Genomic DNA, 113,243 nt, shown 5'->3' with positions numbered 1-113,243 from the left:
ACGTACTGTGTCCAAAAGCTGGAATCATCTTTTCTCTTAAAAAATTATTGTAATCCATAAAAATTTCCTTCCTCTTTTATTTTTTTACAATTATATTATATCAAAATTTTTTTAATTTTATTATCTTATATAGACTTAAATTACAATAATAAATTAATCACTTTTAAATAAAAAATTAAATTATGTTATATAATTTTCCATATATCTAGAAAAATTTTTTCTATTAATTTCAAAATATAATAGCTCATTCTTAATTATAAGATGAATTAATGCATATTTTATTGTTTTGACAATGTTTTCACATGATGTTATATTTTAGTTGGGAGGTTTTTTATATGGCGAATTTTAAGAAAAAATTTAAAAATTTCAAATCACCTGACGCATTATTACTAATATGTATTTTAATGGTAATTGTATCAATTTTAACTTATTTAATCCCAGCAGGAGAATATACTAGGCTATTAGATCCTAAAACTGGTAGAGAAATGGTTGATCCTAATTCATTCCATTTTATCGAAAATACACCAGTTGGTCCATGGAAAGTATTATCTTCTGTACATCAGGGACTTGTTGAATCTTCAGAAATCACTTCATTTTTATTTATTATTGGAGGTGCTTTTGGCGTTTTAAATTCAACAGGTGCTTTAGAAGCATTGATTTCAAGAACAGCTACTAGATTAAAAGGTAAAGAAAAACTAGTAGTAATATTCTTTGTAACTTTATGGGCACTAGGAGGTGCTTTCTTAGGCAACTTTGAGGAATGTTTAGCATTCTTACCAATGCAAATAACTTTGTGCCTAGCTTTAGGATTTGATTCTATAACAGGTGTGGTTATAGGTATATGTGGTGTTGCTGTTGGTTATATTGGTGGAGTTATGAACCCTTTCACCTTAGGAATTTCACAACAAATTGCACAATTACCGCCCTATTCAGGAATTGGATTTAGACTAATTTTATGGCTAGTAACACTTATTGTAACAATCGCATACATATATAGATATGCCGATAAAATTCACAAAAATCCTCAACTATCTCTATCTTATGAAGAAGATAAAACAAGTAAATATAGAGAAGAAATTTCTACAAATATTGAATTTTCAATAAGACATAAATTAATATTGTTATCTTTTATATTAGCTGTTATAGGTATCGTTTATGGGGTAATTGTATATCAGTTTTACTTAGGAGAAATGGCAGCTGTATTTATATTACTAACTATAATTGTAGCTATTATTTCAGATAAACAAGCAAATGATACAGTTAATGCTTTTGCAAATGGAGCTGCTGATTTACTTTATCCTTGTTTATGTGTAGGATTGGCAAGAGGATTAACTATAGTAATGATGGACGGTCATATCCTTGATGTTATAGTTCATTCTTTGACAAGGGTTTTAGGAAATCTTCCATCAATAGTATCTGCTCCACTATCTTTTATAGTAATATCTATAATTAATCTATTTGTCCCATCTGGTTCAGGAAAAGCAGTAATCATTATGCCTATCTTAGTTCCATTGGCAGATATATTAGGAATAACAAGACAAACAGTTGCTCTTGCTTTTCACATGGGCGATGGTATAACCAACTTACTTTCACCAGCCGAAGCTACAATAATGGTTTCTCTAGGTCTAATGAAAATTTCATATGGGAAATGGATTAAATGGTTTTGGAAATTAGTTTTACTTTGGTACTTAATTGGTATAACAGCTTGTATTGTCGCTGTAAATATTGGTCTTGGACCATTCTAGGAGGTAATAATGGATAAATTTAATTCAATTGACGACTTAAGAAAAGTTCAAGTTTTTAATAATTTTTTAAAACTTACAGAAATTCCTAGGCCATCTTTTAAAGAAAAAAGAGTATCTGATTTTTTAAAAAATTGGGCTGAAAAACTTAATCTTATTGTTAAACAAGACAATAATTTTAATTTATTAATATTAAAAGAAGGTCAAAATGGAGGAGAAAATAAGGAACCTCTAATTTTGCAAGCTCATTTAGATATGGTTTGTCAGAAAAAAGACGGATTTTCATTTGATTTTGATAAAGATCCTATACCTGTTCAAATTAATGAAAATGAACTTAACACAGGTGGAAAGACCACTCTTGGTGCTGATAATGGCATTGGAGTAGCTATAATAATGTCAATTCTAGAAGATAAAGAAATTTCACATCCTCCAATTACTGCTATATTTACTACTGTTGAAGAAGATGATTTTAGCGGTGTTAATAATTTATCAAAAGATTGGATAATAGGAAATAGAGCTATCAATATTGATAACAGTAAAGATAATGAAATTATATCAGGAAGTAATGGTGGAGCTGGTGTAACCTTGTCTATTAAAGTTAATAGACAAAATAGAAAATTTGCAAATACTTTTAAAATAAAAGTTGGTGGCTTTTTAGGAGGACATTCTGGAGAAGATATATCAAAAGGTAGAGGAAATGCTATTATAGTTTTATCTAGATTGTTAGAAAAACTAAAAAATAATATAGAAGTTTTAGATATTAATGGTGGTACCTTTAGACTTGCTATTCCTAGAGAATCTTTTGCAATTATAAGCACAAATTTAGATAAAAATGAATTAAATAATATTCTCAGTGAATTTGAAAAAGAAATTCATTATGAATATAATTCTTTTTCTGATACTATTTATATTAGTTCTGAAGATTCAAATTCAGACCAAAAAGCAATAAAATCAGAAGATTTCTATAAGATAATCAATATTATAAAATTATATCCTAATGGAGTTTTTGAAGTAGATCCTAAAAATCATGTAGTTATCTCATCAAATAATTTAGGTGAGATTAAAATCGAAGATAACTGTGTTAAATTTATAAATGAGATAAGAGCTATGGAAAAATCCCAAGTTGAATATACTTATAATAAAATTTCTACAATAGCCGATATATATAATGGAAGTCTAGAAATATATGCAAAATACCCAGGTTGGAGATTTAACCCAGATAGCAAATTGAGAAAAGATTATAAAGAATTATTTGAAAAAGAACTCAATAAAAAAATAGAAATAAAAGTTTCACCTGCTGGTCTAGAATCAGGTTATCTTTTAGAAAAGAAACCTAATCTAGATATCATTAGTGTTGGGCCTAATCACACAGGGCTCCACAGTCCTTCTGAATCAGCCAACATTCCATCTATAATAAATTTTTACGAAGCTTTTAAAGTATTTCTTTCACAAATAAATTAAATATAATTTACAAAAAATAAAGGTCTTAGAAACATTTCTAAGGCCTATACTTTTATTAAACTTTTATATTATTTATTTTGTCCAATTCATAGAATATTTTACAGCTTCGTGCCATCTTTCCATTTTTTCTTTTCTTTCTTTTTCATCCATATCTGGCTCAAAATATTTTTCTATTTCATTATTTTCTCTTATTTCGTCAATATTTTCCCAAAATCCAACTGCAAGTCCAGCCATATAACAAGCACCAAGAGCTGTTAACTCAATTACTTTTGGTCTTGCGACTTCAACATTTACTATACTAGATAAAAAACTCATAAGAAAATTATTTTTGCTCACTCCACCATCAACTTTTAGAGATTTTATTTTTGTATTTGCATCTTCTTGCATTGCATTTATAACGTCACAACTTAAATAAGCAATAGACTCAAGTGCTGCACGCACAACATGATATTTGTTTACAGATCCACTTAATCCAACTATACTTCCCCTTGCGTATTGATCCCAATAAGGTGCTCCAAGTCCTGTAAATGCCGGTATAAAATAACAATCATTTGTATCTTCTACTTTTCCTGCCATATATTCAGAATCATCTGCCTGATCAATTATTCTAAGATTGTCACGCAAAAAATCTATGCAAGATCCTGCTTCAAAAATTGAACCTTCTAGTGCATACTTAATTTCTCCATCTATTGCCCATGCAATTGTAGAAACAAGTCCATTTTGAGAACGAATAAGCTCATCGCCTGTGTTCATTAAAACAAAAGCTCCTGTTCCAAAAGTAGATTTTGCCATTCCTTTTTCAAAGGAAGCTGTTCCAAAAAGTGATGACTGCTGATCACCTATTGCCGATGCAATAGGAATTTCACAACCTAAATATTTTGATTTTGATTTACCATAAACTTCGCTAGAATCTTTTATCTCTGGCAGCATTGACCTTGGTATATCAAAAAGTTCTAATAATTCATTATCCCACTTTTTTTCTTTTATATTAAATAGAAGTGTTCTCGATGCATTTGTATAATCTGTTATATGTACTTCTCCATCTGTCAATTTATAAATCAAATAGGTTTCCACTGTTCCAAAGAGAAGTTCATCTCGATTAGCCATCTCTCTTGCACCTTCAACATTATCAAGTATCCATTTTATTTTTGTCGCAGAAAAATAAGGGTCAATTACAAGACCAGTCTTTTCTCTTATTTTTTCTTCCAAACCTTTTTCTTTTAATTCTTCACAATATTTTGAAGTTCTCTTACATTGCCAAACTATGGCATTATAAATAGGCTCCATTGTTTTTTTATTCCACACAATTGTAGTTTCTCTTTGATTTGTAATTCCAATTGCACAAATATCTTTTGGATCTATTTCCTTTTTTGACATTGCTTCAACTGCAGTACCTATTTGTTTTGACCAAATATCTTCTGGTTCTTCTTCCACATATCCAGGTTTTGGAAAATGTTTAATTAAATCTTTTTGTGCAACAGATATGGGATTTCCCTTTTTATCAAAAATTATTGTCCTAGCAGATGTAGTTCCTGCATCAAATGCCATTATATATTTCAAATTATCACCTTATTTATTTTTAAATTTTAATTTCTTTTCATTAGTGTTATATTAGTGTTATAATTGTTTTAAATTATTTGCTGATATGGCTCAGTTGGTAGAGCAATTGATTCGTAATCAATAGGTCGGCGGTTCGATCCCGCCTATCAGCTCCAAAAAAAGTGTTGGTTTTTTTTCCAACACTTTTTTATTTATTTTTATTATTTTATTAATTTTTATCAATTTTTTCAATTGAAACTGTTTCTATGACTCCACCAGATGACATACTCATTATTTGATAAATACACTTTCCATCATCGACTATAACTCCAATTTCAGGTTCCTCTGCATTTTTTACAAGAAGAGCATATACATATCCTCCAATTGTTTTGGAATCTTTTGGATCAATTTCAAATCCATATTTTGAATTTAATCTCTTAATAGTTGTAGTTGCAGAAAATTCATTGTATTTATTTTTTTCATTTTCAATTCTTGCTCCAGTAAGTAAATATTTTCTAACTGCAAATAAAATCGCAATTGCGGTAGTAGCAAATAAAAGATCGAGCATAGTGTCAGAATAAACTAGCATTTTCCTTGAGATAACAAGTAAAATCAAGTGAAGAATATTAGTATCAGTATGTGCTATCATCAAAACCACAAATTCTATTGCTATCACAAGTAAAAGCACATGAGAAAGAAAATTTTGAAATATTTCATAAGATAGTGTTGCATCACTTGTAAGTATTTTAAAGTAATATTTTAAAATATCTGGAATTGAAATTATAACTCCTGCTATTAATAAAATTGAAACTATAATTTCAAAAATATTTACTAGTTTTAAAAGAATAACTAAGTACCTATTTCTATTCATTATACCTCCATAGTTTTAGTAAGTTCTTTTTTCATCTTTTCTAAAACTTTTTTCTCCATTCTTGAAACTGTCATCTGAGAAATATTTAATTCCTCTGCAATGACAACTTGAGTCTTTTTGTTGAAATATCTATCAATTAGAATTGTTTTTTCAACTTCATCTAAATTTTCCATAGCTCTTTTGAAAAAATCATTTGATTCTATTTTATCAAAATATTTTTCATCTGCTCCTACTAAATCAGATAGACTTACTTCATTTTCATCTCCTGCCTCATAAGTAACATCAAGTGATTGTGGAGTGTAAACTTTTGATGCTTCCATGGATTCCATTATCTCTTCAGGAGTTGAATTTAAAAATTCTGCAATTTCATCTATGGTAGGAGTCTTTTGATATTTTTGAGAGAGAGTTACAGTTGCATTTGCAATTTTTTTAGATAATTCTTGAATTCTTCTTGGAACTCTAATTGTCCAACCATTATCCCTAAAATATTTTTTTATTTCTCCAATAATAGTTGGAGTGGCAAAGGAAGAAAATTCGAATCCTTTATCCGGATCATATCTCTCTATAGCATAAATAAGTCCAATAGATGCAACTTGGTATATATCATCATAATCTATTCCTCTACCTGTATACTTTTTAGATAGTATTTCTGCAATATAAAGATGCTCTTCAATTAAAATATCTCTTATATCTTGATCTCCAGTTTTGTGATATTCTTTAAAAAGTTCTTTTCTTTCTTCTTTAGTGAGTCTTCTATCTAAGTTATTATATTCTTTTAAGTTCATAACAGATCCTTACAATTTTTTTGATAAAATAAATTTATTCCCTTCAAAATAACTTTCGTCTACTAGACAATCAATAATAGTTTTTGCAAGAGATAATTTTTCAGATGATTCTAATTTTTCCTCTTCAATTTTACTTACATAAATCTTTATATTTTTTTCGTTTTCTATTTCAAAAATCAAGTCTATATAATCAAGTTCAGTTAAATTATGTGCAATATTCAAACTCTCTGTAACTGCCATTTTTAAATCTTCTATTTCTTCTATATTTCTATTTAAAATATTTAGAATTCCTGAAAGCATTAATCTTACAGTAGAAAAATATTTAGGATCATTTGGTATTTGATATTTTAATACATCCATATTATCCCCTTATTTCAAACATATCATCAAGCTTTGTAATTTTAAAAAGCTTCATTATTGAATTATTTAAATTTTCAATTACTATTTTGTTTCCATCTTTTTCAACTTCTTTTAATATAAAAATAAGTGAACCAAGACCTGTTGAATCTAAATATTCTAGTTCTTTACAGTCAAATAAAATGTCTTTCTTTTCTTTTTGATATATTTTAATTGACTTTTCTTTGAACTTTTTTGTATTGTAGACATCAAGTTCTCCTATTGGGTACAAAATTAAGAATTCATCAGTTATTTTTGATTCTAATCTAAATTCCATAAATCCTCCTAATCTCCAATATAATTGGCAACAGCTACAACTTTTGCATCTGTTAAATTCATAAGTTTAACTCCAGAAGTATTTCTTCCTTGAATTGAAATATCTCCTGTAAGAATTCTAATGATAATTCCAGAATCTGCAATTATCATTACATCATCTTCTTTTTCGACTACTGCAGCCGCAGCTACATCTCCAGTCTTTTTCGTTATTTTATAAGTTAAAAGACCTTTTCCACCTCTGTTTTGAGGTCTATATTTAGAAATTTCTGTGAGTTTTCCATATCCATTTTCAGAAATAACAAGAACATATTTATTTTCACAAATAAGATCAGAAGAAACTACAATATCATCGTCTGAAAGATCTATTGATTTAACTCCAATAGAATTTCTTCCTGATTTTCTAACTTGTTCTTCATTAAATCTAATTGAAAGTCCCTTCTTAGTTACAAGTATTACATCTTCGTCATTTTTAGTCAAATGGACATCTATAAGTTTATCATCTTCATTTAATTTAATGGCTATTATACCTGATTTTCTTATATTTTTGTAATCTTTAAAAGGAGTTCTCTTTATAAGTCCTTTTTCAGTTATCATTAAAAAGTTCATGTCTGGGTCATAACCTTCAACTGGTATGATTGATGTTATATTTTCACCTTCTTCAAGATCAAGCAAATTAATTATAGCTGTTCCTCTAGATGTCCTAGAATCTTGTGGAATTTCATATGCTTTTAATTTAAATACATTTCCAAGAGATGTGAAAAATAAAATTGTGTCATGTGTAGATGTTACAAATAATTCTTTTACAAAATCCTCATCTCTCATATTTCCAGAAGAAACTCCTCTCCCACCTCTTTTTTGTGGCTTATAAGTTCCTTCACTCATTCTCTTTATATATCCAAATTGTGTGAGTGTAATAACTACATCTTCTTTTTTTATAATATCTTCAATTTCAATATCAGTATTGCCGTTAGAAATAACTGTCCTTCTCAAATCTCCATATTTTGATTTTATTTCTAAAAGTTCATCTTTTATAAGATTCATAAGAACATCATTATTTTCTAAAATTTCTTTATACCATTTTATGTCTGCTTTTAATTTTTCATATTCAGCTTCAAGTTTTTCTCTTTCAAGTCCAGTAAGTCTTCTAATTCTCATATCTAAAATAGCTTGAGATTGTGCTTCAGTTAATTTAAATTCTTTGTAGAATTTTTCTTTTGCTTCATTATCATCTTTAGAAGATCTTACAATTTTTATAATTCTATCAATATTATCTAGAGCAATAAAAAGCCCTTCAACAATATGTGCTCTCTTTTCAGCTTTATCTAAATCAAATTTAGTTCTTCTAGTTACTACTTCAACTTGATGGTCAACATAATATCTTATAATTTCTTTTAAATTTAAAATTTCTGGTTTTCCATTTACAAGAGCAAGGTTTATAATTCCAAAAGTTGTTTGCATTTGTGTATTTTTATAAAGTTTATTTAAAACAACTTCTGCATTTGCATCTCTTTTTAATTCTATTATTATATTTATGCCCTTTCTATTTGAGGCGTCTGTTATATTAGAAATTCCTTCTATAACTTTATTTTTTGCAAGATCTGCAATTTTCATTATTAGTGAAGATTTATTGACTTGATAAGGGAGTTCTGTAATTACAATTTTTTCTCTATTATTTTTGAAACTTTTTATTTCTGTAACTGCTCTTACAGTTATCTTTCCTCTTCCAGTTTCATAAGCTGATTTTATACCTTCAGTTCCCATAATTTTAGCTCCAGTAGGAAAATCAGGTCCCTTTATAATTTCATTTAATTCACTTATAGATATTTCATCATTGTCAATATATGCAATTATACCGTCAATAGCTTCATTCATATTGTGTGGAGGCATATTAGTTGCCATGCCAACAGCTATACCACTAGATCCATTTACTAAAAGATTGGGAAATCTTGCTGGAAGTATTGTAGGTTCCTTTTCATTTTCATCAAAATTAGGTACAAAATCGACAGTATTTTTGTTAATGTCTTTTAACATTTCTTCTGCTAACTTTGTCATCCTAACTTCTGTATAACGCATTGCCGCAGCGCCATCTCCATCAATATTTCCAAAGTTTCCTTGTCCATCTACAAGTGGATATCTAGTATTAAAATCTTGTGCAAGTCTTACTGTTGCTTCATAAATTGATGAATCACCATGAGGGTGATATTTACCCATTACATCCCCAACAAGTCTTGCTGATTTTCTGTAAGGTCCATTAGATGCAAGATTAAGTTCTTGCATTCCATATAAAATTCTTCTGTGTACTGGTTTTAGTCCATCTCGCACATCAGGAAGTGCTCTTGCGACAATTACAGACATAGAATAATCGAGATAAGAAGACCTCATCTTTTTATTAATATCTACATCAAGTATTCCTGATTCTATAAAATTATTTTCAGTCATCTTTTACTCCTATGCATCTATATAATCTGCATAAACTGCATTTTCTGTTATAAATTCTCTTCTTGGTTCAACTTCTGTTCCCATCAATACTGTAAAAGTATCATCAGCTTCTGTTATATCATCTATATTTACTTTAAGTAGAAGTCTATTATCTGGATTCATTGTTGTTTCCCAAAGTTGTTCAGGATCCATTTCACCAAGACCTTTGTATCTTTTAATATTTATCTTTGTGTCTTTATACTCTTTAACTGCGAGTCTAAGTTCTTTTTCATTGTGACAATATCTAAGAATTTTTGTACCTTTTTCAATTCCAAAAAGTGGAGCTTGTGCCACATATACATGACCTTCTTCTATCAAAGGTTTCATATATCTAAAGAAAAATGTCAATAGAAGAGTCATAATGTGAGCACCATCGACATCGGCATCGGTCATAATAATAATTTTGTCATATCTAAGTTTTTTTATATCAAATTCTTCTCCTATTCCAGTTCCAAAAGCTGTTATCATAGCTCTTATTTCAGAAGAATTTAGCATTTTATCTAGCCTTGCCTTTTCAACATTCATAATTTTTCCCCTTAGAGGCAGGATTGCTTGATATGCTGAATCCCTTCCATCTTTTGCAGAACCTCCGGCAGAATTACCTTCGACTAAAAATATTTCATTTCTAGAAGGGTCATCATTTTGACAATCTGAAAGTTTTCCAGGAAGAGTCATTGACTCAATATTATTTTTCTTTCTAGTTAAATCTCTCGCACGTCTTGCTGCTTCTCTTGCACGCCTTGCGGAAAGTGCTTTATCTAAAATTTGTTTTCCAACTTTAGGATTTTCTTCTAAAAAAGCTGAAAGCTCTTCTGATAGAACTGAATCAATAATACCTCTAGTTTCAGAATTCCCAAGTTTTGCCTTAGTTTGTCCTTCAAATTGTGGATCTGGGAGCTTTACACTTATAACAGCAGAAATACCTTCTCTTACATCTTCTCCAGATAAATTTTCTTCTTTTTCTTTTATAATATTATTTTTTCTCCCATAATCGTTTAAAGTCCTAGTAAGAGCTGATCTAAATCCTGATAGATGACTTCCACCTTCTTCTGTATTTATATTATTTGCAAAAGCAAGCACAACTTCTGAATAAGAATCTGTATATTGGATTGCTATTTCCACAGCTGTTTCTTCTCTTATTTCATCTATATAAATAATTTCATCGTGAATTGGTTTCTTTTTTTCATTTATAAATTCAACAAAAGATTTTATTCCACCTTCATAGTGATAAATTTCTTTTATATTTTTTCTTTCATCTATAAATTCAATTTTTATTCCTTTATTTAAAAAAGCCATTTCTCTAAATCTTTTTGAAAGTACGTCAAAGGAAAATTCTACAGTTTCAAATATAGTATCATCAGGTTCAAAATAAATTGTAGTACCTGTATCTTCTTTTTTAGTTTTCCCAATTACATTTAGTTCACTTTTTCTTTTTCCTCTTGCAAATTCTTGTCTATAAATTTTTCCATCTCTTTTTATAGTTGCAACTAATTTGTTGGAAAGTGCATTTACTACAGATACACCTACACCATGAAGTCCACCTGAAACTTTATAAGCTGAATTGTCAAATTTACCTCCAGCGTGAAGGATTGTAAGTACAGTTTCTACTGTTGATTTTCCTGTCTGCGGATGTGTTGCAACTGGAATTCCCGATCCATTATCTGAAATTTCAACGCTTCCATCTTTATTTATTTTTACAATAATATGATCACATATTCCTGCAAGAGCCTCATCAATTGAGTTGTCTACAACTTCATAAACTAAATGATGAAGACCTCTTGCTCCTGTTGAACCTATATACATACCTGGTCTTTTTCTAACAGGATCTAGTCCTTCTAGGACTTGTATATCAGATGCGTCATAATGTCTTTTATCCTTGGCCATTTTTTCTCCTATTCTAATACAAAATTTTACCTGCATTTATCCTATAAAAATTAGCATCAATTGACTTTAGAAAATTACTAGTTTCAGTTGTAGTAATAAATGTCTGTAAATTTTTTAGTGAGTAAAGTAAATATCTACTTCTATTTGAATCTATTTCAGAAAAAACATCATCTAAAAGAAGTATTGGATTTGTTTTATATAATTCTTTTATTAAATCTGCTTCAGACAATTTTAAACTAAGAACAATACTTCTCTGTTCTCCTTGAGAACCATAAGATTTAGATGAATACTTATTTATTTTAAAATCTAAGTCATCTCTATGAGGTCCAATAGTAGTGTATTTTTTTTCTATGTCCTTTGAAAGAGAAGATTTTAAAAGTTTTAGATAATTTTCTGTAAGTTCCCTTTCTTCTGTTAAAATTGGAACAGTTGACAAATAAGTAATGTTTAAATCATCTCCAGAGATGTTTTTATAATGCTTCTTTGCAATTTCATTTAATTTTTTTATTGTTTTAAGACGCATTATTATTATTTTAGTTCCATTTTTTACAATTTCTCTATCATATACATCTAAAAGATTTTTATCCATACAAGATTTTAAAAGTTTATTTCTTTCGAATAAAAGTTTTCTATATCTATACATATAAAAATCATAATTTAGATCTATATTTGAGAGTAAATCGTCTAAAAACTTTCTTCTATCCTTTGGTGAATATTTTATCATATTGAGATCTTCTGGGCTAAATAGAACTACAAATCTAGATTTTCTATATTCTTTAGTATTTACTTTTTCATCATTTATAAATAATTTTTTATTTTCAAAATTTGAAATTTCAACCCTATAATCATCTTTAAAATTTTCTATATTGTACCTAGTTATAATACTAGAAGAATTCTCACCAATATTAATAAGATCTCTATCTTTTTGGTTTCTAAAAGAATTTGCCCTTATGGACATATAAATTGACTCCAGTAAATTAGTCTTTCCAGAAGCATTTAATCCATAAAGAACATTTATATTTTCACCTGGAATAAAATCTAAACTCTTATAATTTCTAAAATTAAAAAGTCTTAGATATTTTAGTTTCATTTCTCACCAATTATAAAATCATTTCCATTAAAGGAAATTCTATCTTTATTATATAATTTTTTACCTCTTCTTTTTTCGACTTCTCCATTTACATATACAAGGCCTTCTGAAATTACAGTTTTTGCTATTCCACCTGTTTCACAAAGACCTGTAAGTTTTAAAAAAGAATCTAATTTTATATACTCTGTGTCTATTTTAATAGTTTTCATATTTACCCCGCAAGTCTAACTGGTAAAACAAGGTATATATAGGAGTTATCATCAGATTCAGTTATTATAAGAGGATTTACAGAATCTGTAAAATTTAATGTAATTTCTTCTGATTCTAAAATTTTTACTCCATCTAAAATATATCTTGAGTTAAAAGCAATATCTAGCTCTTCTTCATTTTCAGATGTCTTTACTTTTTCAAAAACATCTCCTATTTCGGAATTACTTTTTATATCAATGTATTTATCTCGAATATTTAATTTTATTAAATTTGCTCTATCTTCTCTTGCAAGTAGAGATGCTCTTTCTACTGCAAGTTGAAATTCTTTCTTTGAAACATTAGTAGAAATTTTGTGTTCATCTCTTAATAGCGCTTTATAACTGAAAAATTCTCCGCTTAATAATGTACTGTAAAAAACAGTATCGTCAAATTTAAATACAATATTGTTTCTTGAAATATTTAAAGTTATTTCGTTTTCATCATCAATAATTTTTACAAGTTCATTTAGTGATCTTGAAGGAATTATTACAGAATTTTCTATTCCTGTTTCTTTTTCTAATTTTTGAATTGCCATTCTAAAGCCATCTAGAGCTACAAAATTGATATAATTTTTTCTTATATCCATAAAAACTCCAGTGAATACAATTCTTGATTCATCATTTGAAACAGCAAAAGTTGTCTTTTTTACAATGTTTTTTAAATCCTTTGATGAAATATTTATCTTAGTTTCTTCTTCTACATTTGGAAGATCAGGATATTCATCAGCTTTTTGTGTAGATAAATTAAAGATAGAATCTCCACATTTTAAATTCATAATATAATTTTCTACATTTATATTTATAATGTCATTTTCAAGTTTTCTTACAATATCACCAAAAAGTCTTGAATTTATTACAATTTCCCCTTCTCTTTCAACTATTGCATTTAATTTTGTTTTAATACTTATTTCTGTATCAGTAGCTGTAAGTATTAAAGTATTATCTTTAGCTGACATTTTTATACCTTCAAGTATTTGCATAGTGGTTCTTTGAGAAATTGCTTTTTGAACTATTGAAATATGTTTTGTAAGTTCTTTTCTATTAACCTTTATTAGCATTTTTTCCTCCTAGAAAATAGAATATTAATTAGTAATAGTAGTAGGACTTGTGGATTTGTGAATAAGTCCCTTTAATACATGAATTAAAATAGAATTTTATATTGATAATATGTGGATAAGTTTTAAATTTATTAAAAATTATTAACATCTATGATTTTATTTCCTTTATTAAATTAGTAACTTCTATTTTAAATATTGGATCATCTTCTAAGTCTTTAGTAATTTTATCATAAGCATGTATAACAGTAGAGTGATCTCGTCCACCAAATACTTCACCTATTTTTGGAAGAGATAAATCTGTTAATTCTCTAGTAATATACATTGCAATTTGTCTTGGATAGGCAATAGCTTTAGTTCTTTTTCTTGAATTTAAATCTTCAACATTTAATCCATATTTTTTTGCAACTTCAGACTTAATATACTCTGCAGTTATTTGTTTTTTTGCTTTTGTTTCATAAATATCTCTAAGGACAATAGCTGCAGAATCTACAGTAATTTCAGAATCTGTAAGTTTAGAGTATGCCATTACTCTAGAAAGAGCTCCTTCAAGTTCTCTGATGTTACTTCTCACATTTTCAGCGATAAAATTCATTACCTCTACACTTACTTCAAAACCTTCAGAATCAGCTTTTTTTCTCAAAATAGCAATTCTAGTTTCAAGATCAGGTGGTCCAATGTCAACTACAAGTCCCCATGCAAATCTTGAGATAAGTCTTTCTTCAAGACTTTTTATTTCTTTAGGAGGTTTATCAGAAGTTAAAACAATTTGTTTATTTTGTTCATGTAGTTCATTAAAGGTGTGAAAGAATTCTTCTTGAGTTCTATCTTTATCGGCTATAAACTGAATATCATCTATTAATAATAAATCTACTTTTCTATATTTATTTCTAAATTCTTCATTTTTATTTGTTTGAATTGAATTAATGAGCTCATTTGTAAATTGCTCACTTGTAACATACAAGATTTTTTTAGTGGGATCTTGTTCTAGTACAAAATGTCCAATAGCATGCATCAAATGTGTTTTTCCAAGTCCAACTCCACCATATATAAATAGGGGATTTGAAAAAGCATTTTGAGGATTTTCGTAGTTTTCAGAAACAGCTAAAGCTGCTGCATGGGCAAATTCATTACTCTTACCTACTACAAAAGTTTCAAAAGTATATTTTGGGTTTAACCTTGAAACATTTAAAAAGTTGTTATTTATTAAACCTGCTGGGTGAGAATTTTCAGCTTCATCTTCTGAAATAATACTTATATTAAAATCAATACCAGTTATTTCTTTTAAAGCATCTCCCACAAGATCGAAATGCCTTTTGTTGTTTGCAAGATAATCTCTTATAAAGGGGGATGGAACTGTAATGACAATTTTTTTATTGTCATAATCTATTGATTTAGGAAGCATTCTGGAAAACCAAGTGGAATATGTAACTTGAGACATAGATCTTTTTTCAAGTTCTTTTAAGAAAGATTCCCACATAGTGGAAAGTTCTTTGTCCATAGTTCCTCCTTATTAACAATTTATATAGTGTGCATAAATTTAAGTAAATAAATAAATCTACAATTGTGAATAAATTTGTGGATAAATATTTATGAACAGGATAACTTTAGTAAATTTGTTGATAATTTCTTGTAAAAAAATGATTATTTACGTATTTATAAAAATATAAATGAAATTATCAACACTTTATCAACAGAATGTTAATAATTTTATTTATAAACAATTTTATTTCTATAAACATACACACAGCATTTATCCACATATATTTTAACAAATAACATTGTACTTATCAACAATATGCTTTTTATGAGATTTTATATTTTTATAAACAAATTAAAAATTTTTAAATATTTCTTAATCACAAAGTCTAGTTATAAATTTTATTTAATTGCCTATATTACTTGACAACTAAGCTATTTATAAATAAAATTATAAAGATAGAAAGAGGTGAGAATTTTGAAAAGAACTTATCAACCAAAAAATAAACAAAGAAAAAGAGAACATGGTTTTCGTTCAAGAATGAGAACTAGATCAGGTAGAGCCGTTATCAAAGCAAGAAGAAGAAAGGGAAGAAAAAGACTTTCAGCTTAGGTTTTATAATGAAGGATTGTTATTTAAAAAAGAATAGTGAATTTCAAAGGGTTTACGCTAATAAAAAAATTTCTGGTTCAAAATATATTACTCTTTTCACTGCAAAGAATAATAGAGATTATCCTAGATTCGGAATAACTACAACGAAAAAAATTGGAAACGCAGTAGAGAGAAATTTTGCAAGAAGAAGATTAAAACACCTACTAAGAGAGAATTCTCATAAAATAAAGTCAGGTTATGATTATGTTTTTGTTGTCAAAAAAGATGCTTGTGATGCTGATTTTAAAGACTTTAGGAATTCTTTTTTTTCTGTTCTAAAAAGACAAAAGAAGGTTATTAAATGAGAAAATTTTGTATGCTTTTAATAAGATTTTATCAAAAATTTATTTCAAAATATATTTTACCAGGAAGACACTGTAGGTTTACCCCAACTTGTTCACAGTACAGCTATGAGGCCTATGAAAAGTATGGTTTTTTTAAAGGAACTTATCTTACTGTTAGAAGACTTTTAAAATGCCATCCATTTCACGAAGGCGGTTACGATCCTCTCATTTAATATTGGAGGAAATTATTAATGCGTGCAATTAGTTCTATACTTGGTGTATTTGTAAAGTTTATTTACGATGGACTTGCATCAATTATGCCACATGAACCAGCTCAAGTTTCATTTTTTGCACTTTCTATAATTATAGCTACTATAATTATTAAATTTCTTATTTTGCCACTAAATATTTCTCAGATGAAAAATCAAAAGAAAATGGCAAAGTTACAACCAGAACTAAAAAAAATACAACAAAAGTACAAAAATGATCCTCAAACTTTGGCTGCTAAACAACAAAAACTTTATAAAGATGCAGATTACAATCTTGCTGGAGGATGTCTTCCTATGATTATTACAATGGTTGTTTTAATTGCTTTTTATAGAGTATTTTTAAATCCACAAACCTTTGCTTTTAAAGATCCTGGATTTTATGAATCCATGAATAAAAATTTCTTTTATATTGAAAATATTGATCATATAGATCCTACACTTATAATGCCTATTGTTTCTGCGCTAACAACTTTTTTAGTAAATTTTATTACTACTAAAAATCCTGCAACGCAAAGTGCGGAGAATGATCAAGCAAAGTCAATGATGATGACTATGATGGTTGCAATGCCAATTTTAATTTTTTCAATGGCTAGAAAATATGCAGCTGGTCTTGTTATTTATTGGACTGTTTCTAATATTTTTTCAATAGTCCAACAGCTTATCACTAATAAGCTTGTGGAAGATGAAGTTGATGATGTTGAAGAAGTTAAGGGTAAGGGTAAAAAATGAATTATGTAATTAAGACGGGAAAATCCGTAGATGAAGCAGTAAGAGAGGCTCTAACCGAATTAAATATAAATAAAGAAGATGCAAACATTCAAATTTTGGATGAAGGTCAAAAAGGATTTTTAGGACTTATTGGTTCTAAAGATGCTACAGTAAAGGTTTGGCCTAAAGAAGATGAAAATAAAAATATTTTAAACGATATATTTAATGAGGATTTAGAAAAAGAGAAGAGCCAAGATGAAGTTCTAGATACTTATAATGAACTTAAATTTGAAAATAATGATAATTCTAATGAAATTTCTTATGAAAAAACTGAGGATATTATAAGTGAAGAAGAAAAAAAGACAAGTATTGAAGAAGAAAATGAAGAAATTTTAAGTACTGCAAGAGAATTTATGACTAAAATACTTGAAACTTTGGAACTTGAAAATATTATAGAAATGGAATTAGAAGAAAATACTTTACACATAAATGTAAATGGAGACGAAAATAGACTTGGAATTTTAATTGGAAAAAGGGGCGTAACTCTTGATTCAATCCAATATATTTTAAATTTAATAGTAAATAAAAAGTCTTCAAGATATATTAGAGTAAGTTTGGATTCTAGTGGATATAGAGAAAAGAGAAAAGAAACTCTTACAAATCTTGCTGAGAAAATGGCAAAGAAAGTTATTAAAACTGGAAGAAGTGTAAGGCTTGAGCCTATGAATTCTTATGAAAGAAAAATTATTCATACAGCTTTGCAAGATTTTGAAGGGGTTTTAACACATTCAGAAGGAAAAGATCCTTTTAGAAAAGTAGTAATTCAAAAAGAAAGAAAATATTGAAAAATATTTAAGGAGGCTTATTTTAAAAGCCTTCTTTTTTATTTTATATAGTTGTAGTAATATATTTTAAAAGGACTGATTTAATGGGAAATTTAAATGATACAATCGCAGCAATTTCTACTGCAATTGGAGAAGCTGGAATTGCAATTGTGAGAATTAGTGGCGATAAATCAATTGATATAATAGATGATATTTTTGTTTCTGCAAATGGAATTAAGATAAGGGATGCGGAAAATAGAAAATTTTTGTACGGACATATATGTGATGAAAAAAAGCAAATTGATGAGGTTTTAGTAGTTAAAATGAAGGGACCTCATTCTTATACAGCTGAAGATATTGTAGAAATTCACTGTCATGGCGGAATTGTTTCAGTTAAAAGAATTTTAAATTTAGTTTTATCAAAAGGTGCAAGACTTGCTGAAAGAGGAGAATTTACTAAAAGAGGATTTTTAAATGGAAGAATTGATCTTACTCAAGCTGAAGCTGTAATAGATATGATAAAGGCAAAGACAGATGTTTCTTTTGACATGGGATTAAATCAACTTGGTGGAGCTTTAAGTGATGTTTTAAACGAGTTAAAAGATGAGCTTATTTCTATGCAGGCTCTTATTGTTGCTAACATTGATTTTCCAGATGAGGATATTGAAAATGCAGCATATAATGATTTAATTGTAAGAAGTGAAAAAATCATAGGCAAGATGGATGAACTACTTGAAAATTCTAAAAATTCTAGACTTTTAAGAGATGGAATTAATACAGTTATTTTAGGAAAACCAAATGTTGGTAAAAGTTCTCTTTTAAATGGACTTCTAAAGTATGATAGAGCAATAGTAACAGATATTGCGGGAACTACAAGAGATGTAATAGAAGACTATATAAATTTAGATGGAGTTTTATTAAAGATTGCAGATACTGCAGGAATAAGAGAAACTGAGGATGAAGTTGAGAAAATAGGTGTAAATATTGCAAGAGAGAAGTTATCAGAGGCAGATCTTGTAATTGCAATTTTTGATATATCTCGTGAATTCGATTCTAATGATAAAGAAATTTTAAATTTAATAAAAGATAAGAAACATATTATTATTTTAAATAAAGACGATTTAGAACAAAAAATTACAGACGCGGAGATAGAAAAATATTTTAAAGATGATTATCTAAGACTTTCTGTAATGGAAAATAAATCTGTAAAAAAAGTAGAGGAATTAATTTTAGATTTGTTTTTCGACGGAGAGCTTCAAATTTCATCTGATATGGTACTTTCAAATTTAAGACATATAAATGCATTAAGGGAAGCAAAAAAAGACCTTTTAGAGGTAAATGAGAGTTTAAATAAAAAAGTGTTTTTAGATTTAATTGAAGTTGACTTAGAAAATGTCATTGCACATATTTCAGAAATAACAGGGGCAATTACGACAGAAGATATTTTAGACAGAGTATTTTCTGATTTTTGTATAGGAAAGTAGGTAAAAATGTCAGAAATAAATTACTTTGAAGCTGGAGAATTTGACACAATAGTTATTGGAGCAGGTCATGCTGGAAGTGAAGCTGCCCTTGCATCTGCAAGACTTGGTGTTAAAACTTTATTATTGTGTATAAATTTAGATTCTATTGCACAAATGAGTTGTAATCCAAATATAGGAGGAACTGGTAAGGGTCATCTAGTTCGTGAAATTGACGCATTAGGTGGCGAAATGGCAAAAAATATTGACAAAACTTTTATCCAGTCGAGAATGTTAAATACTTCAAAGGGTCCAGCTGTCCATTCTTTAAGAGTGCAAGCTGACAAGAGAAAATATCATGAAGAAATGAAAAGAGTTCTCGAAATTGAAAATAATTTGTATCTCGTGCAGGATGAAGCAATAAAAATTTTAAGAGAAGGAAATAAGATTACCGGAGTTTTGACAAGAAATGGTGCAAAGTATAACGGAAAATGTGTAATCATTTGTAGTGGAACTTATTTAAGAGCAAGAGTTTTTATGGGAGAAGTAAATTATTCATCTGGTCCAAGTGGTTTTGGGCCTTCAAATTATCTTTCTGAAAGTTTAGAAAAAGATTTTGGAATGGAACTTCAAAGATTAAAGACGGGTACGCCAGCAAGAGTACTTAGAAAATCAATAGATTATTCTGTAATGAAGGAACAAGTAGGAGATGAAGAAATTGTTCCATTTTCTTTTGTAAATATTGACAAAAAATTTGATAAGAATCAAGAACTTTGCTACTTAACTTATACGACAGAAAAGTGTCACGAAATAATAAGAAATAATATAGATAGATCTGCTCTTGCACTTGGTGATATTGAAGGAAAAGGACCAAGATATTGTCCTTCAATTGAAGATAAAGTTATGAGATTTTCTGATAGGGATTCACATCAAGTTTTTATTGAGCCAGAAGGTCTTACCACTGATGAGATGTATATTCAAGGAGTTTCATCATCGCTACCAGTAGAAGTGCAACATCAATTTTATAAAGAAATAATCGGAATGGAAAATTGCAAGATTTTAAGACCTGCTTATGCTATAGAATATGATGCAATTGACGCAACTCTTCTGAAGAGAAGTTTAGAGCATATGGATTATGAAGGACTATTTTTTGCAGGTCAAATAAATGGATCTAGCGGTTATGAGGAAGCTGGAGCACAGGGAATAGTTGCTGGGATAAATGCAGCTCTAAAAGTTAAAGGAGAAGACCCTTTTATACTTGACAGATCTGAAGCTTATATTGGGGTTTTAATTGATGATTTAGTTACAAAAGGAACTCGTGAACCTTATAGAATGATGACTTCGAGAGCAGAGTATAGGTTAACTCTTAGACAAGATAATGCAGACCTTAGATTGACAGAAAGAGGAAGAGAAATAGGACTTGTCGATGATAATAGGTACGAAGGTTACCTATACAGAAAAAATGAAATAGAAAAAGAAATAAAACGAATTAAAAAAATTCAAATAAATCCAACATCAAAAAACAATGAAATTTTAAAAAAACTAGGGTCTACTGAAACACAAAATTCTTTTTCTTTATACGAACTTATAAAAAGGCCAGAACTTGATTATAAAAAACTTATAGTTTTTGATCCAGATAGGCCTTTAGTAAGAGATGATATTATAAGAAATGTAGAAATAGAAATAAAATACGAAGGATATATTAAAAAACAAGAGATACAAATAAATCAGTTTAAAAAACTTGAAAATAAAAAACTTTCAAAAGATATAGATTATAAAAACATTGAAGGACTTAGAATTGAAGCAAGAGAAAAATTATCAGACATAAGACCAGAATCAATAGGGCAAGCATCAAGAATAACAGGAGTATCACCTGCTGATATAAATGTACTTTTAATATATCTTGAACAAAAGAGGAGAAAAAATGAATTTAGCTGATTATTTTGAGGAATATAAACTTAACGCTGAAAATATATATAAGTTTGAAAAATATAAAGACCTTATATTAGTTTATAATAAACACACTAATCTTACTAGAATAACTGAAGATGACGATTTTAATGTGAAACATTTTTTGGATTCCCTCTATTTGTTTAAAACGGGATTATTTGATGAAAAGAAGAAAGTGATTGATATAGGAACTGGAGCAGGATTTCCAGGAGTACCTTTAAAATTATACAATGAGGACTTAGACATAACTCTTCTTGATTCATTGAGGAAAAGAATAGATTTTTTGGAGGGTGTTATAGAAGAACTAGGATTAAAAAATATAAAAGCTATTCATGCAAGGGCAGAAGAAATTGCAAGAGATGAAAAATGTAGAGAAAAGTATGACATTGCAGTTTCTAGAGCTGTTGCAAATTTATCTACATTAACGGAGTATTCGATGGGATTTGTAAAAGTTGGAGGATACTTTATATCTCAAAAAGGACCAGAATATAAAGAGGAACTAAAAAAAGCAGATAGAGCAATCAAATTGATGGGCGGAGAAGTAGAAAAAGTTATTCATACACCACTGCCATCAGATATTGATCATTATATAATTGTAATAAAGAAAATAAAGTCGACAGATAAAAAATATCCGAGAGGTGGAGGAAAACCAAGAAAATCTCCATTATAATTAATGCTCCACGTGGAGCATTACAAAAACAAAAAATGCTCTACGTAGAGCATTCCCCAAAAATTTTTGGGGTTATTTTTTTGTAAATCTTTAAAAAAATTTTTAAACATGGTATTATTGATGATATAGAAATGAGGTAAGAAATGTCTGTTGTAATTACAGTTTTTAATCAAAAAGGTGGTGTTGGTAAGAGCACCACCGTTATAAATTTAAGTTCTGCATTAGCTCTTCGAGGGAAAAGAACGCTTATAATTGACATGGATCCACAGGGAAATTCAACTTCGGGACTTGGAGTTTATGAATTTAAAAATATGATTTATGATTTTTTAATAGATGAAAAAGTAGATTCTATTTATAAAACAGGATTTAGTAAGCTTGATATAATCCCATCTAATGGAGAGTTTGCTGGAGTTGAAATTGAACTTGCTAGATGCGAAGATTGGCAATTTAAGTTAAAAAAAATGCTAGATAAAGTAAAAGATAATTACGATTATGTAATAATAGATTCGCCACCTTCATTGGGAATTTTATCTATGATGTCTTTAGTTGCAAGCGACAAAATACTTATTCCAGTTCAATGCGAATATTATGCACTTGAAGGGGTTTCACAACTTATGGATACTATAACTCTTGTAAAAGATAATTTCAATCCAAATTTAAATATTTTAGGAATAGTGATGAGTATGTATGATGGAAGGACAAATCTTTCTAATCAAGTTGTTGAAGAGGTAGAAAAATTTTTCAAAGATAAAGTCTTTAAAACGTACATACCGAGAAATGTAAGACTTGCTGAAGCTCCAAGCTTTGGGATGAACATTTTCGATTATGACAGTAAGTCTAAAGGTGCAAAAGCATATATAGATCTTGCAAAGGAAGTTATAGGTGAAGTAAATGGCGAAGAAAAATAGTCTTGGGAGAGGAATTGGAAATTTTTTAAATTCAAGTGAAAAAATTAGAGAAGTTATTGAAGAAGATAACACTAAACTTTTAGAAGTTGATATTAGTGATATTGTTCCAAATGAAGATCAACCTCGTAAAAACTTTGATGAAGATGAACTTTATGATTTATCTAAATCAATTAAAAAGTATGGAATAATTCAGCCACTCTTATTGAAGAAAAAGGGAGAAAAATATGAAATAATTGCTGGAGAAAGAAGATTTAGGGCTGCCGCAAATGTTGGGGTTGTAAAAGTTCCTGCAATAGTCAAAAATGTTTCTGATGAAATTTCTGATAGAATTTCTATAATAGAAAATATTCAGAGAAAAGATTTAAATCCAGTTGAAGAAGCTATGAGTTATAAACATCTTTTAGATTCTCAAAATTTAACTCAAAAGGAACTTGCAGATGAGATTGGGAAAAGTAGACAGTATGTGGGCAATACTATTAGACTTCTTAATTTAGATCCACGAGTGTTAAAATTATTAGAGGAAGGCAAATTAAGTACATCTCATGGAAAAAATTTATTATCTATAAAAAATGGAGATAAACAATATAAAGAAGCTCAAAAGATTGTAAAAAATTCTGTACCAGTGAATAAAAAAATTTCTACAAAAAAATCTGTTGAGAAAGAAGAAAAAGAAGATATTTTTTGGGAAGATGTCAGAAATGAAGTTGAAAGATCTCTTGGTACAAAGGTCAATTTTAGCAAAAAGGGAAAAGTTGGAAAAATTGAGATTGAGTATTATGGAGAAGAAGATCTCTCTAGGATAGTTGAACTTATTTTAGAAAGAGAGTGATAAAATGAAAAGATTTTATACGACTTATTTGGTTTCAGCTTTTTCAGATAGATCATTTATGGGGAATTCCACTGGAGTAGTAATAGATGATGGAAGACTCACTGATTCTGATATGATAAATATTGCAAAAGATATAAATCAATCTGTACTTGTAGTTGTAAGAGAACTTGATAGAGATAGGTTTTTGACTAGATTTTTCACACCAAAGGGAGAGATAAATTTATGTGGTCATGCTACAGTTGCAACGTTTTATGCTCTTGCAGAAAATGAATATATTAAAAGCCAAGAGTCTGGAATAAAAAAGATAATTCAACACACGAAAATTGGGAAAATACCTGTTGAGTTGGAATATAGCAACTCTAAAATAAAAAATGTTTATATGAATTTAGACATTAAATTGAAGGAAGAATTTAAAAATGTAGAAAGAGTTTTAAGAATTTTAGATTTAGAAGAGGAAAATATAGGACTTTCTATATCAGAAACTTCAAAAATAGAGAAAATCTCTACTGGGACTTGTGATATATTAGTTCCAGTAAAAGATGAAAAAACTCTATCTTCTATAAAGCTTGACAAAAAAGAAGCACTGGAACTTTCTGATATGGAAGATATAATTTCTATTCACGTTTTTACAACAGAAGATGGAATAGAAATTAAACAGAGAACTTTTTCTCCAATTATTGGAGAGGACGAAGAATTTGGAAGTGGAACCTCTACTGCTGCGACTATGCACTACTTAAATGCAAATAAAATTACAGAAAGTAAATTTATTTCTGCAATTCAAGGTGATTATATTGGTAGAATTTCAAAAGTTTCTGCAAGTTTAACTGAGAAGGAAAATAAAATTAGAGTTGGTGGCAGAGCATATGTATTTATGAATGGAGTTTTAAGTATATAATGAGCAGAAGAGCAAAAAAATCAAATAAATCTAAAATTGTTTTAGTTATATTTTTTGTTGTCATATTATTTTTTGGAATTAGTTTAGTTTCATCTAGAAATAAAATTGTAGATATTAATCCAAAAGATGTTGATTATATTGAAATTATTGGATTTAAAACAGATAATATGAAAACAATAAAAGATGAGAAAACAATAAATAAAATAGTAAAAGATCTCAATAGTTTGAGGGGAAAACAAGCAAATAAGGATACTAATTCTGAAATTAGTAATTATATAAATGTTTATTTTACAAGTGGAAATAAAATTTCTTTTGTAAAATCAGGATTTACTTTAAGAGTAAATAACATTTATTATAATATTAACTCCAAAGATTCAAAAGTCATTGACAATATTATAGAAAGATACGGAAGATAGTTTGAAAATTGAACTATCTTCTTTTCTATTTGTGGACAAAAATTTATATTTATAAAAATGTGAATAAGTTATATAAAATATAATAATAAAGATGTGAATAAGATATAAATTATAAAAAGTAACCGTAATAAAGCAAAATTAAATGCACAAATGTATATAAGTAATTAAAAATGTGGATAAAATTTAAAGTATAATAAAAAATATATCTTTTATAGGGTATAGAAATTATATTTATCCATAAAAAAATAGCTCAATTATGCGAGCTATTAAAACTTTTATAAAAATATTTAAATTACATAGTTTTTTTATCTTCAGGTAAAAATGAATCAACAATACCAAGAATTAAAGCACCAATAACAGCACCTAATCCAGAAACGGTAAATCCGTCGACAATTTTTCCTGTTATAAATAAAATAATTGCAGCTACTATAAATCCAGTTGCACCTCTACCAAAAGGTGATGCGTCAACACCTGTAAATTTATTTATAGCCCAATCTAAGATGCCAATTACGATACCTGCCATTATGGCTGTAGAGTAACCATCAGTTTGAATACCTATTGATAGTGCAGAAGTTATAAGAATAGCTAATCCACTAACTAAGATTTTTACAATTAGTTTTAACATTATCTTCCCTCCCAATCTATATATAACCGATAAACTTAAAAATAAACAATTTTTATCTAATGGGTATAAAAATATTGGAGGGATAAAATGAAATTTGTGAAAATAGAGGTTTTTGTACCAAGAGAAGATGCAAAAAAATTAATGAAAGGTATAAATGAAGGAGGATTTTTAGAAGAAGAAAATTATGATTTTTGTTATTCAGAAACAAAGGTTATTGGTCATTTTAGACCGATAACTGGAGCAAATCCATATATTGGAACTGTTGGAAGTATTGAAGATGTAGAAGAAAATAAAATTGAGTTTAGGATAAAAAAAGATGATTTGGATGAGGTTTTAAAGATTATAAAAAGAATTCATCCATATGAAGTTCCAGTTATAAATGTGATTGAATTATTGTGAAAGTTTTTTTAAAATACAAAAATTTATTAAAAAAACTCACTTGTATTGCAAGTGAGTAGTGGCGTCCACGAGAGGAGTCGAACCTCCGGCCCCACGCTTAGGAGGCGTGTGCTCTATCCAACTGAGCTACGTGGACTCATAAAATATATTTTATAAAAATTATTGAGAAGTGTCAATTTATTTTAGACACTTCTTTTTATAATATGGTTTAAATATAAAAGTTAAGCAGCTTTTTCAATATTTACAAATATTTCTTCAAAGACTCTCTTAAATTTATTTATCATTCCCTGCTCATAAACTTTTTCTTTTACGATTAAGTCAGTTTTATATATTAATTCATTATTTTTATAAAAACTAATCTTTCCAACAGGACTTCCTGCTTCTATTGGAGCTTCCAAATTTTCATCAATATTTATTATTTCTTTTAATTTTTCATTTGATTTTGACAAAACATAGCCAACTTCTTTTTGATATATAGGAATATTTTTGTCTTGAGAATTTGGAATTTCTATAGTTCTCACTTCTTTTTCTGTGTCGCCTATTGCATTGTAACAATATTCTTCAAAACCTCTTGTTATAAGTCTTTTACATGCGACAAATCGTTCAAAATCAGAATTTGAGCCAGTTGTTATTCCAATAAGGCGCATATCTTTTGATTTATGTTTTTCGCCCTTTTTAAGACCAGTCAAGATGACACATCTTCCAGCAGCGTTAGTATAACCTGTTTTTAATCCATCTACTTCAGGAACAATTCCAAGGACAGGGTTTGTGTTATATTCAATAAAATTTCTCGAAGGTTCTTCTAACTTCGTTATTGTAGTGTATTTTAAAATTTCTGGATGAAATTTTAAAAGTTCTGAGGCAAGTTTAAACATTTCACGAGTTGTCATCTTATTGTAGTCTAAAATTTCATAATCAGTAAGTCCAGTTGGATTTACCATATGTGCATTTTTAAGTCCAAGTTCACCGCACTTATAGTTCATCATTTTTACAAAATTATCAGTAGAACCAGCGATGTGTTTTGCTAAAGCTGTAATGGCATCATTGCCTGATACCACAAGAGAAGCTTTAAGGAGTTTTTCTACACTAACTTTATCGCCTGCTTTTAATTTAAAAGAAGATCCATTTAGCATTGCCACCTCGTGATCAATTTCAACCTCGTCATTTAGAGAAATTGATCCATCTTCAATTTTATCTAACACTACAAAAATTGATACAAGTTTTGATGTAGATGCCATGGCACGAACCTCATCTAAATTGTAACCCTCAATGATTTCTCCAGACTTAAAATCTCCCAAGAGGTATGATTTAGTCAAGCTTTCCATGGGAAGTTGCTCCAGATTTTTAATTTTATCTGCCTCGTATTGATTTGCTTTTTGAACTCCTTTATCTGTTGGAACTAAAAAATCTTTATTTCTTACTGCGTTTGGATCTATTTCAGAGTTTTGTTCTGGAATATTTATATTAGAATCTATTATTTTATTTGTATTATTTTCTTTTTTTATGTTTTCCTCTGCAAATATATTTAGAGGAAAAGAAAAAATAAAAATAATTGCATATAAGTACAGAAGTATTTTCTTCATCTTACACCTCGAAAAATATTGTATCAAATTATAAATAAATTGTAAATTAATCAAAAGCTTACAAAATTTGTATTAGTTATTATAAATTTTAATTTATGGGTATTTGTTATAAATATAAGTACTATTGTGTTATAATAAATTTTATAAAATTTGATGGGATAAAATCTATAAGGAGATTATAATGGATAAACAAAAAATTGAAGAAGCTGTAGAAATGATAATTGAAGCAATTGGAGAAGACAAAAATAGAGAAGGGCTAATTGAAACTCCAGCAAGAGTTGCTAGAATGTATGAAGAAGTTTTTGCAGGAATTGGAAAAACTGCAGAGGAACATCTTTCAAAAACTTTTGAAATAACTGAGGACAATATAGTTGTAGTAAAAGATATTGAGTTTTATTCAATGTGTGAACATCACTTCTTACCTTTCTATGGAAAAGCACATATTGCATATATACCTGATCAAAAAGTTGCAGGTCTTTCTAAACTTGCAAGAACTGTAGAAACTTATGCAAAAAAACCACAACTTCAAGAAAGGCTTAGCATTGAAGTTGCGGATGCAATGATGGAATATTTAGAACCAAAGGGAGTTTTAGTTGTAATAGAAGCAGAGCATATGTGTATGAATATGAGAGGAGTAAAAAAACCTGGCTCAAAAACAGTTACATCAGTTGCAAGAGGTGTTCTAGAAACTGATGAAAAACAAAAACAAGAAGCTTTTAGGTTGATTGAATTTTAGTGAAAGAGACAAATAAAATTATAAAAAGTAAAATTTATAATGACTATTTAAATGAATTGGAAGATTTAGAAAAAGACAGATTCTTTTGCAGGCATAATTATGAACATTTTATATCAGTGGCAAGAATTTGCTATATATTAAAATTAGAAGGAAATGTTAATATAAGTAAAGATATGATTTATACAACGGCACTCCTCCACGATCTTGGAAGGGTGCTTGAAATAAAAGAAGGAATAAATCATGCAGAGGGCTCTCTTATTATTGCAAGAGAAATTTTAAAAATTACTGATTTTTCTGAAAATGAGAAAAAAAGAATTTTAAATTGCATAAGTTATCATAGGACAAAGGAAAAGCAAGAAGATGAATTTTTTAATATATTTTATAGGGCAGATAAACTTTCAAGGCCTTGTTTTAGATGTCCTGCATATAATTCTTGCAATTGGAGCTATGAGAAGAAAAATCACGAAATAATTTATTGATGGGAGAATTATGGATTTTATCAAAATAAAAGATCTTGAAGTTTATGCAAACCATGGACTTTTTGAAGAGGAAAAAAAACTTGGACAAAAATTTTTAATAAGTGTAGAAATTGGGATGAGTTTTAGGGACTGTGCCATTGAAAAAAATTTGAATAGATCTATTGATTATGGAAAATTATCTCATGAACTTTACAATTTTTTCAGGGATGAAACTGAAGACTTAGTAGAAACTCTTGGATACAAATTAACAAAGTTTATTTTTGACAATTATGAAATAGCTAAGAGTGTGGATTTAGAAATAAAAAAGCCTTGGGCACCAATAAATTTGCCACTTGATTCTGCGTCCATAAGATGCACTAAAAAAAGAAGAAATTATTATATTGGTATAGGTACAAATCTTGGCGACAGAGAAAATTATATAAAATCTGCACTGAAAATGATGGAAGAATCTGGATTAAAAATATTAAAAAAAGCAAGCATTATAGAAACAAAAGCTTGGGGAAAGACTGATCAAGGAGATTTTTTGAATACAGTAGTAGTGGTAAGTTCTTACGAAGATCCACTAGATTTGCTTCATATTTTACAGAAAATAGAAATAGACTTAGGTAGAGTTAGACATGAAAAATGGGGGAAAAGAACAATTGATCTAGATATTTTATTTATAGATAGGGAAATATATTACACAGATGAATTGATAGTTCCACATCCTTATATTGCTGAGCGTGAATTTGTCTTGGAGTCTTTAAACGAAATTATGCCAAACTATTTTCATCCAATATTAAATAAAAAAATAAGTGAACTTTATAAAGAATCCAAAGATGAAAATTAAAAAAACTGGCTGTGGTTTTTTTGTAATTTTGGTATTTTTTGTAGTAATTGTTGGAATAATGAATTTATTAATAAGTAATTCTTCAAATAGAAAAGCTTATGATGAAGAAAATTATAGGCAAAAATATATAGAAGATACAGCATCTATGGCAGTAAAAATATCAAAGAAATATAAACTTTTTCCTTCTGTAATGCTTGCACAGTCAATATTAGAGAGCGACTGGGGAAGGTCGGAGCTTTCAAAAGAATATAATAATTACTTTGGTATAAAAGAAGTAAAAAAGGGAGAAGGCATAGTCTTTGAAACAGAAGAATATGTAGAGGGAGAAAGTGGAAGATACATGGAAAACTTTAAAAAGTATCCATCTAAGAAAGACTCCTTCCTACACTATGCGAAACTTTTAACAGAAGCGAAGAGATATGAAAAGGTAAAAACTGCCAAAAATTATGAAGAGGCTATACAGTATATAATAGAAGGTGGCTATGCCACAGATCCAGATTATAAAAATAAAGTGATTTCAGTAATTGAAAAATATAACTTAAATAAATATGACGATGTAAAGTAATAAAAAGGAGAAAAACTTGACAAAGAAAAAATCAAATATAATTCTTGCAATTTCAATACTAATACCATTTAGTCTTAGTGTTTCAGGAATGAAAAATTATATGGGGAAGAGTGCGTTTTTGTACTCATTTATGTGGGCAGTTGTAAATTATTTATTTATAATGACAGCAGTGGACTTTATAGCAAATTATAAAAAAATAAAAAAACTTGAAAATTTAAATATAAATAAAAAAACTTACAATTTGAATATATTTGTCTACCTTGGATTTTTAATTTTAGTAAATATTTATTTCTTGCAACAAATGTATGTAAAAGATGTAAAAATAGTAGATGCTTTATCCAATCCAATTCTCGTAATACTAGTATTTGTGGTATTTCTTATAAATCTCCAAAATGGAAAATTTCCGCAAAAAGAAGAAAAAGAAACAGATATATACGAAATACCGAGAAAATCATCTTTTAGAGATGGAAATGATAAATTGGGAACAGTGGTTGGATCATATGAAAATGGAATGATTTTAGGAAATTATCATTTTTCCTATGACAGTATGAAATCAATTTCTGAGTCAAAAGACAAAGAGTTAGTTATAAAAGGAAGAGAGAATTCAAAAAATTATAGAATTAATATTGGCTCAGAAAACTCTCTAAAAAAAGCAAAAGAAGTAATAAATGTTGCTCTAAAAAATGAAAAAATTGAGAAAAGCAAAGTTAATTTTTAAAGTAAAGAGTTTTGGGGAAAACATTTGACAAAGTGAAATGAAAGCTTTATAATATAGTTAAGCTAGCTTGAGAAAACAAAATTGGTTACTAAGAAAAGGTGATTCCAATGACAAGTTTTATTTTATCCCGAAAGGGAAGAGTAGCAAGATATCTCATTTAATAGTAGCTAAGTGCTAAAAGTTTGAATGCTTAATTCGGGAGATGTTTAAGCTATAGATATATAACAATTTAAAATAATTTATTGAGGGACTCTCGTTGAGTCCTTTTTTTTGTTTTAAACGCAATAAATCTAAATATAATTCTATATATTTCAAAATGAACTTCTATTAATATTTTACTAAATTGTAATTTTATTTTAACTTGTAATCAAAAATCCTTTATAGTAGTATATAAATATGTTATGAGGAGGTTTTTATGAAAAAGAAAATTTTAGTTATTTTATTAGCACTAATGGCTGCAATAACTTTTGGAGCTTGTAGTGCAAATACCGTGTCATATTTAGATGCCGCAGGAAAAGTTTCCAATTGGGAGGGTTCAAAAGTTTCAGGAAAACTTGATTACGATTTTGAAATTAAAGATCCTAAATCAAATGAAATGGTAAATGTAAAGTTACCTATAAAACTCACAGGAGAACAATTGGGACAAGACAGGGCTCATGTAATTATGGACATGAATCTTCAAGATGTAAAAAAAGTTTTTGAAAAAGATTTAAAGAATACAGAAGATAAAAAAGAGATTGAAGATATCCCAAACAATATGAAAATTGATGTGTTTGTAAAAGACAATGAAATTATTATGTCCAAAAATATTTTTGCTGTCAATAAAGAAGCCGTAAAAGATATTAAAGAAGATTATATTTCAATATCTAGTGAAGGTAATGGTCTTTCACCTAAATCAGCTAAATATTTTAGTTCTGAAGAATTTAAATCCGATTTATTAAAATTAATGGATGTAGCATTAGGAGATGCTAAACAAGGTATCGACTATGAAGTAAATGGAAATACTTATACATTAAATGCTACAAGTGATCAAATAATTGACGAATTTATTAAAGCATCTGATAATGTTATGAAAAATTGGGACACTGTTTCTAAAGATGTGCTAGCAATTGTAGATAAAGCTGGGCTCCCAATTAATGATGAAGAAAAGAAAGATTTTAAGGAGCTTAATAAAGAATACAAAAAAGAAGATTTAGTAAATTCTGCTTCTGAAATAAAAGAAATGCTAAAAGGTTCAAATATTTCAGAAAAGACAACTTTTGAAGAAAATAAATATATACAAGAAATTGGAATGAAAGTTAGCGTTTCAAATTTTGTAAAAGTTTCTGTTAAAGGAAATACTGTGACAACAAAAGATGAGAATGTTAAAATCAATTTCCCTACATCAGTTAAAAAATTAACTATGGACGAATATATGAAACTAATAATGCCAGGAATGAATTCAAGTCTTGTTACAGTGAGAGTAAATGGAGAAGATATAACTTTTGAAGATCCAGAAGCACTTCCAAAAATTATAAATGACAGAACTATGCTTTCAGCTCGTGCCTTTTATGAAAAAATCGGTGCAAAAGTAGAATGGAATGGGAAAGATAGGACAGTTATTGTAACAAAGGACAATGACAAGATTGTACTAGCTATTGGATCTAATAAAGCAAAAGTTAATGGCAAAGAAGTTGTACTTGATTCACCAGCAACAATTATAGGTGAAAAGACTTATATACCAGTAAGATTTGTATCAGAAGCTTTTGGTTATAAGGTTAAATACGATGCAAACGAAGGAATGCCAATAGTTGATATCTTTAATATTACTGAAAAAGAATTAGAAACAAAACTTCAAGAATTAGAAAAAGAAGAAAATTATAAAATGATAGCTTCTATGAAATCATCTGGTCAAAAAGATGAAGAAATAGAAGAAACTTTAAAAGATCTTTATGAAGGTGAAGAATTAGATAAAATTCTTGCAGCTAAGGCTGATCTTGACAAAGATCCAGAACTTTTAAAAAAATATCAAGATGAAGTTAAAAAGGAAATGGAAGGAGCTTTAGGAGAAGATTCTGAAGAAAAGGAAACTAAAGACGAAAAAATTGTAGAAAAAACAGAAAAGTCTGCAGAGAAAGTAGCAAAAATTTTATTTTCAGTAGTAAAATAAAATTATATAAAGTCACAAAACCTCAAAATTATTGATTTTGGGGTTTTTATTATTTGATAATTTTAATGTCAGTTTTTTCTTATACAGTTTAGGCCGATGTTTTTTTATTTTTAATCTATTTATAAGTTTATAAGTTATTTCTGTTGTGATACTATATAGTAGTATTTGAAATAAAATTAATAAGAATATACTATATGGAGGATTCATGAAGATATTAAAGAGAGATAAGAGGGAGGACACTTTCGATCATTTAAAGATAAAAAATGCAATTGAAAAAGCTTACGATTCGGTTGATAGGGCTTATGATGATTCTGTAATAAATAATTATGCTCTTGATATAAAAGAGGAGTTATTGAAAAATTATGATCCAAAAAACCCACCAACTGTTGAAGAGATTCAAGATTTAGTTGAGTTAAAGTTAATTGATGAAAAGCAAATTGATGTTGTAAAGGCATATATTTTTTATAGAAATAGACATTCTGAAGAAAGACAAATTTTAGACAAGTTTGCAAATTATATTAAAGATGAAAATGTGCTAAAAATTTTAAAATATGTGAGAAAAAATTACGATCCTAAAAAATATGAGCTTGAAAATTTATACAATAAGTTTGAATCTTTTGTCAAAAAAGATCAATCTGAGGATGCTTATCTCTCTGAAATTATAAAAGCGGCAAGTGAATTAACTGACAAGGATTCCCCTAAATGGGAATTTATTGCTGCGTTATTTTTAAATTATGATTTGGAAAAGAAAATTGCAAAAAATTTGGAAAAGTTCGAAATTAATAATTTCTATGAAAAAATAAAATTTTTAACTGAAAGAAATCTTTACGGAAAATATATTTTAGAAAATTATTCTAGAGAAGAAATTTTAGAACTTGAAGAATATATTGATAATTCTAGGAATAGACTTTTAAATTACTCTGGCCTTGATCTTTTAATAAAAAGATATGTTATAAGAAGTCATGATGGTAGATTTGTTGAAAGCATTCAAGAGATGTTTATGGGTATTGCAATGCACCTTGCCATTCCAGAGAAAAATAAAATTTATTGGGCAAAAAAATTTTACGACATCTATTCAACGCTAAAAGTAACTGTTGCAACACCTACTATGTCAAATGCGAGAAAGCCCTACAACCAACTTTCATCTTGTTTTATTGACACAGTGCCAGATACCTTAAAGGGAATTTATCGTTCAATTGATAATTTTGCACAAGTTTCTAAGCATGGTGGAGGAATGGGACTTTATTTTGGAAAAGTTCGTGCAACAGGTTCTGATATAAGAGGGTTTAAGGGTGTTGCTGGTGGCGTAATCAGATGGATTAAACTTGCCAATGACACTGCTGTTGCTGTGGACCAACTTGGTGTTAGACAAGGCTCAGTTGCTTGTTATCTCGACGTGTGGCACAAGGATATTCCAGAATTTTTGCAACTTAGGACAAATAATGGAGATGACAGAATGAAGGCTCATGATATTTTCCCTGCAATTTGTTATCCAAATTTGTTTTTTGAACTGGCTGAAAAAGATATAAATGCTACTTGGTATATGTTTGATCCTCACGAAGTTTTGGAAAAAAAGGGTTATGCTCTTGAAGATTTTTATGGAAAAGAATGGGAAGAAAAATATAGAGAATGTATTGAAGATAAAAATATTTCAAGACGTGAAATGAGCGTAAAGGATTTAGTAAGGCTTATAATTAAATCACTTACAGAAACGGGAACGCCTTTTGCTTTTTATAGGGATAATGTAAATGAAATGAATCCAAATAAGCACAAGGGAATTATTTATTCTTCAAATTTATGCACAGAAATTATGCAAAATATGTCTGCAATTGAAACTTTAGATACTAAAATAGAAACTGTGGATGGCGATGAAGTAATAGTTAATAGAATTAAATCTGGAGATTTTGTTGTATGTAATCTTGCTTCACTTGTCCTCGGAAATATTGATTTAGAAGACGATAAAGAGTTAAGGGATATTGTTTCTACAACTGTAAGGGCTCTTGACAATGTAATTGATTTAAATTACTATCCAGTTCCCTATGCCAAAGTGACAAATAGAAAATATAGGTCAATTGGACTTGGAACAAGTGGTTATCATCATGCACTTGTGAGATCAGGTATCGCTTTTTCAGATATAGAAGAACATTTAAAGTGGGCTGATGATGTTTATGAAAGAATAAATTACCATGCAATTAGTGCTTCAATGGAAATTGCAAAGGAAAAAGGATCTTATAATTTCTTTGAAGGCTCTGATTGGCAAAGTGGAGATTATTTTGATTTAAGAGATTACAATGATGAAAAATGGCAAAAGTTAAGAGAAGATGTAAAAAATAATGGACTTAGAAATGGTTATATAATGGCTGTTGCGCCAACTGGTTCTACTTCTATTATTTCTGCTACAACAGCTGGTGTTGATCCTGTTATGAGTAGGTATTTCTTGGAAGAGAAAAAAGGGTCAATCCTTCCTAGAGTTGCTCCAGATTTAACTCCACAGACTTTTTGGTTATATGAAAATGCTCATGAATTAGACCAAAATTTTTTAATAGAGGCTGCTGCAATTAGGCAAAGGCATATTGACCAATCTCAGTCAATTAATTTTTATATAACTACGGATTTTACAATGAGAAAAATTTTAAATCTTTATATAAAAGCGGCAAAGGAAAAAATAAAATCAGTTTACTATGTCAGAAGTAAGTCATTAGAAGTTGAAGAATGCGATTATTGTGCATCATAATTTAAGGAGGAGTTATGAAACTTTCGAAGAGAGGTCTTTTTAATGAAAATGGAGATATTGAAACCTCAAAAAGAAGAGTAATTAATGGAAATACTACAAATTTAAATGATTTTAACAATTTAAAGTACAGCTGGACTAGCGATTGGTATCGACAAGCTATGAATAATTTTTGGATACCAGAAGAAATTAATTTAAATCAAGATATAAAAGATTATAGAAATTTAGATAAGTATGAAAAAACTGCATATGATAAAATTTTATCCTTTTTAATCTATCTTGATTCTCTTCAAACTGCACAAATACCTAAGTTACAGTCTTATATAACTGCAAATGAAATAAATCTTTGTCTTTCAATTCAAGGCTATCAAGAGTCAATTCACTCTCAATCCTATTCCTATATTTTGGATACAATTTGTTCACCAGAAGAGAGAGAAGATATTTTGTATCAATATAAAGATGATGAATTTCTTTTAAAGAGAAATAAATTTATTGGAGATCAGTACCAAGATTTTTATGAAGATGAAAGTTTGGATAATTTCATGAAAGCACTAATTGCAAATTATATTTTAGAGGGAATTTATTTTTATTCAGGTTTTTCTTTTTTCTATAATCTTGGTAGAATGGGTAAAATGCCTGGCACAGTTTCTGAGATAAGATATATAAATAGAGATGAAAACACACATCTTTGGTTATTTAGAAGCATTATTTTAGAAATGAAAAAGGAAAATCCAGAAATTTTTACTGATGAAAACGTAAAAGAATATAAAGAAATGCTTAAAAAAGGTGTTGAGGAAGAAATTTCTTGGGGTAAATATGTCATAGGCGATGAAATTAGAGGTCTAAATGAGAAAATGATCGAGGATTATATAATGTATCTTGGCAACTTGCGTTCAAGAAATTTGGGTTTTGGAAATTTGTTTTCAAAAAACACAGAAGAGCCTGAATCTATGAAGTGGGTTAGTGAATATTCTGATCCAAATCAAATAAAGACAGACTTCTTCGAGGCAAAGCCATCTGCTTATTCTAAATCTTCTGTAATAGAAGATGACCTTTGATAATTTAATTTAGAGTTTAGCCGGATCTTGTATCCGGTTTTTATAATATAAGAAAGATTTAATTTTATCGTAATAAATTTAGGAGGTTAAAATGAAAGAAGATAAAAATAATAATGGTAAGAAGCCACATTACAATTTACTTAGATATTATTTAATTGCTATTTTAGCAGTTTTTGCACTTAACTGGCTTATTCTTCCAATACTTTCACAAAATCGCATAGAAAATGTATCTTATTCAGATTTCAGAAGAGATTTAAGTGAAAATAAAATTAAAGAAGTGAGTTTTAAGGAATCTGAAATACTTTATAAATTAAAAGATGACGAAAAAGTTTATAAAACTGGAAAAATGGAAGATCCAGACATAGTAAGAGATTTAGATAAAGAGAATGTTGATTATAGTGCAGAAATTACAGAAAAACCAAGTTTATTTATGTCATTTATAATGACATGGGGATTTCCAATTTTATTATTCTTTATGCTTCAAAGAACTTTTAGTAAGAGAATGGAAAACATTGGAGGAGCTGCTGGAGGAATTTTTGGTGGCAAAAAAATTGAAAAGTATGAACCAACTGGAGAAACTGTAAATTTTGATGATGTCGCAGGTCAAGAAGAGGCAGAAGAATCTCTTGTTGAAATTGTAGATTATTTAAAAAATCCTGAAAAATATACAAAAATTGGTGCAAAGTGTCCAAAGGGAGCATTGTTAGTAGGTCCTCCAGGAACTGGTAAGACACTTCTTGCAAGGGCAGTTGCTGGAGAAAGTCATGTGCCTTTCTTTTCAATAGCAGGTTCTGAATTTGTTGAGATGTTTGTTGGGCGAGGTGCTGCAAAGGTAAGAGAGTTATTTGATGAAGCGAAGAAAAATGCACCATGTATTATATTTATTGACGAAATTGACACAATTGGGAAGAAGAGAGACAGTGCAGGAATATCAGGAAATGACGAAAGAGAACAAACATTAAATCAGCTTTTATCGGAGATGGATGGTTTTGATGGAAATATTGGAATAGTAATGCTTGCAGCGACAAATAGACCTGAAATTTTAGATCCTGCACTTTTAAGACCAGGAAGATTTGATAGACAAATAAGAGTTGAACTTCCAACGCTAAAAGATAGAATTGAAATTTTAAAAGTTCATGCAAGAAAATATCAAATGGATGATGATATAGACTATTCACTTATTGCAAGATCAACAGCTGGAGCATCAGGTGCACAACTTGCAAATATTTTAAATGAAGCAGCTCTTCGTGCAGTTAGAATGGGTCATGACAAAGTTAGACAAGAAGACATTCAAGAATCCATAGAAGTTGTAATTGCAGGAGCACAAAGAAAGCAAGATATTTTATCTCCAGAAGAGAAGAAGAGAGTGGCTTATCACGAAATTGGTCACGCTCTTGTATCAGCACTACAAAGTCATTCAGAGCCAGTGGAAAAAATTACGATAATACCAAGAACATCTGGGGCACTTGGATACACAATGCAAGTTCCAAAGGATGAAAAAAATTTGTACACAAGAGATGACTTGTTAAATCACATAAGAACTCTATGTGGAGGTCGTGCAGCAGAAGAAGTTATATTTAACGAAGTATCAACAGGTGCAGCAAATGATATAGAAAAGGCGACAGACACTGCAAGATCTATGATAACGCGATATGGTATGGCTGATGAATTTGGAATGGTTAAATTTCAAGAAAATGAATCAAGATATATGGGTGATGAAGGAAATATAAATTGTTCTGAAGAAACGAGAAAAGAGATTGACGACTTGACAGTTAAAATAATAAAGTCTGCTCAAGAAGATGCAAGAAAGATGATTGCAAATAATAGAGATGCCATGAAAGAACTTTCAGAGTACTTGTTAGAAGAAGAAACAATTACAGGCAAGGAATTTATGGAAATTTTAGCAAAATATGTTGATTTAGATGAAGAATAATTTCGGTATTTTAATGTAAAATTAGGATATTAATTTTATAATCTATTATAAGAAATTAAACAAAAATAAAATCCTAGAGTTTTTAGGCTCTAGGATTTTGTTGCAAAAAGTTTAAATTATTTTGAAAGATTTGAAATTATTTGTGCAACTTCTGCTCTTGTTAGATTTTCCTTTGGTGAGAATTTGTTATTTGAAGTTCCACTTAGAATGCCTTTATTAACTAAGAATTCAATATCTGCAAAGGCCCAGTCAGAAATTTCTTTTTGGTCATCAAATACTACTGCTTTAAGTGTTGCAGTATCATCTCCTTTTAATTTTAGATAAGATGCCAAAGTATAAGCCATTTCTTCACGAGTTATATTTTCTGATGCAAGAGCTTTTGAAGTTTTTGGAAGTAATTTATTTTCTACTGCCCAGTTCATATATTCTGTGTAGAATTTTCCAGCTTCGATATTTTTATCTTTGATTTCAGAATATTTTGCTGTGTCAATTTTTTCAAGTCTTCCCAAGATAGTGATAAATTCACCACGAGTTATTTTTTCATTTGGAGAGAATTTTAAATCGCTTGTGCCGAGCATTAATTTTTTGCCCATTGCTTCAAGAATTGGTTTTCTTGCCCAGTGGTCGATTAAATCTGTTTTTGAAATTTCTGAAAGTTCATTTTGAAGTCCTTTTTCAAGTTCAAAAACTTCTTTTTCCCATTCCATTGTTTTCTTTGTAGAAAATTCTGCAGCCTTTTCTTTGTCCTTTGAATAAAGTTCTTTCCATTCTTTTTCAACTTCTGGAAGTTCTTTCATAACTTTTTCTTCGTATTCAGTTATTTTTTTGCGAGTAGAATCTCCAAGTTCTTCTCTATTTCCTGAAACTAAATCATTTACAGAAGATCCAACCCAGTAGTATGAATTTGCATCATATACTGGAGAGTTATTTTTGCAAGCGTCTGTTGAATCATTGATGTCAGGGAAAATTGGAATCCAAGGAATATTTAATGGGCTTCCAAGAGTCATCCACATAATTCCAGGAGCATCCTTTGGATAGTCTTCTTTTATTTGGAATATATGTGCTTGCATTGTGTTAATACTTCCAATTGGTCTTTTGTGAGTGTCAGGATGTGCTTTTCTTTCAGCTTTATTGTCGGATGGAATATAATCTGTTCCTTCAAATCTATTTCTAAATACATTTAGTGCGTGATTTATATCAATTTTTTCACTGCCATCAGATAAGTCGTTTAATAAATCAAATCTCTTTGCATCGTAAGGAACCCTTGAATTAGGGTCTAAATCGTGAATACCAGACCAAATTCTTGAACGACTTGTGTCTGAAATTTCTTTTGGACCGTAAGATGCAGCCATGTGCATTAGACCATCTTCAGTTTCAACATAAGTGTTTGCATCTTTGGCAACTTTTACAATATCTTTTGATGCGATTACATTTTCTTTGTCATTTAAATCAACTCCGCCAAGCCAAAAATCATTTGGGAAAATACTGAATTTGTCAGCAGGGTATTTTATTGCAACATATTGGTGGCCAGAATAAATTTCCATATACCAAACTTCATCTTGATCTCCAAAAGCAACAATGTCACCCATTGAAGCACCTTGTTTGTCAATTGTATCTGCCAAAAGTTCTATTGCACCCTTTGCAGATTTTGCATGTGCAAGTAAAAATGTAGTCATGCTTGCTTCATTTACACCAGTTTTTACAAAAGGATCAGCTTTTTCAATTTCTTCTGATGGATCTGCAGAAACTGTACAGAAAATCCCAACACCAGCTTCATTGTAGCCTGCCGCATCATAAACACCTTGTTCCATGTCCTTTGGTTTTGCACTTGAGTCAGGAGTTGAGAAGAACTTCATTGAGTCTTCTTTATGTATGTATTCAAATCCATTGTTTACATCAACTAATTTGTCTCCTTTTTTCATTTCTCCACGAGGGTGAGTTACAAGACGCATAGTTCTATTTCTTTGATAATCTTCAGTTCTTCCAAAGATAAAAGATCCATCATCTGTGAGATCCTTTCCTACAATAATGCCTGTGCAGGCGAAAGTACTTTGTGCCATTGATAAAACAAGAGCAGAAACAAGGCCTGCAACTAGAATTTTTTTCTTATTTTTTTTCATAATAACCTCCTAAAAAGTAATTAAATTTCTTTAAAATAAAATTGTTTTCCTAATCTAGAAATACAAATCTATAAAGAAATCTTATAAATATAAAGTACCACTAGTGTGTTTATGTGTCAATGTTTTAATTAAGTACTATAATTTTTATAGATAACAAGTGAAAAGGATTGCAAAAATAAGAATATCAGAGTTTAATTTTATGTTTTAATAAAGAAATACATCCATAGATTTTAAACTTTACAGATGTATTTCTAGTTTAAAATTTTATAAAAATTATTTTTTAGATGTGTTTTTGTATTTAATTTTTGAAATTAAAAGACATAAAAGCATTCCAATTGATGCAATAATTACAATTGCTCCTCCTGGTTTTACATCAAAATAATAAGAAACTGTCACGCCAGAAAGAGTGTAGATTATTCCCAATATAATTGTGTTCATAAAAGTTTTTTTGTAGCTTTTACTTATGAGAAGAGATGATGCCACAGGTAAAACTATAAGAGAAGTTACCATTAAAGCTCCAATTATTTTTGCAGAAAGTGCAATAGTTATTGAAGAAAGAAATGTGAAAATAGAATTAATTTTTTCTACATTTACCCCACTCATCTTTGCAAGTTGTTTATCAACTGCAATGCTTAGAAGTCCAAAGTAATAAATAAATGAAGTTAAGACTACGAGAATAAAAGTTACAAGGACTATTATTACATCTGATTTTGAAACTGAGGCAATACTTCCAAATAAATAGGCATCAAAACTGTTGCCTCCAGGAGAAAAATCAGAAAGAACTGCAGCAAGGCCTAGTCCTATTGATGTAATTATAGCAGTTGCCATATCGCCAAATTGTGGAAATCTTTTTCTAATTTTTTCTATTGAAAAAGCACCAATTATACAAGCTATTATAGCACCGATTAGAGGATTTATTGATAAAATAAGGCCTATTGCTACTCCTGCTAAAGATACATGGGAAAGAGCATCTCCCATCATGGAAGTCCCGCGATTAACAATTACTATTCCTATTAGAGGTATTATTATTGAAATCATAAGAGAAACGGCGAGAGTTCTAATCATAAAATTATATTGAAACATTTATAAGACCTCCTTTTTTAAGTTCATAAATGCAGTCCATTTTTAGATTATTTTTGACCCAATCTAATTCGTGAGTTATCAAAACTATGGAAACATTAAAATTTTTATTTAAGTTTTCAATAGTTTGTGCAAACTGTGTCTTTGAATTTTCATCGACACCTGATGTAGGTTCGTCAAAAATTAAAATATCAGGACTGTTCATAAGAGCTCTTGCTATAATTACTCTCTGCCTAAGTCCTCCGGATAATTCTCTTATGGGATAATTTTGATATTTTTCCAAATTCATTTTTTTTAATAAGCTTATTGTTTTATCATAGTGAGTTTTTCTTGGGATTTTAAATTTTCCGAAACTGTCGTAGAGTTGTAAAGTTACAAGTTCTTTTACGGTTATGGGAAAAGTATACAGATTTTCTTTTTGAGATTGTGGGACATAGCCAATTCTTTTTAGTGAATCTATATTTAGATCTTTATCAAAAATTTTGATATTTCCACTGTCGAGTTTTAGTTCGCCTACAATTATTTTAATTAGGGTTGTTTTTCCAACTCCATTTCCTCCAATTATAGTGATTTTTTCTTTATTATTAACAGTTAAGTTTAAGTCTTTTAGAATAGGATCACTATCGTAGGAAAAATTTGCATTTTGTATTTCTATTGCCTTCATAATCACCTCAATGAATCATATATAGTTTTTAAATTGTATTCCATCATATCTATAAAATCTTCTCCAATATCTCTTTCAATATCTTTATTAAGGTATTCCATGGAGATAAGTCCCTTTAAATCAGCATCAATTTCTTCAGCTATAATATCAGAACCGTTTTTTGGCATTCCATATTCATAAAAAATTGTGTTGATATTTTTGGACCTAGAATCGTCAATTACTTTTGTGAGTTTTTTAATACTTGGAGAATCCATGCTTGTAAGAGATTGCAGAGGGTATTGAATTAGGTCAAAATCCTTTGCCAAATATGCAAAGGCAAAGTGGCTTACTATAAATTCCTTTCTCTTTGTATTTTTAAATAAATCTCTGTACTTATAGTCTAATTCTGTTAGCTCTCTTAAAGTTTTGGAAGCATTTTTTCTGTATATTTTTGCATTTTCTGGATATAGCTTGCTCATTTTATATTCAATGTCATTTACATATCTCTTGGCATTTCTAATGCTCATCCACGAATGGGGATCATAAGTTATTTTGTCCTCATTAGTTGTGGAAGTATCTCTTAGTATTTCTAAATTAAGGTCTTCTCCATGCGAGTTAAGCATTTTATAAGATAATAAATCTGTAGAAACTCTGTCACTAAACATAATCCACTTTCCTTTTTTAGGAAGTTTATAATATATTTCTCCATGTTCGTGACCCATCTCTAATTTATAAACTTTTTTATCCTCTACATTAATTAAATTTTTTTGGGGAATATCTTCTCCAATATCTTCCATTAGTTTGCGACCTATTTTAACGAGTTCTTTTTCAGAATAATCTTTGTCACAATATAAGAAGGCAATTCGCATATTGTCCTCGTGAGTGTGTCCAAAATCAAAGGAATAAGTTTCTCTATCAAAGCTACCTTTTACCATATATTGAAAATCTCCCATAGCTGCAGCACCTTTATAAGATATTAAATTTACACCACTTGCCAGATTTAGAATATCCAAATTAGGTAGAGTTTTGGAAATATTCTCTGCCCAATTTTCCATGTTGGCACCATTTATTATCAAAAGATTAGCATTAGACAGTTCCTTGATTTTTTTGGGAGTAGGCTCCCACAAATGAGGGTCTTGATTTTTTGGCATAAACATTCTAAGATCCACAGTATCTCCAACTACACTTTTAGTTAGACTGTAAACAGGATAAAAAGAAGTGTAAACCACAGGTCTATCATCTATATTTTTTTCATTGTCACAAGCTACTAAAGAAGAGAACATTAAAATTATTAAAAAAATTTTTTTATTTTTGACATATTATCTCCTCTCAATTAAAAAAATTTATCCCCGATAAAAATCGAGGATAGAACAAATAGATATAAAAAAATATTATTCTGCAACTTCTTCGTAAACTTGATCGATAGTGACTGTTGGGCTTACGAAAGTTGGATACCAGTCGTCTTTTGCGAGCATTTCTTCAGCAGTGCCTCCAACTCTTAAATGAAAGTGTGGCATGTGATCTTCGCCATGGACAGGCATTAATAAAATTGTAGGATATTTTCCATCAGAAGAAAATTCATACCAATAAAAAGTTTTCCCACCATGTTCCATAGGGTGTTTGGTCACATATTTGAAATTGGCTTTTTCAATTTCTGCTCCATTAGGTTCAGATAAAAAAGTTATGCTTTCATCGTCAATTTTTACTGCTCCAAAGTCGACAGCCACGTGATTTGCAAAATTAGATTTGGCTTCCTCTTCTGTTATATGATCTCTTTCAGCGACTTCTTCATATGCACCTTTTAAACCTTCATCGTCTTTGTAGTTTGCAATGCTATTCCATTCGCCTTCCCAATCAGAAAGAGAAACTTCTTCTGTTTTTTCTTCACTAGCTTTTGTATTTACATTTTGCTCGACTTTAGTATTACTTTCTTTTGCGTTCGCATTATCTTCTACATTTCCATTATTTTTGTTGCAACCAATGAGTAAAGCAGAAGTCATAGCAAAAATAGCTAATGATGTTTTAAATTTTTTGTTCATAAATCCTCCTTTTTTTTAAGTATTGATATTTTGTCAAAAAAGAAAATTAAAGTAATTTAAAGAAAAATAATTATTTGTCCTAGACAAATTAGGAGTGACAAAATAATCGCAACTTTCTTAAATGATATTTTTTATCATTTTATAAATATAGTGTAACAATTTTAGAAAGTTTTTTTTAAGACCTTTACTAAATTATTTTTAATAGTTAAAAAGGATTTTACGAAAACTTTGTTAAGAGGAAAAAAGATTGAAATCATAAAATAGTTTTTGTATAAATCTTTGGGGTATAGTTTTATAAGGTGATTAAATGAATAATATTAAAATCATATATTTAGCTGGTGGATGTTTTTGGGGAACAGAAGCTTATTTTAAAAAATTAAAGGGAATTTTAAAGACAAATGTTGGTTATGCCAATGGAGATGGTGACAAGACAAATTATGAAATAGTTTCAAGGACTGATCACGCAGAAACTGTAAAGATTTATTATGATTTTTCTAGAATTTCTCTAACAGAAATACTTCTTCATTATTTTAGGATAATAGATCCAAAATCAATTAATAGACAGGGAAATGATTTTGGCAGACAATATCGCACAGGAATTTACTGGGAAGATGGCGATGAAGAATCTGAAAGAATAGTAAAAGAATTTATAAAATATGAAGAAGATAAAATTGGAAAAGTTGCAGTAGAAATTTCTTCAATTAAAAATTTTGTAAAGGCAGAGGATTATCATCAAGATTATTTAGACAAAAATCCTATGGGATATTGTCATGTTAATTTAAATTGGGCAGATGAACCTATAATTGATGACGACAGAAAATTTGCAGAAAAAAATAAAAGAGAATTTTTAGATGACTTAAGTTATGATGTAATGGAAAATGCTGATACTGAAAGACCTTTTACAAGTAATTTAAACGATGAATATAGAAAAGGTATTTATGTAGATAAACTTTCAAAGAAACCTCTTTTTGCATCAAGTGACAAATTTGATTCAGGTTGTGGATGGCCTTCTTTCTCAAGACCAATTATTTCAAATTATTTGGAAGAAGAGAAGGATAATTCTTTTGGAATGATAAGAACAGAGGTAAAATCAAAATCATCGGATTCACATTTAGGCCATGTTTTTAATGATGGGCCAAGAGAAACGGGGGGACTTAGATATTGCATAAATGGCGCAGCACTTGAGTTTATTCCTTATGAAGATATGGACGATGAGGGATATTCTGATTACAAAATTTTTGTAAAATAAAAGTTTTAAAAATCAAAGGGAAAAGGCTCACTACCAAAAGTAATGAGCCTTTTTAGGGTAAATATTTATTAAAATTTAAAAATTTTAAGCTTTTCCTTCAAGACCCTTGTCTACTAAAGCTTGCTTAGCTGGGTCGATTTTTGGAGTATCCATTGTAAATGAATTGTTTACTACTGTAAAGTCAAAGTATCCAAGTCTTGCAACTGGTCTTATTTTACATACGTCTACTTTATCTTCATCTGTTATAAATTCATCTTTAACATGAATTCCAACAACTTCTCCTATAATTATGTCAATTGTATTTAGTTTATCTACACCAGGAAGTCTAAGAGTTTGTACATATTTTATTTCATATTGTACTGGTGATGCCTTTACTCTTGCAACATCTACTATTTTTGATTCTGCTTTTTCAAGACCGCAGTAATCAAATTTGTCTTTAAATCCTTCAGGAAGTTCTGCAATTGAAGATTTATTCATTGCTTCTGCAAGATCTTCTGATACCATGTTGTAAACAAATTCACCAGTTCTTTCAATATTTTTTACAGTATTTTTTCTATCGTCAAATACATTTTGATTTGCAGAAAATAAAACTAGTGGTGGGTCAAAAGTTAAATTTGTAAATTGTGAATATGGAGCAATATTATCTGTTCCATCTTCATTTTTAGTTGATATCCAACCGATTACTCTTGGTACTGTACATGATTTAAATGGATTTTTCTTTAGTCCATGATTATTTTTCTTAGGTTCGTAAAACATAAAATCTCTCCTTTTGTTAAGTAATTATTATTTAATTATTAAAAATGCTATTGGTGTGGTGATTAAGAAACACAATATAGTTCTTTCAAACCATATAAGTACTAAGTCCTTAATTGATACATCTATTTCAGAAGCTACAATTGTAGGAATTGTAGTTGAAAACATTATTACTTGTGCAACGCTCATTACAGAGATTATAAATCTTGTAACAAGAGGTGCCTTAGTTATTACCATGACTGGCAAAAACATTTCTGCTAAGCCAAGCATTGCTGCTTTAGCTGCAAGCAATGGTTCAGGTACTCTAAGTAAAAGTGTAAGAGGATATAATATATATCCAAAGTAATCGAAAACCTTAGTGTAGTTTGCAATTATAAGAGCAATTAAACCAATTGACATAAAATTTGGAAGAACTTCAAATGCCAAATTAAAGGAATCTAATACATTTTTTGCAGTTCTAGGTAAAACAGGACCAGAATTTTTGCAAAGAGTTAGAGCTTCATTTAAAGAAGATTTAAATAAATTTCCTTCAAGTTTTTCTTCAGGATAGCCTTCCTTATTCTCGTAATAAACATTAGGTGCTGTTGATATAGGAGGTATTCTAACTGTAATAGCACTAAGAAAAAAAGTTACAAATAGAGATACAAAAACATATTCTCCCCAATATGCCATTAGATCAGTTGTGTTTGCAATAACAATTAAAAATGAAATTGCTACTGTGGTAAAACCAGTGACAACTGCTATTGCCTCCCTTAGGGTATATTTTCTTTCTTTATATAAATCATCAGTCATCATAACTCCAACAGCAGTTGATCCCATAAAAGCAGCCACTGCAATTACAGCAGTTCTTCCTGGAGTTTTCCAAATTTTTCTCATTACAGGTCTTAAAAAATTTCCAATAAAATCAATAAAACCATAATCCATTAGAAATGTAATAAATATGGCAGATACAGGTATGAGAATTCCAACTTGTATTGCGAGTGAATTAAACAAAAAAGGACCATGATCGGATCTTGATACAGCTTCTGGTGCAAAACCTGAAAACAAATAAATTGTAAAAAATGCACCAATTAATTTAGTAATAGAAAATATAGTTGAAACCTTATCTTCATTCCAATTTTTCTTTACAAAAGGTCTAATTGCTCCAATCATTATTATTATAAAAGCATAAGTTGTGGCAACTTTTGGAAAATTATTTATAAATAATGAAATTACATATTCAAGTGGAATTGTTGAAGACCCATTTACCTTTATAGGTATGAAAAATACAAAAATACCAATTGCACTTAGAATAATAAATTTAAATAGCAGCTTTGGATCTTTATAAAGTTTCTCATCAGTATGTAAAGTTTTCTCATTCACATAAATCCCTCCTTCTTGATTAAATAATAAACTTTTTAAGATAGGTTTCACATGGAATATATTGCTTTATATTTTGAAGTTTTTGCTTTATAATTTAATTACAATAAAGTGATAAGATTTTATAGATAAGAAGAGGATAAACATGGAAGAAAAAGTACTTTTATACGACATGATAACTAAAGAATATATTTACAACTTAATTTATGGTGACCTTGCTCGTGCAAAATTATTTAAAGACACTTTTGAAAGCTATAAATTAAATTTAAAGACAAATTATATTTTAATTGTGATGTACGATGATTTTTGGAAAATTTGCAGAAATAAGGACAATCAATACAGATACTACATTAAGAAAAAACTTTTGTCTTACACTAGAGTGATTTTAAAAAATTATAAAACTATCTCCACCACACTAACTGGAACGGATAAAATAATAATTTTTTTAGATTGTGAAGGAAAAGATGAAAAAGATGCATATAAATTGAGTATGGAAGTTGCAAAAAAGATAATTGATGAACTAAAAAATAATATAATAAATTCTGTAAGTATTGGCATAAGTTCTTATTGTGAAAGCGACAGAGAAATAGCAAAGTGTTACGAAGAAGCTTTTAGCGTTTTGGAAAATATTTTTAACAAGGGCAGAGGGAAAATATTAAGGCCCACAAAAGTTAATTTAAATGTAGAGGGAAATTATAAATCTCAAATTGACAAAAATATTTATGAGTTATTGATAAGAATTGGATTTCAAGATAGAGAGGCTTCTTATGAAATTATAGACGAAATAATAGAAGAAATGATAGGTAGAAATATGACAGAGGAGTATGTAAAGTCAAATGCAATAAGAATTTTAGTTGAAATTACAAATTACTTTAAAAGGGAAAATTCCAAGTCAGATCTTTCTATTTTAATTGTTAAAATCATAGAAAAAATTGTAGATGCAAATAATATTGAAGACATAAATAATTATCTAAAAAAGACAATTGATCTTATAGATAGAGAATTGGATAGAGAAGATAGTAAAGAACTTGCTATGAATAATGCAAAAGCTTATATAGAAAAATATTATATGAATGATATAAGTTTAGATAAAATTTCTTTAGTTGCTGGATATAGCAAGAGCCATTTCTCAAGGACTTTTAAGGAATATGTTGGCAAAAATTTTTCAAAATATTTAATAGAAGTTAGAGTTGCAAATGCAGAAAAACTTTTGAGAAGTTCGGACAAAACAATTTACGATATTTCACTTGATGTTGGTTTTAATGACTACTCTTATTTTTCTAAAGCTTTCAAGGAGATTTATGAACTTAGTCCAAAGGATTATAGAGATAGAAAAATTAAATCATAAGGTTTTTTGTTAAAAAGCTTTAATTGTTCTGCAAAAAATTTTATGTTAGAATTAAAAATATGGAGGTGTTTACATGGATACCAGTCGACCCTGGAAAATTATTTGTGTAAGAAGTCTAAGTGATAAGGAATTATTTTTAGAAGATTTATTTATAAGATAAGTCTATTTAATTATGCCTCTTTACCGCTTAGATAAGCGGTTTTTGTGCCAATTAGGAGGTATGATGTGAAAAAATATGATGTAGAAAAATTAAAAGAGCTTCAAAATGAAATTAATAGAATGGATCCTGTTGATATTGCAGAAAATCTTGAAGAGCTTCCAAAAGAAGAAGTTGCCATTTGGATAAAACTTTTGAACAAGGATCTTTTGGCAGATGCTTTTTCACTTTTGCCAAGAGATAAAAAAATTGAGATAATGGGTTCTCTTTCAGAAGAAAGGATTATGACTCTTATGAAAGACTTGGAAGAAGATGAACTTGTAGATACACTTCAAGAACTTCCGGCCAATATGGTAAGAAAATTAATGGATCATTTTATTGAAGCTGAAAGAAGACCTATAATAAATGAACTATTAGGCTATCCAAAGGAATCTGTTGGTTCTATTATGTCAGTTGGATTTATTTTTGTGAAGAGCAGTGCAAGTCCAGTGGAAGCACTAGAAAAGATAATTCACTCAGATTTAGACGCAGATAGACTTGAACAAGTTTGGGTTACAAATAGTTCACTTGTTTTGATAGGTTATGTAAACTTAGCAGACCTCATTCGTAATAAAAATAAAAGTGACAAAGTAGAAGACTTTATGAATTCAGTGAATTTTAGTGTCTATGCAACAGATGACCAAGAAGTAGTTGCAAAACTTGCGCACAGATATGATTTGTCAGAAATTCCCGTAACAGATTCAGAGGGAAGACTTGTGGGAATTGTTCCAGTTGAGTGGGCAATCGATGTAATGCATGATGAATATGACGAAGACCTTGGAAATATTCATGGTATTAGCGATTCTTCTTCAGAACACTATTGGGATAAGTCAGTTTTTGAACTAGCAAAGAATAGGACTATGTGGCTTATAATTTGTCTTGTCACAGCAACTTTTACGAGTTTTATTATAAAGAGATATGAATCACTTTTAGCGACAAGTGTTGCCCTTGCAGCATACATTCCAATGCTAATGGATTCAGGTGGAAACGCAGGGACACAATCATCAACAACAATTATAAGAGGACTTTATACAGGAGAAATAGAATTCAAAGAATTTTTGAGCGTAATGTTTAAAGAATTTAGAATAGGAATACTTGTTGGACTTGCTCTTGTAATAGTAAATATAGTTAGAATGTCTATACTTGATGATGTAAGTATTGGAGTTACCATGACAGTTTCTTTGACACTTTTAACGACGATAATACTTTCTAAAATGATTGGAGGAATACTACCTTTAATTGCAGAAAAATTAAAAGTAGATCCAACAATTATGGCAGGGCCACTTATCACGACAATAGTAGACACATTGGTGTTATTTGTATATTTTGAAATAGCAACAGTTCTAATTGGAGTTTAAAATTTAATAAATTAAAGGCATTGGAAAGATAATTTATAAAAAAGGGGAAGACTGAATTTTAGTTCTTCCCTTTAATTATTTATAAAATTTCTTAAGCTTTCTTCGTTTTCTGATATTTTGTCAAGACTCATATTTTCTTTTTGGAGTTTTTCTTCTACTTCAAATCGAGTAAATGTAAAAATTTCTTTTTCCTCTTCATCTACATAGTATAAGTTGGCTAAGTTTTTTATTAAGGAAAGTGTTGTGGCTGCATTTTTAAAAAGTTCTTCTTTTTTTATGTCATTATAATTTTTGCAGAAGACTTTTAACCCATAAGGCTCTTTTTCCGATAGTATTTTAATTTCTCCCGGTTCAAAATTTTTGGGATATTTTTGTTTATAAACTATTTGAGATACTTTTGAGTTGTCACCTACATAATCCGTCTTGAAATCGTAAAGTACTTCTTCTTTTTTGCTACATCCAGAAAATATAACAATAGATATCAAAATAAAAGAAATTAATAGTTTCTTCAAAGTTATATTACCTCCTTAGTTTATTTTAACAAAAAATAAAAAGTCAAAAGGACTTTTTAAATTCATTTATTTTACATAAAAGTTTTGAGAAAAGTCTAAAAGATTAGAACACTTAAAAAGTTAGAGTAAATTTGTAATCCAAAAAACTCACGCTAAATAACTACTTAAGTATTTCTTTTAATTCATTTATAAGGGTTAAATTTGTTACATCATATAGAAGTGGGCTTACTGTTGCGTAATTTTGTCCCAAATAATAAACGTCGGAATCTTTGGCGTTGTTTTCTTTTGGGAATCCCTTTAACTTCATGTTGTATCCTTCCCCTTCTTCAGAAATGTCGTAGATACTCATGACATCGGCACCAACTTTGCAAACTTTAATTCCCTTTAATTCTTCGTAGTCAAGGTAAGGAACATTTATATTTAAAACTTGAAGTCTTTTTAAATCATCTAATTTGTTAAAAACATCTATTGCAACTTTTGCAGCTGTTTCAAATTTAGAATGACCCTTTACCCACTGCGATGATATTGCAATTGATGGTATATTAAATAAATTTGCCTCTATGGCGGCAGAAACTGTTCCAGAATAAAGAACGTTCGTTGCAGTATTAAATCCAGAATTAATTCCTGAGAAACAAAAATCAAAGTCTTCTTCTAATAGATGAACTGCAGCCCTCACGCAGTCTGCTGGCGTTCCATAAACACAAAGGCTTCTTACATTATGAAGTCCATCTAGTTTTGCATCTTGAACAATTAGTGGACTTTTAAAAGTAATGGCGTGAGATTTGCCAGAGTTTTCTACATTTGGTGCTGCAATTGTAACCTTATGTCCCTCAGAAATTAGTGCTTTTGCAAGAATTTCTATTCCTTCAGCATTTATTCCGTCGTCATTTGTAACTAGTATATTCAAAAAATTTCCCCCTTTAAATTTCAAAAACTTCTGATGGCAAAAATCTTGGTGCGACATCAATTGTGTAGTCAATATTTTCTTCTTTATGAGATGATAAAAGCATGTTATTAATTGTATTTAGTGCAACTTCTGGCAAGTTGTTGTCAGATGATAGATGTCCCAAGATAATTTTTTCTTTTTTCTTTTTCAAAATCATAGAGAGAACTTCTGCTGCATTTTCATTTGAGAGATGACCCTTAGTTGAAAGTATCCTTTGTTTTGTGGCGAAGGGATAGGTTCCATTTAAAAGCATATCAACATCGTGATTGGATTCAAGATAGAATAAATTTGAATTTTCCATTTTTTCCATTGCGCTGCTATTTACCCAACCTGTATCTGTTAAAATTGAGATTTTTTTATTACCTTTTATTACAAAACCACAGCCGTCTTGACAGTCATGAAAAGTGTGAATTGGCAAGATTTCAAGGTCTTTAAATGTAAAATTTTTTCCGTTTTCGAAAATAAAAGTATTTTTTGGATCCAGTTTTTTTACTGTGGGAAGCATGGCATCTAGTGTCATCATATTTGAAAAAACTTTTAGGTTATGTCTTCTAGATAAAACTCCCACAGATTTTATGTGGTCAATGTGTTCGTGCGTGACAAAAATTGCATCAAGTTCACTTGCATCTACACCAATTTTTTGCAAATTTTCTTCAATTTTTTTGCCTGAAAGTCCTGCATCTATAATAATTTTTGTATCTTTATATTCAATATATTGGCAGTTGCCACTAGAGCCACTTGCCAATGAGCAAAATTTCATAAAAACCTCCAAAGATATTCTAACACAGGCTTTAAATTTTGTTAAGTTTAGTAATTGTATAGTACAGTGTACTCTCCATCAGAAAATTTTACTTTCCACGCAGGGATGGCTCTACCCCTTACGGCACGAGTTATATCCTCTATATATCCTTGATCTTCTGGATTAAAGTAAAAACAGGTAGTTATTTTTTCAATTGTTTTGTTGTAATAATCGTTGTTGTCAATTAGTGAAAGTAAAAGTCTTGGGGCAGGAGGTAGATAAATTTTTTGTTCAGATTCATCTAACACGTTTAGCCAAAGCCTATCCATTGAGAGCACACCTCTATTGTCAATCACAAAATTTGTGTAGGAACTTTCAACAGGTATATTTTCATAAATTTTTGTGTAGTTTAGAATATATTTATCTCCATCTATTGCGTAGTAACTTAGATAAGTATCTCTATTGTCATATTTTTTATCTAATAAAAATTTTTTTGCAATTTCTTGTGCATCTTCAAGATTTGTAATTTTATATTTATTTTCTTTTATTCTATTTTCATAAAAGATTCTTCTGTTATTTACGAGATTAATATATTCATCTCCGCGAGAGATTTCTGCAAGGTCTGTACTAGGTCTTACAATTTTTCCATTGCCATTAAAATATCTTTCGTTTATGTCTTCTTCTGTTGATGTTTCCAAGGAAACTAGAAGAGAAGGTAATTTTTCTACCTTCCTTGGAATATTTGTGTCAATTTTAATATCTTTTTCCTCTAAAAGTCCTTCTACTTCCTTTGAAAAGTCCATTCTACTTGATTCATTGCCAAGTCTTATATTATTGTAATTGATGTAGATAAATAAAACAGCATTGGCAATTAGGAGTGCAATTATTAAAATTTTTTTAATTTTTTTCCAATCCATAATATCTACCTTACCATAATTAATTTTCCGTCTTCGGTGTTGAAATAATAAATGTTATCCATGTAGGACATTTCATATACTAACATTGGCTCTTCTGTTTCAAATTTATTGAAGCTTAAATAGACGAGATTTAAGCTATCTATATTTTTTAAAATATCCATTGCAGATTTGTAAGAAAATAATTTTTTGTTTTTATTTAAAATTCTGTGAATATCTGTTAAATAAATTTTTTCCTTTTTGTAAATTGGATTGTCATCTTTTCTAATATAATATTCTCTATAATTTTTTACAAATTCAGAATACACATCAATTTCAATAAAGCTATGTTCCTTTGAAGGCAAAACTAATGGGATTTGTCCGTCTTTTAAATTAAAGAAGAACCTGTATCCTAAATTTTTATTGTATTCAATTGGTTCAATTTTTTCTAAATATATCCCGCTACTTATACCTGCTTTTTGTGCAATAAATTCAACCGCTTGGTCCAAGGATTTATTTAAATTCCTCATTTTAGAATCAAAAAGAGATTCCAAGGAATATTCTATTATTCCATCGCGAGAAAGAGATAAGTACTCATTTTCATATATATAAGTGTTTTTTCCATCGGCAGAAAGTTCTCTCATAAAATCTGAATCTACATTTAAAAATCTTTCGGCTAAGGCATTTTTTTTATCATCTTCCAAATTGTAAAGGCCAGAAATATAAGAAACTTTTTGCAAAAATATATAATTTTCAGAAGGAATATATATATCTTTTTTTATCCCATAGGCTTCATAGAAATTTACTGCGTGAAGTCCCTTTTCTCTTACTTTATCCAAAATTTCGTCGATTTGAAAATCAACTTTTATGTCAATTAATTTATAAAAATTTTTGCTCCCAGAGATGTAAATTTCACCTTTATCAGAAATGTAAATGGAGTCTACACTTAAATTAATTTCGTTGCTATTTCTATTATCGCCAATTAAATTTACAAAAACAGAACCAGAAAGAGGAGAATTAAATTTAAAAACAATGGATCTTTGACTTTGCAGATTTAAATATTCATCTATGCTTATGACTTTTAAATTTTCTGAAGTAGCATTTTGGAGTTTTTTAGAAATACTTTCTGCAGTTATCTTCCAAAATTCTGATGTGTCAGATGTCATAAAGTGTTCTCTTTCTGAAAAGTTTGCAATAATTCTCTGTGGAGTTAATATTTCTTGTAAAAACTCATTTGCATTGAAATTACTTTTTGGGTTTTCATCTGTGGTACTAAAGGAGAGCCATAAATTTTTGGACTGAATAACTAGAAGAATTATCAAAAAAAATATTAGAAAAGTGGATAAAGATTTTTTATTTTTTTCCATTTTCATCACCAGTCCTAAATAAAAGAGTGACAGTTGTTCCTTCGCCAAATTTTGAATCTAATTTTAAATTTCCACCCAAAAGTTTTATCATTTCATTTGCAATAGAAAGCCCAAGTCCAGTGCCGCCCATGGCTCTACTTCTTCCTTTTTCAACTCTGTAAAATCTTTCTGTTATTCGAGGAAGATCTTCTTCTGGGATTCCTATACCATTATCAGATATTTTTATTTCAACAAAGTCATCTACATTTTTTGCAAGAATAGAGATTTTTCCATTTTCAGGAGTGTACTTACAAGAATTAGAAATAATATTTGTAAGGATTTGATCGGCTCCATTTCTATCTGCATAAATGTCATTTATATCCATGGCAATATTAAATTCTATTTTGTGATTCTTGCTAGAAATTAAAATTGATTGCGACTCAATTGCTTCGTCTATAAATTCATAAGTGTCAAATTTTGAAAAACTCAAATTATTCCTATTGTAATCAATGTTTGAAAGAGATAAAAGATCTGTTACAATCCTAGACATTCTAGAATTTTCTCTGTCTATCACTCTTAAAAATTTCTTTTCAGATTCATCGTCAAGCTCACTTTCCAAGAGAGTTTCTGTGTATGATTTAATAGTTGTTATTGGAGTTTTAAGCTCGTGGCTTACATTTGCAACAAATTCTTTTCTCATAATATCAAGAAGGTGTTCTTTGTTGACATCTTGTAACACAATAATAAGCCCAGAATTTACAAAGGCATCTGATTTATAGGGAGCATATTTAATTTTATAAAAATTATCTCCAATTTTTGTCAATTCTTCGCCCTTTAAACTTTCTTCATTTTTGTAATCTACATTGTATAAATTAATACTTTTTAAATTGATTTCTCTATTAAAATCTTTTTCAGAAATGTTTAAAATTTTCTTTGCAATGGAGTTTGCGTGAATAAGCCTGTTTTTTCTGTCAATTGCAATTACACCTTCTGCCATGTAATTAAAAATTGTGTCAAGTTTAGATTTTTCAAGATCCATTTTTTCAATAGTTTCACGAAGTTCTTTAGTTAAAAAATTAAAAGTTTTTCCAAGTTCGCCAATTTCATCGTCACTTTTAATCTCAACACTTTGATTGAAATTTCCTTTTGCCATAGCCCTTGTTTTTTTAGTGAGGGCTCTAATTGGATCTGTGATAGAATTGGCAATAAAGTATCCAAGAATTGAAGTTACAATAAGAGAAATTAAAGTTGCGTAAGTGATTATGACCTTTGAGTCGTCAATGACAGAATAAATTGAATTTAAATTTCTAGTCACATAGATTATAGCAAGGATCTTTCCGTCACCAGATAAAATTGGTCTTGTAATGTGTTTTTCTACATTTTTTTCATTTTTGTATTCCACAATTTTTTCACGACTTTTTCCATTAATTGTGTCCATGACAAGTTTTGGCTCAATATATTTAAACTCATAGGCACTTTTTAAATCTTTATAAGAAATATTTTTTGTGCTTGCGATAATTTTGGGATTTTTTTCTGCAGATATAATATAGGCAGATTCTTCACTGGAAATACCCCAGTCTTTTAGAGTTTCATCAAGCTGGGGTAGTGTATCATAATTATTATTTTTAAAAAAAGCAGATGTTGTAGTTGCAAGGGTGTCCATAGTTTTAATCATAGAAGTAGTTGCAGTTTCCACTTGTACCCTTTCAAGTCTATCTATTATAAAGGAAGAAGCTATAAACATTGATATTAAAACGAGTACGACATAAATCAAAATAAATCTAGATTTAATACTGTGATTCATGAGGATTCACCATTATCTTGAGCGAATAAATATCCAACTCCTCTTTTTGTCTTAATATATTTGAAACTTTTGTTTTCATCTTCAATTTTTTCACGAAGTCTTCTAACAGTTACATCCACAGTTCTTATATCGCCATAATACTCATATTCCCAAACTTCTTGCAAAAGTTCTTCCCTTGAAAAAACTTTTCCTGGGTGAGATGCCAAAAATTTTAAAAGTTCAAACTCACGAAGAGTTAGTTCAATTATTTCGCCATTTCTCGAAACTTGATATTTGTTTAAATCAATTTCAAGATCCATTGCATTTAAAATTTTTACATCTTCTTCTTTTTTTTCATGAACATCAAATCGACGCAAAACTGCCTTTACTCTTGCAATTAATTCTCTCATGGAGAAAGGTTTTACCACATAGTCATCGGCGCCAAGTTCAAGGCCCAAAACTTTATCGACCTCATCTTCTCTTGCAGTTAGCATAATTACAGGGACGTCAGAAGACTTTCTTATCTCGCGCAAAGTTTCAAAACCATTTAATTTTGGCATCATAATATCAAGTAAAATTAAATCGTAGTTATTTTTTTCTACAAGGGCAATTGCACTTTTGCCATTGTTTGCAGTGTCAATGACATATCCTTCTTTTTCAAAATTAAATTTTATAATATCAGAAATTGCAGTTTCATCGTCTACTACGAGTATTTTCTCTTCCATAAAACCATCCTTTGTTAATTTTCATCAACTCTTGTAAAAATTTCGTCATTCCCCTTTTGTGAATACAAGATTAAAAGAGTTTTTGTATCAAGTATTCCGTCTATTTTTAAAATCATATCATAAAATCTTGTCAAATCTGAAGTATTAATAGTTTTAATTCTAAGCATAATGCAATGTTCACCAGTTACTCTGTAACATTCAAAGATTTTAAATTTCCCATCTTTTATATTCATTATTTCTTCTATGAGGCTTTTAAAATCATTGGTATTGACCTTTGCCAAAACATAAGTGTCCACATTGTATCCAATTTTTTGCCAATCCACAAGAACTTTATAACCTTTGATAAAGCCAGCATCTTCCATTTTGTAAATTCTTCTGTGTATAGCAGGCCTAGTAAGATTTAATTTTTTAGAAATATCTTCGTGACTCATTCTTCCATTTTTTCTCAAGAGTTCTAAAATTTCGATATCAATTTCATCTAAATTTTCATTTTTTCTCATAAAATTCTCCCTGTTACGATTTGTATAAAAATTTTTATTAACCTTACTTTATTTTAACATAAATTAGAAAGAATTGAATAATGTAAAAAATTTATTTATACAACTCTTTAAAAGTAAAATAATTATTTCGAAGTGAAAAAATTAAAAGTTTTTATCTTATAATAAAAATTCAAAAGATTATAAATCTTTATAGACGAGATAAAATAGTATATAATAATCTTTACGGAGGCTTCTTATGGATAATTTATCATATCTTAGTTTTAGAAAGATGGAGCTTGAAGACGTATTTACTTTTAAAAATTGGGCAAGACATGATTCAATTTTATTTTTAGATTACAATTTTATTGAAGAGAGCGAAAAAGAAGTAGTAGATTGGTTTAATTGGAAAACTAAAAAACCTATGTCAGAATACTATGTTGCTCTTTTTAAAGATAAAATAATTGGATATATGTCTTTTAAAAATATAAATAAAATTTTAAAGACGGCAGAACTGGGGATAGTATTAGATCCTAATTACATAAATAAAGGACTTGGAAAAGATATTTTAAAAAAATTTTTGGACTATGCAAAAGATAGAGGATTTAAAAAGATAATTCTTTTTGTAGCGGATTACAATAAAAGGGCGATAAGAGTTTACGAAAGCCTTGGATTTAAAGAAAAATATAAATTTTTAATGTTATTCCAAAATGGAGAGTACGATAAAGATAATGAAGATTTTATAGAAAATAAATCTTCTTTTAAAATAATTTTAAACAAGACTTTTAATTATGCAACTAAAATGGAACTGAACCTTGAAAGAGATTGGTGAAAAATGTTTTTACTTGAGAAAAATAAATATGATTTGGGAGAAACTTCCTTTGAAAATATTTTTATAAATGACTTTATGCCAGGAGCCAATGGAGAATTTGTAAAAGTTTATATTTTAGGATATAAATTTGCAAAGGAGAATAGGGAAGATATTACAAATGAAAATATAGCCGATTACCTTGGGATTTTAGAGTCAGATGTAAAAAGAGCTTGGCAATATTGGAAAAAAATGGGCATAATTGAGATTGAAGATGAGAAAATAAAGTTTGTAAATTTAAGAGAACTTTATATAAATAATGTCTACAATTTAAAAGAAGAGAAAAAAGAGGATAGAGGATATTCGAAAATTGTAGAAAATCCGACTTATGCAAATCTCTTGACAAGAGTTGAATTTCTTATGAGAGAGCCAATTGCTCCAATGAAAAAGATTGATATTATAAATTGGATCACATCTTACAATATGCCTGCAGATTTAATTGAAGAGGCTTTTTTTTATACTACGGAGATAAAGGGAATCTACAACATTTCCTATGTTGAAAAAGTTGTTAGAAATTGGTCAAAAGAAAATATTAGGACTATGGAAGATGTGGAGAAATCCTATATTGAACATGATGTAAAATATTATAGATACAAAAAAGTTATGAGATATATTGGAGTGGACAAAAAATTTAGTCAAGCGGATTTTAATATTATTAATTCGTGGTTTGACGAATTTAAATTCTCAAAGGATTTAATTTTTGCAGCCTGCAACAGAACTTCTAAAATTTCAAAACCAAATGTGGCGTATGTTGATGCGATTTTAATGAGGTGGAAGGATTTAAATATTAATTCTGTGGAAGAAATTGAAGAAAAAGATCAAAAGAAAAAAAGAAAAAGCCCACAGCATTTCACAATTTTAAACAAATAACTGACAAATATTCTGAAGAAGAGTTAAATGATGTCGCCATGAGAAAGCAAAAAGAAGGCTTTAAAAAGTTAGGTGTTGATTATGGAACTTACCACAAAGATAAGTAATTATTATGAAAATCTCAGGAGAAAGAATGCAGAAACTCATGAAAAAAGAGTAGGAGAAATTTACAAAAAGATTCCAGAGATAAGGGAAATGGATGCACTAATAAGAGATATTGCACTAAAAGCATCAATTGAACAGATAAAAAATCCTGATTCAGATAAATCCATAGAAGAATCGGAAAAAATTTATAAATTAAAGTTAAAAAAGATGGATTTTTTAGAAAAAAGGGGGTATCCTAGAGATTACCTTGATGATATTTACACTTGCAAGGATTGTCATGACACTGGAATAATAGAAGATGAAGTTCATCTAGAAACTACAGAAAAGTGTCACTGTCTCAAAAAATTAATTGTATCAGAGCTTTATGATATGAGTTCCATTTCCTATATGTTGGAAAGAGAAAATTTTGACAACTTTGATTTAAATGTATTTTCTGAAAAAGTTTATGATAAATTTAATATGTCGCCAAAGGAAAATATGAAAAATATTCTTGCGATTTCCAAAAATTATATAAAAACTTTTGATGAAAAAAATGATTTAAATTTACTTCTTTGGGGTCCAACAGGACAGGGAAAGACTTTCTTATTAAACTGTATTGCTGCGGAACTTATAAAAGAAGATGTTATAGTTATCTATCAGACAGCTTACGAGATTTTAAAGACAATGGAAGACAGAAAATTTAAGAATAAAGATAATGACAAATACAATTTATACTTTGAAGCAGATCTTTTAATAGTGGATGATCTTGGGATTGAATTTGTAAATTCTTTTACAACTTCAGAAATTTTTAATATTATAAACACAAGACTCTTGCGTGGCAAAAAAACTTTGATCTCTACGAATTTGTCGCCCAAAGAACTTTCGAAAACTTATACAGATCGAGTTTTTTCAAGAGTTTTCCAAAAATTTGTTCCAATTAGATTTTTTGGACCAGATTTAAGATGGCAGTAAGTATTTTATGGAAAAGGGGAGAAAAATGAAATTATCAAACAGAATTCAAAAAGTAGGATATTCAGCAATTAGAGAATTAATTCCTTATGAACGAAAGGCAAAGGAAAATGGTAAAAAAATTTATGAATTGAATATTGGAGCGCCAGATGTATCTGTACCTGATGTCTATTATGAAACTTTTAAGACAGTAAAGAAAGGTGCACTCCCATACGCCCAAGCACAAGGGCTTCCAGAACTAAGAAAGGCAACAGCAAAATATTATAAAAATAGAAATATAAATTTTGATGCTGATGATATATTTATAACAAATGGAGCAAGTGAAGCACTTTTATTTACCTTTGAAACAATTGCAGATTATGGAGAAGAAATCTTGACAACAAATCCATTCTACACAAATTATATGACAGCCTTTGATCAACTTGGAATAAATATAGAAACTTTTGACACGGATCCTAATGATGGATTTGCACTTCCAGAAGAAAAAGAAATAGAAAAGCATATAAGCGATAAAACAGTAGGTATTCTTTTGTCAAATCCTACGAATCCAACAGGAGCATTGTATTCAGAAGAAGAAATAGAAAGAATTTGTAAAATTGCAAAAAAATATGATTTATATATTGTTGCAGATGAAGTATATAGAGAATTTGTATATGATGGAAATAAATATAAATCCTTTGGAGAAGTTGAGGGAATTGAAGAAAATTTAATTTTAATAGATTCAATTTCAAAGAGGTTTGGAGCTTGTGGTGCAAGAATTGGTTCAGTAGCTTCAAAAAATGAAGAATTTAAAGATGGAATAAATAAACTTTGCAATTCAAGACTTGCAGCACCAACAATTGAACAAATGGCAGCAGCAAGACTTTATGATATCGAAGAAAGTTATTTTAAAGAAGTAAATGAAGAGTATCAAAAAAGGCGTGATTTAATTTACGAAGAACTAATTAATATTCCAGGAGTCACAGTAAAAAAACCAAAGGGAGCCTTTTATGTAATGCCAAAACTTCCTGTTGATGATACAGAAAAATTTGCAATTTGGATGCTTGAAAACTTTGATATAGATGGAGAAACTATTATGTTTGCTCCAGCAAAAGGATTTTTCAAAAATCAAGAAGATGGAAAGCAAATGATTAGACTTGCCTTTGTACTAAACACAGAAGATTTAAAGAAGAGCATGAAAATTTTGCGCGAAGGTATAAAAGCTTATGTGAATGAAAATGAATAGAGATAAGGTTTTAAAAATTTTAGAAAAAATTACAATAATTCTTGTAACTGCCATTATGGTTTTAGTAATGGCAAATCAATATATAAAAACAAGTCAAGGAGCAATAAATGAATCCTTTAGAATGGCACAGATTTTTATTGCAATAGCAGTTGTAGTTTTGACACTTATAATGGCAATTGTGAGCAAAAATAAAAAAATGTTTTTTGTAATGCTTGGATTTTATGCACTGACGGCAGCATTATTTTATGTATTTAAATCAGCAAATAGAATTTAAAATTAAATAAAAATATTATAATAAACTCATATGTTAAATATGGTATAATTATAATATAGTTATGGGGACTGTTTTTACAGCCCCTTTTTTAGAAAGAAGAGGAATTTATGAATTTATTACTAATAACTCTAGTTCTTTTTTTGGCAATTATAGCTACAAGAATTTCAAATAGATCAGGACTTCCATCGCTCCTTTTATTTTTAACTCTTGGAGTTATCTTTTCTTGTTTTGGATTTGATTTTAATAATTTTAAAATTGCAGAAGACATTGCCACAATATCTCTTATGATAATTATGTTTTACGGCGGATTTGGAACGAACTGGAACATGGGAAAGTCTACTGCAAGAGAGTCAATAATTTTGGCAACAGTTGGAGTATTTTTAACTGCAATTATAACTGGATTTTTTTGCCACTATATATTGAAATTCAACTTTTTGGAATCCATGCTACTGGGTTCTGTTGTAGCATCAACAGATTATGCTTCAGTTTCAAATATTTTAGTTTCTAAAAAATTAAATTTAAAATATTCAACAGCACCGCTGTTAGAAATAGAAAGTGGTTCAAATGACCCAACTGCTTATACAATGACAATGGTTTTTTTGTCAATACTTTCAGGAAATAATGTATCAATTCCACTTTTAATTTTAAATCAAGTAATTGTTGGATTAATATTTGGATTTCTTCTTGGATTTATATTTTTAAAAATAATAGAGAAATTGTCTATAGATGAAGATGGACTTTTTTCTGTATTTATTGCAACTATTATGATTGGAACTTATGCAGTGACAGTTCTTTTTGGCGGCAACGGATTCTTGGCACTTTATATTTTAGGAATTTACATTGGAAATCATGAGTTTAAAAGAAAAAGAGATGTAGTATTTTTTTATGATGGGCTTTCAACAATTTTTCAAATAGCAATGTTTTTCCTTCTTGGACTTTTATCAGACATACATTTGATAATAAGAGTATTGCCAATTGGGTTTATTATTGCAATTTTTATGCTTTTTATCGCAAGACCAATTTCTGTTTTTGGACTTATGGCACCCTTTAAAATGAAAAGAAACCAGCTAAAACTTATTTCAATTGCAGGACTTAGAGGAGCAGCAGCAATTGCCTTTGCCATAATGGTTGTAAATAGCGGGCTAAAATTATCAATAGACATTTTCCACATAGTTTTCGTAATTTGTATAATATCACTTTTAATTCAAGGCACAGCACTTCCCTTTGCAACAAAGAAATTAGATATGTACGATCCAGATGATACAGTTTTGAGAACATTTAATTATTACTCTGACAAGACAGATTTAGAATTTATAAAAACTAAAGTAACAAAAAATTCTCCTTGGGTAAATAAAAAAATATCAGATGTAAAGATAGAATTCAATGTAATAATTGCAAAAATTGAAAGAGAGAGAAAGAGTATCGTGCCAAGAGGAGATACTTATCTTAAAGAAGGTGACATCCTTGTATTAGGTGGAGAAGCATATTTTGATAAAACTGGGGAAGATCTTTTAGAGATAAAAATTTCTAAAAGTCACAAGTGGGCAGGGAAAAAAGTTAAAGACATCGATGTGGGTAAAAATGAATTAATAATAATGGTAGAAAGTCCAAGTGGAGAAATAATAGTTCCACGTGGAGATACCATATTGATACCAGGTATGAGAGCAGTTATATCCAAAGAAATAAATAAAATCTGATAAGATTATCTAAAAAATTATTGAAGACAAAAGAAATAAATGAAAGAAGGGTTACACTTTTAGTGTGAAAGAAAAGATAAAAAAATTGTGCTATAAGTTAAAAAAATTTAATAAAAAGTATTTGTAATTATGGATTCATAATATATGCTGAAGATTCATTCATCAAGAAGCATTCACATAAGTCATTTTTTATTATAGTCTTTTAGCATTTCAAAGGCTTTATATTGAAAGTTGAGTTTTAGAAAGGAAGAGTACAAGCATTAAAGTTCAAAAACAATTAATAGATTTTACTATTAATTAGTAAAGATTTTAATTGATTTGGGACTTAATAGTTTTAGTATTTTTATAAGCAAAAGTTACTAAATTAAATAAGAGATAAAAATAGAGCATATATAAAATAAAAATTTGATTTTTTATAATCTCAGATTATGTATTGCATTTTTCATAAGAAATATGTACAGCATTAATAGTTTATTCTCTAGTGCTAAATTCAACTATGTTTAGTTGTTTCAACTTATCGATACTTTCCCAATATGCGTAGTTAAATTTATGGATGTTAGAAATTTCAATATATTCTTCACGATTTGAGTTATACTAACTATAACTCCTATAAACGAAATTAATATTAAAATAATTACAATGTTATCCATTTTTATTGTCCTTACAATAATTCTGTAGCTTTTATTATTTTGTAAATTTATTGTCCAATTTTTTGAAAATAATTGATCTTAGTAAAGCTTATTAATTTTAGTATTTATTAGTTATGTTCGGATTATTATATGCAATATTTTTTTCTACAAGATATTTATCCTTTGATTTTAAGTAGAAGATATCTCTTATATATTAATGCGGTTTAATTAGTTAGGAGTTTATTTTGTTTTGTACTTGTTATGATAATTTATCTTTACAAGAAATTTGTCATTATCAGTAAAATAAAAAAGAAATAGCAAGTAGATATTTCTAGATTTTTATCAACTTGACTTTAAAAGTTCTTCATATTTTTCAGTAAGTTCTGTTGGTATTACAAAGTTAAAGTATGTTCCTGATTTTGATAGAAATAAATACATTATGCCTAGTGCTGTAAATTTTTTCATGTTTACATATACATTTTCGTCTGAATAATCTACTGCACCGTTATAAAAATCGTAGAAACTCTTATGCTCTTTTTCATCAAAGTTCATAAGAGTTTTTTCAAATTCTGATAAAATTTTTTCGTGCAATATTTTATTTTGTTCTTCTTCATTTAACTTAGAAATATCAATTTTATAAGAACTTGATATTAGTGCTCTTTGGGCATCGTCTAAGTTTTCAATAATAGGGTATAATTTGTCAATAGGTAGTTTGTTTATTGTTTCTACTTTGAACAGTTTTAATAAAAAATCGCTCATAATTCACCTCTTATTTATTATACATGAATTGAGCTTTGGGAGGAAATATGTCTGAGATAAAAAAATTGCAGGATGGAATTTTTTGTAAAATAATTCCTTTAAAGGGAAATCCGCTTAAAAGTATTAATATTTATATGGTAAAGTCGAAAGACGAAGCAATGATTATCGATACAGGTTTTAATACTGAAGAGATAAAAAGTGAAATGTTGTCCTTTATAAGGGATATGGAAGTTAATTTAAATAAAACAATTTTATTTTTAACGCATCTTCACTCTGACCACACTGGTCTTGCAAATTGGTTTTCTGATGAACTTGGCGTGGAAATTTATATGGGAGATATTGATTACAAAATGATGTCTTCAATGGCTGATGCGAATTCTAAGAGATGGAGAGAAGTCATGTATACAACCCATATGCAAGGTCTTGATGAAGATAATTTAAAAATTTGGGAGCATGCAGGCTTTAAGTATAGACCTAAAAATGAGTTTCTATATATTTCTTTTAATCCGGGGTATACTTTAAAAGTTGGAGATTTCAGTTTTACAGGAATGGATTTTTCTGGACACACGCCTGGCATGGTTGGTCTTTATGAAAAAGATAAGAAGATTTTATTTTGTGGAGATCACCTTCTTAAAAAGATTACTCCAAATATTACTTTTTGGAATTTTCTAGTGGGAGATAGTTTGGGAAGATATTTAAAAAATATTGAAAAATTAAGAAATCTTCCCATTGATCATATTTATTCATCTCACAGAGATTTAATAGAAGATGTGCCAAAGAGAATCGATGAGCTAGAAAATCATCACAAAAAGAGAATAGGTGAAGCTTTTGAAACTTTAAATAGAAATAAAGAGTGCACAGTGAGAGATATTGCCATGAATATGAGTTGGGATATGAGAGCAAAAGATTTTTCAGAATTCCCAAATACACAAAAGTTTTTTGCAGCAGGAGAGGCTCATGCTCATCTTGAATACTTAAGAGCAATAGGAAAAGCTGGTGTTAAAAAAGATGAGAATGGAGTTCTCAAGTATTTTGCAATTTAATCTTTTTTGATTTAATATAAGTTTAGAAATAATAAAAAAATGGAGAGAATGGGACAATAATGGAAGAATTAATTTGTAAGTACAAAAATAAAGTTTTAGAAAGTGGTAAGGAAACAATTTTATGTGGAATTATAAATGTTACCCCAGATTCTTTTTCTGATGGTGGAAAATTTTTTGGAGTGGACAAAGCTGTAAAAAGAGCAATGGAATTAATTGAATCTGGAGCTAGGATGATTGATGTTGGTGGAGAATCAACAAGACCGGGTTCGACTTATGTTGAAGTTGAAGAAGAGATAAGTAGAGTTATTCCAGTTATAAAAAAATTAAAAGAGATGACAGATGTGCCAATTTCTATAGATACTTGGAAAGCTGATGTTGCAGAAGCTGCAATAGAAGCAGGGGTCGACTTTGTAAATGATATAACTGGATTTATGGGTGATCCCAAAATGGCAGAAGTTGTTGGTAAAAGTGATGTAGGTGCAATTGTAATGTTTAATCCAAAAATTGCAAGGCCAAAACACAAAAGTAGTGCAAATTTTCCATCTTTTGGTGGAGAAGGTGCTTTTACAGAAGAAGAATTGAAATCCTTTGAAGATATGGATATTGTTGAAGTTATGAAAAAGTATTTTGAAAAGGCTCTTCTTCGTGCTCATGAAAATGGAATTGAAAGAGAAAGAATAATGCTTGATCCAGGAATTGGATTTGCTCTTACAAAAAAGGAAAATTTAAAATTAATTGATAAAATTGATACAATAAGAGATTTTGGATGTTTTATATTTTTGGGAGTTTCTAGAAAGAGATTTATCACAAATATTTTAAGTGAAAATAATATTGACGCAGACGGGAATAATGAAGAAGGTTTTGAAAATAGAGATGAAGCATCAGCTGCACTTACTACAATAGCTTCATATAAAGGTGTTGAAGTGCTAAGAATTCACACAATGAAACATCATCTTCTTGCAAAACTCGTTGCTGATTCTGTTAGATTGAATGAAGTTATTGAAGATGTAAATTTCAAACCTTATTCACTTTAAATTATTTTTTATAAGAGATATAATATATTTAGAATAAAAAAAGGGGGACATTATGTCATTAATTGAAAATTTGAAAGCTAGTGTAAGATCATCAAAACCAGAAATAGTTTTTCCAGAAGGCAATGATCCAAGAATTTTGAGAGCAGCAATTAGACTTAATGAAGATGGAGATATTAAACCAATAGTTCTTGGAGATAAAAAAGAACTTGAAACTCTTGCAGAAAAAGAAGGAGTAAAATTAGGAAATCTTGAAATTTTAAACCCAGCTAATTATGATGAAAAAGATGCAATGGTAAAATCTTTTGTAGAAAGAAGAAAGGGAAAAGTATCAGAAGAAGATGCTGAGGAAATTTTAAAAGACCATAATTATTTTGGAACTATGTTAATTTATATGGGAAAAGCTAAGGGACTTGTATCAGGTGCGGCACATACAACAGCAGATACAGTTAGACCAGCTCTTCAAATCATAAAAACAAAAGAAGGATACAAGAGATGCTCAGGAGCATTTATTATGTTAAGAGATGAAGAAATGTATTTAATGGCAGACTGTGCAATAAATATTGACCTTGACAAAGATGGACTTGCAGAAGTTGCACTTGTTTCAAATGAAACAGCAAGACAATTTGGAATGGATCCAAAAATTGCAATGCTTTCTTTCTCAACAAAGGGATCAGCATCTCATGAAAGAGTTACAATGGTTGCAGAAGCAACAGAAATTGCTAAAGAAAAAAATCCTGAAATGGCAATAGACGGAGAGCTTCAATTTGACGCAGCTTTTGTAGAATCAGTTGCAAATAAAAAAGCACCAGGTTCAGAAGTTGCAGGTCACGCAAATGTGTTTGTATTCCCTAACATAGAAGCAGGAAATATTGGATACAAAATTGCACAAAGATTTGGCGGATTTGAAGCAATAGGACCAATTCTTCAAGGACTTAATGCCCCAGTAAATGACTTATCTCGTGGTTGCTCAGAAGATGAAGTATATTCACTTGCAATTATAACAGCAGCACAAGCAGTTCTATAATTAAAATTTGACTTAAAGACTTCCAATGGGAGTCTTTATTTTTTTATTTTAAAAGATATAGAAAATTAAAAAATCTTTAATATAGATTGAATATTTTTTTGGTTACAATATAATTAAATTAGATTAATAATTTACAAGGGTGAAGTAAATGTTAGATAAGTTATATGCACACATTGATGGTAATAAAAAACAAAATTTATTTTCGCATCTAGTCAATACTGCTTGTGAATGCAAAGCTATTGGAGAGAAAGTTCACATGGCAAATCTTTCTTTTTTAATTGGTCTTCTGCATGATATTGGAAAGGCAAGTAACGATTTTCAAGAAAAGATCACTAAAAATAGCAATGCTTTAGTGGATCATTCTACTTTGGGTGGACTTTTTATTTTAAAAATTTATGAAGACTTTAATAGAGATGTTGAAAATAAAAAATTTGATAATTGGCAAGATTTATTTTCTATTTTAAATGAGGATTCTTCTTTAGTTTTTGAATTGGGAGATTATGCAAATATTTTAATTTACACGATTATGTCCCATCATGGTCAGTATGATATGGTAAGAAAAAATGATAAAAATGAGTTTGTTTTTACAAGTTTTGATAGAATTAAAAAAATTGAAAATAGTCTTTATAAAGATAAAAAAATTAATAATGAAAGAATTTTAAATATTGATGAATTTTATGAAGATTCACAAAAGTTTTTTGAATCAAAAAATATTTACATAAAAGATTTATTTTGCAAAGGTTTTTGTGAATATGCAGAAATTTTAAAGAGTTTAAAAAATGTTTCTTCAAAATTTAGCGAAGGTAATGAAGCTCTATTTTTTTATAAAGGCATGATGATAAGGCTTTTGGTTTCAATTTTAAAATCAGCAGATATAAAGGACACTATAAATTCTTATGATGAAATAATTATAAAAAAAGATGAAGAAGAACTCAAAAAAGTTATTAAGAGTTTTGAAAAAAATGTAGAAAATAAATATGCTTCCTTTGGAAATCCAGACGGCAAGTTAAATATTGTGAGAAATGAAATAGCAGAAGATATTTTAAATAGATCAAAGGAAGACGGAACTGGAATTTATAAACTTGATCTTCCGACAGGCGCTGGAAAAACTTTATTATCTCTTAGATATGGCATTAATCAAATGAATTATCAAAATAAAGAGAGATTTTTTTATGTAACTTCTTTTCTTTCTGTTCTTGAGCAAAATGCAAAGGAAATGAAAGATGTGCTTGACAACGATGATTATATACTTGAACATCACTCAAATATTATTGACGAAGACTATGATAGCAAGACAAATGATGATATCGATGATTCAATAAAGAAGGTTCGAAAGAAATATCTTTTAGATGATTGGACATCTCCAGTAGTATTGACTACAACAGTGCAATTTTACAATACTATTTTCAAAGGTAAATCTTCTAATTTAACTAGATTTAAGTCAATGATAAACTCTGTAATTATTTTGGACGAATGGCAATCTATTCCAACAGAATTTTTATATTTAACAAATTTAGCTTTAAATTTTATGAAAGTTGTAATGAATGTAACTATTGTGTTATCCACTGCAACTCAACCAACAAATGCATCAAATTATTTAAAACATAAACTTTTTTATGGAGATTTAGATGGAAAAAATGAAGATATAATTGACTTAAAAAATTATGAATGCAGTGTTTTTGAAAGGGCTAAATTAAAAATATTTGGAAATATTAGAGATATGTATGGTATAGAAGATATAAGAGATTTAGTTCTGGAAAATCCTTACAAGTCAAATTTAATTATTTTAAACACAAAAAGTGTAGTTAGAAAACTATATGATTTGTTAAAAGAAAATTATGATGAAAAAGATTTATATTATCTTACGACAAATTTAACTGCCAATGATAGACTCAAAAAAATTTCAGAGATAAAGAAAAGATTAAAAAATAATGAAAAAATTTGCGTAATATCAACTCAATTAATAGAAGCTGGAGTTGATGTGGACTTTGATCTTGTGATAAGGTCTTTAACTGGGATGGACTCTGTAATTCAAGCGATGGGAAGGTGTAATCGAGAGGGCAAGAAAGAAATTGCATATACTTATTTAATAAATTTGGACAAAAATGAAGAAAAGTCATCTCTATTAAAAGGTGTCGATGAGAGAAAAAGTGCCAGCCAATTTGTTTTGGGAGAAGTAGAAGAAAATTTTGATCTTAAGTGCTTGACTGAGGACTATTTTGAGAAACTATACGCAAATTTAAATGAAGATAATTTTTCTCCTATTTTGGAATGGCTGTCTGAAAATCCAGAAAAAATTGACAATTTATTAAAAACTAAAGATGAAAATATTAAAAATTTGGAAGATAGATTTCTTTATGCACAAGAAGAAAAAATGATTTTAAATTTATTTCAATCTTTTAAGAAGGCATATAATAAATTTCAGCTTATTGAAGAAAACCAGAAGACAGCCATAGTAAACTATGACGAAACAAGGGAAGAAATTAAGAAAATTTGGGATTTGGAAGAGAAATTTTTGGAATCTTATGATGTAAATATTTTAAAGGAATTAAAGGTAATTTTAAAAAAATTAAATAGACACACAGTTGCAATTAGAGAAAAAGATGTGAGTAGTTGCGACAAAATATTAGATGGAGAAGTGTATATTTTGCCAGAGATTTATTATGATAAAAAATTTGGATTAGATTTTAAAAGTCTTGGAGGGATGATTTTATAATACCAAAGAAAAAAGACCTATTAAATTAATTAGGTCTATTTTCCATATAAATATTTTTCAATCCACAGCTCTTGCTGATAATCTATTATATCAAAAAAATAAAAAATTTAAAATTCAAAAACAGTTGACAAAAATAAAATTTCATATTAATATGAAATTAAGGAAGTTATTTTAATTTAAGCTTGAGGAGGTGAATTATGAATAAATCAAGATATTTTTACGCAAAAATTTACGGGGCAAAGGCATTAATTACTGCTCCTGAAAGCAAGAGTGGGGGAGAAAAAATTTCATATGACATTCCTACAGGAGAAGTTTTGAAAGGTATAATTGATGCAAATTATTTTAAACCTACAATTTTAAATGTGATTGACGAAGTTAGAATAATGAATAAAATTGAATCCTATACTCAAGGAATAAGACTTCTTTTAAAAGATTATAAATCTGATCTTAGTGCATATACATTTTTGACGGATGTATGCTATTATGTGAAATTTCATTTTGAATGGAATGAGTATAGAGAAGATTTGAAAAATGACAGAAATTTTAATAAACACGAATCTATAACAGAAAGATCCCTTAGAAGAGGTGGAAGAAGACCAATATTTTTAGGGGTGTCTGAATGTATGGGTTATATTGATATTCTAACTGAAGAAGAATATGAAAATGATATTGGATATTATGATGACACATCAAAGGGATTTGGGCTTATGTTTGTTGGATTTATTTATCCAAAGGAATCTGGAGAAATTTTAAAATCAGCTTATGCACCAATTAACATGAAAAATGGGAGGATAGTTTATCCAAAGGCAGAGGAATGTCCGATAATAAATGAAGTTTCAAACTATTCTTTTAAAGAGCCAAGTCTTACTAAGACAGTTGATGAGGAATTAAAGGATTATTGATGGAGGTGATATATTGAGTTTTTTGACAGCTTTATACGATAGTTATAACTATGGACTTGAAAATAATTTAGTGGGAGATTTAGATAATAAATCAAGTTTAATTTTACCTATTTATCACAATTCTATGAAGTCTAATGGGAAAAATATTGTAGAGATTCTTGTAAATAAAAAAAGTGAATTAGTTGATGCTCATTTTTTAAATGAAAATGAAATTGTAATTTTTCCAGTTACAGAAGATTCTGTTGCTCGTTCTAGTGGGGTTGCGCCACATCCTTTATTTGATAATTTTGATTATGTAATTCAAGAGGACACCAAAAAATCTAATGCATATATAGAGCAACAGGAGTTTTGGTTAAATTCTTGTGAAGATGATTTTGTAAAGATAATTCATGACTTTATCATTAAAGAAAAGGTTTTTGAAGAAATATTAGGGAAACTTTTTAAAGAATATAAAATTTTAAAGGATAAAAATGTTGAATTTATTGATAATTCTGATAAAAAATCAAAGAAGATGAACATAGATTTTTCTAAAGTTTTTTTAACTTTTAAAATCCAAAATTATGATGAGAAAAAAGACTTGAGCCTTTCTGAAAATAAAAATTTACAACAAAAGTTTATAGAATATACTAGAAAGACCTTTGAAAGGGACAAAGACTCTGAAAAAATAATTTGTAATATTAGCGGAAAAGAAGATTTTTTGTGTTTAAAGCATAAACCTTTAATAGGTTCTGCAAGATTAATTTCTCAAATAACTGCTAACAATGAAAACTATTTAGGTAGATTTGAAAAGCCAGACAATACTATAAAAATTGGAAAAGAATCTAGTCAAAAAATTATTCAAATGGCAAAATCTCTTTTAGATGGAGAAAAAACATCTAGATGGCTTGGAGAATTCACTTATGCCCTTTCTTGGTTTTCTGATGATATACAAAACAAATCTGGACTAGATCCAGGTAAGAGTGTTGAAATTGAAAATGTTGGAGGAGTATTATCCCTACTAGGGAAAAAAGATGGCATAAAAAGCTCTGGAATTCTTAAAAAAGAGAAAATATCTGATGAAAATTCAGAAAACATAGTTAAGTCATTTACAAGTGGAAAGATTTTATTTTCAAATGAATCAAAATATTATATGGCGATAGTTGACAAAGTTAGCAATGGAAGGGTTGCTGTAAAATATTTTAGAGAGATGGATAGTTCAAGGTTAAAAGAAAATTTAGTGAGTTGGCAAAATAAATATAATTGGATTAAGCACACTAAAGATAGTGAAATAAAAAATTACACACCAAGTCCACTTATGCTAATACTAGCAGCTTATGGAGTTGAGAGAGAAAAGGGGTTAGAGGTATCTAAAAAGAAGTTTGTCACAGATCAATATAAAAATATTTTGGCATCAATAATAGAAGGTAGAGATATGCCAAAAAATATTTCATATGCATTGGAAATGAACATAAGAAATAGACTTAATTATGATAAATCTTGGGCACAAGTAAAGCTATGTGCTTTAGCAGTTTTAAAAGAAAAGGAGGGAATAACAAGCGATATGTTAGATAGAAAAGATACAGATAGATCCTACTTATTTGGAAGACTTTTAGCACTCTATGAAAGATTAGAAAAAATTACTTATGATACTGATAACGAAAGAGTAACTAATGCAGAAAAACTATGGACGAGTTATGTCAATAAACCTGTAACAATGAATTTAAGACTTAGAAATTTACTAAGACCTTATGAAGATAAATTGATTGTCAATGAATCTAAAAGAGGAATATATTTTAAAATAAAAAGAGATATACGAGAAGTTTCAAATCTATTGAGTGAGAATTATGATTATAAGTTAAAAGAAAACAATAGACCACTAGGGCCAGGTTTTATATTTGGATACGAAGCTCAAATGAAAGATTTATTTACAAAAAGAGAAGATAAAAAAGATTTAGAAAGTGAGGAAAAACATGATTAACAATAAAATAGATTTTATATTCACGATTGAAGTTTCTGGAGCTAATCCAAATGGGGACCCACTTACTGGTAATATGCCTAGAATTGACAATCGTGGATTTGGAGAAATTAGTGACGTTTGCTTAAAAAGAAAAATTAGAAATAGAATGCAAGATATGGGCAATGAAATATTTGTAAAATCTTTGGACAGAAGTGATGATGGATTTAGATCTCTTGAAAAAAGATTTGAAAATATTTTTAAAAAGGATGTAAGTGATGAAGAAGTCGAAAAAAGAGCCAACGAAATGTGGATTGACATAAGATCTTTTGGGCAAGTATTTACTTATCAAAAGAGGGCTCTTGGAATAAGAGGACCAGTAAGCATTTCTATTGCAAAATCAATTGAGCCAATAGAAGTAACTACAATGCAAATAACAAAAAGCATAAGTGGAATGGAGCCTAGTGCTGGCAAGACAAGAAGTGCAGATACCATGGGTACAAAACACTTTGTAGATTATGGAATTTATGTAGTAAATGGAAGTGTTAATTCATACTTTGCAGAAAAAACTGGTTTTAATGAAGATGATATAGAAACTTTAAAAGAGTGTATTAAAACTTTATTTATAAATGATATATCTTCAGCTAGACCAGATGGCTCAATGGAAGTTAAAGACATATTCTGGTTCAATCATTCTTCTAAAGTTGGCGATGTATCAAGTGGAAAAATAAAAGAACTTTTAAGATATGATTTGCCTGACGCAGAAACTTTAAAACCAAAATACGAAAATTACAATATAAGATTAGATGAAGAAAAATTAAAAGAATACGAAGAAAATGGAATAAGATTAGAATATATTAAAGGGATTTAAAATGTATGCTGAAGACGACTATTTAATGCTAAGTGGTTTACAACACTTTTTGTTTTGCAAAAGACAGTGGGCACTTATTCATATAGAAAATATATGGACAGAAAATTTTTTCACAGCACAAGGTCAAATAGTTCACGAAAAAGCAGACGAACCTTTTATAAAAGAGAAGAGAAAAAATATAATAATATCAAGAGCAATGTCAGTGAGTTCCAAAACTTTGGGGCTCTCGGGCAGGCTTGATGTAATAGAATTTCATAGGTCAGAAGAAGGAATCAAACTAAAAAATAGAAGCGGAAAATGGAAACCAATAATTGTCGAATACAAACGAGGAAAAAAGAAAAAATATGATTATGACAACGCTCAACTAATGGCACAAGCAATTTGTATAGAAGAGGACTTTAACATAAAACTTGAATATGGATATGTTTACTACAACGAAACTGATACAAGAGAAAAAGTAGAATTCACAGAAGAACTTAGAAGTTTAACAATAAATTCTTCAGAAAAAATGCATGAATATTACAAAAACAAATACATACCAAGAGCAGAATATTTTAAAAATTGCAAACTTTGTTCACTTTGTGAAGAATGTAGACCTAGACTCACAAAAAAGATAAAAAGTGTTAGTAATTATATTTATGGAGCAGAGTTATGAAAAAATTATTAAACACACTTTATGTGACAAATCCAGATTACTATCTTAAAAAAGAAGGAAGGAATATATCAGTAACATTGGATTCAAAAAGAGTAGCAAGATATCCTATCCACATTTTAAAACAAATAGTTTGCTTTAACTATATGGGAGTAAGCCCAGCTCTTATGAAGATGTGCATGGAAGAAAATGTTGCAATAACATTTTTTACACCCTATGGGAAATATTGTGGCAGAGTAATAGGTGCATCTTATGGAAATATTTACACAAGGAAAAAACAATATAAAATGCAGGAATCAGAAGAGTCCTTAGATTTTGTAAAAAATATAATTTATGCCAAAGCCTACAATTCTAGAAAAATTTTAATAAGAGGAAAATTAGACCACAAAGATAAAGTGGATGTATTAAGATTAGAAGAAGCAATAGACGCAATAAAGATATTAATGTTAGAAATTAGAAACTGTAGTAATAAAGACAGTGTGAGAGGAATTGAAGGGACTATAGCGAGATTTTATTTTTCTGTATTAGATGAACTAATTATAAAACAAAGAGAAGACTTTTACTTTATAGAGAGATCAAAAAGACCACCAATGGATAGATTCAATGCATTGATTTCTTTTTTATACTCATTATTTACAAATAATATAGCAGCAGCACTTGAAGGTGTTGGAATAGATTCTTATGCAGGTTTTTTTCACACAGATAGACCGGGAAGAGTTAGCATGGCACTAGACATAATAGAAGAAATGAGAGCCCTTTTAGTTGATAAGTTTTCTCTTTCAATGATAAACTTGGGCAGAATAAATAAAAATCATTTTGAAGTAAAAGAAAATGGGGCAACATTATTAAACGAGAAAGGAAGACAAATAGTATTAGAAAATTGGAACAAAAAAGAACAAGATGAGATATATCACACATTTATAGAAGAAAATATAAAAATAGGATTACTTCCTCATATACAGGCGCAACTTTTAAATTCATACATAAGAGGAGATATAGAATCTTATCCACCATTTATGATAGGAGGATAAAATGCAAGTATTAATAACATATGACGTAGAAACAATAACATCTGAAGGAAAAAAAAGACTTAGGCAAGTATCAAAAGTATGTGTTGATTATGGGCAAAGAGTACAAAATTCAGTATTTGAATTAAATATTTATCAAGCAGATTTATTAGAAATAAAAAACAAACTTATAAAAATAATTGATCCGCAAAAAGATTCAATAAGAATTTATAATTTAGGGAAAAATTGGGAGAGAAGAGTAGAAACATTAGGAAAAGATGATTCCTATAATCCAGAAAAAGATTTACTTATGTTATAATGGATATGAGAATTAGAGTTAAACATAAAAACATATAAACTAACTCACAAAGAATAGTAAAAAAGAGACAAAACTCTAAAAAAATGATTAGCTGTATTTTTTTTAATTGATGAAAATGTCTAAAAAATGCAGTCGCACCCTTTATGGGTGCGTGGATTGAAATGAATCCTCAAATCTTAACTTTGCAAGTATGCAAAGTCGCACCCTTTATGGGTGCGTGGATTGAAATAACTATTCCTCACCAAATTCTTCCCAACGAACTTGTCGCACCCTTTATGGGTGCGTGGATTGAAATACGACTTTAGTCTCCGCCTTAGGTTTTGGTGCGATCGTCGCACCCTTTATGGGTGCGTGGATTGAAATTTTTATAAGGTTCTAACCAATGCAGAATGTACTTCGTCGCACCCTTTATGGGTGCGTGGATTGAAATTAACTTTGATGCCTTTTTGATTTTTGCTGACTTAGGTCGCACCCTTTATGGGTGCGTGGATTGAAATTAAGGGACGATTAAGTCCAGAGCAAAAAGAATTTTGTCGCACCCTTTATGGGTGCGTGGATTGAAATGTTATTGGTATTAGGTCTTCAATGATGCCATCAGGTCGCACCCTTTATGGGTGCGTGGATTGAAATCAGCACCATCAGGACATGTTCCATGCAAGGTACACGTCGCACCCTTTATGGGTGCGTGGATTGAAATTTGGCCCCTCTGAATAAAGCGAAAGAAGTTGCAGGGTCGCACCCTTTATGGGTGCGTGGATTGAAATATAATTACTCGCTTTTACATAATGCTTTTGATGAGTCGCACCCTTTATGGGTGCGTGGATTGAAATAATTTATTTAATACATACTCAAAATTTCCATCCCAGGTCGCACCCTTTATGGGTGCGTGGATTGAAATCTTAACCTTAAAGACACCAGTAGTAACATTCCAGGTCGCACCCTTTATGGGTGCGTGGATTGAAATGCTGATATAAGCTGTATGACCACATAAAGTGTTAGGTCGCACCCTTTATGGGTGCGTGGATTGAAATATTTGACCCAAGTCCCGAAATAGAGGTTTTACCCGTCGCACCCTTTATGGGTGCGTGGATTGAAATAAAGATAGTGGTCGTGTGACTGTTAAGATGACAGAGTCGCACCCTTTATGGGTGCGTGGATTGAAATTCAATGACTATATGCAAGGAATGTCCTTATCTGATGTCGCACCCTTTATGGGTGCGTGGATTGAAATACTAATAAGACAATTTGAATAACTAACAGGATAAGTCGCACCCTTTATGGGTGCGTGGATTGAAATCTTTAACTTCATTCCATTTGCTTGTTATTCCTTCTGGTCGCACCCTTTATGGGTGCGTGGATTGAAATATTACTGTTAAAATAAACTATTCTCTTGATGGTGAGTCGCACCCTTTATGGGTGCGTGGATTGAAATTATAGATGTAGCAGTCCATTTCGTTTTGGACTTCTAGTCGCACCCTTTATGGGTGCGTGGATTGAAATGGTAAATCGTAAAAATGAACTTGCTGATTGATGGAGGTCGCACCCTTTATGGGTGCGTGGATTGAAATGATTTTTAAATCACAAAACATGCCTCAAAAAATGGGTCGCACCCTTTATGGGTGCGTGGATTGAAATTTGTCTATTGCCCTGCTTAGATACCTGGACCACAGTCGCACCCTTTATGGATCCGTGGATTGAAATATAAGTTTTATTTTGTAAGTTTTGCCACCTATGTGTCGCACCCTTTATGGGTGCGTGGATTGAAATATTATTTACAATATTTCTTCTAATATAAATTTTAAGTCGCACCCTTTATGGGTGCGTGGATTGAAATGATAGGCTAAGTGGTTTTCTTTCGTAAAGCATAGCCGTCGCACCCTTTATGGGTGCGTGAATTGAAATAAAAGTTTAAAATACAAATGATGCTTTTAGGTAGAGTTAATTTTTGATTTGCTCAACTGTAAAAGCATTTTTTATTTGAATTTATTAAAAAGTTAATTATACTTTAACAAATGTGTAGTCTTAATAGCTTTGTAGTATAATAAAAATAGCGTGCTATGAGATTTTTTGTAAAAACTTGTAGAAATTTATTTTATTTATTATAATACTTTTATTATGGAGGTAATATGAGATTATCAAAACTTTATATGCCAACTTTAAGGGAAGATCCTCAAGATGCAGAGATTGCATCTCACAAGTTTCTTTTAAGAGCTGGTATGATTAGAAAATCTGCTAGTGGTATTTATACATATTTGCCACTTGGTTATAGATCTATTAGAAAAATTGAAAATATTGTGCGTGAAGAGATGGATAATGCAGGGGCTATGGAAATTTTAATGTCTGCTATCCAACCTTCTGAAATTTGGAAAGAGTCTGGAAGATGGGAAAAGTTTGGACCAGAGATGTTTAAATTAAAGGATAGAAATGATAGAGAGTTTTGTCTTGGACCTACTGCGGAAGAATATTTTACTACTCTTGTTAGGGATGAAGTCAAGTCTTATAAGGATCTTCCTTTAAATTTATATCAAATTCAAACTAAATATAGAGATGAAAAGAGGCCTAGATTTGGCATCAATAGAGCCAGAGAATTTTCTATGAAGGATGCCTATACTTTTGATGTTTCTCCTGAAACTTTAGAAATTTCTTACAATAATATGTACAATGCTTATGAAAAAATCTTTGATAGGTTAGAGCTTGATTATAAAATTGTTGAGGGCGACAATGGTGCAATGGGAGGAACTGGCTCTCATGAATTCATTGCTCTTTCTGAAACTGGTGAAGGTGTTATTGTTTATTCTAATTCTGGTAAGTTTGGTGCGACAGAAGAAAAAGCTCCTGTTGAGTATATTCTTCCTCAAAGTGAAGATGTAAAAGATTTGGAAAAAGTTCACACTCCTAATGCTAGTACAATTGAAGAGGTTTCTAAGTTTTTAGATGTTGATTCTAAAAGATGTGCTAAGGCAATTGACCTTATGATTGAAGATGAGCCTGTTATTGTTTTTATTCCAGGGGACAGGGAACTTAATCTTGCTAAACTTGTTTCTTACACTGGCGTAGCTGAACACGATATTAGAATGATGGAAGATAGTGAAATTGAATCTATAAAAACTAAAAAAGGTTACACTGGTCCAATTGATTTAGATGTTAGAAAGATTTTTGATAAAAGAATAACAGAAATAAATAATCTTGTAATTGGAGCTAATGAAGATGAGTACCACTATGTTAATGCAAATTATGGCAGAGATTTTGATGGAGAAGTTGTTGATGACCTTTTACTTGTGACAGAAGGCGATAAGGTGCCTGGTACTGATGAAGACTATAAATTTGCAAGAGGTATTGAAGTTGGGAATATTTTTAAATTGGGTACAAAATATTCAGAGGCTTTAAATGCTACTTATCTAGATGAAAATGGTAAAAGCAATTATTTCTATATGGGTTCTTATGGTGTTGGAATTACAAGATCTGTGACTGCTGTAATTGAACAGAATCACGATGACAATGGAATTATTTGGCCTATGGCTGTTGCACCTTATGAAGCAATTGTTACTATTGTAAATACAAAGGATGATGATCAAGTTGCTCTTGGCGAAAGAATTTATGAAGATTTAAAATCTCAAGGTGTAGAAGTTTTGCTTGATGATAGAAAAGAAAGAGCAGGAGTTAAATTTAAGGACAGAGATTTAATTGGAATTCCACTTAGAATTACTTGTGGTAAAAAATCTTCTTATAATATTGTTGAATATTCAACTAGAAGAGAATTGAAAAATTTTGAGATTTCTTTTGAAGATGCAATTAGAACTGTTTTAAATGAAGTAGAAAAGGTTAGGTAATATGAGCGATTTTAAATTTGAAATAACAGAACATTTAGGAGTTCTTTCTGAAAGTACTAAGGGATGGACTAAGGAACTAAATAAAGTTAGTTTTAATGATAGACCACCTAAATATGACCTTAGAGAATGGGATCCAAATCATGAAAAAATGTCAAAAGGTGTAACACTTAATGATGAAGAAATAGAAATACTCTCTAAGATACTAAGGGACAGAGGGATTTAATATATTTTTAAAATAACTTATGTTATAATATATGAATGAAAAAAAGTCATGTGCGAGGAGGCAATTAAAATGGAAATAAAAAAGAAAGAAAACAATACTGTTTTTTTTGATATTGTTTTAAAAAGAGAAGATATAAATAAAGCTGAAACTGAAGTATACAAGAAAAATAAAAAGCATTTTCAACTTCCTGGTTTCAGAAAGGGTCATGTTCCTAGACAAATGATTGAAAATATGTATGGAAAAGATGTATTCTTTGAAGATGCAATCAATGAACTTTTGCCAGCAGAATATGAAAAAGCTATAAGTGAACTTGATCTTAAAGTTGTTGATCAACCAAATATTGATATTGACGAAGAATCAATTGATAAAGATGATTTAATTGTAAATGTTTCTGTTGATGTTAAGCCTGAAGTAGAAATTAAGGATTATGAAGGAATAGAAATTGAAGATCCAACTATGGAAGTAACTGATGAACTTATTGATTCTGAAGTTGAAAATGAAAGAGCAATGAATGCAAGAATTATAAATGTTGATGACAGGGCTGTAGAAGAAGGCGACACTGTAAATATTGATTTTAAAGGTTCTTTAGATGGGGAATATTTTGATGGTGGCACTGCTGAAAGTCAAGATCTTAAAGTTGGTTCAAATACATTTATTCCGGGCTTTGAAGAACAATTAATCGGTCATGAAATTGGAGAAGAATTTGATATAAATGTAAAGTTCCCAGAAGATTATCATCAAAAAGATCTTGCCGAGAAGGATGCTAAATTTGAAATTAAAATAAATAGTATTTCCTATGAAGAACTTCCTGAACTTGACGATGAGTTTGTGAAAGACATTTCTGAATTTGATACTCTTGATGAATTTAAAGAAGATCTTAGAAAGAAAAAAGAAGAAGAATTCAAAGTTAATTCTAAAATGGAAAAAGAAAGAAGAGCAATAGATAAAATCGGTGAAATGGTAGATACAGATATTCCTGAAGGAATGATTAACGCTCAAATTGATGATATGATTAGAAATTATGATCAAACTCTTAGAGCACAAGGAATAAGTTTTGAAGACTATATTAAAATGGTAGGTCAAAGTCTTGATGAGTTTAAGGAAACTATGAAACCAGAAGCTGAAAAGACTGTTAAAAATGACCTTGCACTAGAAGCTCTTGTTAAGTCCGAAAATGTTGAAGTAAGTGATGAAGAAGTCGAAGAAGAAGTAAATAAAGTTGTAGAAGAGTACTTCAAAGACGACAAGGATCACATGGAAAAAATGAGAGAATATATGCTAAATCAAAATAAGGAAGTTGTAAGAGAGGACCTTAAGAAGAGAAAAGCAATTGATAAATTAGTAGAAAAAGTAAAATTTGTAGAACCAGAAGAAACTACTGAAGAAGAAATTAAAGAAGAAGTAAAAAAAGATAAAGAAGATAAATAATCAGAGGATGTGATTAAATGGCATTAGTGCCAATGGTAGTAGAACAAACGAATAGGGGAGAAAGATCCTATGACATTTATTCAAGGCTTTTAAAGGACAGAATTATTTTTGCCAGTGGCGAAGTAAATGATGCTATGGCAGATTTAATAGTTGCACAACTTTTGTTTTTAGAATCTGAAGATCCGAATAAAGATATACAACTTTATATTAATTCACCTGGCGGATCTGTCAGTGCAGGTTTTGCAATTTATGATACTATGAATTATATAAAGCCAGATGTATCTACAATTTGTATAGGAATGGCTGCATCAATGGGTGCTTTTTTACTTGCGTCAGGTGCAAAAGGAAAGAGATTTGCACTTCCTAATTCTGACATTATGATTCATCAACCTTCTGGTGGAGCACAAGGTCAAGCAAGTGATATACAAATTAATGCAGAAAAGATTTTAAAAATTAGACACAAATTAAATGAAATTTTATCTGATAGAACTGGTCAACCTCTTGAAAAAATTGAAAGAGATACGGATAGAGATTACTGGCTTAGTTCAGAAGAAGCCAAAAAGTATGGTTTAATAGATAAAGTTATTGAAAAAAGGTCTTGAGGTGAAATATGGCAAATACAGATGAAATTTTGAGATGTTCATTCTGTGGGAAAACACAAAATCAAGTGAATAGATTAATCGCCGGGCCTAATGTAAATATATGTGATGAGTGCATAGAGAGATGCCACTCAATTTTAGAAGAGGAAGTTCCTGTAAATATTAATAGAGAGTTCAACTTGAAGAAACCTAATGAGATAAAAGAAATTTTAGATCAGTATGTTGTAAAACAAGAAGATGCGAAAAGAGCTCTTGCAGTAGCTGTATACAATCATTATAAGAGAATTAGTTCTTCAAAAAAAGCAGATAAAGATATTGAACTTCAAAAGTCAAATATTTTAATGATTGGACCAACAGGATCAGGAAAAACTCTTCTTGCACAGACTTTAGCAAGACTTTTAAATGTTCCCTTTGCCATTGCTGATGCAACTACCCTAACTGAAGCTGGATATGTTGGTGAAGATGTTGAGAATATTATCTTGAAGTTAATTCAAAATGCAGATTATGACATTGAAAGAGCAGAAAAGGGAATCATCTATATTGATGAAATAGATAAGATTGCTAGGAAGTCTGAAAATGTATCTATTACAAGAGATGTAAGCGGTGAAGGAGTTCAACAGGCTTTGCTGAAAATAATTGAGGGGACTGTTGCAAATGTTCCTCCACAAGGCGGAAGAAAACATCCTTCTCAAGAGTTTATCCAAGTCGACACTACAAATATTTTATTTATTGTTGGTGGAGCTTTTGATGGAATTGAAAAGATTATCGAAAATAGAACTGCAAAATCTTCTATGGGTTTTGGGTCAGAGATTGTCGATAAAAGAGCAAATAGAGAAAATATTCTTAAAAAAGTTGAAACTGAAGACTTATTAAAGTTTGGACTTATACCAGAACTCATAGGCAGACTTCCTGTAACTATAACTCTTGAGGAATTAGACGAAGATGCCCTAGTAGAAATTTTGACTAAGCCAAAGAATGCCCTTGTAAAACAATACAAGGAGCTATTAAAGTTTGACGATGTTGAATTAATTTTTGACGACCAAGCCCTAAATTATATTGCAAAGAAGGCAATAGAAAAGAAGGCAGGAGCTAGAGGCTTAAGAGGAGTTATCGAAAACACCATTATGAATGTCATGTACGAAATTCCTTCAAGAGATGACATCAAGGCAGTAAAAATAACTAAGGAATCAGTAGAAGGCACAGCATCTGCTGAGTTAATAAAAAAATAAAAATAAATTTAGCCGTGGTTGACACGGCTTTTTTAGAAGGTGAAAAATGGAAAAAGTAAAATTACCACTAATCCCTCTTCGCGACTTAGTAAGCTTTCCCCACATGGTCATGCACTTTGATTGCGGTAGAAAAATTTCTGTAAACGCAATTGAAAGGTCAGAAATGCAGGATTCAAAAATATTTTTGGTGGCGCAAAGAGAACTGGAAGTTGAAGACCCAAAGAGAGAAGACCTCTTTGATGTTGGGACTGTGGCAACTATAAAACAAATTTTAAAACTCCCAGGTGGAGTTGTTAGGGTCCTAGTTGAAGGTGAAGAGAGGGCAAGAATCTCAAGCCTTGATATTAGCGAGGAGATAATTGAAGCGGATATAGAAATCCTAGAAGAAGAGGAAATTGACTACAGAGAAGACGACCAAATCGAGGCAGCACTTCGCCTTGCTTTAAATGACTTGGAATCTTACGCTTCCTTAGATGAAAAATTCTTCCCAGGACTTTTATCTAACATTGCAGACACAGACAACCCATCAAGGTTTATCGACACTGTTGTTGGCTATCTTGACTTTAAACTTGAAGAGTACCAAAAACTACTTGAGACAACTGATATTTACGAAAGACTTGTTGCCTTTCACGAGATAATGAAAAAGGAAATTGAAATTCTTTCTATTGAGAAAAAGATAAATGACAAAGTTAAAAGCAATATGGACGAAATTCAGAGGGAATATTATTTAAAAGAACAACTTAAAATAATTCATCAAGAACTTGGCGATGGAGAGGAAGAAGGCGAGCTTACAGAAACTTATAAGAAAAAAATTGAAGATAAAAAACTTCCGGAAGAAGTAAAAGAAAAAGCTCTTAGTGAAATTAAAAGATTAAACAATTTGAATTCACAATCTCCAGATTATTCTATGCTTATAAACTATTTAGATTGGATAATTGACCTTCCTTGGCTTGAAGGCAGCAGCGAAAAAGTTGAGTTAAAAGATGCTAGAAAAGTTTTAAATGATGAACACTATGGTCTAAAAAGTGTAAAAGAGAGAATTTTAGAATTTATAGCTGTAAGAACTTTATCAGAGGGCAAACAAAAAGGGCCTATTTTGTGTCTAGTAGGTCCTCCTGGAGTTGGGAAAACTTCTATTGCTAAGTCCATTGCAAAAGCTCTAGATAAAGAATTTGTCCGCATGAGCCTTGGTGGTGTAACTGATGAAGCAGAGATTAGAGGACACAGAAGGACTTATATTGGTGCTCTACCAGGAAGAATTATAAGTGAAATGAAAAAAGCAGGCACAAATGATCCAGTATTTTTATTTGATGAAATAGATAAAGTGGGAAATGACTTTAAAGGAGATCCTGCTTCTGCACTTTTAGAAGTTTTGGATCCTGAGCAAAATAATACTTTTACAGATAGATATTTGGAGCTTCCTTTTGATTTATCTAAAGTGTTTTTTATTGCTACGGCTAACACAACACAAACTATTCCAAGACCTCTTTTAGATAGAATGGAAGTAATTGAAATTGGAGGGTATACTCCAAATGAGAAATTAAATATAGCAAAAAAATATTTAGTTTCAAAACAAATTTCTGAAAATGGATTAAAAAGTGAAAATATAAATATTTCAGATAGAGCTTTAAAAGATATAATTGATTATTACACTCGTGAATCAGGAGTTAGAGGTCTTGAAAAACAAATTTCAAAAATTGTGAGAAAGTCTGCGCTAAAGATTGTAGAAGAGAATGAAGGAAAAGTTTCGGTGTCTACTAGAAATATTTCAGATTTTTTAGGGGAGAAAATTTATTTAATTAGTGAAAGAGAAAAAATTTCTGAAATTGGTTCTGTAAATGGACTTGCTTGGACGCAAGTGGGTGGAACTACACTTGTAATAGAAACAACAGTTATGCCAGGAAATGGGAAACTTACGCTTACAGGCTCTCTTGGCGATGTCATGAAAGAATCTGCCATAGCAGCAACTTCTTATATTGCGTCAAATGCAGAAGAATTTGATGTTGATCCAAATTTTAGAACTAATAAAGACATTCACATTCATGTGCCAGAAGGTGCAGTGCCAAAAGATGGGCCATCTGCAGGTATAACAATTGCAACCTCAGTTTTGTCTGCACTTACAAAAAAACCAGTGAGAAATGATGTTGCCATGACAGGAGAGATAACTCTTCGTGGGAAAGTTCTTCCAATTGGAGGACTTAAAGAAAAACTTTTGGCTGCAGAAAGATTTGGAGTTAGTACAGTTATTATTCCGGAAGAAAATAAGAGAGATTTAAAAGAAATTGAAGAATCAGCTGTTAAAAAGTTGGAAATAAAAACAGTTTCAAATTTTAAAGAAGTTGCAAAAATTGCGATAGGTGATTTTAATGAAGATAAATAACGCAGAACTTGAAAAAGTTGCTGTGCTTGAAAAGCAATATCCACATGAAAATTTGCCAGAATTTGCCTTTGCAGGAAGGTCTAATGTTGGTAAATCTTCTTTTATAAATGCAATGCTAAACAGAAAAAATCTAGCAAGGACTTCATCAACGCCAGGAAAGACTCGCACAATTAATTTTTACAAAATAAATAATTCTCTTCGCTTTGTAGATTTGCCTGGTTATGGTTATGCAAAAGTGGCAAAAAGTGAAAAAGAAAAATGGGCTGGAATAATAAATAGGTATCTTGAAACTAGAGAGAATATTCTGGAAACAATTTTACTTGTAGATATAAGACATGAACCCACAAATTTAGATAAGCAAATGTATGACTATATAATAGATTCAGGATTTTCAGGAATAGTTGTAGCTACCAAAAAAGATAAAATAAAAAGATCGCAAATAAATAAACACATAGATACAATTGCAAAAAAATTGGGTGTAGAACACAAAGAAAATATAATTCCATTTTCATCACAAGATAGAGATGAAGTAAAAGATATGTGGTTTATCTTTGAAGATATGATGCGTTTTTATGATGAATAAGAACAAAATATAGATAGAGCTAGTTGAAACTGGCTCTTTTTGTTGTAAAATAATTGTTTCAAAAAAATATATAGAAATAAATTTCACACAAATTTTAAATATAATTCATAATAAAATGATATTGTATAAATAATCGGAGGGATATTATGAAGAATAAAAATAAAATTGCAATTTTATTCTTGGCAATTTTATTAATTTTACCATCCTTTGCCTTTGCAAAAGATGTGGATGAAATTGTGATTCTTGGAAGCGACTTAAAGGAAACACAAAAAGATGAAATGCTTCAAGAGATGAAAGCAGATGAGAATGCAAAAATAATTGAAGTAACAAATGCTGAAGAATATAAGTACTTAGGTGATGTACTTTCTCCAAAGGAGATAGGCAATAAGGCAATTTCATCAGCAATAGTTAAGTACACAGAAAGAGGTAGTGGAATAAATATAAAATTATCAGACAATATACGAGTCGTAAAAGAAGATGCCTTTAGAAATGCACTTACAACTGTGGGAATAGAAGATGCAGATATTTACGTAACTGCACCAGGAAAAGTTAGCGGAACAGCAGCATTGACAGGAATTTTGAAATCTTATGAAGTAAATACTGGAAAAAAGCTTCCTGAAGATTTAAAAAAAGTTGCCAATGAAGAATTAGTAGTTCAAACAGAACTCTCAGAAGAAATTGGCGATGAGAACTCTAATGACATAATTTATCAAATAAAAGATGCAATGGCAAAAAATATGCCTAAGGATGAAAAAGAAGTTAGATCATTAATAGAAGAAGTAGCAGATAATTACGATATAAAATTAACCAAAGGGCAAGAAGATAAACTTGTTTCACTATTTAACAATATGAAAGATGCAGATGTAGATTGGAATAAAATAGCAGATGCAGCAGTAAAATATAAAAATAAAGCCTCAAAATTTCTAAACTCCGAAGAGGGAGAAAAGGCAGTAAAAGATACAAAAAATTTTATAGAAAAATTTATAGATTTTATAGTATCACTTTTTAAATAATAAATTCTAGAAAAAGTGTAGAAAATGTTAGAAAAGATTCACCATTTTGTGGCGAATCTTTTTTAGCGTTCTTAAATATGAAATTCTATGATTTTTTATTTTTTTCTTTTACTAAATTAATAGAATTGTACCAATTTGATTTTAAATAATATTTTGCTTTTTCTAAATCATTATTTTTTAATTCTTTAATTATAGATTGGTGTTCTTTAAAAGTATTTGATTTACCATCATTATCTTTAAAAAACAGCAGTTCAACTCTTTGAATCTTCTTTTTCAGTGGATGAATAATTAATGGTATTTCAGGATTTTCAGATAGATAAATTATTTTATCATGAAATTCATTATCATAATCTAAGAGTTCCAAGGTATTTGAATTCTTAAAAGCAGTATCTAATTTTTTATTTATATTTTCCAAATCCTTGATAAAGTTTTTATCGATTTTGTCAAAAGCTTGTTCAAGAGCTAGCATTTCCAAACTAGCAACAACAGAGTAAGTGTAAAGAGAAACGTCTAAGTTTATTGGAGCTACAATAGTCCATCTATTTGCTTTTGATAGGACAAGGCCTTCATTTTCGAGCTTTAGAATAGCTTCCCTTACAGGAGTTCTACTTGTGCCTAAACTTTCTGATAAATCGTTTATATTTATTTTTGTTTCTGGCTTTAAAATACCTGTGATAATCCAGTTGGAAAGAGTATCATATACTTCATCTTTTATAAAAGTTCTATTTATTTTTTTGTTATCTAAATTTAAATTCAATTTAAAAACCTCATTATTATATTAAATAAAGTATAGCATAAAATATAAATTAGTGTTGACAAAAGTTGGCGTTAAATGTAATATGTAATATATCACACAACACAAAAAAGTTTAGCTAAAAATTTTTTAACAATTTTAGAAAAAATAATATTTTTTTATATTTATATCGAAGTAAAGTTATAAATTAAAAAAAGAAAAAATATAGTTATTAGGAGGGTTTATGAATTTAGAAGTTTTTACGAAAAAGAAAAATGAGAGAAAAGAAAAATATGATATTAGTTTTTTGAATGAGGAAGAGGCAAAAAAAATTTATGATTATCATAATAGTTTTCCTATGTACGAAAAAACTCCCTTTATAGAATTAAAGAATCTTGAAGAAAAAGTTAATGTAAAAAATATTTTAGTTAAGGATGAATCTTATAGGTTCGGATTAAATGCATTTAAGGTTCTCGGGGGAAGTTTTGCAATAGGAAAAGTAATTGCAAAAAAATTAGATATGGATATTAAAGATTTAACTTTTGAAAAACTAACATCAAAAGAAGTGAAAAATAAATTAGGAGAAATCACATTTATAACGGCTACTGATGGGAATCATGGGCGTGGAGTTGCATGGGCAGCTAATAAATTAAATCAGAAAGCAATAGTATACATGCCAAGAGGTTCAGCTAAAGAAAGAGTTGAGAATATAGAAAAGGAAGGAGCAACTGTAAAAGTTTTAGATGCTAATTATGATGAATGCGTTAGGAAAGCAAATAAACTTGCAGAAAAAAAAGGATATATTATGGTTCAAGATACTGCTTGGGATGGATATGAAGATATTCCCAAGTGGATTATGCAAGGATATATGACTCTTGCATGGGAAATGTATGAAAGTTTGCAAGAGAAAAATATAAAACCAACTCATTTATTTTTACAAGCAGGGGTAGGATCCTTTGCGGCTGCGACAACTGGATTTTTCACCAATATGTACAAAGATGAGGGTAAGCCAATAATAACTGTAGTAGAACCTGATACAGTTGCGTGCATTTACGAATCAGCGATTGCTAACGAAAGAGTTCTAGTAGGAGGAGAACATGAAACTATAATGGCAGGACTTGCTTGTGGAGAACCAAATACTTTTGGATTAAAAGTACTTTTAGATAATTGTGAAAATTTTATAAAAGTATCAGATGAATTTGCGGCTTATGGAATGAGAGTTCTTGGTAATCCTTATAAAGATGACAAAAAAGTTATTTCTGGAGAAAGTGGAGCAGCTCCCTTTGGTTCAATTATAAAAATTTTAACTGATGATAAATATAAGGATGAGAGAAAAAAATTAGATATAAATTCAGATTCTAATTTAATATTTGTTTCAACAGAAGGTGATACAGATGCACAAAATTATTTAGATATTGTTTGGGATGGAAAATATGAAAGTACAGGAGGTATAGAATGAGTAAAATAACTGCAGTGGAATTAACACAAAAACTAATTAGAAGACAAAGTTATTCAGGTAATGAAAATGGTGTATCTGAAGAACTTAAAAAATTTTTTAAAGAAAATAGTTTTGACGATGTTCACGTGGACAAATATGGAAATACTATTGGTCATATTAAGGGAAATAAGCCAGGTCCAAAGATTGTATTTGATGGTCATATGGATACAGTTCCTGTAACTGACGAAACTGAATGGCTATATCCACCTTTTAAAGCTGAAATTCATGATGGCAAACTTTACGGAAGAGGTTCAAGCGATATGAAAGGGGCATTAGCATCAATGGCAGTTGCAGCTACTAATTTTAAAGAAAAAACTGCTGGAGACTTTGCTGGTGAAATTTTTGTTGCAGGAATTGTTCATGAAGAATGCTTCGAAGGTGTTGCTGCAAGAGAAGTGAGTTCTTTTACAAAACCAGACTATGTAGTAATTGGGGAAGCTTCAAATTGTAATGTTAAAATTGGACAAAGAGGAAGAGCTGAAATTAAAATTGAAGTTTTAGGAAAGCCATCTCACTCAGCAAATCCTGAAAAAGGGATAAATGCAGTTTATAAAATGTGCAAGGTGATTGAAGCGATGCAAACTTTAAAACCAATTCATCACGACAGACTTGGCGATGGAATATTAGAACTTGTTGATATTAAATCAAGTCCGTATCCAGGTGCATCAGTTGTACCAGAAAAATGTGTTGCAACTTATGACAGAAGATTATTAGTTAACGAAACTAAAGAATCTGTTTTGGATCCAATAAATGACCTTTTAGAAAGTTTAATGAAAGAAGACAGTGAATTAAAAGTTAGAGCTTACTATACAAAGGCAGATGAAAAGTGTTTTACTGGAGAAATCATTGAGGGAGAAAGATTTTTTCCAGGTTGGATTTTTGACGAAGATGAAGAATGGGTTAAAAGAGTTGTTGCAAAATTAAAAGATAAGGGGCAAAATCCAAAAGTAACTCAATATAATTTCTGCACAAATGGGAGCCATTATGCTGGAGAAAGAAATATTAAGACACTTGGAATAGGACCTTCTAAGGAAAACTTAGCACATACCGTAAATGAATATGTAGAGATTTCTGAGCTAGATAAAGTTGTGGATTCTTATGAAGCTGTAATGGAAGCGTTATTAGTGTAAAGGAGATAATATGTACGATATCTTAATTAAAAATGGAACTGTAGTTGACGGAACAGGTTTAGAAACATTTAATGGAAATATAGCTATTAAAGATGAAAAGATGTATTTTGTCGATGATGATGTAGATGCTAATAAAGTTATTGATGCACAAGGAAAAATCGTTACTCCAGGGTTTATTGACACACATTCCCACTCTTCAATGCTAGTAATCGAAGACCCATATCTTGCGCCAAAATTATTTCAAGGGATTACAACAGAGCTTGTTGCACAAGATGGAATGGGACCTGCACCAGTAAATGATAAAACTGTAAAACCTTGGAAGAAAGCAATGGCTGGACTAGAAGGAGAATATGAGTACGAGTGGGATTGGAGAAATATAGAAGAATATTTAAACAAAGTTGATAAGCTAGACCTTGGCCCAAATATTGCCTATCTTGCACCACATGGAAATCTTAGAATGGTTAGTATGGGGCTTGAAAATAGAAAGCCAACAGCAGAAGAGCAAGAGAGGATGAACAATGAACTTCAAAAGGCTTTTGATGCAGGAGCTTTTGGAATGAGCACTGGAATGATTTATCCTCCATGTGTATATGCAGATATTGATGAATTTATAGAACTTGGAAAAGTTATAAAGAAAAATGGAGGCGTGTTTGTAACTCACCAAAGATCAGAAGCAGATGCAATGTTAGAATCAATGGATGAAATTTTAAAAATTGCAAGAGAAGGGGGATGCAGAAGTCATTTCTCACACTTTAAAATTTGTGGAAAGAACAACTGGGATTTAATTCCTGACATTATAAAAAAGCTTGATAGTGCTAAAGAAGAAGGACTTACAATTTCTTTTGATCAATATCCATATGTTGCAGGGTCAACAATGATGTCGGTGATACTACCACCTTGGGTTCATGATGGAGGAACAGATAAACTAATAGAAAGACTTAATGATCTAGATCTTCGTGAAAAAATGAAGAAAGACATTAAAGACGGAATACCTGGATGGGATAATTTTATAGACTTTGCAGGACTTGAGGGAATTTATATAACATTCGTTAAGAATAAAGAGTCAGAAAAGTATGTTGGAATGAATCTTATTGAACTTGGTGAAGCGACAGGTAAAGATCCTTACGATGCAATATTTGACTTAATTAGAGATGAAGAAAATATTATCGGATTAGTTGATTTCTATGGTATGGAAGAGCACATAAAGACATTTATGAAGAGAGATGAACAAAATGTTTGTACAGATGGAATCATAGGAGCAAAACCACATCCAAGACTTTATGGAGCATTCGCAAGAGTTCTTGGAAAGTATTGTAGGGACGAAAAAGTATTTCCAGTTGAAGTTGCTATTAGAAAGATGACAGGCAAAGCAGCGGATACAATAGGACTTACTGACAGAGGTTATTTAAAAGACGGTTATGCGGCAGACATACTAGTTATTGATTTTAATAATATAAAAGATAATGGAGATTACACAAATCCTAAACAATTAGCAACAGGTATCGACTACGCGATAGTAAATGGAAATATTTTAATTGAAGATGGGAAAGCTACTCCTAAAAAAGCGGGAAAAGTTTTAAGATTTAAAGGAAGGTAACTATGAATGCTACTCAAAAAACGACATTTATAATAATTATTATTTATATGGTAGCAACAGTTGCAATTGGTCTTTTCGCATCAGCTAGACAAAAAAAGAAATCAAAGTCTGATAATGCTAATGAAGATTTTTTAATGGCGGGAAAGTCATTAGGACCTTTAGTACTTGCAGGAACATTGTTTGCAGCTAATACAGGAGGAGCATCAACCACAGGAATAGCAGCCAATGTTTATAGCTATGGGATTTCAGCTGCATGGTATGTGATTGCCGCAGGCATTGGATTTGTTCTTGTTTCCTTGGTTGCTTCTTATTTTAGAAGATCATCAGCTAATACAGTTCCACAAATTATTGGAATGAGATATGGGAAACCATCACATATAATTACTGCTATAACTTCAATTTTAGCATTATTTATGGCTACAGGAGCTCAAATAATAGCAACAGCTTCTATAATAAATGTATTAACAGGAGTAAACTTTAAAATAGTAGCAATTATAACTACAATAGTTGTAATTGCTTATACGATGATTGGTGGATTTGCGTCAGTTGCATCAGCCAATATGATGCATGTATTTTTTATAACGGTTGGTATGACAATAGCTTTATTTATAATGGTTAAGAGTGAAACAATTGGTGGATTTACTAGTTTGTTTGATAAAGCAAGAGAAGTATCTCTTGGTTCAAATGGACAAGTAGATTTAATTAGTATGACTAAAATAGGATTTCCAACTGTACTTGGGTATGTTGCTATGTATTGTATGACATTTCCAACGGGACAAGAAATTGTACAAACATTTTCATCTGCAAAAAATGGAGCTGCGGCAAAGACAGGTTCCATAATAGCAGGGATTTTGTCTGCAGTATATGCCATAGTTCCTGCGCTTATTGGTTTAATAGCATACTCTTACATTGATGGATATTTAGAAAATGGAGTTTCAAAATCGGCGCTTGCAGATGCAACAATTAGGTTTGCACCACCAGTGGTAGCAGGTATAGTTCTTGCGGCTGTAGTTGCAGCGACAATATCAAGTGCATCTGGAAATATGATTGGGACAGCAACAATGTTTTCCAATGATATTTATAAACCTTATATAGCTAAAAATGACACAGATCCTGAAGAAGAGGTTTTAGTTTCAAAAATAGTAATGATTTTAGCAGGGCTCTTTGGATTAGGTGTGGCTCTACTGAATTCTAACATTATAAGCGTTATGATGTCTGCATTTGCATTACGCTCAGCAGGACCATTTGCAGCATTTGTTTGTGGACTATTTTGGAAAGATGTTACACAAAAAGCTGGTTTTATAGCAATTCTTTCTGGCACTATTGTATCGGCTTTGTGGATATTTATTTTAAATAATCCATGGGGACTTAGTGCAATAGTGCCTGGTGCAATAGTTGCGTTTATAGTAATATTTATTGTAACTAAGATAGATTTAGCATCTGGAGGAAAGCCGGCACCATTAATTGAATTTAATGAGGACTAGTTGTTAATAAAGAAATTTTTGAAAAGTTTATAATTACAAAAAGACGAGAAAAGTTAGTATCCTCGTCTTTTTGATATAAATTGATCTTGAATCTTCTAAAATCTTTTAAAGATTTTAGAATTTGTTGTAGTGAACTTTTGTTGATATATCAAATTCTTCGTGATCCTTTGTGCCTGATTTTTTGTATCCAATTGGAATTAAACATTGTGCTCTGTAAGGTTTTTTTATTCCAAAGTTTTCTGCGAAATATTCTTCATAAGATATTTTTCCGGCAGTTTTTCCTTCTTTTACATTAATCCATGATGATGAAAGCCCTTCTTCTTCTAATAATAGTTGAAGATAAGCTGCAGTAAGTGAAGTTTCTTCAACCCAAGTTTTACAAATTTCTGTGTTTGCAATCACTATTACAACTACTGGAGCTTCTTTTAGGTAAAGAGTTGCAAAGGAGTCCATGTTTGAAAGCTCTTCGATTTTTTCCTTGTCATCAACTACTATGAACTCTACTGGATGGGAGTTACCATTGCTTGGCCCCATTGAAGCATACATTAAAAGTTCTTCTAATTTTTCTTTGTCAACTTCTTTATCCTTATATTTTCTAACAGATCTTCTTTTTAAAATAGTATCTTTTAACAAAATATCACCTCAACTACATTTTACCACAAAGATTTAATTAAAGTAATCTGTGCAAATATATTCATAATATTTTTAATATTTGCAATCAAAGATTTAAAATTAGTTAAAATCAAGGAAATAAAGGAATTTATTTTTTTTATATTTTTTTGAAAATATTTTCATAAAGTTGTTGACAAATTTAACTTTCTAAAGTACAATATATGTGAAGTGAAAACTTCATCATCTTTTTTCTTCCCTTAGAGAACAGTTATTTATTTACATAATCTGTTCTCTTTTTATTTGCATAAAAATTTTGTAATAAATAGGAAAAAAGTAATTTTGATACATTTGTTGCACAAGTGTTACAAAGAATATTCTTTGTAATCAAAACTTAAAATAGAAGCTATTTCAAAAGAAAAAAATTAAGTTATAATTATATTGAGGGTGATAAAAATGAAGATTTTTAATAAGACTTCATTGATCCTTATCTGTGCAACGATGATTTTACCAAGTTCTGTAATTGCAAGATCCTTTAAAGATACAAGAGGGCATTGGTCAGAGCCGGCAGTTGATTTTGTAACTAAAAAAGATATTATGTCAGGTTATGAAGATGGCAATTTTAAACCAGATGAAAATATGACAAGAGCAGAGTTTTATGCAACTGTAAATAGTTTAGCTGGTTATGAAAAAACTTATACTGTTACTTTTTCTGATGTGAGTACTTCTGATTGGTTTTATAATGATGTTGCAAAGGGTGTCAAGGCAGGATATATTACTCCGACAACTGGAAAGCTAAACCCAACTCGAGAAATTACAAGAGAAGAAGTTGCAGAAATTCTTGGCCATGTTTACTCTTTGACTCCAAAGGAAAGTGCAACTAATGAATTTAAAGACAAGAACAAGATAAGTGAATCGGCTAGAGGTTATGTAGGAACTTTAGTCGAAAGTGGAATATTGCGTGGCTATGCAGATGGAAACTTTTATCCAAGAAGATCTATTAAAAGGTCAGAGGCAGCTACAATATTTAGATCGATGATTTCTAATTACAATTATCCACAAAAGAGAGCTCTAAATAACAGCAAAATTAAATTTGGAAGTAGGAATCTCTACGAATAGGACAGGAAACTGTCTTATTTTTTTGCTTTTTTGCTTTTTAAAAGTTATAAATGTATTATCATAATAATTATATTTTAGATAATAATATATAAGGAATTAAGCAATAAAATTAATACAATTGAGGGGGTTTATATAATTTGATATAATTTTTCCTAAGGAGTGACAATATGAGTATAGAAGTTAAAGTAAAGGAAGCGAGATTTCCAAATATATCGAGGACTAATTTTGAGAATAGAAATTACGAATTTAAAGGTGGCATAGTTGGGCAAACTGTTGAGATAAAGCCGAGAGGAAGAAGGTCAAAAAAGGCGAAATTATTAAAAGTAATTGAAAGATCAAGTATAGAAAAGGGAAAACCCTGCCCTCATTTTGAGAAGTGCGGAGGTTGTACATATCAAACGCTAAGATATGAAGATGAATTGGAATATAAAAAAAGTTTAATAAAAAAATTATTTGAAGAAAATGATTTTGATTTTGCACCAGAAATTGTACCTTCACCAAGTCACAAATTTTATAGAAATAAAATGGAATATACTTTTGGAGATGAGTACAAAGGTGGACCACTTGCATTGGGATTGCATGTGAAAAATAGATTTCACGAAATAATAAATACTAGTGAGTGTAATATTGTGGATTCTGACTTCAATAAAATCAGAAGTGAAGTGAGAAATTATTTTGAAAATTTGGGGAAAAGTCATTACAACAGGAAGACACACCTTGGATTTTTGCGTCACCTTTTAATAAGAAAGGGAACAAAAACTGGAGAAATAATGGTTCTCTTAGCCACTTCAACTCAAAGTGAACTTGATAGAGATGCTTTTGTAAAATTTTTATTAAGTTTAGAATTATATGGAAAAATAGTAAGTATTTTTCATGTAAAAAATGACACTCTATCAGATGCAATAGTGCCAGAAGAAATAAATTTAATATATGGTAAAAATCATATTCAAGAGGAAGTTTTAGGGCTAAAATTTAAAATAAGTCCTTTTTCATTTTTTCAAACAAATACAAAATCAGCAGAAATTCTCTACAATATAGCCAGAGAAAAAATTGATGCAAAGGATAAATTAGTTTTTGATTTATATTCAGGAACGGGAACAATTACACAAATGTTGGCAGGAAGTGCGAAAAAAGTAATTGGGGTTGAGATTGTGGAAGAAGCAGTAGAAGCGGCAAGAGAAAATGCAAAATTAAATGGAATTAAAAATGTAGAATTTATTGCAGAAGATGTACTAAAAGTTTTAGATAGTTTAGAAAAAAATCCAGATATAATTGTACTAGATCCCCCTAGAGAAGGAATAAATCCAAAAGCGATAGAAAGAATAATAGATTTTTCTCCAGAAAAATTTCTATATATATCATGCAATCCTGTTACACAAGTAAGAGATCTCAAAGTTTTTGAAGAAGGAGGGTACAAAATAGAGGAAATAGAGATTATTGATCAATTTCCAAAAACTTCTCATGTAGAGACTATAGCGTTGATACAAAAGATGTAAATATAGAAATCCTGCATTTTAAGCAGTTTTATAAGCATTTTGTCTTCGATAAAGATGAAGAAGGATACGTCAAAAAGACTCAAAAAAACTACATGAACGTAAGAGTTGTTTTGAGACTAGTATGAGGAGACACAAAGAAAAATTTAATAAGATAAACTCATTTTGTACTTTCTACAAGAGTGGCTTAAAAAGCTGCTCTTTTTTTATTGAAAGGGAGTAAGGATTCGTTACATCCTTTTCAAAATACAAAACTCTAATAGCCAACTTTACATATTCGCTTTTATGACATATAATAAAAGCGTAAACGAGAGGAGGTGGACTATGAATATACTTAAAGAATATATACAAGAAAATTTAGTAATCACCAACAAAGAAGCAGAAGAACTTGGATATACTAGGCATAATTTATCAGAATTAACAAAAATCGGACAATTAGAAAGATTAAGACCTGGACTATATCAATTAAAAGGAAAAGTAATAGACGATTTTGTTTTAATATCATCAAATAGTAATCGAATTATATTTTCCCATCAAACAGCCCTCTACCTCCACGATCTATCCGATAGGACTCCAAATGTATTTCATATATCTGTACCCCAAGGCTACAATGCCAGCCATATCAAAAAAAGATATGAGGATCTACAAGTTCACTATGTAAAAAAAGATTTATACGAACTAGGAAAGGCAGAAATAAAATCACCACAAGGCAACCTTATCCCAGTTTATGATATTGATCGAACAATTTGCGATATCATAGTCGAAAGAGAAAAAATAGATAAACAGATTTTTACAGAAGCCTTAAAAAGATACTTTAAATCAACAAATAAAAATCTAAGACGACTCATAAAATACAGTAGATTATTTAAAATAGAAAATGAAATTAGAAAATACATGGAGGTATTATTGTGATTAATATCGAGAGTATAAAGGGCAAGATAAGAAGCATGGCAGAGAAGAAAAATCTAAAGTCACAAGAAGTTCTGCAAATATATTTTTTTGAAAGATTTTTAGAAAGACTATCTAAATCACCATACAAAAATAATTTTGTAATAAAGGGAGGATTCCTAATATCATCATTAATCGGAATTGAAAATAGAACAACCATGGATATGGACACAACCATAAAAGGCATAGCCCTGAAAGAAGAAAAAATAAAAGAAATTGTAGAAGAAATTATAAATATCAATGTAGATGATGGGATAAAATTTGAAATAAAAGACATCAGCTATATTAGGGAAGAGGATGAGTACGAGAACTTTAGAATTTCACTAATAGCAAATGTTGGGAAAACTAAAAATCCAATGAAACTTGACCTTACAACAGGTGATGCAATAACACCAAGGGAAATAGAATATACCTATCCATGTATTTTTAGTAAAGAAGACATAAAAATAATGGCATATCCATTAGAAACAATTCTCGCAGAAAAATATGAAACCATAATCAGAAGAAATATAACAACAACACGAATGAGAGACTTTTACGACCTATACACCCTCTACAAATTAAAAAAAGATGAGATAGACTATGAAGTTTTAAAAGAAGCAATAGAAAGTACCTCAAACAAAAGAGGAAGTGATGAGATAATGCAAGACTCTGAGGAAATAATCGAGGACATAAAAGATGATTCTTACCTAAGATCCTTATGGGATGTATATCTCAGTGAAAATAAGTATATTGGAGATCTGACCTTTGATAAAGTTGTTGATGTAGTGAAAATTGTCTCGGAAACAACAAGTTGATGTAAGTAGACAAAGGATTTTAGGAAAATAAATATAAAAGAAAAGTTTGATGTAGAAGGTAAAAAGGAGTATTAAAATGATTTTAAAAAAGATGAAAGTCAAAAACTTTAGATTATTAAAAAATTTTGAGTTAAATTTCAAAGATGAATTGTCGCTAGTTATAGGTAAAAATAATTGTGGAAAAACGTCATCCATTATTGTTTTAGATAAAATGCTAAATTCATCTAAATTATTTTGGGAAGATATAAATTTAGAATGCCAGAAAGATCTTTATAAAAAAATAATTGGTTTTGATATAACAAAGCTGGATGAAGTTCAATTATTAGAAACTATTAATATGCAATTATTTATTGAGTATAATGATAATGATTCATATGAGAATATTCAAAAATTCATGATGGACTTAAATCCAGATAATAACATAATAGTTTTAGAATTTATTTCGTTAATAGCTGCAAAAAAAATCATAGAATTAAAAAACATTATGAGTGAAAAAAATATTGAAGATTTTAAATCATTTTCCAAATTTATGAGTAAGAATTTTGGAAACTTCTTTGAAACGAAAAAATATTCAAGAGGGTTTGATGTTGAAGCAAACAAAATAACGCAAGATAGATCAGAAGAAATTGATAATAAAGATATTCAAAAAGTCATTAAAGTGGCAGGAATAAGAGCTGATCGAGCGGTTTCTAATGATGATCGTAATCATGTTTTATCAGGTTTAACTGGTAAATATTTCAGTTCTTATAAAGCTGCAAAAGATGAAAGTGAATCGGTATTTACAAGACTTGAAGAAAAATTGGAGGAAGCCGATAAAGAATTATATAAGATTTACAATGGAGAAAAAAGTGAAGGTGAAGAACCCATTGATGGTATTTTTAGTGATGTTATAGATGTTATTAAAACTTATGGTGGTGCAGAAAATGGAATTGATATAGCAATAGAGTCATCTATTTCAGAGAAAAATTTATTGTCAGATAATACAAACTTAAGTTATAGACAAGGAGGAGATTATTCGCTTCCAGAAACATATAATGGATTGGGGTATTTGAATTTAATTGGTATTTTATTTGAGATTGAAACCAATATACAGGAATTGTTTGAACAACCAGCAGATATAAATCTCTTATATATTGAAGAACCTGAAGCACATACACACCCTCAGTTACAGTATATATTTATAAGGAATATTAAATCTCATATCAAAGCACATAGAAATAAGTTGTTGAAAGAAAAGAATAAGCAGTTGCAGATTTTAATCACTTCGCATTCATCACATATAGTTTCTGAATGTAACTTTGATGACATTATATATTTGAAGAAAAACGGGAATACGGTCATAGCTAAGAGCTTTAATTCTTTAAAAGAAGAGTATGGTGGAGATGAACAGAAAGGATTTAATTTTGTAAAACAATATCTGACAATGAATAGAAGTGAACTTTTCTTTGCGGATAAAGCTATTTGTATAGAAGGAGATACCGAACGAATTTTAATGCCAGTGATGATGCATAAAATTGATAATAAAGAAAAGCCAAGAGCAGATATTATACCACTATTATCACAGAATATTTCTATAATAGAAGTTGGAGCACATTCTCATATATTTATGCCTTTATTTTCCTTTTTAGGAACAAAAGTTTTGTTTGTTACGGATATTGACTCTGTTAAAGCTGAAAAGAAAATAGATAAAAATGGAAAAGAAAGAACTGTATATACGAGTTGTCACCCCGATGAGGGAACACATACAAGTAACGCATCAATAAAAGAATTTTTTAAAGATACTGGAATTGATACATCGAATAATCAATTTAAGGAACTTGTAGGGAAAAATGCTGAGGATAAAATTAAAGATAATATGAGAATGGCATATCAAATACCAGAATCTTATGGTGAGTATCAAGCAAGTAGTTTTGAAGATGCATTTATAGCACTAAATAAAGACTTTATATTAAAAAACAAAGAAGGGTTTTATCAATATGGAGCTTTAAAAGATTTTTCGAATGATGAAATAGAAAATGGTGATTATTATAATTTTGCTTTGAATAATGTGAAAAAGAAATCGGCATTTGCATCAAGCTTATTGTATTTTGATGATGAGAATGGCGAAGAAGATGAAAAATGGGCAGTTCCACATTATATTGAGGAGGGCTTATTATGGATACGCTAACATTGGAAAAAGAAGTATTAGAAGCTCTTCAATGTATAAAAAATGGTGAAAATTTTATTTTAGAAGGTGGAGCAGGTAGTGGAAAAACATACTCCTTAAATTCCTTAATAAATGCACTCACAGAGGAATTACCAGATATAAAGATAGTATGCATTACATATACAAATAATGCAGTTGCCGAAATTTTATCAAGAATAGAAAATGAGAATATTTGGGTTTCAACAATACATGAGTTTATATGGTCTCTTATCAGAAAATATCAGAATGAAATAAAAAATATTTTAGTTGAGCTTATTAACGATGATAATGAAAAGAACTTTAAAAAGCCAAAAGATTTTTCTGCGGATTTAATTTCTAAAGAATATTTCGAAAATCTTTATGTGGATTATGATGAGTATTATTCTGTAACACCAAATGATGAAAATAGAGTGAAAATCAGCCATAATCACATTTTGATTGTTGCAGAGAAAATGTTTGAGAAATATAAAAAAATAGCGGACATTTTAAAGGATATTGCAGATTGTATTTTTGTTGATGAATATCAGGATACAAGTCCTTTAGTTGCTGATATTTTACTAAAGCATCTTGAGCAAAGCGATAAGAAAAATGTAATTGGTTTTTTTGGAGATTCAATGCAGTCTATATATGACGACGGAGTTGGTAATTTAAATAAATATAATTTAACTAAAATAGTAAAGACGCAAAACCGAAGAAATCCAAGAGTTGTAATCGAAGTAGCCAATAAGTTTAGAGATGATGATATTGAGCAAAGACCTTCAGAAGATACAAATGCACCTAATATGGAGAATGGTACTATTAGAGAAGGTAGTATTAAATTTTTATATGGAAATGAAGTAGATGATTTTATAAGCATAAAGGAAAAGAATATTTTTGAATCTTGGGATTTTTCTGATGGAAAACAAACAAAAGAGTTAAGGCTAACACATAAATATAATGCTGAAATGACTGGCTTTAAAGACTTATATGATCTATATAATGCTGATTTGATAACTAAGCTTATAAGTGGGATAAAGAAAAAAATTGATAAGGGAAATTTAGACTGTAATAAGACTTTGGGAGAAATAGCGTTAGAGGTAAAACCGACATATAACAAAGTGGAGCTGTTAGATCAAATTAACGGAAATGAAATTTATCAGTCAATATATAGTGTTTTAGAAGATATGTCATGGGAAGAAGCTTACGAAAAATGTAGAATTACTAAGGAATCACTCATGTCATATAAATTAAATGGAATGAGTGGTAGATATGAAGCTAATTCTTATAGAGATAGGATTTTACGCAGATTAGATATATTAGAGGAGATTATTGAATTATATGAGGCTAATAGATTTAATGATTTTCTACGAATAACAAAATTTTCTATTCATAATAGAAATGATAAGATTTGCCTTAAGCAAGCAATTGATTATCTTGTAAGTGAAAATAATCAAACGATAGAAAATGTATTAAAATTTGCGGAAGTAAAAGGGTTACTCAAAGAAGATGAATTGTTTAGTGATTATATTTCAAATAAAGGGTTTTATTTATGGGAGAGAATAAAAAAGATAACATTTAATCAATATAGAAAAAGCGTTTTATATTTAAAAGAATTTTCACCAATTTGTACTCAACATAGTGTTAAAGGTAGTGAATATGACAATGTATTGCTTGTATTAGAGTCTGATTGGAATAAATATGACTTTAGAACATTATTTGGGAAAGGATCTCCGAACTCTAATGTTCAGAAACGTACAAAAAAATTATTTTATGTATGTATAACAAGAGCAAAAAAGAATTTAATAATATATATGCCTACTGATGATTCTGACATAATAGAAAAATCTAAAGAGTATTTTGGAGAAGAAAATGTTATAGATCTCTCTTCGATTTAATTGAAAAGTAGGTACTATTTCTACTTATGTTTTATGCTGCTTTTTAATATTATTCTATAGAATGAAAAAAGATAATTACTATTTTTATTTTAAGAATACTCTTGCATGAGGGTATTCTTTTTTTATTGTATTTACTATAATACTATATTTAAGTTCGGAAAGATATTTTTCAAATCATGTAGATTGATTTGAAAAATAAAAACATGATTATATTCATGAAAAATGCAGTATTTGATGTACCTAGTTTTTATTAAAAATGTAGAATTTCTCATCTGGTATTTAATGTATTTATAAATTAAATTTTGACTTATATAATAAATTTCATTTTGATTTATTAAGAAGTAGGGAATGGATCTGCCATATTTCTTTTGATAATTTTTCTATCTGTTTATTCATTGATTCAATTTCATTTTTGTATATAACACCAGTTGTATTAGTAGCTTTTGCAATCTGGTTTATATTATTTGTTGCATTTGAAAGTAGCCATTGTAGGTTTCTAAATGGTTCTAAATCTACAACATATATCTCTTTTTCTAATACACATTTTCTAAGAAAGTGGGACATAGTTTTACAATTAGCAAGTTTCATTTTCTTTTCAAAAACTTCTTTTTCTTCTTTAGTTAGCTTTATTTCTATTCTTTCATTTCTAAATCTATTTGCCATTTTATTCTCCTTTATAAAATATATTTCGGGGTCTTAGGGTTCTCCCTAACAAGGTAAAAATTAAAAAATGGAGCATTCCGTAAAGGTCTGCTCCATTAATTTTTTCGTAAGTGTCCGTACACTTACTGTGCTTGCTATTAAAGTTATAAGCGTCAAGCGTGTATTAAGTTTTATTAATTATACCGCATTTAAAGAAATTAATAAAGAAGCATAAAGGGCGTTCAAGCAAATATCTTAAATAAGATTACTAAATTTTAAAATCCTTCATGTATTGAAATTAATTATCAAATGAGCTATAATAAAACTGACGATAGCGTCGGAATTATTTATTGACAGGAGATAAAGTTTTGAATGATAAAAAATTGAAAGTTGGAGAAAAAAGGAAGTTAGAAATTCTGGAAGCGGCAAAGACATGTTTTTTAGAAAAGGGTTTCCAAAATACAACTATGGAAGATGTTATAGAAAAAGTAAGTTTAAGTAAAGGTGGTGTTTACTATCATTATGGCTCAACCTATGAAATGATTTATGATTTTATGAAATTAGGTATCAAATATAGAGGAGAAAAAAACAAAACTATCAACACATCTAAGTTAACGAGTTTAGACGCAATTACTGAGATGATGATGGAAAGAATTTATGATGAAAATGAATTTAAAAGCATATATGCAATTTTTTTGAAACTTCAAAATGAAGATAAAAGATTGTGTGAAATGTTTAAAAATTTAAAAGAAACAAACGCAGAAATTTTGTCGTCTGCATTTGATCCAAACGATAGTCTCTCATCTATTTTTGAAGATGAGTTTTTAGTGACCTTTGTAAATACTCTGATTTTAGGATATGAAAGTTTAAATCAAAAAGAAATTTTTATTGAAAATAAAAAAACAATCAAAAAGATGTTGGAAGGTTATTTGAGAGAAAAACTCATTAATTAGGAGATTTTTATGGGTAAGGAGTTAATGTGCCATCTTTATGGAAGAAATTTAGAAAAAATAATAGAAAATTCTAAAGGGAGAATTTGCGAATTTCATAATTTGGAAAATGGGAAGTATATAGTTTCGAAGTACGAAATTTTCAAAGGGGTAACAGTTTTTTATAATGATATACACACTTCTGTCATAAAGAAAAAATTATCAAAAAATTTAAATCAAAGCTATGAGATTAATCATTGTAGAGAAGGAAGATTTGAATGCGTGTTAAGCAATGGAACTATTACTTATATGGAATCGGGAGATTTTGCAATCAATGCAAGTAGTAACAGCTCTGAGGAATCTTTTTTTCCTATATCTCATTATCATGGTGTGACTTTTTATATTAATCCAAAAGAATTTGATAGCGAAATATATTTTTTAGAGGAAATGTTAGGGATTAAATTTGAAGTTGTTTTAAGAAAATTATGCAATAAGGACAAAGTTTTTGTACAAAGAGCTACTCGGAATATTGAACATATTTTTTATGAAGTTTATAAAGTTCCAGATGAAATTCTAATTGAATATCTAAGGGTAAAATTTCAAGAACTTTTCCTATATATTTCAAGCCTTGATACCAATAACAAGATAAGCGATAGGAAATATTTTATTAAGACAAATGTTGATATTGTAAAGAAAATAGATGAATTTATAAAGAATAATTACGAAAAAAATATAACTTATGATAAACTATCAGAAATTTTTAAGATAAATTCTACCACAATGAAATCTTGCTATAAGAGTGTTTTTGGGCAAACAATTAAGGAAGCTATAACAAGTAAAAGATTGGAGGTAGCAGCTGATTTTTTGAATAATACATCAATTTCAATTACGGAAATTGCTATTAGGGTAGGTTTCACAGATCATGCTAAATTTTCAAATACTTTTAAAAATAAGTTTAATCTCACTCCTTCAGAATATAGAAAAATATCTAAAACAGCACATTTAGTCTAAATAGTCAAGAAAATAAGCTTAGCCTATTATAGAATGATAATAGATATCAAATAAGGAGGTTGAATTATGGAAAGTAAAAAATTAACTATAAAAGATTTAGCAACCATAGGAATCTTTTCTGCAATCATGATTGTTGTATTCATTGCTTTTTCAATGATTACAGGGGCATCATTATTTTTCAATATGATTTTTAATGCTGTGTTTACTGCGCTAATTTTAGGACCATTTTTTGTTTATATGGCTATGAAAGTAGGCAAACCGGGAGTTGCACTAATTTATAACATTATACAAGCTATATTAGCAACTGTCTTTATGGGTCCTTTTATGATTCCATGGTTTGTAGGTGGCGGGATAATTGCAGAGTTATCTATGCTTGGTACAGATAGCTATAGGAACATAAAAAGAATTACTATTGCTTGGATAATTACATCATTAACTAGAGCGGCTCATGGTATGAGCGAAATATGGTTTTTTAAAGATGCCTTCATTAAGTCTGGCGTATCTCCAGAACAAGTTCAAATACAAACTCAGTATTATACAAATCCTAAATGGATTCTTATTTCTTTAGCATGTACTATTGTGGCGGCAATTATTGGTTGCTATTTAGGAAATAAGATGACAGAAAAGCATTTTAAAAAGACAGGCATAATAAAATGATGCATTTGGACTTACGTTCCAAATTAGTAGTATTTTTAAGTACAGTATTTTTGGTTTCAGTATTGTCAAAAGATACTGTACTTTTTTTATTAGCCGCCATTCTAGTTATTTATGTATCACTGCAAGGATATAGCAAATCTACTATAAAACTAATTATTGCAATGGGTGTTTTAAGTTTTTTGAGATTTGTCTCAAATGGTGAAGGTTTTGGCATTTTGATTCCAGATATGTTTCTGTTTATGGTTATAAGAACATTAGTTATAGTTCTATCAGTAATACCAATTTTAAAAACACCTCCAGGAGAGATAATGGCAATAATGAAAGAAATGAAAATTCATAGAAATGTTGCTTTGCCACTTATTTTCATGATGAGATTTTTCCCAGTAGTTAAAAGTGAGTTTAAAGAAATTATCGACTCGTTGAGATTAAGGGGATTAATTTCTATTAAAAAGCCATTTTTAACGATGGAATATTTATTTGTTCCTATGATGTTTTCATCTTCAAAAATAGCTGAAGAACTTGCCGCCGCATCGGAAGTAAGAGGAATTTCTGCATCTGGAAAACATAGCTCAAGAAGAGAAATAAAATTTAGAAATCTTGATGTTATTGTTTGTTTAATCACCATCTTTATCACAATGAGCATGATTTTCCTGGAGAGGAGTTATTAAGATGATCAAGTTAAAAAATGTAAGCTTTGCCTACAGTAAAGATTCAGCAAACATCTTAAAAAATATTAATTTGGAAATTAATGATGGGGAATGTGTTGCCTTTATAGGGGCGAGTGGTTGTGGTAAAACTACCCTTACAAGACTTATAAATGGTCTTGCTTATAAATTTTATGGAGGGAAATTAAAGGGGGAAATTTCCATAGATGGAATAAATCCCATGGGAAAAGAATTATATGAAATAGGAAGGAAAGTAGGATCTATTTTTCAAAATCCCAAGAGTCAATTTTTTGCAGAAAATGTAGAAGATGAAATTGCCTTCGGGCTTGAAAATTATGGGATAGAAAGAGAAAAAATAGATGAAATAATCAATAATTCCTTAAAATCTATTAATGGAGAAAATTTAAAAGATAAAAACTTATTTCATCTTTCAAGTGGAGAAAGACAAAAAATAGCAATTGCTTCAATAAATGCACTTAATCCACCTATTTATGTTTTTGATGAACCGTCTGCTAACCTAGATATGAAAAGTGTAGAAGCTTTAAGAAAACTTATGCTTTTATTAAAGAAAAAGAAAAAGACGATAATCATTTCAGAGCATAGGCTATACTACCTTAGAGGAGTAGTGGATAAATATTATTATCTTGAAAATGGGGAAATTAGCAATGTTTTTACAGAGGAAGAACTATTATCAAAAAGCGAAGATTTTTTCAATAAGTTAGGATTAAGATTCTTTTCTTTAAATAAAATATCTCCTAAACTAAATAAGTTAAAAGAGATAAATTCTATGAACTTAGAAAAAATTTCTTTTTCCTATAATAAGAATGTCCTTATAAAAGATTTGACCTACGAATTTAAAAGTGGAAATATTTATGGAATTATTGGGGATAATGGCATAGGCAAATCTACTCTGTTTAAAATTTCAAGTGGACTTATGAAAAAAGATAGTGGTTTTATATCTATAAATGGAGAAAAATTAAACAAAAGAAATAGGCGAAAAAGAATATACTACCTATCAAATAATCCTGATAGTAATCTTTTTGAAGTTTCAGCAGAAGACGAGTTAAAACTAAATAATAAAGATGCAGATACAGATAAAATATTAGCTGATTTTAACTTAGAAAATATAAAAGACATCCATCCACAAATCATGTCAGGCGGACAAAAACAAAGATTAACTATCGCTTCAGCAGAACTTTTAGAAAGAGATGTTTATTTATTTGATGAGCCAACAAGTGGTTTAGATGGACATAATATGCAAATTATTTCAGAAAGAATGAAGAAATTACAAGAAAAAGAAAAAATTATACTTATAATTTCCCATGATTATGAATTTTTGTGTAATTCCTGCAATAAAATTCTTTATCTAGACGGATACTCTTTTGAGGAATTTTCTACAAAGGAGGATAAAGAAAAAATATTAGCTATATTAATGGGAAAAAAATTTAATATTAAGGAGGGGATTTGATGGATCTAATAAAACAATATGTAAAAAAGAGAAAAGGCTCATATTTTATGTCAATCTTATTGGCAATAATTGGAGTAGTGGCTGGGCTTTTTTCTTATATATACATGGCGAAAATTATTGTGAATTTGATTAATGGCATAAGGGATATGAGCTTATACACTCCACTTTGTATAAGTATTTTCATAACATTTGTTATTAAAGAAGTGGCAGCAGGAATATCAACAAGTATTTCCCATACGGCAACCTTTAATTCATTAGGAGAAATAAGAAATGATATTTCCAAAAAATTATTTAAGATGCCATTGGGAGATGTTCTTTCAAGATCTTCAGGGGAATTTAAAAATATAATTGTTGAGCAAGTTGATTCTATGGAAACATCCCTTGCCCACTTAGTGCCAGAATTTACTGCAAACTTAGTAGGACCTGTTCTATTATTTATTTATATGTTTACCTTAGATTGGCGATTGACCTTGCTATCACTAATTCCATTTATAGTGGGAATGGCTACTATGATGTCTGTAATGAATGCTCATTATAAGGAAATGTTTGGAAAGTCAGTTGCCATTGGTCAACATATGAATAATTCCATTGTTGAGTATATAAATGGGATAGAAGTAATAAAGACATTTAATCAAAGCGAATCATCTTATAAAAAATATGCTGATGCAGTTTATGACAATGCAAGTTTTTATTATAACTGGATGGGTGAATCTATGAATAGGGTTGCCATAGGTAGATTACTTTCTCCTATGGGAATTATTACAATCATACCCTTTGGGATTTTATTTTATATAAATGGAAGTATTGATTTAGGAAATTTAATTACCTTAATCGTCTTATCCTTTGCTACGGTTTCTAGCATTTTAAAAATCATGAACTATATGGATGATATGTCAAGAATATCAACTATAACTTCTGAAATAGGAAAAATTTTAGATTCAAGAGAGTTAGAAAATATTGACAAGGGAGAAAAAATAGAATCCTATAATATAGAACTTCAAGACGTAGACTTTTCTTACGATGGAAAAAATAAGGTTATAGATAATCTTTCTATGGAAATAAAAGAATCTTCTGTTTCAGCCCTTGTTGGTCCTTCTGGGTCAGGTAAGTCCACAATAGCAAAACTTATTGCTGGATTTTGGAATGTAGATAAGGGATCTATTAAAATTGGCGGAGTAGAAACAAAAGACGTGTCGCTCGAAAACTTGTCTTCACTTATTTCTTTTGTATCCCAAGACAATTTCCTCTTTGATATGACTATAAAGGAAAATATTAGGCTTGGAAATAAGAATGCCTCTGACGAAGAAATTATAGATGTATGTAAAAAATCTGCCTGCCATGATTTTATTATGAATCTATCTAATGGTTATGATACAAGAGTTGGCGAAGGTGGAGGTCATCTATCTGGAGGAGAAAGACAAAGAATATCTATTGCTCGTGCCATGCTAAAAAATGCACCAATCGTAATTTTAGATGAAGCAACTTCTTATATAGATCCTGAAAATGAAGCTCTCATACAAAACGCCTTGGCAAATCTAGTTAAGGGTAAAACTTTAATCATAATCGCTCATAGGCTAAAGACAATTGTTGATGTAGATAGGATATTTGTTATTAAAGATGGCAAATTAAATTCTTATGGTACTCATGAAGAACTATTAAAGTCATCAGATCTTTATAAGGAAATGTATGCTGCAAATTTAAGGGGTGATGAAAATGCTTAATGTGTTTAAAAAGATATGGAATTTTTCAAAAGAAGAACAGGTATATATTAAGAAATCTATTCTCGCTGGATTTTTGCACGCAGTATTTAATGCCCTTGAGTTTGGAGCAATTTACTATATGCTAGTAAATATATTTTCTAAAACTTTAGACTATAAGGCTATCTTTGTTTGTCTTGGAATATTAGTTATATCCCTTGTTGGAAAGATAATGACACAAAAATCATCACAAATGGCACAAACACACGCTGGATATTTTATGGCAGCTCATAAGAGGATAGAAATAGGAGAAAAAATAAAAAGAGTTCCTATGGGTTTCTTTTCAAGCTTTTCACTAGGAAGATTAACTACTATTGCTACATCTTCACTTTCCCAAGCAGAAATGTGGGTGCCTATGCTTTTGGTTCTTGTACTTGGTGGAGTTTTAAATACTTTAGTCTTTGTCCTTGGAACTTTAATTTTTAACGTAAAGGTAGGACTGGTTGCTGTAGCAGGTGTGGTAGTATTTTTCATCGTTACATCAATGATGGAGAAAAAATCATCAGCTAATGCAGACAAAATGACAGAAACACAAACAAGACTTACAAAAGAAGTATTAGCAACTTTACAAGGTATGCAGGTTATAAAATCCTATAATCTTGGTGGAGAAAATAACAGGGCTTTAAGAAAGTCTATAAAAGATACATCAAATATACTTTTAGATTTAGAAATATCTGTAGCACCATACACAGTTATCCAAAGAATTGTAATGGGAATAACAACAGTAGCTATGGTCTATGTATCATTAAAATTAAATTTATCTGGTGAACTTCCACTTGCTGAAACAATTCTTATGATTATGGCATCATTTATTATCTTTGAAGGCTTAATCGGGGCAGGATCAAACATGGCAATCCTAAGAGCTTGCGAAAATGCCATTGATTCTGTAGGTTTTATCGACTCTATGCCTGATATGAGAGAAGGAAGTATTACAGAGCCTATAAAAAATCATGATATAGTCTTTAAAAATGTCAGCTTCTCTTATGATTACAGACCCATTTTAAAAAATGTCTCAGCAGAGATAAAAGAAAATACTATGACTGCCATAATTGGTCCATCTGGATCTGGTAAAACAACATTTTGTAATCTAATAGCGAGATTTTGGGATGTAAATTCTGGTGAAATATTAATAGGTGGAAAAAATATAAAAGACTATAAGATAGAAAACCTTATGAATTCAATTTCCATGGTATTTCAAGATGTATATCTATTTGAGGATACAATTGAAAATAATATAAAATTTGGAAAACAAAATGCAAGCCATGAAGAAGTAGTTCAAGCTGCAAAAAAAGCAAGATGTCATGAATTTATAGAAGCTTTACCAGAAGGATATGACACTATTATTGGGGAAGGTGGAGCAAGCCTATCTGGTGGAGAAAAACAAAGAATCTCCATAGCCAGAGCCATGCTAAAAGATGCGGACATCATAATCTTTGATGAAGCCACAGCAAGTATAGATCCAGAAAATGAAGATAAACTTAAAGAAGCAATAGAATCATTAACAAAGAATAAAACAGTAATTATGATTGCCCACAGACTAAAGACAATTAGAAATGCTGACCAGATTTTAGTCTTAAAAGATGGAGAAATAGTAGAATGTGGAAATCATGAAGAACTGATTAAAAATAATGGACTTTATTCTGACCTTATAAATGCAAAGGCTAAGGCAGAATCATGGAAATTAAATAATTAATAGAAAGAAATATTTAAAGTCTTTGAACAGGAAAATTTAGATTAGAGGATTTATGCCTAATAGCATAAGTCCTCATTTTTTTATGCTTAAATTAATCATTGAAACTCAAAAATATTATAGAAAAATAAAAATTCAGGTTACCAAAGAGGGCAATTTTCACTATATAAGGTGAGGGGTATTTTGTCATCTCTATATAAAAATCCAAATACTTTGAAGTGTGAAGATTCTTTAAATTGATTATGTGAGATTAGTAT

Annotated in this window: 100 protein-coding genes, 2 tRNA genes and 1 CRISPR repeat array; of the genes, 69 read left to right on the top strand and 33 right to left on the bottom strand. The window is 29.6% G+C overall.

The window, feature by feature from the left end; all coding sequences use genetic code 11:
• The first annotated feature begins 335 nt into the window (after nucleotides 1–335).
• Both RH95_RS05030 and pepD read left to right on the top strand, forming a co-directional pair.
• On the top strand, nucleotides 336–1,745 hold the full coding sequence (locus RH95_RS05030) for a YfcC family protein (RefSeq protein WP_010245378.1): 1,410 nt from the start codon (nucleotides 336–338) through the stop codon (nucleotides 1,743–1,745).
• A gap of 9 nt (nucleotides 1,746–1,754) precedes the next feature.
• Entirely contained in the window at nucleotides 1,755–3,203 is a 1,449-nt protein-coding gene (gene pepD, locus RH95_RS05025) for a beta-Ala-His dipeptidase (RefSeq protein WP_010245362.1), read from the top strand.
• A gap of 72 nt (nucleotides 3,204–3,275) precedes the next feature.
• Here pepD and glpK read toward each other — a convergent pair whose 3' ends face one another.
• The gene (gene glpK / locus RH95_RS05020; RefSeq protein WP_010245360.1) at nucleotides 3,276–4,763 is read right to left on the bottom strand and encodes a glycerol kinase GlpK; all 1,488 of its coding nucleotides are present in this window, start codon (nucleotides 4,761–4,763) and stop codon (nucleotides 3,276–3,278) included.
• Between the two features lie 79 nt (nucleotides 4,764–4,842).
• Between glpK and RH95_RS05015 the strand changes: the two genes are divergently transcribed.
• Nucleotides 4,843–4,918, top strand: a tRNA-Thr gene (locus tag RH95_RS05015).
• A gap of 53 nt (nucleotides 4,919–4,971) precedes the next feature.
• Here the strand turns inward: RH95_RS05015 and RH95_RS05010 are convergent.
• The 10 genes from RH95_RS05010 to dnaA all read right to left on the bottom strand — a co-directional run bounded on the left by RH95_RS05010 (nucleotide 4,972) and on the right by dnaA (nucleotide 15,326).
• The gene (locus RH95_RS05010) at nucleotides 4,972–5,613 is read right to left on the bottom strand and encodes an HlyC/CorC family transporter associated domain-containing protein (RefSeq protein ID WP_010245352.1); all 642 of its coding nucleotides are present in this window, start codon (nucleotides 5,611–5,613) and stop codon (nucleotides 4,972–4,974) included.
• The gene (locus RH95_RS05005; protein ID WP_010245351.1) at nucleotides 5,613–6,398 is read right to left on the bottom strand and encodes a SigB/SigF/SigG family RNA polymerase sigma factor; all 786 of its coding nucleotides are present in this window, start codon (nucleotides 6,396–6,398) and stop codon (nucleotides 5,613–5,615) included. The genes RH95_RS05010 and RH95_RS05005 overlap by 1 nt, the downstream gene beginning before the upstream one ends.
• Nucleotides 6,399–6,407: 9 nt before the next feature.
• Entirely contained in the window at nucleotides 6,408–6,758 is a 351-nt protein-coding gene (locus RH95_RS05000) for an ATP-binding protein (RefSeq protein WP_010245350.1), read from the bottom strand.
• Nucleotide 6,759: 1 nt separating this feature from the next.
• Nucleotides 6,760–7,071, bottom strand: coding sequence for an STAS domain-containing protein (locus tag RH95_RS04995; protein ID WP_010245339.1), 312 nt, complete (start codon nucleotides 7,069–7,071; stop codon nucleotides 6,760–6,762).
• Nucleotides 7,072–7,079: 8 nt separating this feature from the next.
• On the bottom strand, nucleotides 7,080–9,509 hold the full coding sequence (gene gyrA / locus RH95_RS04990; protein ID WP_010245338.1) for a DNA gyrase subunit A: 2,430 nt from the start codon (nucleotides 9,507–9,509) through the stop codon (nucleotides 7,080–7,082).
• A 9-nt stretch (nucleotides 9,510–9,518) separates the two neighbouring features.
• The gene (gene gyrB / locus RH95_RS04985) at nucleotides 9,519–11,432 is read right to left on the bottom strand and encodes a DNA topoisomerase (ATP-hydrolyzing) subunit B (RefSeq protein ID WP_010245337.1); all 1,914 of its coding nucleotides are present in this window, start codon (nucleotides 11,430–11,432) and stop codon (nucleotides 9,519–9,521) included.
• A 13-nt stretch (nucleotides 11,433–11,445) separates the two neighbouring features.
• Entirely contained in the window at nucleotides 11,446–12,522 is a 1,077-nt protein-coding gene (recF, locus tag RH95_RS04980; RefSeq protein ID WP_010245336.1) for a DNA replication/repair protein RecF, read from the bottom strand.
• Nucleotides 12,519–12,731, bottom strand: coding sequence for a S4 domain-containing protein YaaA (gene yaaA, locus RH95_RS04975; RefSeq protein ID WP_010245335.1), 213 nt, complete (start codon nucleotides 12,729–12,731; stop codon nucleotides 12,519–12,521). Before yaaA ends, recF begins: the two co-directional genes overlap by 4 nt.
• A 2-nt stretch (nucleotides 12,732–12,733) precedes the next feature.
• A complete protein-coding gene (gene dnaN, locus RH95_RS04970; RefSeq protein ID WP_010245334.1) occupies nucleotides 12,734–13,828 on the bottom strand; it encodes a DNA polymerase III subunit beta in 1,095 nt (364 codons plus the stop codon).
• A 148-nt stretch (nucleotides 13,829–13,976) separates the two neighbouring features.
• On the bottom strand, nucleotides 13,977–15,326 hold the full coding sequence (dnaA, locus tag RH95_RS04965) for a chromosomal replication initiator protein DnaA (RefSeq protein WP_010245331.1): 1,350 nt from the start codon (nucleotides 15,324–15,326) through the stop codon (nucleotides 13,977–13,979).
• A gap of 456 nt (nucleotides 15,327–15,782) precedes the next feature.
• On the opposite strand from dnaA, the gene rpmH reads away from it, so the two are divergent.
• The 12 genes from rpmH to RH95_RS04905 all read left to right on the top strand — a co-directional run bounded on the left by rpmH (nucleotide 15,783) and on the right by RH95_RS04905 (nucleotide 25,169).
• The gene (rpmH, locus tag RH95_RS04960; protein WP_010245328.1) at nucleotides 15,783–15,917 is read left to right on the top strand and encodes a 50S ribosomal protein L34; all 135 of its coding nucleotides are present in this window, start codon (nucleotides 15,783–15,785) and stop codon (nucleotides 15,915–15,917) included.
• Nucleotides 15,918–15,925: 8 nt separating this feature from the next.
• Nucleotides 15,926–16,261: a ribonuclease P protein component gene (rnpA, locus tag RH95_RS04955; protein ID WP_010245323.1), complete on the top strand. Its 336-nt coding sequence runs from the start codon at nucleotides 15,926–15,928 to the stop codon at nucleotides 16,259–16,261.
• A complete protein-coding gene (yidD, locus tag RH95_RS04950) occupies nucleotides 16,258–16,473 on the top strand; it encodes a membrane protein insertion efficiency factor YidD (RefSeq protein ID WP_010245320.1) in 216 nt (71 codons plus the stop codon). Before rnpA ends, yidD begins: the two co-directional genes overlap by 4 nt.
• A gap of 18 nt (nucleotides 16,474–16,491) precedes the next feature.
• A complete protein-coding gene (locus RH95_RS04945; protein WP_010245318.1) occupies nucleotides 16,492–17,238 on the top strand; it encodes a YidC/Oxa1 family membrane protein insertase in 747 nt (248 codons plus the stop codon).
• Entirely contained in the window at nucleotides 17,235–18,062 is an 828-nt protein-coding gene (gene jag, locus RH95_RS04940) for an RNA-binding cell elongation regulator Jag/EloR (RefSeq protein ID WP_010245315.1), read from the top strand. The genes RH95_RS04945 and jag overlap by 4 nt, the downstream gene beginning before the upstream one ends.
• Nucleotides 18,063–18,145: 83 nt before the next feature.
• The gene (mnmE, locus tag RH95_RS04935; RefSeq protein ID WP_010245311.1) at nucleotides 18,146–19,525 is read left to right on the top strand and encodes a tRNA uridine-5-carboxymethylaminomethyl(34) synthesis GTPase MnmE; all 1,380 of its coding nucleotides are present in this window, start codon (nucleotides 18,146–18,148) and stop codon (nucleotides 19,523–19,525) included.
• Between the two features lie 6 nt (nucleotides 19,526–19,531).
• Nucleotides 19,532–21,439, top strand: a complete 1,908-nt coding sequence (gene mnmG, locus RH95_RS04930) for a tRNA uridine-5-carboxymethylaminomethyl(34) synthesis enzyme MnmG (protein WP_010245309.1) — start codon at nucleotides 19,532–19,534, stop codon at nucleotides 21,437–21,439.
• A complete protein-coding gene (rsmG, locus tag RH95_RS04925) occupies nucleotides 21,426–22,121 on the top strand; it encodes a 16S rRNA (guanine(527)-N(7))-methyltransferase RsmG (protein ID WP_010245308.1) in 696 nt (231 codons plus the stop codon). The genes mnmG and rsmG overlap by 14 nt, the downstream gene beginning before the upstream one ends.
• 143 nt (nucleotides 22,122–22,264) lie before the next feature.
• Complete coding sequence (locus RH95_RS04920; RefSeq protein ID WP_010245307.1) at nucleotides 22,265–23,029, top strand: ParA family protein; 765 nt, start codon at nucleotides 22,265–22,267, stop codon at nucleotides 23,027–23,029.
• A complete protein-coding gene (locus RH95_RS04915) occupies nucleotides 23,013–23,858 on the top strand; it encodes a ParB/RepB/Spo0J family partition protein (RefSeq protein ID WP_010245305.1) in 846 nt (281 codons plus the stop codon). Before RH95_RS04920 ends, RH95_RS04915 begins: the two co-directional genes overlap by 17 nt.
• Before the next feature lie 4 nt (nucleotides 23,859–23,862).
• Nucleotides 23,863–24,753, top strand: a complete 891-nt coding sequence (locus tag RH95_RS04910; RefSeq protein WP_010245303.1) for a PhzF family protein — start codon at nucleotides 23,863–23,865, stop codon at nucleotides 24,751–24,753.
• A complete protein-coding gene (locus tag RH95_RS04905; protein WP_010245295.1) occupies nucleotides 24,753–25,169 on the top strand; it encodes a hypothetical protein in 417 nt (138 codons plus the stop codon). Before RH95_RS04910 ends, RH95_RS04905 begins: the two co-directional genes overlap by 1 nt.
• Before the next feature lie 292 nt (nucleotides 25,170–25,461).
• On the opposite strand, the gene RH95_RS04900 is transcribed toward RH95_RS04905, so the two are convergent.
• Nucleotides 25,462–25,794, bottom strand: a complete 333-nt coding sequence (locus RH95_RS04900; RefSeq protein WP_010245293.1) for a phage holin family protein — start codon at nucleotides 25,792–25,794, stop codon at nucleotides 25,462–25,464.
• Between the two features lie 87 nt (nucleotides 25,795–25,881).
• Between RH95_RS04900 and cutA the strand changes: the two genes are divergently transcribed.
• Nucleotides 25,882–26,193 (top strand): divalent cation tolerance protein CutA, encoded by a 312-nt coding sequence (gene cutA / locus RH95_RS04895; RefSeq protein ID WP_010245291.1) that lies wholly within the window; start codon nucleotides 25,882–25,884, stop codon nucleotides 26,191–26,193.
• A 59-nt stretch (nucleotides 26,194–26,252) separates the two neighbouring features.
• Here the strand turns inward: cutA and RH95_RS04890 are convergent.
• Nucleotides 26,253–26,329, bottom strand: a tRNA-Arg gene (locus tag RH95_RS04890).
• A gap of 85 nt (nucleotides 26,330–26,414) precedes the next feature.
• Complete coding sequence (locus RH95_RS04885) at nucleotides 26,415–27,776, bottom strand: D-alanyl-D-alanine carboxypeptidase family protein (RefSeq protein WP_010245289.1); 1,362 nt, start codon at nucleotides 27,774–27,776, stop codon at nucleotides 26,415–26,417.
• Between the two features lie 181 nt (nucleotides 27,777–27,957).
• Between RH95_RS04885 and folE the strand changes: the two genes are divergently transcribed.
• The 9 genes from folE (at nucleotide 27,958) to ftsH (ending at nucleotide 38,974) form a co-directional block, all read left to right on the top strand.
• On the top strand, nucleotides 27,958–28,512 hold the full coding sequence (gene folE, locus RH95_RS04880) for a GTP cyclohydrolase I FolE (RefSeq protein ID WP_010245287.1): 555 nt from the start codon (nucleotides 27,958–27,960) through the stop codon (nucleotides 28,510–28,512).
• On the top strand, nucleotides 28,512–28,991 hold the full coding sequence (locus tag RH95_RS04875) for an HD domain-containing protein (RefSeq protein ID WP_010245286.1): 480 nt from the start codon (nucleotides 28,512–28,514) through the stop codon (nucleotides 28,989–28,991). The genes folE and RH95_RS04875 overlap by 1 nt, the downstream gene beginning before the upstream one ends.
• A 10-nt stretch (nucleotides 28,992–29,001) precedes the next feature.
• Nucleotides 29,002–29,820, top strand: coding sequence for a 2-amino-4-hydroxy-6-hydroxymethyldihydropteridine diphosphokinase (gene folK, locus RH95_RS04870; protein ID WP_010245284.1), 819 nt, complete (start codon nucleotides 29,002–29,004; stop codon nucleotides 29,818–29,820).
• Nucleotides 29,810–30,385, top strand: coding sequence for a glycoside hydrolase family 73 protein (locus RH95_RS04865; RefSeq protein ID WP_010245281.1), 576 nt, complete (start codon nucleotides 29,810–29,812; stop codon nucleotides 30,383–30,385). Before folK ends, RH95_RS04865 begins: the two co-directional genes overlap by 11 nt.
• Before the next feature lie 16 nt (nucleotides 30,386–30,401).
• Nucleotides 30,402–31,103 (top strand): hypothetical protein, encoded by a 702-nt coding sequence (locus RH95_RS04860; RefSeq protein ID WP_010245280.1) that lies wholly within the window; start codon nucleotides 30,402–30,404, stop codon nucleotides 31,101–31,103.
• A gap of 415 nt (nucleotides 31,104–31,518) precedes the next feature.
• Complete coding sequence (locus RH95_RS04855; RefSeq protein WP_010245277.1) at nucleotides 31,519–33,252, top strand: copper amine oxidase N-terminal domain-containing protein; 1,734 nt, start codon at nucleotides 31,519–31,521, stop codon at nucleotides 33,250–33,252.
• Between the two features lie 205 nt (nucleotides 33,253–33,457).
• Nucleotides 33,458–35,986, top strand: a complete 2,529-nt coding sequence (locus RH95_RS04850; protein WP_010245274.1) for a ribonucleoside-diphosphate reductase subunit alpha — start codon at nucleotides 33,458–33,460, stop codon at nucleotides 35,984–35,986.
• A gap of 14 nt (nucleotides 35,987–36,000) precedes the next feature.
• Nucleotides 36,001–37,041: a ribonucleotide-diphosphate reductase subunit beta gene (locus RH95_RS04845; RefSeq protein WP_010245271.1), complete on the top strand. Its 1,041-nt coding sequence runs from the start codon at nucleotides 36,001–36,003 to the stop codon at nucleotides 37,039–37,041.
• Between the two features lie 91 nt (nucleotides 37,042–37,132).
• On the top strand, nucleotides 37,133–38,974 hold the full coding sequence (ftsH, locus tag RH95_RS04840; protein ID WP_010245269.1) for an ATP-dependent zinc metalloprotease FtsH: 1,842 nt from the start codon (nucleotides 37,133–37,135) through the stop codon (nucleotides 38,972–38,974).
• Nucleotides 38,975–39,090: 116 nt separating this feature from the next.
• On the opposite strand, the gene RH95_RS04835 is transcribed toward ftsH, so the two are convergent.
• The 5 genes from RH95_RS04835 to RH95_RS04815 all read right to left on the bottom strand — a co-directional run bounded on the left by RH95_RS04835 (nucleotide 39,091) and on the right by RH95_RS04815 (nucleotide 44,856).
• On the bottom strand, nucleotides 39,091–41,094 hold the full coding sequence (locus RH95_RS04835; RefSeq protein WP_010245263.1) for a C69 family dipeptidase: 2,004 nt from the start codon (nucleotides 41,092–41,094) through the stop codon (nucleotides 39,091–39,093).
• A 273-nt stretch (nucleotides 41,095–41,367) separates the two neighbouring features.
• On the bottom strand, nucleotides 41,368–42,177 hold the full coding sequence (locus RH95_RS04830; RefSeq protein WP_010245261.1) for a metal ABC transporter permease: 810 nt from the start codon (nucleotides 42,175–42,177) through the stop codon (nucleotides 41,368–41,370).
• Nucleotides 42,164–42,838, bottom strand: coding sequence for a metal ABC transporter ATP-binding protein (locus RH95_RS04825; protein ID WP_010245259.1), 675 nt, complete (start codon nucleotides 42,836–42,838; stop codon nucleotides 42,164–42,166). Before RH95_RS04825 ends, RH95_RS04830 begins: the two co-directional genes overlap by 14 nt.
• Before the next feature lie 2 nt (nucleotides 42,839–42,840).
• Nucleotides 42,841–44,100 (bottom strand): metal ABC transporter substrate-binding protein, encoded by a 1,260-nt coding sequence (locus tag RH95_RS04820; protein ID WP_010245257.1) that lies wholly within the window; start codon nucleotides 44,098–44,100, stop codon nucleotides 42,841–42,843.
• A gap of 108 nt (nucleotides 44,101–44,208) precedes the next feature.
• The gene (locus RH95_RS04815) at nucleotides 44,209–44,856 is read right to left on the bottom strand and encodes a ZinT/AdcA family metal-binding protein (protein ID WP_010245255.1); all 648 of its coding nucleotides are present in this window, start codon (nucleotides 44,854–44,856) and stop codon (nucleotides 44,209–44,211) included.
• A 307-nt stretch (nucleotides 44,857–45,163) separates the two neighbouring features.
• Between RH95_RS04815 and msrB the strand changes: the two genes are divergently transcribed.
• Nucleotides 45,164–46,105 (top strand): peptide-methionine (R)-S-oxide reductase MsrB, encoded by a 942-nt coding sequence (gene msrB / locus RH95_RS04810; protein ID WP_010245253.1) that lies wholly within the window; start codon nucleotides 45,164–45,166, stop codon nucleotides 46,103–46,105.
• 84 nt (nucleotides 46,106–46,189) lie between these two features.
• Here msrB and RH95_RS04805 read toward each other — a convergent pair whose 3' ends face one another.
• A complete protein-coding gene (locus RH95_RS04805; protein ID WP_010245251.1) occupies nucleotides 46,190–46,861 on the bottom strand; it encodes a flavin reductase family protein in 672 nt (223 codons plus the stop codon).
• 27 nt (nucleotides 46,862–46,888) lie between these two features.
• Complete coding sequence (locus RH95_RS04800; protein ID WP_010245249.1) at nucleotides 46,889–48,220, bottom strand: YjiH family protein; 1,332 nt, start codon at nucleotides 48,218–48,220, stop codon at nucleotides 46,889–46,891.
• 142 nt (nucleotides 48,221–48,362) lie between these two features.
• Here RH95_RS04800 and RH95_RS04795 point away from each other — a divergent pair, with 142 nt between their 5' ends.
• Together RH95_RS04795 and mgtE are read left to right on the top strand one after the other, a co-directional pair.
• Complete coding sequence (locus RH95_RS04795; RefSeq protein ID WP_010245246.1) at nucleotides 48,363–49,565, top strand: helix-turn-helix domain-containing protein; 1,203 nt, start codon at nucleotides 48,363–48,365, stop codon at nucleotides 49,563–49,565.
• A 225-nt stretch (nucleotides 49,566–49,790) separates the two neighbouring features.
• Nucleotides 49,791–51,119 carry a magnesium transporter gene (mgtE, locus tag RH95_RS04790; RefSeq protein ID WP_010245243.1) on the top strand — a complete coding sequence of 443 codons (1,329 nt, stop codon included), beginning with the start codon at nucleotides 49,791–49,793 and terminating at the stop codon, nucleotides 51,117–51,119.
• Between the two features lie 71 nt (nucleotides 51,120–51,190).
• Here mgtE and RH95_RS04785 read toward each other — a convergent pair whose 3' ends face one another.
• The 8 genes from RH95_RS04785 to RH95_RS04750 all read right to left on the bottom strand — a co-directional run bounded on the left by RH95_RS04785 (nucleotide 51,191) and on the right by RH95_RS04750 (nucleotide 58,563).
• On the bottom strand, nucleotides 51,191–51,631 hold the full coding sequence (locus RH95_RS04785; RefSeq protein WP_010245241.1) for a DUF4825 domain-containing protein: 441 nt from the start codon (nucleotides 51,629–51,631) through the stop codon (nucleotides 51,191–51,193).
• A gap of 160 nt (nucleotides 51,632–51,791) precedes the next feature.
• Complete coding sequence (surE, locus tag RH95_RS04780; protein WP_010245238.1) at nucleotides 51,792–52,538, bottom strand: 5'/3'-nucleotidase SurE; 747 nt, start codon at nucleotides 52,536–52,538, stop codon at nucleotides 51,792–51,794.
• Nucleotides 52,539–52,551: 13 nt separating this feature from the next.
• Nucleotides 52,552–53,337, bottom strand: coding sequence for an MBL fold metallo-hydrolase (locus tag RH95_RS04775; RefSeq protein WP_010245236.1), 786 nt, complete (start codon nucleotides 53,335–53,337; stop codon nucleotides 52,552–52,554).
• A gap of 47 nt (nucleotides 53,338–53,384) precedes the next feature.
• Nucleotides 53,385–54,233, bottom strand: a complete 849-nt coding sequence (locus RH95_RS04770) for a two-component system regulatory protein YycI (RefSeq protein WP_010245216.1) — start codon at nucleotides 54,231–54,233, stop codon at nucleotides 53,385–53,387.
• 5 nt (nucleotides 54,234–54,238) lie between these two features.
• The gene (locus RH95_RS04765; protein WP_010245212.1) at nucleotides 54,239–55,576 is read right to left on the bottom strand and encodes a hypothetical protein; all 1,338 of its coding nucleotides are present in this window, start codon (nucleotides 55,574–55,576) and stop codon (nucleotides 54,239–54,241) included.
• The gene (locus tag RH95_RS04760; RefSeq protein WP_010245209.1) at nucleotides 55,563–57,359 is read right to left on the bottom strand and encodes a HAMP domain-containing sensor histidine kinase; all 1,797 of its coding nucleotides are present in this window, start codon (nucleotides 57,357–57,359) and stop codon (nucleotides 55,563–55,565) included. Before RH95_RS04760 ends, RH95_RS04765 begins: the two co-directional genes overlap by 14 nt.
• Nucleotides 57,356–58,063: a response regulator gene (locus RH95_RS04755; protein WP_010245206.1), complete on the bottom strand. Its 708-nt coding sequence runs from the start codon at nucleotides 58,061–58,063 to the stop codon at nucleotides 57,356–57,358. Before RH95_RS04755 ends, RH95_RS04760 begins: the two co-directional genes overlap by 4 nt.
• Nucleotides 58,064–58,077: 14 nt before the next feature.
• The gene (locus tag RH95_RS04750; protein WP_010245204.1) at nucleotides 58,078–58,563 is read right to left on the bottom strand and encodes an Lrp/AsnC family transcriptional regulator; all 486 of its coding nucleotides are present in this window, start codon (nucleotides 58,561–58,563) and stop codon (nucleotides 58,078–58,080) included.
• A 235-nt stretch (nucleotides 58,564–58,798) separates the two neighbouring features.
• Here RH95_RS04750 and RH95_RS04745 point away from each other — a divergent pair, with 235 nt between their 5' ends.
• The 6 genes from RH95_RS04745 (at nucleotide 58,799) to RH95_RS04720 (ending at nucleotide 64,526) form a co-directional block, all read left to right on the top strand.
• On the top strand, nucleotides 58,799–59,371 hold the full coding sequence (locus RH95_RS04745; protein WP_010245201.1) for a GNAT family N-acetyltransferase: 573 nt from the start codon (nucleotides 58,799–58,801) through the stop codon (nucleotides 59,369–59,371).
• Nucleotides 59,372–59,374: 3 nt separating this feature from the next.
• On the top strand, nucleotides 59,375–60,277 hold the full coding sequence (locus RH95_RS04740; RefSeq protein ID WP_010245192.1) for a DnaD domain protein: 903 nt from the start codon (nucleotides 59,375–59,377) through the stop codon (nucleotides 60,275–60,277).
• An 81-nt stretch (nucleotides 60,278–60,358) separates the two neighbouring features.
• Nucleotides 60,359–61,333 (top strand): ATP-binding protein, encoded by a 975-nt coding sequence (locus tag RH95_RS04735; protein WP_010245189.1) that lies wholly within the window; start codon nucleotides 60,359–60,361, stop codon nucleotides 61,331–61,333.
• A gap of 25 nt (nucleotides 61,334–61,358) precedes the next feature.
• The gene (locus tag RH95_RS04730) at nucleotides 61,359–62,555 is read left to right on the top strand and encodes a pyridoxal phosphate-dependent aminotransferase (protein ID WP_010245187.1); all 1,197 of its coding nucleotides are present in this window, start codon (nucleotides 61,359–61,361) and stop codon (nucleotides 62,553–62,555) included.
• On the top strand, nucleotides 62,548–62,829 hold the full coding sequence (locus RH95_RS04725; RefSeq protein ID WP_010245184.1) for a hypothetical protein: 282 nt from the start codon (nucleotides 62,548–62,550) through the stop codon (nucleotides 62,827–62,829). The genes RH95_RS04730 and RH95_RS04725 overlap by 8 nt, the downstream gene beginning before the upstream one ends.
• A 107-nt stretch (nucleotides 62,830–62,936) precedes the next feature.
• Nucleotides 62,937–64,526 carry a potassium/proton antiporter gene (locus RH95_RS04720; RefSeq protein ID WP_010245181.1) on the top strand — a complete coding sequence of 530 codons (1,590 nt, stop codon included), beginning with the start codon at nucleotides 62,937–62,939 and terminating at the stop codon, nucleotides 64,524–64,526.
• A 971-nt stretch (nucleotides 64,527–65,497) separates the two neighbouring features.
• Here the strand turns inward: RH95_RS04720 and RH95_RS04715 are convergent.
• The gene (locus tag RH95_RS04715; protein WP_010245177.1) at nucleotides 65,498–65,914 is read right to left on the bottom strand and encodes a hypothetical protein; all 417 of its coding nucleotides are present in this window, start codon (nucleotides 65,912–65,914) and stop codon (nucleotides 65,498–65,500) included.
• A gap of 47 nt (nucleotides 65,915–65,961) precedes the next feature.
• On the opposite strand from RH95_RS04715, the gene RH95_RS04710 reads away from it, so the two are divergent.
• The 18 genes from RH95_RS04710 (at nucleotide 65,962) to RH95_RS04625 (ending at nucleotide 88,700) form a co-directional block, all read left to right on the top strand.
• A complete protein-coding gene (locus RH95_RS04710; protein WP_010245174.1) occupies nucleotides 65,962–66,957 on the top strand; it encodes an MBL fold metallo-hydrolase in 996 nt (331 codons plus the stop codon).
• 59 nt (nucleotides 66,958–67,016) lie between these two features.
• Nucleotides 67,017–67,991, top strand: coding sequence for a dihydropteroate synthase (folP, locus tag RH95_RS04705; protein ID WP_010245171.1), 975 nt, complete (start codon nucleotides 67,017–67,019; stop codon nucleotides 67,989–67,991).
• A 52-nt stretch (nucleotides 67,992–68,043) separates the two neighbouring features.
• Nucleotides 68,044–69,015, top strand: coding sequence for a phosphate acetyltransferase (gene pta / locus RH95_RS04700; RefSeq protein ID WP_010245169.1), 972 nt, complete (start codon nucleotides 68,044–68,046; stop codon nucleotides 69,013–69,015).
• Nucleotides 69,016–69,163: 148 nt separating this feature from the next.
• Nucleotides 69,164–71,731: a CRISPR-associated helicase/endonuclease Cas3 gene (locus RH95_RS04695; RefSeq protein ID WP_010245167.1), complete on the top strand. Its 2,568-nt coding sequence runs from the start codon at nucleotides 69,164–69,166 to the stop codon at nucleotides 71,729–71,731.
• A gap of 197 nt (nucleotides 71,732–71,928) precedes the next feature.
• Nucleotides 71,929–72,633 carry a type I-C CRISPR-associated protein Cas5c gene (cas5c, locus tag RH95_RS04690; protein WP_010245164.1) on the top strand — a complete coding sequence of 235 codons (705 nt, stop codon included), beginning with the start codon at nucleotides 71,929–71,931 and terminating at the stop codon, nucleotides 72,631–72,633.
• Nucleotides 72,634–72,646: 13 nt separating this feature from the next.
• Nucleotides 72,647–74,590: a type I-C CRISPR-associated protein Cas8c/Csd1 gene (cas8c, locus tag RH95_RS04685; protein ID WP_010245161.1), complete on the top strand. Its 1,944-nt coding sequence runs from the start codon at nucleotides 72,647–72,649 to the stop codon at nucleotides 74,588–74,590.
• Nucleotides 74,583–75,437 carry a type I-C CRISPR-associated protein Cas7/Csd2 gene (cas7c, locus tag RH95_RS04680; protein WP_010245158.1) on the top strand — a complete coding sequence of 285 codons (855 nt, stop codon included), beginning with the start codon at nucleotides 74,583–74,585 and terminating at the stop codon, nucleotides 75,435–75,437. The genes cas8c and cas7c overlap by 8 nt, the downstream gene beginning before the upstream one ends.
• A gap of 1 nt (nucleotide 75,438) precedes the next feature.
• Complete coding sequence (gene cas4, locus RH95_RS04675) at nucleotides 75,439–76,092, top strand: CRISPR-associated protein Cas4 (protein ID WP_010245155.1); 654 nt, start codon at nucleotides 75,439–75,441, stop codon at nucleotides 76,090–76,092.
• Nucleotides 76,089–77,120, top strand: a complete 1,032-nt coding sequence (gene cas1c, locus RH95_RS04670) for a type I-C CRISPR-associated endonuclease Cas1c (protein WP_010245152.1) — start codon at nucleotides 76,089–76,091, stop codon at nucleotides 77,118–77,120. Before cas4 ends, cas1c begins: the two co-directional genes overlap by 4 nt.
• A 1-nt stretch (nucleotide 77,121) precedes the next feature.
• Complete coding sequence (cas2, locus tag RH95_RS04665; RefSeq protein WP_010245148.1) at nucleotides 77,122–77,415, top strand: CRISPR-associated endonuclease Cas2; 294 nt, start codon at nucleotides 77,122–77,124, stop codon at nucleotides 77,413–77,415.
• 131 nt (nucleotides 77,416–77,546) lie between these two features.
• Nucleotides 77,547–79,317: a CRISPR direct-repeat array (repeat unit 32 nt; unit sequence GTCGCACCCTTTATGGGTGCGTGGATTGAAAT).
• 224 nt (nucleotides 79,318–79,541) lie between these two features.
• The gene (locus RH95_RS04660) at nucleotides 79,542–81,245 is read left to right on the top strand and encodes a proline--tRNA ligase (protein WP_010245145.1); all 1,704 of its coding nucleotides are present in this window, start codon (nucleotides 79,542–79,544) and stop codon (nucleotides 81,243–81,245) included.
• 1 nt (nucleotide 81,246) lies between these two features.
• Nucleotides 81,247–81,468, top strand: coding sequence for a YdbC family protein (locus RH95_RS04655; protein ID WP_010245141.1), 222 nt, complete (start codon nucleotides 81,247–81,249; stop codon nucleotides 81,466–81,468).
• 69 nt (nucleotides 81,469–81,537) lie between these two features.
• Entirely contained in the window at nucleotides 81,538–82,896 is a 1,359-nt protein-coding gene (gene tig / locus RH95_RS04650; RefSeq protein ID WP_010245138.1) for a trigger factor, read from the top strand.
• Nucleotides 82,897–82,913: 17 nt separating this feature from the next.
• Nucleotides 82,914–83,498, top strand: coding sequence for an ATP-dependent Clp endopeptidase proteolytic subunit ClpP (gene clpP, locus RH95_RS04645; protein ID WP_010245135.1), 585 nt, complete (start codon nucleotides 82,914–82,916; stop codon nucleotides 83,496–83,498).
• Between the two features lie 8 nt (nucleotides 83,499–83,506).
• Nucleotides 83,507–84,724, top strand: coding sequence for an ATP-dependent Clp protease ATP-binding subunit ClpX (gene clpX, locus RH95_RS04640; protein ID WP_010245132.1), 1,218 nt, complete (start codon nucleotides 83,507–83,509; stop codon nucleotides 84,722–84,724).
• A gap of 46 nt (nucleotides 84,725–84,770) precedes the next feature.
• Nucleotides 84,771–87,104 (top strand): endopeptidase La, encoded by a 2,334-nt coding sequence (lon, locus tag RH95_RS04635; RefSeq protein ID WP_010245129.1) that lies wholly within the window; start codon nucleotides 84,771–84,773, stop codon nucleotides 87,102–87,104.
• Complete coding sequence (yihA, locus tag RH95_RS04630) at nucleotides 87,091–87,687, top strand: ribosome biogenesis GTP-binding protein YihA/YsxC (protein WP_010245126.1); 597 nt, start codon at nucleotides 87,091–87,093, stop codon at nucleotides 87,685–87,687. The genes lon and yihA overlap by 14 nt, the downstream gene beginning before the upstream one ends.
• A gap of 146 nt (nucleotides 87,688–87,833) precedes the next feature.
• Complete coding sequence (locus tag RH95_RS04625; RefSeq protein WP_010245124.1) at nucleotides 87,834–88,700, top strand: DUF1002 domain-containing protein; 867 nt, start codon at nucleotides 87,834–87,836, stop codon at nucleotides 88,698–88,700.
• 85 nt (nucleotides 88,701–88,785) lie between these two features.
• On the opposite strand, the gene RH95_RS04620 is transcribed toward RH95_RS04625, so the two are convergent.
• Nucleotides 88,786–89,457: a GntR family transcriptional regulator gene (locus RH95_RS04620; protein ID WP_010245121.1), complete on the bottom strand. Its 672-nt coding sequence runs from the start codon at nucleotides 89,455–89,457 to the stop codon at nucleotides 88,786–88,788.
• A 220-nt stretch (nucleotides 89,458–89,677) separates the two neighbouring features.
• Between RH95_RS04620 and dpaL the strand changes: the two genes are divergently transcribed.
• From dpaL to RH95_RS04600, 4 genes are read left to right on the top strand one after another with little or no spacing between them, the layout of a single operon-like run.
• On the top strand, nucleotides 89,678–90,892 hold the full coding sequence (gene dpaL / locus RH95_RS04615) for a diaminopropionate ammonia-lyase (RefSeq protein ID WP_010245118.1): 1,215 nt from the start codon (nucleotides 89,678–89,680) through the stop codon (nucleotides 90,890–90,892).
• Entirely contained in the window at nucleotides 90,889–92,061 is a 1,173-nt protein-coding gene (locus RH95_RS04610) for a YgeY family selenium metabolism-linked hydrolase (protein WP_010245114.1), read from the top strand. Before dpaL ends, RH95_RS04610 begins: the two co-directional genes overlap by 4 nt.
• Before the next feature lie 10 nt (nucleotides 92,062–92,071).
• A complete protein-coding gene (locus RH95_RS04605) occupies nucleotides 92,072–93,658 on the top strand; it encodes an N-acyl-D-amino-acid deacylase family protein (protein WP_010245111.1) in 1,587 nt (528 codons plus the stop codon).
• A gap of 2 nt (nucleotides 93,659–93,660) precedes the next feature.
• Nucleotides 93,661–95,142, top strand: coding sequence for a sodium:solute symporter family protein (locus RH95_RS04600; protein WP_010245108.1), 1,482 nt, complete (start codon nucleotides 93,661–93,663; stop codon nucleotides 95,140–95,142).
• 114 nt (nucleotides 95,143–95,256) lie between these two features.
• Here RH95_RS04600 and RH95_RS04595 read toward each other — a convergent pair whose 3' ends face one another.
• Nucleotides 95,257–95,775 carry a nitroreductase family protein gene (locus RH95_RS04595; RefSeq protein WP_010245105.1) on the bottom strand — a complete coding sequence of 173 codons (519 nt, stop codon included), beginning with the start codon at nucleotides 95,773–95,775 and terminating at the stop codon, nucleotides 95,257–95,259.
• A 432-nt stretch (nucleotides 95,776–96,207) separates the two neighbouring features.
• On the opposite strand from RH95_RS04595, the gene RH95_RS04590 reads away from it, so the two are divergent.
• From RH95_RS04590 to RH95_RS04565, 6 genes are all read left to right on the top strand, one after another.
• Nucleotides 96,208–96,870: an S-layer homology domain-containing protein gene (locus RH95_RS04590; protein WP_010245102.1), complete on the top strand. Its 663-nt coding sequence runs from the start codon at nucleotides 96,208–96,210 to the stop codon at nucleotides 96,868–96,870.
• A 167-nt stretch (nucleotides 96,871–97,037) separates the two neighbouring features.
• Nucleotides 97,038–98,366, top strand: coding sequence for a 23S rRNA (uracil(1939)-C(5))-methyltransferase RlmD (gene rlmD / locus RH95_RS04585; RefSeq protein ID WP_010245099.1), 1,329 nt, complete (start codon nucleotides 97,038–97,040; stop codon nucleotides 98,364–98,366).
• 321 nt (nucleotides 98,367–98,687) lie between these two features.
• Entirely contained in the window at nucleotides 98,688–99,275 is a 588-nt protein-coding gene (locus RH95_RS04580) for a type IV toxin-antitoxin system AbiEi family antitoxin domain-containing protein (RefSeq protein ID WP_010245096.1), read from the top strand.
• Nucleotides 99,272–100,108 carry a nucleotidyl transferase AbiEii/AbiGii toxin family protein gene (locus RH95_RS04575; protein WP_010245093.1) on the top strand — a complete coding sequence of 279 codons (837 nt, stop codon included), beginning with the start codon at nucleotides 99,272–99,274 and terminating at the stop codon, nucleotides 100,106–100,108. The genes RH95_RS04580 and RH95_RS04575 overlap by 4 nt, the downstream gene beginning before the upstream one ends.
• 76 nt (nucleotides 100,109–100,184) lie before the next feature.
• Nucleotides 100,185–102,275 (top strand): ATP-dependent nuclease, encoded by a 2,091-nt coding sequence (locus RH95_RS04570; RefSeq protein ID WP_010245090.1) that lies wholly within the window; start codon nucleotides 100,185–100,187, stop codon nucleotides 102,273–102,275.
• Nucleotides 102,263–104,167 (top strand): UvrD-helicase domain-containing protein, encoded by a 1,905-nt coding sequence (locus RH95_RS04565; protein ID WP_010245087.1) that lies wholly within the window; start codon nucleotides 102,263–102,265, stop codon nucleotides 104,165–104,167. The genes RH95_RS04570 and RH95_RS04565 overlap by 13 nt, the downstream gene beginning before the upstream one ends.
• A 321-nt stretch (nucleotides 104,168–104,488) precedes the next feature.
• Here the strand turns inward: RH95_RS04565 and RH95_RS04560 are convergent, their stop codons facing one another.
• Complete coding sequence (locus RH95_RS04560) at nucleotides 104,489–104,830, bottom strand: plasmid mobilization protein (RefSeq protein WP_010245083.1); 342 nt, start codon at nucleotides 104,828–104,830, stop codon at nucleotides 104,489–104,491.
• Nucleotides 104,831–105,177: 347 nt separating this feature from the next.
• Here RH95_RS04560 and RH95_RS04555 point away from each other — a divergent pair, with 347 nt between their 5' ends.
• From RH95_RS04555 to RH95_RS04525, 7 genes are all read left to right on the top strand, one after another.
• Complete coding sequence (locus RH95_RS04555; RefSeq protein ID WP_010245080.1) at nucleotides 105,178–105,762, top strand: TetR/AcrR family transcriptional regulator; 585 nt, start codon at nucleotides 105,178–105,180, stop codon at nucleotides 105,760–105,762.
• 9 nt (nucleotides 105,763–105,771) lie between these two features.
• Complete coding sequence (locus RH95_RS04550; protein WP_010245078.1) at nucleotides 105,772–106,749, top strand: helix-turn-helix domain-containing protein; 978 nt, start codon at nucleotides 105,772–105,774, stop codon at nucleotides 106,747–106,749.
• A 66-nt stretch (nucleotides 106,750–106,815) separates the two neighbouring features.
• Nucleotides 106,816–107,406: an MptD family putative ECF transporter S component gene (locus RH95_RS04545; RefSeq protein ID WP_002834820.1), complete on the top strand. Its 591-nt coding sequence runs from the start codon at nucleotides 106,816–106,818 to the stop codon at nucleotides 107,404–107,406.
• Nucleotides 107,403–108,074: an energy-coupling factor transporter transmembrane component T family protein gene (locus tag RH95_RS04540; protein WP_010245063.1), complete on the top strand. Its 672-nt coding sequence runs from the start codon at nucleotides 107,403–107,405 to the stop codon at nucleotides 108,072–108,074. Before RH95_RS04545 ends, RH95_RS04540 begins: the two co-directional genes overlap by 4 nt.
• Nucleotide 108,075: 1 nt before the next feature.
• Nucleotides 108,076–109,539 (top strand): ABC transporter ATP-binding protein, encoded by a 1,464-nt coding sequence (locus tag RH95_RS04535; RefSeq protein ID WP_010245060.1) that lies wholly within the window; start codon nucleotides 108,076–108,078, stop codon nucleotides 109,537–109,539.
• Complete coding sequence (locus tag RH95_RS04530) at nucleotides 109,539–111,260, top strand: ABC transporter ATP-binding protein (RefSeq protein WP_010245058.1); 1,722 nt, start codon at nucleotides 109,539–109,541, stop codon at nucleotides 111,258–111,260. Before RH95_RS04535 ends, RH95_RS04530 begins: the two co-directional genes overlap by 1 nt.
• The gene (locus tag RH95_RS04525; protein ID WP_010245056.1) at nucleotides 111,253–112,989 is read left to right on the top strand and encodes an ABC transporter ATP-binding protein; all 1,737 of its coding nucleotides are present in this window, start codon (nucleotides 111,253–111,255) and stop codon (nucleotides 112,987–112,989) included. The genes RH95_RS04530 and RH95_RS04525 overlap by 8 nt, the downstream gene beginning before the upstream one ends.
• The last annotated feature ends 254 nt before the right edge of the window (nucleotides 112,990–113,243 follow it).

Source organism: Peptoniphilus rhinitidis 1-13, from assembly GCF_000246925.1.
Classification (GTDB): domain Bacteria; phylum Bacillota; class Clostridia; order Tissierellales; family Peptoniphilaceae; genus Peptoniphilus_A; species Peptoniphilus_A lacydonensis.
This window is presented reverse-complemented; position numbering and strand designations above follow the sequence as displayed.

Coding starts and splice junctions, on each gene's coding strand:
- RH95_RS05030 (WP_010245378.1), top strand. CDS start 336: ATGGCGAATTTTAAGAAAAAATTTAAAAATTTCAAATCACCTGACGCA.
- pepD (WP_010245362.1), top strand. CDS start 1,755: ATGGATAAATTTAATTCAATTGACGACTTAAGAAAAGTTCAAGTTTTT.
- RH95_RS05010 (WP_010245352.1), bottom strand. CDS start 5,613: ATGAATAGAAATAGGTACTTAGTTATTCTTTTAAAACTAGTAAATATT.
- RH95_RS05005 (WP_010245351.1), bottom strand. CDS start 6,398: ATGAACTTAAAAGAATATAATAACTTAGATAGAAGACTCACTAAAGAA.
- RH95_RS05000 (WP_010245350.1), bottom strand. CDS start 6,758: ATGGATGTATTAAAATATCAAATACCAAATGATCCTAAATATTTTTCT.
- RH95_RS04995 (WP_010245339.1), bottom strand. CDS start 7,071: ATGGAATTTAGATTAGAATCAAAAATAACTGATGAATTCTTAATTTTG.
- gyrA (WP_010245338.1), bottom strand. CDS start 9,509: ATGACTGAAAATAATTTTATAGAATCAGGAATACTTGATGTAGATATT.
- gyrB (WP_010245337.1), bottom strand. CDS start 11,432: ATGGCCAAGGATAAAAGACATTATGACGCATCTGATATACAAGTCCTA.
- recF (WP_010245336.1), bottom strand. CDS start 12,522: ATGAAACTAAAATATCTAAGACTTTTTAATTTTAGAAATTATAAGAGT.
- yaaA (WP_010245335.1), bottom strand. CDS start 12,731: ATGAAAACTATTAAAATAGACACAGAGTATATAAAATTAGATTCTTTT.
- dnaN (WP_010245334.1), bottom strand. CDS start 13,828: ATGCTAATAAAGGTTAATAGAAAAGAACTTACAAAACATATTTCAATA.
- dnaA (WP_010245331.1), bottom strand. CDS start 15,326: ATGGACAAAGAACTTTCCACTATGTGGGAATCTTTCTTAAAAGAACTT.
- rnpA (WP_010245323.1), top strand. CDS start 15,926: ATGAAGGATTGTTATTTAAAAAAGAATAGTGAATTTCAAAGGGTTTAC.
- yidD (WP_010245320.1), top strand. CDS start 16,258: ATGAGAAAATTTTGTATGCTTTTAATAAGATTTTATCAAAAATTTATT.
- RH95_RS04945 (WP_010245318.1), top strand. CDS start 16,492: ATGCGTGCAATTAGTTCTATACTTGGTGTATTTGTAAAGTTTATTTAC.
- jag (WP_010245315.1), top strand. CDS start 17,235: ATGAATTATGTAATTAAGACGGGAAAATCCGTAGATGAAGCAGTAAGA.
- mnmE (WP_010245311.1), top strand. CDS start 18,146: ATGGGAAATTTAAATGATACAATCGCAGCAATTTCTACTGCAATTGGA.
- mnmG (WP_010245309.1), top strand. CDS start 19,532: ATGTCAGAAATAAATTACTTTGAAGCTGGAGAATTTGACACAATAGTT.
- rsmG (WP_010245308.1), top strand. CDS start 21,426: ATGAATTTAGCTGATTATTTTGAGGAATATAAACTTAACGCTGAAAAT.
- RH95_RS04920 (WP_010245307.1), top strand. CDS start 22,265: ATGTCTGTTGTAATTACAGTTTTTAATCAAAAAGGTGGTGTTGGTAAG.
- RH95_RS04915 (WP_010245305.1), top strand. CDS start 23,013: ATGGCGAAGAAAAATAGTCTTGGGAGAGGAATTGGAAATTTTTTAAAT.
- RH95_RS04910 (WP_010245303.1), top strand. CDS start 23,863: ATGAAAAGATTTTATACGACTTATTTGGTTTCAGCTTTTTCAGATAGA.
- RH95_RS04905 (WP_010245295.1), top strand. CDS start 24,753: ATGAGCAGAAGAGCAAAAAAATCAAATAAATCTAAAATTGTTTTAGTT.
- RH95_RS04900 (WP_010245293.1), bottom strand. CDS start 25,794: ATGTTAAAACTAATTGTAAAAATCTTAGTTAGTGGATTAGCTATTCTT.
- cutA (WP_010245291.1), top strand. CDS start 25,882: ATGAAATTTGTGAAAATAGAGGTTTTTGTACCAAGAGAAGATGCAAAA.
- RH95_RS04885 (WP_010245289.1), bottom strand. CDS start 27,776: ATGAAGAAAATACTTCTGTACTTATATGCAATTATTTTTATTTTTTCT.
- folE (WP_010245287.1), top strand. CDS start 27,958: ATGGATAAACAAAAAATTGAAGAAGCTGTAGAAATGATAATTGAAGCA.
- folK (WP_010245284.1), top strand. CDS start 29,002: ATGGATTTTATCAAAATAAAAGATCTTGAAGTTTATGCAAACCATGGA.
- RH95_RS04865 (WP_010245281.1), top strand. CDS start 29,810: ATGAAAATTAAAAAAACTGGCTGTGGTTTTTTTGTAATTTTGGTATTT.
- RH95_RS04855 (WP_010245277.1), top strand. CDS start 31,519: ATGAAAAAGAAAATTTTAGTTATTTTATTAGCACTAATGGCTGCAATA.
- RH95_RS04850 (WP_010245274.1), top strand. CDS start 33,458: ATGAAGATATTAAAGAGAGATAAGAGGGAGGACACTTTCGATCATTTA.
- RH95_RS04845 (WP_010245271.1), top strand. CDS start 36,001: ATGAAACTTTCGAAGAGAGGTCTTTTTAATGAAAATGGAGATATTGAA.
- ftsH (WP_010245269.1), top strand. CDS start 37,133: ATGAAAGAAGATAAAAATAATAATGGTAAGAAGCCACATTACAATTTA.
- RH95_RS04835 (WP_010245263.1), bottom strand. CDS start 41,094: ATGAAAAAAAATAAGAAAAAAATTCTAGTTGCAGGCCTTGTTTCTGCT.
- RH95_RS04830 (WP_010245261.1), bottom strand. CDS start 42,177: ATGTTTCAATATAATTTTATGATTAGAACTCTCGCCGTTTCTCTTATG.
- RH95_RS04825 (WP_010245259.1), bottom strand. CDS start 42,838: ATGAAGGCAATAGAAATACAAAATGCAAATTTTTCCTACGATAGTGAT.
- RH95_RS04820 (WP_010245257.1), bottom strand. CDS start 44,100: ATGTTCTCTTCTTTAGTAGCTTGTGACAATGAAAAAAATATAGATGAT.
- RH95_RS04815 (WP_010245255.1), bottom strand. CDS start 44,856: ATGAACAAAAAATTTAAAACATCATTAGCTATTTTTGCTATGACTTCT.
- msrB (WP_010245253.1), top strand. CDS start 45,164: ATGAATAATATTAAAATCATATATTTAGCTGGTGGATGTTTTTGGGGA.
- RH95_RS04805 (WP_010245251.1), bottom strand. CDS start 46,861: ATGTTTTACGAACCTAAGAAAAATAATCATGGACTAAAGAAAAATCCA.
- RH95_RS04795 (WP_010245246.1), top strand. CDS start 48,363: ATGGAAGAAAAAGTACTTTTATACGACATGATAACTAAAGAATATATT.
- RH95_RS04775 (WP_010245236.1), bottom strand. CDS start 53,337: ATGAAATTTTGCTCATTGGCAAGTGGCTCTAGTGGCAACTGCCAATAT.
- RH95_RS04770 (WP_010245216.1), bottom strand. CDS start 54,233: ATGGATTGGAAAAAAATTAAAAAAATTTTAATAATTGCACTCCTAATT.
- RH95_RS04765 (WP_010245212.1), bottom strand. CDS start 55,576: ATGGAAAAAAATAAAAAATCTTTATCCACTTTTCTAATATTTTTTTTG.
- RH95_RS04760 (WP_010245209.1), bottom strand. CDS start 57,359: ATGAATCACAGTATTAAATCTAGATTTATTTTGATTTATGTCGTACTC.
- RH95_RS04755 (WP_010245206.1), bottom strand. CDS start 58,063: ATGGAAGAGAAAATACTCGTAGTAGACGATGAAACTGCAATTTCTGAT.
- RH95_RS04750 (WP_010245204.1), bottom strand. CDS start 58,563: ATGAGAAAAAATGAAAATTTAGATGAAATTGATATCGAAATTTTAGAA.
- RH95_RS04745 (WP_010245201.1), top strand. CDS start 58,799: ATGGATAATTTATCATATCTTAGTTTTAGAAAGATGGAGCTTGAAGAC.
- RH95_RS04740 (WP_010245192.1), top strand. CDS start 59,375: ATGTTTTTACTTGAGAAAAATAAATATGATTTGGGAGAAACTTCCTTT.
- RH95_RS04735 (WP_010245189.1), top strand. CDS start 60,359: ATGGAACTTACCACAAAGATAAGTAATTATTATGAAAATCTCAGGAGA.
- RH95_RS04730 (WP_010245187.1), top strand. CDS start 61,359: ATGAAATTATCAAACAGAATTCAAAAAGTAGGATATTCAGCAATTAGA.
- RH95_RS04725 (WP_010245184.1), top strand. CDS start 62,548: ATGAATAGAGATAAGGTTTTAAAAATTTTAGAAAAAATTACAATAATT.
- RH95_RS04720 (WP_010245181.1), top strand. CDS start 62,937: ATGAATTTATTACTAATAACTCTAGTTCTTTTTTTGGCAATTATAGCT.
- RH95_RS04715 (WP_010245177.1), bottom strand. CDS start 65,914: ATGAGCGATTTTTTATTAAAACTGTTCAAAGTAGAAACAATAAACAAA.
- RH95_RS04710 (WP_010245174.1), top strand. CDS start 65,962: ATGTCTGAGATAAAAAAATTGCAGGATGGAATTTTTTGTAAAATAATT.
- folP (WP_010245171.1), top strand. CDS start 67,017: ATGGAAGAATTAATTTGTAAGTACAAAAATAAAGTTTTAGAAAGTGGT.
- pta (WP_010245169.1), top strand. CDS start 68,044: ATGTCATTAATTGAAAATTTGAAAGCTAGTGTAAGATCATCAAAACCA.
- RH95_RS04695 (WP_010245167.1), top strand. CDS start 69,164: ATGTTAGATAAGTTATATGCACACATTGATGGTAATAAAAAACAAAAT.
- cas5c (WP_010245164.1), top strand. CDS start 71,929: ATGAATAAATCAAGATATTTTTACGCAAAAATTTACGGGGCAAAGGCA.
- cas7c (WP_010245158.1), top strand. CDS start 74,583: ATGATTAACAATAAAATAGATTTTATATTCACGATTGAAGTTTCTGGA.
- cas4 (WP_010245155.1), top strand. CDS start 75,439: ATGTATGCTGAAGACGACTATTTAATGCTAAGTGGTTTACAACACTTT.
- cas1c (WP_010245152.1), top strand. CDS start 76,089: ATGAAAAAATTATTAAACACACTTTATGTGACAAATCCAGATTACTAT.
- cas2 (WP_010245148.1), top strand. CDS start 77,122: ATGCAAGTATTAATAACATATGACGTAGAAACAATAACATCTGAAGGA.
- RH95_RS04660 (WP_010245145.1), top strand. CDS start 79,542: ATGAGATTATCAAAACTTTATATGCCAACTTTAAGGGAAGATCCTCAA.
- RH95_RS04655 (WP_010245141.1), top strand. CDS start 81,247: ATGAGCGATTTTAAATTTGAAATAACAGAACATTTAGGAGTTCTTTCT.
- tig (WP_010245138.1), top strand. CDS start 81,538: ATGGAAATAAAAAAGAAAGAAAACAATACTGTTTTTTTTGATATTGTT.
- clpP (WP_010245135.1), top strand. CDS start 82,914: ATGGCATTAGTGCCAATGGTAGTAGAACAAACGAATAGGGGAGAAAGA.
- clpX (WP_010245132.1), top strand. CDS start 83,507: ATGGCAAATACAGATGAAATTTTGAGATGTTCATTCTGTGGGAAAACA.
- lon (WP_010245129.1), top strand. CDS start 84,771: ATGGAAAAAGTAAAATTACCACTAATCCCTCTTCGCGACTTAGTAAGC.
- yihA (WP_010245126.1), top strand. CDS start 87,091: ATGAAGATAAATAACGCAGAACTTGAAAAAGTTGCTGTGCTTGAAAAG.
- RH95_RS04625 (WP_010245124.1), top strand. CDS start 87,834: ATGAAGAATAAAAATAAAATTGCAATTTTATTCTTGGCAATTTTATTA.
- dpaL (WP_010245118.1), top strand. CDS start 89,678: ATGAATTTAGAAGTTTTTACGAAAAAGAAAAATGAGAGAAAAGAAAAA.
- RH95_RS04610 (WP_010245114.1), top strand. CDS start 90,889: ATGAGTAAAATAACTGCAGTGGAATTAACACAAAAACTAATTAGAAGA.
- RH95_RS04605 (WP_010245111.1), top strand. CDS start 92,072: ATGTACGATATCTTAATTAAAAATGGAACTGTAGTTGACGGAACAGGT.
- RH95_RS04600 (WP_010245108.1), top strand. CDS start 93,661: ATGAATGCTACTCAAAAAACGACATTTATAATAATTATTATTTATATG.
- RH95_RS04590 (WP_010245102.1), top strand. CDS start 96,208: ATGAAGATTTTTAATAAGACTTCATTGATCCTTATCTGTGCAACGATG.
- rlmD (WP_010245099.1), top strand. CDS start 97,038: ATGAGTATAGAAGTTAAAGTAAAGGAAGCGAGATTTCCAAATATATCG.
- RH95_RS04580 (WP_010245096.1), top strand. CDS start 98,688: ATGAATATACTTAAAGAATATATACAAGAAAATTTAGTAATCACCAAC.
- RH95_RS04570 (WP_010245090.1), top strand. CDS start 100,185: ATGATTTTAAAAAAGATGAAAGTCAAAAACTTTAGATTATTAAAAAAT.
- RH95_RS04565 (WP_010245087.1), top strand. CDS start 102,263: ATGGATACGCTAACATTGGAAAAAGAAGTATTAGAAGCTCTTCAATGT.
- RH95_RS04560 (WP_010245083.1), bottom strand. CDS start 104,830: ATGGCAAATAGATTTAGAAATGAAAGAATAGAAATAAAGCTAACTAAA.
- RH95_RS04550 (WP_010245078.1), top strand. CDS start 105,772: ATGGGTAAGGAGTTAATGTGCCATCTTTATGGAAGAAATTTAGAAAAA.
- RH95_RS04545 (WP_002834820.1), top strand. CDS start 106,816: ATGGAAAGTAAAAAATTAACTATAAAAGATTTAGCAACCATAGGAATC.
- RH95_RS04540 (WP_010245063.1), top strand. CDS start 107,403: ATGATGCATTTGGACTTACGTTCCAAATTAGTAGTATTTTTAAGTACA.
- RH95_RS04535 (WP_010245060.1), top strand. CDS start 108,076: ATGATCAAGTTAAAAAATGTAAGCTTTGCCTACAGTAAAGATTCAGCA.
- RH95_RS04530 (WP_010245058.1), top strand. CDS start 109,539: ATGGATCTAATAAAACAATATGTAAAAAAGAGAAAAGGCTCATATTTT.
- RH95_RS04525 (WP_010245056.1), top strand. CDS start 111,253: ATGCTTAATGTGTTTAAAAAGATATGGAATTTTTCAAAAGAAGAACAG.